Annotated in this window: 101 protein-coding genes and 1 other RNA gene (2 of these 102 running past the window's edge); 39 read left to right on the top strand and 63 right to left on the bottom strand. The window is 64.1% G+C overall.

Going from position 1 to position 115,022, the window contains the following annotated elements; translation table 11 throughout:
* On the top strand, positions 1–262 hold the 3' end of the coding sequence (locus BX591_RS07630; RefSeq protein WP_111930059.1) for an ATP-binding protein. 1,088 nt of this gene lie to the left of the window's left edge; the window shows 262 of its 1,350 coding nt (coding positions 1,089–1,350); the start codon falls outside the window, past its left edge; it ends in the stop codon at positions 260–262.
* 134 nt (positions 263–396) lie between these two features.
* On the opposite strand, the gene ispF is transcribed toward BX591_RS07630, so the two are convergent.
* Together ispF and ispD are read right to left on the bottom strand one after the other, a co-directional pair.
* Complete coding sequence (ispF, locus tag BX591_RS07625) at positions 397–876, bottom strand: 2-C-methyl-D-erythritol 2,4-cyclodiphosphate synthase (RefSeq protein ID WP_111930058.1); 480 nt, start codon at positions 874–876, stop codon at positions 397–399.
* Positions 877–963: 87 nt separating this feature from the next.
* Complete coding sequence (ispD, locus tag BX591_RS07620; protein ID WP_111930057.1) at positions 964–1,674, bottom strand: 2-C-methyl-D-erythritol 4-phosphate cytidylyltransferase; 711 nt, start codon at positions 1,672–1,674, stop codon at positions 964–966.
* A gap of 120 nt (positions 1,675–1,794) precedes the next feature.
* On the opposite strand from ispD, the gene mfd reads away from it, so the two are divergent.
* The 4 genes from mfd to mscL all read left to right on the top strand — a co-directional run bounded on the left by mfd (position 1,795) and on the right by mscL (position 8,350).
* Positions 1,795–5,277, top strand: a complete 3,483-nt coding sequence (gene mfd / locus BX591_RS07615; protein WP_111930056.1) for a transcription-repair coupling factor — start codon at positions 1,795–1,797, stop codon at positions 5,275–5,277.
* Positions 5,278–5,497: 220 nt separating this feature from the next.
* On the top strand, positions 5,498–6,724 hold the full coding sequence (gene argE / locus BX591_RS07610) for an acetylornithine deacetylase (RefSeq protein WP_111930055.1): 1,227 nt from the start codon (positions 5,498–5,500) through the stop codon (positions 6,722–6,724).
* A gap of 55 nt (positions 6,725–6,779) precedes the next feature.
* A complete protein-coding gene (locus tag BX591_RS07605; protein WP_111930054.1) occupies positions 6,780–7,814 on the top strand; it encodes a threonine/serine dehydratase family protein in 1,035 nt (344 codons plus the stop codon).
* An 89-nt stretch (positions 7,815–7,903) separates the two neighbouring features.
* Positions 7,904–8,350 (top strand): large conductance mechanosensitive channel protein MscL, encoded by a 447-nt coding sequence (gene mscL / locus BX591_RS07600; protein ID WP_111930053.1) that lies wholly within the window; start codon positions 7,904–7,906, stop codon positions 8,348–8,350.
* 132 nt (positions 8,351–8,482) lie between these two features.
* On the opposite strand, the gene BX591_RS07595 is transcribed toward mscL, so the two are convergent.
* The 3 genes from BX591_RS07595 to BX591_RS07585 all read right to left on the bottom strand — a co-directional run bounded on the left by BX591_RS07595 (position 8,483) and on the right by BX591_RS07585 (position 12,768).
* Positions 8,483–10,456: a hybrid sensor histidine kinase/response regulator gene (locus BX591_RS07595; protein WP_111930268.1), complete on the bottom strand. Its 1,974-nt coding sequence runs from the start codon at positions 10,454–10,456 to the stop codon at positions 8,483–8,485.
* 99 nt (positions 10,457–10,555) lie between these two features.
* The gene (locus BX591_RS07590; protein ID WP_111930052.1) at positions 10,556–11,047 is read right to left on the bottom strand and encodes a response regulator; all 492 of its coding nucleotides are present in this window, start codon (positions 11,045–11,047) and stop codon (positions 10,556–10,558) included.
* Between the two features lie 110 nt (positions 11,048–11,157).
* The gene (locus tag BX591_RS07585) at positions 11,158–12,768 is read right to left on the bottom strand and encodes a sensor histidine kinase (protein ID WP_111930051.1); all 1,611 of its coding nucleotides are present in this window, start codon (positions 12,766–12,768) and stop codon (positions 11,158–11,160) included.
* Positions 12,769–13,181: 413 nt separating this feature from the next.
* Here BX591_RS07585 and BX591_RS07580 point away from each other — a divergent pair, with 413 nt between their 5' ends.
* Positions 13,182–13,676, top strand: coding sequence for a hypothetical protein (locus BX591_RS07580; RefSeq protein ID WP_091794435.1), 495 nt, complete (start codon positions 13,182–13,184; stop codon positions 13,674–13,676).
* A 58-nt stretch (positions 13,677–13,734) separates the two neighbouring features.
* Here the strand turns inward: BX591_RS07580 and BX591_RS07575 are convergent, their stop codons facing one another.
* On the bottom strand, positions 13,735–13,947 hold the full coding sequence (locus BX591_RS07575; protein ID WP_111930050.1) for a hypothetical protein: 213 nt from the start codon (positions 13,945–13,947) through the stop codon (positions 13,735–13,737).
* Positions 13,948–13,949: 2 nt separating this feature from the next.
* Positions 13,950–16,475 carry an AsmA family protein gene (locus tag BX591_RS07570; RefSeq protein WP_111930049.1) on the bottom strand — a complete coding sequence of 842 codons (2,526 nt, stop codon included), beginning with the start codon at positions 16,473–16,475 and terminating at the stop codon, positions 13,950–13,952.
* A gap of 218 nt (positions 16,476–16,693) precedes the next feature.
* On the opposite strand from BX591_RS07570, the gene BX591_RS07565 reads away from it, so the two are divergent.
* Positions 16,694–17,473: an ABC transporter ATP-binding protein gene (locus BX591_RS07565; protein ID WP_111930048.1), complete on the top strand. Its 780-nt coding sequence runs from the start codon at positions 16,694–16,696 to the stop codon at positions 17,471–17,473.
* A complete protein-coding gene (locus BX591_RS07560; protein ID WP_111930047.1) occupies positions 17,470–18,276 on the top strand; it encodes an ABC transporter permease in 807 nt (268 codons plus the stop codon). The genes BX591_RS07565 and BX591_RS07560 overlap by 4 nt, the downstream gene beginning before the upstream one ends.
* Positions 18,277–18,452: 176 nt before the next feature.
* Here the strand turns inward: BX591_RS07560 and BX591_RS07555 are convergent, their stop codons facing one another.
* Both BX591_RS07555 and BX591_RS07550 read right to left on the bottom strand, forming a co-directional pair.
* Positions 18,453–19,016, bottom strand: coding sequence for a DUF6013 family protein (locus BX591_RS07555; RefSeq protein WP_111930046.1), 564 nt, complete (start codon positions 19,014–19,016; stop codon positions 18,453–18,455).
* A 314-nt stretch (positions 19,017–19,330) separates the two neighbouring features.
* Positions 19,331–20,347 (bottom strand): zinc-binding alcohol dehydrogenase family protein, encoded by a 1,017-nt coding sequence (locus tag BX591_RS07550; RefSeq protein ID WP_111930045.1) that lies wholly within the window; start codon positions 20,345–20,347, stop codon positions 19,331–19,333.
* 161 nt (positions 20,348–20,508) lie between these two features.
* On the opposite strand from BX591_RS07550, the gene BX591_RS07545 reads away from it, so the two are divergent.
* Positions 20,509–21,462, top strand: a complete 954-nt coding sequence (locus BX591_RS07545) for a LysR family transcriptional regulator (protein ID WP_111930044.1) — start codon at positions 20,509–20,511, stop codon at positions 21,460–21,462.
* A gap of 48 nt (positions 21,463–21,510) precedes the next feature.
* Here BX591_RS07545 and BX591_RS07540 read toward each other — a convergent pair whose 3' ends face one another.
* The 4 genes from BX591_RS07540 to BX591_RS07525 form a co-directional block, all read right to left on the bottom strand.
* Positions 21,511–21,834: a hypothetical protein gene (locus tag BX591_RS07540; protein WP_111930043.1), complete on the bottom strand. Its 324-nt coding sequence runs from the start codon at positions 21,832–21,834 to the stop codon at positions 21,511–21,513.
* A gap of 45 nt (positions 21,835–21,879) precedes the next feature.
* Complete coding sequence (gene ligD / locus BX591_RS07535) at positions 21,880–25,017, bottom strand: DNA ligase D (protein ID WP_111930042.1); 3,138 nt, start codon at positions 25,015–25,017, stop codon at positions 21,880–21,882.
* A gap of 56 nt (positions 25,018–25,073) precedes the next feature.
* Entirely contained in the window at positions 25,074–26,144 is a 1,071-nt protein-coding gene (gene ku / locus BX591_RS07530) for a non-homologous end joining protein Ku (RefSeq protein WP_111930041.1), read from the bottom strand.
* Positions 26,145–26,509: 365 nt separating this feature from the next.
* Positions 26,510–27,763 (bottom strand): cytochrome P450, encoded by a 1,254-nt coding sequence (locus BX591_RS07525; RefSeq protein WP_111930040.1) that lies wholly within the window; start codon positions 27,761–27,763, stop codon positions 26,510–26,512.
* A gap of 164 nt (positions 27,764–27,927) precedes the next feature.
* Here BX591_RS07525 and serB point away from each other — a divergent pair, with 164 nt between their 5' ends.
* Positions 27,928–28,767, top strand: coding sequence for a phosphoserine phosphatase SerB (gene serB / locus BX591_RS07520; RefSeq protein ID WP_111930039.1), 840 nt, complete (start codon positions 27,928–27,930; stop codon positions 28,765–28,767).
* Positions 28,768–29,012: 245 nt separating this feature from the next.
* On the opposite strand, the gene BX591_RS07515 is transcribed toward serB, so the two are convergent.
* From BX591_RS07515 to BX591_RS07455, 13 genes are all read right to left on the bottom strand, one after another.
* Positions 29,013–29,462 carry a hypothetical protein gene (locus BX591_RS07515; protein WP_111930038.1) on the bottom strand — a complete coding sequence of 150 codons (450 nt, stop codon included), beginning with the start codon at positions 29,460–29,462 and terminating at the stop codon, positions 29,013–29,015.
* A 198-nt stretch (positions 29,463–29,660) separates the two neighbouring features.
* Complete coding sequence (locus tag BX591_RS07510) at positions 29,661–30,845, bottom strand: cystathionine beta-lyase (RefSeq protein ID WP_111930037.1); 1,185 nt, start codon at positions 30,843–30,845, stop codon at positions 29,661–29,663.
* Between the two features lie 169 nt (positions 30,846–31,014).
* Entirely contained in the window at positions 31,015–31,716 is a 702-nt protein-coding gene (locus BX591_RS07505) for a hypothetical protein (RefSeq protein ID WP_111930036.1), read from the bottom strand.
* Positions 31,717–31,812: 96 nt separating this feature from the next.
* Positions 31,813–32,997 (bottom strand): beta-ketothiolase BktB, encoded by a 1,185-nt coding sequence (gene bktB, locus BX591_RS07500; protein WP_111930035.1) that lies wholly within the window; start codon positions 32,995–32,997, stop codon positions 31,813–31,815.
* Between the two features lie 73 nt (positions 32,998–33,070).
* The gene (locus BX591_RS07495; protein WP_111930034.1) at positions 33,071–34,030 is read right to left on the bottom strand and encodes a sugar kinase; all 960 of its coding nucleotides are present in this window, start codon (positions 34,028–34,030) and stop codon (positions 33,071–33,073) included.
* 3 nt (positions 34,031–34,033) lie between these two features.
* Positions 34,034–35,425 (bottom strand): 30S ribosomal protein S12 methylthiotransferase RimO, encoded by a 1,392-nt coding sequence (rimO, locus tag BX591_RS07490; protein WP_111930033.1) that lies wholly within the window; start codon positions 35,423–35,425, stop codon positions 34,034–34,036.
* 301 nt (positions 35,426–35,726) lie between these two features.
* A complete protein-coding gene (locus tag BX591_RS07485; protein ID WP_111930266.1) occupies positions 35,727–36,749 on the bottom strand; it encodes a tRNA dihydrouridine synthase in 1,023 nt (340 codons plus the stop codon).
* 208 nt (positions 36,750–36,957) lie between these two features.
* Positions 36,958–37,566 (bottom strand): polyhydroxyalkanoate synthesis repressor PhaR, encoded by a 609-nt coding sequence (phaR, locus tag BX591_RS07480; RefSeq protein WP_111930032.1) that lies wholly within the window; start codon positions 37,564–37,566, stop codon positions 36,958–36,960.
* Positions 37,567–37,699: 133 nt separating this feature from the next.
* On the bottom strand, positions 37,700–38,440 hold the full coding sequence (locus BX591_RS07475) for a 3-ketoacyl-ACP reductase (protein ID WP_111930031.1): 741 nt from the start codon (positions 38,438–38,440) through the stop codon (positions 37,700–37,702).
* A 227-nt stretch (positions 38,441–38,667) separates the two neighbouring features.
* Positions 38,668–39,849, bottom strand: coding sequence for an acetyl-CoA C-acetyltransferase (locus tag BX591_RS07470; RefSeq protein ID WP_111930030.1), 1,182 nt, complete (start codon positions 39,847–39,849; stop codon positions 38,668–38,670).
* A 183-nt stretch (positions 39,850–40,032) separates the two neighbouring features.
* Entirely contained in the window at positions 40,033–41,880 is a 1,848-nt protein-coding gene (gene phaC, locus BX591_RS07465; protein ID WP_111930029.1) for a class I poly(R)-hydroxyalkanoic acid synthase, read from the bottom strand.
* A 622-nt stretch (positions 41,881–42,502) separates the two neighbouring features.
* Positions 42,503–43,360, bottom strand: coding sequence for a peptidoglycan editing factor PgeF (gene pgeF / locus BX591_RS07460; RefSeq protein ID WP_111930028.1), 858 nt, complete (start codon positions 43,358–43,360; stop codon positions 42,503–42,505).
* Positions 43,357–44,700 carry an RluA family pseudouridine synthase gene (locus tag BX591_RS07455; RefSeq protein ID WP_111930027.1) on the bottom strand — a complete coding sequence of 448 codons (1,344 nt, stop codon included), beginning with the start codon at positions 44,698–44,700 and terminating at the stop codon, positions 43,357–43,359. Before BX591_RS07455 ends, pgeF begins: the two co-directional genes overlap by 4 nt.
* Positions 44,701–44,738: 38 nt before the next feature.
* On the opposite strand from BX591_RS07455, the gene BX591_RS07450 reads away from it, so the two are divergent.
* On the top strand, positions 44,739–45,599 hold the full coding sequence (locus BX591_RS07450; RefSeq protein ID WP_111930026.1) for an outer membrane protein assembly factor BamD: 861 nt from the start codon (positions 44,739–44,741) through the stop codon (positions 45,597–45,599).
* Positions 45,600–45,778: 179 nt separating this feature from the next.
* Here BX591_RS07450 and rlmD read toward each other — a convergent pair whose 3' ends face one another.
* From rlmD to surE, 6 genes are all read right to left on the bottom strand, one after another.
* Entirely contained in the window at positions 45,779–47,197 is a 1,419-nt protein-coding gene (gene rlmD / locus BX591_RS07445; RefSeq protein WP_111930025.1) for a 23S rRNA (uracil(1939)-C(5))-methyltransferase RlmD, read from the bottom strand.
* Between the two features lie 107 nt (positions 47,198–47,304).
* Positions 47,305–48,081: a 3'-5' exonuclease gene (locus BX591_RS07440; RefSeq protein ID WP_111930024.1), complete on the bottom strand. Its 777-nt coding sequence runs from the start codon at positions 48,079–48,081 to the stop codon at positions 47,305–47,307.
* Between the two features lie 4 nt (positions 48,082–48,085).
* Positions 48,086–49,168 (bottom strand): RNA polymerase sigma factor RpoS, encoded by a 1,083-nt coding sequence (gene rpoS / locus BX591_RS07435; protein WP_111930023.1) that lies wholly within the window; start codon positions 49,166–49,168, stop codon positions 48,086–48,088.
* An 11-nt stretch (positions 49,169–49,179) separates the two neighbouring features.
* Entirely contained in the window at positions 49,180–50,103 is a 924-nt protein-coding gene (locus BX591_RS07430) for a peptidoglycan DD-metalloendopeptidase family protein (RefSeq protein ID WP_111930022.1), read from the bottom strand.
* A gap of 5 nt (positions 50,104–50,108) precedes the next feature.
* Positions 50,109–51,212 (bottom strand): protein-L-isoaspartate(D-aspartate) O-methyltransferase, encoded by a 1,104-nt coding sequence (locus BX591_RS07425; protein ID WP_111930021.1) that lies wholly within the window; start codon positions 51,210–51,212, stop codon positions 50,109–50,111.
* Positions 51,209–51,967 (bottom strand): 5'/3'-nucleotidase SurE, encoded by a 759-nt coding sequence (surE, locus tag BX591_RS07420; RefSeq protein WP_111930020.1) that lies wholly within the window; start codon positions 51,965–51,967, stop codon positions 51,209–51,211. The genes BX591_RS07425 and surE overlap by 4 nt, the downstream gene beginning before the upstream one ends.
* A 291-nt stretch (positions 51,968–52,258) precedes the next feature.
* Here surE and BX591_RS07415 point away from each other — a divergent pair, with 291 nt between their 5' ends.
* Complete coding sequence (locus tag BX591_RS07415) at positions 52,259–53,233, top strand: NADPH:quinone oxidoreductase family protein (protein ID WP_111930019.1); 975 nt, start codon at positions 52,259–52,261, stop codon at positions 53,231–53,233.
* 71 nt (positions 53,234–53,304) lie between these two features.
* On the opposite strand, the gene BX591_RS07410 is transcribed toward BX591_RS07415, so the two are convergent.
* The 8 genes from BX591_RS07410 to ffs all read right to left on the bottom strand — a co-directional run bounded on the left by BX591_RS07410 (position 53,305) and on the right by ffs (position 62,127).
* Complete coding sequence (locus BX591_RS07410) at positions 53,305–54,129, bottom strand: ABC transporter permease (protein ID WP_111930018.1); 825 nt, start codon at positions 54,127–54,129, stop codon at positions 53,305–53,307.
* A 94-nt stretch (positions 54,130–54,223) separates the two neighbouring features.
* A complete protein-coding gene (locus BX591_RS07405) occupies positions 54,224–55,036 on the bottom strand; it encodes an ABC transporter ATP-binding protein (RefSeq protein WP_111930017.1) in 813 nt (270 codons plus the stop codon).
* Between the two features lie 130 nt (positions 55,037–55,166).
* Positions 55,167–56,204: an ABC transporter substrate-binding protein gene (locus BX591_RS07400; RefSeq protein WP_111930016.1), complete on the bottom strand. Its 1,038-nt coding sequence runs from the start codon at positions 56,202–56,204 to the stop codon at positions 55,167–55,169.
* A gap of 149 nt (positions 56,205–56,353) precedes the next feature.
* Entirely contained in the window at positions 56,354–57,628 is a 1,275-nt protein-coding gene (locus tag BX591_RS07395; RefSeq protein ID WP_111930015.1) for a CaiB/BaiF CoA transferase family protein, read from the bottom strand.
* 66 nt (positions 57,629–57,694) lie between these two features.
* Positions 57,695–58,291, bottom strand: coding sequence for a recombination mediator RecR (gene recR, locus BX591_RS07390; RefSeq protein ID WP_111930014.1), 597 nt, complete (start codon positions 58,289–58,291; stop codon positions 57,695–57,697).
* 255 nt (positions 58,292–58,546) lie between these two features.
* Complete coding sequence (locus BX591_RS07385; protein ID WP_007182071.1) at positions 58,547–58,873, bottom strand: YbaB/EbfC family nucleoid-associated protein; 327 nt, start codon at positions 58,871–58,873, stop codon at positions 58,547–58,549.
* Between the two features lie 92 nt (positions 58,874–58,965).
* Positions 58,966–61,788: a DNA polymerase III subunit gamma/tau gene (dnaX, locus tag BX591_RS07380; RefSeq protein ID WP_111930013.1), complete on the bottom strand. Its 2,823-nt coding sequence runs from the start codon at positions 61,786–61,788 to the stop codon at positions 58,966–58,968.
* A gap of 240 nt (positions 61,789–62,028) precedes the next feature.
* An RNA gene (gene ffs / locus BX591_RS07375) (signal recognition particle sRNA small type) lies at positions 62,029–62,127 on the bottom strand.
* Positions 62,128–62,589: 462 nt separating this feature from the next.
* Here ffs and trxA point away from each other — a divergent pair.
* The 8 genes from trxA (at position 62,590) to BX591_RS07335 (ending at position 71,515) form a co-directional block, all read left to right on the top strand.
* A complete protein-coding gene (gene trxA, locus BX591_RS07370; protein ID WP_035550463.1) occupies positions 62,590–62,916 on the top strand; it encodes a thioredoxin TrxA in 327 nt (108 codons plus the stop codon).
* A gap of 238 nt (positions 62,917–63,154) precedes the next feature.
* A complete protein-coding gene (rho, locus tag BX591_RS07365; protein WP_006048863.1) occupies positions 63,155–64,423 on the top strand; it encodes a transcription termination factor Rho in 1,269 nt (422 codons plus the stop codon).
* Positions 64,424–64,659: 236 nt separating this feature from the next.
* On the top strand, positions 64,660–65,136 hold the full coding sequence (locus tag BX591_RS07360; RefSeq protein WP_111930012.1) for a MerR family transcriptional regulator: 477 nt from the start codon (positions 64,660–64,662) through the stop codon (positions 65,134–65,136).
* Positions 65,133–66,689: an MFS transporter gene (locus BX591_RS07355; protein ID WP_111930011.1), complete on the top strand. Its 1,557-nt coding sequence runs from the start codon at positions 65,133–65,135 to the stop codon at positions 66,687–66,689. The genes BX591_RS07360 and BX591_RS07355 overlap by 4 nt, the downstream gene beginning before the upstream one ends.
* 15 nt (positions 66,690–66,704) lie before the next feature.
* The gene (locus BX591_RS07350; protein WP_111930010.1) at positions 66,705–67,538 is read left to right on the top strand and encodes a M90 family metallopeptidase; all 834 of its coding nucleotides are present in this window, start codon (positions 66,705–66,707) and stop codon (positions 67,536–67,538) included.
* Between the two features lie 288 nt (positions 67,539–67,826).
* Positions 67,827–68,093, top strand: a complete 267-nt coding sequence (locus tag BX591_RS07345; RefSeq protein ID WP_111930009.1) for a type B 50S ribosomal protein L31 — start codon at positions 67,827–67,829, stop codon at positions 68,091–68,093.
* A gap of 282 nt (positions 68,094–68,375) precedes the next feature.
* Entirely contained in the window at positions 68,376–70,133 is a 1,758-nt protein-coding gene (locus tag BX591_RS07340) for an ArnT family glycosyltransferase (protein ID WP_111930008.1), read from the top strand.
* Positions 70,134–70,135: 2 nt separating this feature from the next.
* Positions 70,136–71,515, top strand: coding sequence for an MATE family efflux transporter (locus BX591_RS07335; protein WP_111930007.1), 1,380 nt, complete (start codon positions 70,136–70,138; stop codon positions 71,513–71,515).
* Between the two features lie 170 nt (positions 71,516–71,685).
* Here BX591_RS07335 and BX591_RS07330 read toward each other — a convergent pair whose 3' ends face one another.
* Both BX591_RS07330 and BX591_RS07325 read right to left on the bottom strand, forming a co-directional pair.
* Positions 71,686–72,123, bottom strand: coding sequence for a carboxymuconolactone decarboxylase family protein (locus tag BX591_RS07330; protein WP_111930006.1), 438 nt, complete (start codon positions 72,121–72,123; stop codon positions 71,686–71,688).
* Positions 72,120–72,569: a MerR family transcriptional regulator gene (locus BX591_RS07325; protein WP_111930005.1), complete on the bottom strand. Its 450-nt coding sequence runs from the start codon at positions 72,567–72,569 to the stop codon at positions 72,120–72,122. Before BX591_RS07325 ends, BX591_RS07330 begins: the two co-directional genes overlap by 4 nt.
* A 341-nt stretch (positions 72,570–72,910) precedes the next feature.
* On the opposite strand from BX591_RS07325, the gene BX591_RS07320 reads away from it, so the two are divergent.
* Entirely contained in the window at positions 72,911–73,363 is a 453-nt protein-coding gene (locus BX591_RS07320) for a ComEA family DNA-binding protein (protein WP_111930004.1), read from the top strand.
* Between the two features lie 205 nt (positions 73,364–73,568).
* Positions 73,569–73,997: a YidB family protein gene (locus BX591_RS07315; RefSeq protein WP_111930003.1), complete on the top strand. Its 429-nt coding sequence runs from the start codon at positions 73,569–73,571 to the stop codon at positions 73,995–73,997.
* Between the two features lie 141 nt (positions 73,998–74,138).
* On the opposite strand, the gene clpB is transcribed toward BX591_RS07315, so the two are convergent.
* Both clpB and BX591_RS07305 read right to left on the bottom strand, forming a co-directional pair.
* Positions 74,139–76,736: an ATP-dependent chaperone ClpB gene (clpB, locus tag BX591_RS07310; protein WP_111930002.1), complete on the bottom strand. Its 2,598-nt coding sequence runs from the start codon at positions 76,734–76,736 to the stop codon at positions 74,139–74,141.
* Between the two features lie 119 nt (positions 76,737–76,855).
* Complete coding sequence (locus BX591_RS07305; RefSeq protein WP_111930001.1) at positions 76,856–77,365, bottom strand: Rrf2 family transcriptional regulator; 510 nt, start codon at positions 77,363–77,365, stop codon at positions 76,856–76,858.
* 397 nt (positions 77,366–77,762) lie between these two features.
* Here BX591_RS07305 and BX591_RS07300 point away from each other — a divergent pair, with 397 nt between their 5' ends.
* Complete coding sequence (locus BX591_RS07300; protein ID WP_111930000.1) at positions 77,763–78,305, top strand: group III truncated hemoglobin; 543 nt, start codon at positions 77,763–77,765, stop codon at positions 78,303–78,305.
* A 45-nt stretch (positions 78,306–78,350) separates the two neighbouring features.
* Here the strand turns inward: BX591_RS07300 and BX591_RS07295 are convergent, their stop codons facing one another.
* The 6 genes from BX591_RS07295 to BX591_RS07270 form a co-directional block, all read right to left on the bottom strand.
* Positions 78,351–78,827, bottom strand: a complete 477-nt coding sequence (locus BX591_RS07295) for a molybdenum cofactor biosynthesis protein MoaE (RefSeq protein WP_111929999.1) — start codon at positions 78,825–78,827, stop codon at positions 78,351–78,353.
* Positions 78,828–78,862: 35 nt separating this feature from the next.
* Positions 78,863–79,120 (bottom strand): molybdopterin converting factor subunit 1, encoded by a 258-nt coding sequence (gene moaD / locus BX591_RS07290; protein WP_111929998.1) that lies wholly within the window; start codon positions 79,118–79,120, stop codon positions 78,863–78,865.
* A 26-nt stretch (positions 79,121–79,146) separates the two neighbouring features.
* Positions 79,147–80,430 carry a molybdopterin molybdotransferase MoeA gene (locus tag BX591_RS07285; RefSeq protein ID WP_111929997.1) on the bottom strand — a complete coding sequence of 428 codons (1,284 nt, stop codon included), beginning with the start codon at positions 80,428–80,430 and terminating at the stop codon, positions 79,147–79,149.
* Positions 80,431–80,620: 190 nt separating this feature from the next.
* Positions 80,621–82,072, bottom strand: a complete 1,452-nt coding sequence (gene thrC, locus BX591_RS07280) for a threonine synthase (protein WP_111929996.1) — start codon at positions 82,070–82,072, stop codon at positions 80,621–80,623.
* Between the two features lie 8 nt (positions 82,073–82,080).
* Positions 82,081–83,412, bottom strand: coding sequence for a homoserine dehydrogenase (locus BX591_RS07275; protein ID WP_111929995.1), 1,332 nt, complete (start codon positions 83,410–83,412; stop codon positions 82,081–82,083).
* 90 nt (positions 83,413–83,502) lie between these two features.
* Positions 83,503–84,753, bottom strand: a complete 1,251-nt coding sequence (locus BX591_RS07270) for a pyridoxal phosphate-dependent aminotransferase (protein WP_111930264.1) — start codon at positions 84,751–84,753, stop codon at positions 83,503–83,505.
* Between the two features lie 491 nt (positions 84,754–85,244).
* Between BX591_RS07270 and BX591_RS07265 the strand changes: the two genes are divergently transcribed.
* The 12 genes from BX591_RS07265 to BX591_RS07205 all read left to right on the top strand — a co-directional run bounded on the left by BX591_RS07265 (position 85,245) and on the right by BX591_RS07205 (position 98,687).
* Entirely contained in the window at positions 85,245–85,619 is a 375-nt protein-coding gene (locus tag BX591_RS07265; RefSeq protein ID WP_111929994.1) for an Mth938-like domain-containing protein, read from the top strand.
* A 284-nt stretch (positions 85,620–85,903) separates the two neighbouring features.
* Positions 85,904–87,637 (top strand): glycosyltransferase family 39 protein, encoded by a 1,734-nt coding sequence (locus tag BX591_RS07260; protein WP_111929993.1) that lies wholly within the window; start codon positions 85,904–85,906, stop codon positions 87,635–87,637.
* A gap of 25 nt (positions 87,638–87,662) precedes the next feature.
* Positions 87,663–88,034, top strand: coding sequence for an SMR family transporter (locus BX591_RS07255; RefSeq protein ID WP_105508358.1), 372 nt, complete (start codon positions 87,663–87,665; stop codon positions 88,032–88,034).
* 277 nt (positions 88,035–88,311) lie between these two features.
* Entirely contained in the window at positions 88,312–89,463 is a 1,152-nt protein-coding gene (locus tag BX591_RS07250) for a DegT/DnrJ/EryC1/StrS family aminotransferase (RefSeq protein ID WP_111929992.1), read from the top strand.
* Positions 89,464–89,469: 6 nt separating this feature from the next.
* Positions 89,470–90,513 carry a glycosyltransferase gene (locus tag BX591_RS07245; protein WP_111929991.1) on the top strand — a complete coding sequence of 348 codons (1,044 nt, stop codon included), beginning with the start codon at positions 89,470–89,472 and terminating at the stop codon, positions 90,511–90,513.
* Entirely contained in the window at positions 90,510–91,457 is a 948-nt protein-coding gene (locus BX591_RS07240) for a formyltransferase (protein WP_111929990.1), read from the top strand. Before BX591_RS07245 ends, BX591_RS07240 begins: the two co-directional genes overlap by 4 nt.
* Positions 91,454–92,500 carry a bifunctional UDP-4-keto-pentose/UDP-xylose synthase gene (locus tag BX591_RS07235; protein WP_111929989.1) on the top strand — a complete coding sequence of 349 codons (1,047 nt, stop codon included), beginning with the start codon at positions 91,454–91,456 and terminating at the stop codon, positions 92,498–92,500. The genes BX591_RS07240 and BX591_RS07235 overlap by 4 nt, the downstream gene beginning before the upstream one ends.
* A 10-nt stretch (positions 92,501–92,510) precedes the next feature.
* A complete protein-coding gene (locus tag BX591_RS07230) occupies positions 92,511–93,404 on the top strand; it encodes a polysaccharide deacetylase family protein (protein WP_111929988.1) in 894 nt (297 codons plus the stop codon).
* 147 nt (positions 93,405–93,551) lie between these two features.
* Positions 93,552–94,013, top strand: coding sequence for a peroxiredoxin (locus BX591_RS07225; protein WP_111929987.1), 462 nt, complete (start codon positions 93,552–93,554; stop codon positions 94,011–94,013).
* Positions 94,014–94,369: 356 nt separating this feature from the next.
* Complete coding sequence (locus BX591_RS07215) at positions 94,370–96,244, top strand: PhoH family protein (RefSeq protein WP_111929986.1); 1,875 nt, start codon at positions 94,370–94,372, stop codon at positions 96,242–96,244.
* A 208-nt stretch (positions 96,245–96,452) separates the two neighbouring features.
* Complete coding sequence (locus tag BX591_RS07210; RefSeq protein WP_111929985.1) at positions 96,453–97,622, top strand: C40 family peptidase; 1,170 nt, start codon at positions 96,453–96,455, stop codon at positions 97,620–97,622.
* Positions 97,623–97,880: 258 nt separating this feature from the next.
* Positions 97,881–98,687 carry an SDR family NAD(P)-dependent oxidoreductase gene (locus BX591_RS07205; protein ID WP_111930262.1) on the top strand — a complete coding sequence of 269 codons (807 nt, stop codon included), beginning with the start codon at positions 97,881–97,883 and terminating at the stop codon, positions 98,685–98,687.
* 75 nt (positions 98,688–98,762) lie between these two features.
* Here the strand turns inward: BX591_RS07205 and BX591_RS07200 are convergent, their stop codons facing one another.
* The 10 genes from BX591_RS07200 to BX591_RS07155 form a co-directional block, all read right to left on the bottom strand.
* Positions 98,763–99,773 carry an inorganic phosphate transporter gene (locus BX591_RS07200; RefSeq protein ID WP_111929984.1) on the bottom strand — a complete coding sequence of 337 codons (1,011 nt, stop codon included), beginning with the start codon at positions 99,771–99,773 and terminating at the stop codon, positions 98,763–98,765.
* Positions 99,773–100,399: a DUF47 domain-containing protein gene (locus BX591_RS07195; RefSeq protein ID WP_111929983.1), complete on the bottom strand. Its 627-nt coding sequence runs from the start codon at positions 100,397–100,399 to the stop codon at positions 99,773–99,775. The genes BX591_RS07200 and BX591_RS07195 overlap by 1 nt, the downstream gene beginning before the upstream one ends.
* Before the next feature lie 194 nt (positions 100,400–100,593).
* The gene (locus tag BX591_RS07190) at positions 100,594–101,979 is read right to left on the bottom strand and encodes a replicative DNA helicase (protein WP_105508370.1); all 1,386 of its coding nucleotides are present in this window, start codon (positions 101,977–101,979) and stop codon (positions 100,594–100,596) included.
* A gap of 135 nt (positions 101,980–102,114) precedes the next feature.
* Complete coding sequence (gene rplI / locus BX591_RS07185; protein WP_035550551.1) at positions 102,115–102,567, bottom strand: 50S ribosomal protein L9; 453 nt, start codon at positions 102,565–102,567, stop codon at positions 102,115–102,117.
* A gap of 27 nt (positions 102,568–102,594) precedes the next feature.
* Positions 102,595–102,870, bottom strand: a complete 276-nt coding sequence (gene rpsR / locus BX591_RS07180) for a 30S ribosomal protein S18 (RefSeq protein WP_035550554.1) — start codon at positions 102,868–102,870, stop codon at positions 102,595–102,597.
* A 2-nt stretch (positions 102,871–102,872) separates the two neighbouring features.
* The gene (gene priB / locus BX591_RS07175; protein ID WP_007182110.1) at positions 102,873–103,172 is read right to left on the bottom strand and encodes a primosomal replication protein N; all 300 of its coding nucleotides are present in this window, start codon (positions 103,170–103,172) and stop codon (positions 102,873–102,875) included.
* 53 nt (positions 103,173–103,225) lie between these two features.
* Positions 103,226–103,600, bottom strand: coding sequence for a 30S ribosomal protein S6 (gene rpsF, locus BX591_RS07170; protein WP_006048823.1), 375 nt, complete (start codon positions 103,598–103,600; stop codon positions 103,226–103,228).
* A gap of 156 nt (positions 103,601–103,756) precedes the next feature.
* Entirely contained in the window at positions 103,757–104,929 is a 1,173-nt protein-coding gene (locus BX591_RS07165) for a zf-HC2 domain-containing protein (protein ID WP_111929982.1), read from the bottom strand.
* Positions 104,919–105,743 carry an RNA polymerase sigma factor gene (locus BX591_RS07160; protein ID WP_111929981.1) on the bottom strand — a complete coding sequence of 275 codons (825 nt, stop codon included), beginning with the start codon at positions 105,741–105,743 and terminating at the stop codon, positions 104,919–104,921. The genes BX591_RS07165 and BX591_RS07160 overlap by 11 nt, the downstream gene beginning before the upstream one ends.
* Before the next feature lie 164 nt (positions 105,744–105,907).
* Positions 105,908–106,822 (bottom strand): LysR family transcriptional regulator, encoded by a 915-nt coding sequence (locus tag BX591_RS07155; protein WP_111929980.1) that lies wholly within the window; start codon positions 106,820–106,822, stop codon positions 105,908–105,910.
* Positions 106,823–107,118: 296 nt separating this feature from the next.
* Between BX591_RS07155 and gcl the strand changes: the two genes are divergently transcribed.
* The 4 genes from gcl (at position 107,119) to BX591_RS07135 (ending at position 111,914) form a co-directional block, all read left to right on the top strand.
* Positions 107,119–108,894: a glyoxylate carboligase gene (gene gcl, locus BX591_RS07150; protein ID WP_111929979.1), complete on the top strand. Its 1,776-nt coding sequence runs from the start codon at positions 107,119–107,121 to the stop codon at positions 108,892–108,894.
* A 152-nt stretch (positions 108,895–109,046) separates the two neighbouring features.
* Positions 109,047–109,856 carry a hydroxypyruvate isomerase gene (gene hyi, locus BX591_RS07145; RefSeq protein ID WP_111929978.1) on the top strand — a complete coding sequence of 270 codons (810 nt, stop codon included), beginning with the start codon at positions 109,047–109,049 and terminating at the stop codon, positions 109,854–109,856.
* A gap of 117 nt (positions 109,857–109,973) precedes the next feature.
* A complete protein-coding gene (locus BX591_RS07140; protein ID WP_111929977.1) occupies positions 109,974–110,882 on the top strand; it encodes a 2-hydroxy-3-oxopropionate reductase in 909 nt (302 codons plus the stop codon).
* A gap of 630 nt (positions 110,883–111,512) precedes the next feature.
* Positions 111,513–111,914, top strand: a complete 402-nt coding sequence (locus tag BX591_RS07135; RefSeq protein WP_105508377.1) for a DUF3597 domain-containing protein — start codon at positions 111,513–111,515, stop codon at positions 111,912–111,914.
* A gap of 139 nt (positions 111,915–112,053) precedes the next feature.
* Here the strand turns inward: BX591_RS07135 and BX591_RS07130 are convergent, their stop codons facing one another.
* The 3 genes from BX591_RS07130 to BX591_RS07120 form a co-directional block, all read right to left on the bottom strand.
* Positions 112,054–113,097 (bottom strand): asparaginase, encoded by a 1,044-nt coding sequence (locus tag BX591_RS07130; protein ID WP_111930260.1) that lies wholly within the window; start codon positions 113,095–113,097, stop codon positions 112,054–112,056.
* An 86-nt stretch (positions 113,098–113,183) separates the two neighbouring features.
* Positions 113,184–114,110, bottom strand: a complete 927-nt coding sequence (locus BX591_RS07125; RefSeq protein WP_074284329.1) for a CysB family HTH-type transcriptional regulator — start codon at positions 114,108–114,110, stop codon at positions 113,184–113,186.
* Between the two features lie 113 nt (positions 114,111–114,223).
* A protein-coding gene (locus BX591_RS07120; RefSeq protein WP_111929976.1) for a sulfate/molybdate ABC transporter ATP-binding protein crosses the window boundary here: on the bottom strand, positions 114,224–115,022 show its 3' portion. 260 nt of this gene lie beyond the right edge of the window; 799 of the gene's 1,059 nt are visible here — the last part of the coding sequence; its start codon lies off the right edge, out of view; it ends in the stop codon at positions 114,224–114,226.

Genomic DNA, 115,022 nt, shown 5'->3' with positions numbered 1-115,022 from the left:
GGAAACGCGGGTATCGCACTCGCGAGTCGAACTCTCAGTGGTCGATGAAGGCCCCGGCATTCCGGAAGACCAGTTGCCGCTGGTCACACGGCCGTTCTATCGGGTGAATTCGGCGCGCACTCAGGCGAACGGCACGGGCCTCGGCATGGCCATCGTGCAGCGTCTGGTGGGCCGTTACCGTGGTGCGCTGCGTTTGCGCAACCGTACGCCGGGCCCGGGGCTCGAAGTCACGATCGAGTTTCCGCTCGCCAAAGGCGCCTGAGCGGCAGTCGGTAATTGGTAATTGCTAATTGGTAATAGGCAACCAGCGTCAGGCGCGCCTTGACGCGCCGCTAACCGCCACTGCGCGCGCCTCTTGAATGAGCCGCACCGGGCTCATTCAAAACGCCCCGCCAATCAGTCCTTGACCAGCAACACGGCCGCCTGCGCTTCGATCCCCTCGCCTCGTCCGAGGTAACCGAGCTTCTCGTTGGTCTTCGCCTTCACGTTGACACGTTCGAGCGGCAGACCGAGATCGGCCGCGATATTCGCGCGCATGCCTTCGATATGCGGCGCGAGCTTCGGCGCCTGCGCCACCACGCTGCTATCCACGTTCGCGATCGAAAAACCTGCCGCGCTCACGCGCGCAAAACACTCGCGCAGCAGAACACGACTATCCGCGCCGGCGAACTTCGCGTCGGTATCGGAGAAATGACGGCCGATGTCGCCCATTGCCGCGGCGCCGAAAATCGCGTCGGTGATCGCGTGCAGCAGCACGTCCGCGTCCGAATGGCCGAGCAAGCCGCGCTCATAAGGAATGGTCACGCCGCCGATAATCAACGGACGTCCCGGCACCAACGCATGCACGTCATAGCCCTGGCCAATTCTGAAATCCATATGCGTCAAGTCCTTAAGTCCACTTATTCACTGAAATTAAAACTGCTGGCGAGCGAGACCGATTCGAAGCCGGTCCGCAACCCGTCGTCACGAAGCCGACGCCCGGCTCAGAATCGCCTCGGCCAGCTCGAAATCTTCCGGATACGTGACCTTGAAGTTGCGCAAGCTGCCCTGCACCAGCTTGGGCGCATGACCCAGCCATTCGATCGCGCTCGCCTCGTCGGTCAGATCGTGACCGTCGGCCTGCGCGCGCAGAATCGCGTCGCGCAACATGCCGATGCGGAACATCTGCGGCGTCTGCGCCTGCCATAAACCGTCGCGGGTCTCGGTGCGGGCAATGCGGCTGTCGGATGCCGCGTCGATCCGCTTCAGCGTGTCCGCCACCGGCAAGGCCATGATGCCGCCCACGGCGTCGTCCTTCAGCGCGCCAACCAGCGTGCGGATCAACGCCGGCGTGATGCCCGGCCGGGCGGCGTCGTGTACCAGCACCCAGTCGTCGTCGTGCGCGCCGAACTCGGCGAGCGCCTGCAAGCCGTTCAACACCGACGCCTGGCGCGAGGCGCCGCCGCAACGACGCACCGCGAAGCGCAACCGGCCGAAGCGGCGGCCGTCGAAGTGCTGGTCGTCGGGCGCGATCACCAGCAGGGTCTGGGCGAATTCGCTGCAGGCGTCGAAGGCGGCCAGCGAGTAGTGCAGCATGTCGCGCCCGGCTACCGTGCGATATTGTTTGGGCATCGCGGCGCCGGAACGGCTGCCGGTGCCGGCGGATGGAATCAGGGCAAATAGACGGGAAGTCACGAGGGCGCAGGCCGCGAAGTCAAAGTAAAGGACGGATTTTATAATAGGTCCTTCGCATCCATGCCCGGACACGCGTAAACTTGCCGCTCACGTGTGAGCCCGAGCCGCCTTTTTCCATCTATGCCAGACATCGCCGCATCATCGCAGTCCCCTTCGCCCGTCGCGCTTGTCAAGGCCGGCCAGCGTTTCGCCTTCGACGGCACGCACGGTTCGTCCGACGCGCTGCTGATCGCCCGCTACCATCTGGCCTATCGCGAGAAGGTGCCGCTGCTGGCCGTTGTGTGCGAAAGCGCGGTCGACGCGCAGCGTCTGTCGCAGGAAATCGGCTTTTTCGCGCCCGAGGCGCGGGTGCGCCTGCTGCCCGACTGGGAAACCCTGCCTTACGATACCTTTTCGCCGCACCAGGACCTGGTATCCGAGCGCCTCGCCACGCTGCACGATCTCGGCGAAGGCCGCTGCGACATCCTGCTGGTGCCCGCCACCACGGCGCTGTACCGCATGCCGCCGGCCTCGTTCCTCGCCGGCTATACGTTCTCGTTCGCCCAGGGCGAGCGCCTCAACGAGGCCAGGCTCAAGGCACAGCTCACGCTGGCCGGTTACGAACACGTGAGCCAGGTGGTGCGTCCCGGCGAGTACTGCGTGCGCGGTTCGCTGCTCGATCTGTTCCCGATGGGCTCGCCGCTGCCGTACCGGATCGACCTGTTCGACGATCAGGTCGACTCGATCCGCGCGTTCGACCCGGACACGCAGCGCAGCCTTTACCCGGTGAAAGACGTGCGCCTGCTGCCGGGCCGCGAATTCCCGTTCGACGAAGCCGCGCGCACCGCATTTCGCAGCCGCTGGCGCGAGACCTTCGAGGGCGACCCGAGCCGCGCGTCGATCTATAAAGACATCGGCAACGGCGTGCCGTCGGCGGGTATCGAATACTATCTGCCGCTGTTCTTCGAGGACACCGCCACGCTGTTCCACTATCTGCCCGAAGGCGCGCAACTGGCGTTCATCGGCGATCTGGACGCGGCGATCCGGCGCTTCAGCAACGACACGAAGCAGCGCTACAACTTCCTGTCTCATGACCGCGACCGGCCGATCCTGGAACCGCAGCGGCTGTTCCTGTCGGACGAGGATTTCTACACGTTCGCCAAGCCGTTCGCGCGACTCGTGCTGCCCGCGAACGCGGGCGGCGGCTGGTCGACCCCGCTGCCGAATCTCGCGATCGACCGCCATGCCGACGATCCCGTCGCCGCCTTGCGCGCGTATCTCGCCACCACGCCGAACCGCGTGCTGTTCGCCGCCGAATCGGCGGGCCGGCGCGAAACGCTGCTGCAATTGCTGGCGGACAACCATCTGCGGCCGGCCGCGAGCGACAGCTTCCAGGACTGGCTGAGCGGCGACGCGCGTTTCGCGCTGGGCGTCGCGCCATTGGCCACCGGCTTTGCCGTGCCGGTCGACGGTATCGCGGTGATCACCGAAACGGAGCTGTACGGGCCGCTCGCGCGTCGCGCCGGGCGGCGCCGCCAGGAGCAGGCGAGCAACGTCGATTCGATGGTGCGCGATCTCTCCGAGCTGAAGGTCGGCGATCCGGTCGTGCATTCCCAGCACGGTATCGGCCGCTATATGGGTCTGGTCACCATGGACCTCGGCGAAGGCGAGACCGAATTCCTGCACCTGGAGTATTCCGGCGACAGCAAGCTTTATGTGCCGGTCGCCCAGTTGCATGTGATCTCGCGCTATAGCGGGGCCGACCCGGAAAGCGCGCCGTTGCATTCGCTCGGCTCGGGCCAGTGGGAAAAAGCCAAGCGCAAAGCCGCGCAACAGATCCGCGACACCGCCGCCGAACTGCTGAATCTGTACGCACGCCGCGCCGCGCGCGAAGGCCATGCGTTCGCGCTCGAACCGAAAGACTATGTGAAGTTCGCCGAGAGCTTCGGCTTCGAGGAAACGCCCGACCAGGCCGCCGCGATCGCCGCCGTGATCGGCGACATGACGAGCGGCAAGCCGATGGATCGCCTGGTGTGCGGCGACGTCGGCTTCGGCAAGACGGAAGTGGCGCTGCGCGCGGCGTTTATCGCGGTGATGGGTGGCAAGCAGGTCGCGCTGCTCTCGCCTACCACGCTGCTCGCCGAACAGCACACGCAGACCTTCACCGATCGCTTCTCCGACTGGCCGGTGCGAATCGCCGAACTGTCGCGCTTCAAGTCGACCAAAGAAGTGAACGCCGCGATCCAGCAGATCAACGAAGGCACGGTCGACATCGTGATCGGCACGCACAAGCTGCTCTCGTCCGACGTGCAGTTCAAGCGTCTCGGGCTCGTGGTGATCGACGAGGAACACCGCTTCGGCGTGCGCCAGAAGGAAGCGCTGAAGGCGCTGCGCGCCGAGGTGGATGTGCTCACGCTGACCGCTACGCCGATCCCGCGTACGCTCGGCATGGCGCTCGAGGGCCTGCGCGATTTCTCCGTGATCGCCACTGCGCCGCAAAAGCGGCTGGCCATCAAGACGTTCGTGCGTCGCGAGGAAGACAGCGTGATTCGCGAGGCAATGCTGCGCGAACTGAAGCGCGGCGGCCAGGTGTACTTCCTGCACAACGAGGTCGAGACGATCGAAAATCGTCGGCAGATGCTCGAAGCGCTCGTGCCCGAAGCACGGATCGCGGTGGCGCACGGTCAGATGCACGAGCGCGAACTGGAACGCGTGATGCGCGACTTCGTCGCCCAACGCGCCAACGTGCTGCTGTGTACGACGATTATCGAAACCGGCATCGACGTGCCGAGCGCCAACACGATTCTGCTGCACCGCGCCGACAAGTTCGGTCTTGCGCAATTGCATCAGTTGCGCGGCCGCGTGGGCCGCTCGCATCACCAAGCGTACGCATATCTGCTGGTACACGATCCGCAGGGGCTGACCAAACAGGCGCAACGCCGCCTCGAAGCGATCCAGCAGATGGAGGAACTCGGTTCGGGCTTCTATCTGGCCATGCACGACCTGGAGATTCGCGGCACCGGCGAAGTGCTCGGCGACAAGCAATCCGGCGAGATTCACGAGATCGGCTTCCAGCTCTACACCGACATGCTGAACGACGCGGTCAAGGCGCTCAAGGAAGGCAAGGAGCCGGACCTCACCGCGCCGCTTGCCGCCACCACCGAGATCAACCTGCACGCGCCGGCGATTCTGCCCGCCGACTATTGCGGCGACGTACAGGAGCGTCTGTCGCTCTACAAGCGCCTGGCTAATTGCGAACACAGCGATTCGATCGACAGCATTCAGGAAGAGCTGATCGACCGCTTCGGCAAGTTGCCGCCGCAAGCGCATGCGTTGGTGGAGACGCACCGGCTGCGGCTGGCGGCGAAGCCGCTCGGCATTTCGAAGATCGATGCGGGCGAAACCGTGATCGGCTTGCAGTTCATCCCCAATCCGCCGATCGACGCCATGCGGATCATCGAGATGGTGCAGAAGCATAAGCACATCAAGCTCGCGGGTCAGGACAAGCTGCGCATCGAAACGCGCAGCCCCGATCTCGCGGTGCGCGTCGCGACGGTCAAGGAGACGTTGCGCGCGCTCGGTTCGCCGAGCCGCGGCACGACCGCCACCGCCGCCGCGCGATGATGGATTGCGCCGTTACCACGCGGGCCGCGCACGCATGAGCGCCCCCACAAACGCACTCAGCCACGCACGCACCCGAGTGCGCACCCAGGCGCGCAACGCGCGAAAAACGGGGGACGTCTAGCGTCTTTCCGTTCATGCTGCGGTGCGCAAACGCGCCCCGCAGCATACGGGTGCATTTTTTTTGGGTATGATCGAAAGACTCAAATGCCGGAGTCTTGTCATGTCTCACGTCGCTGATTCAGCGCAGTCCTCGTCAACGTCCTCGTCCGCCGCCTCGCTTTCGCTCCCCTGGATCACCCGCCTCGTGTCGATGGACACGGTCAGCCGCAATCCGAATCTCGGTCTGATCGAAACCGTGCGCGACGAACTGCGCGCGGTCGGTGTCGACGCCACGCTCACGCACGACCCAAGCGGCAAATGGGCCAACCTGTTCGCGACGATTCCGGCGCACGACGGCGAGACCAATGGCGGCGTGGTGCTGTCGGGCCACACCGACGTGGTGCCGGTGGACGGTCAGCAATGGGACAGCGATCCGTTCAAGCCGGAGATTCGCGGCGACAAGCTGTACGGCCGCGGCACCTGCGACATGAAGGGGTTTATCGGCGCCGCGCTGGCGCTCGTGCCCGAGATGCAGCGCACGAAACTCGCCAGGCCGATTCACTTTGCCCTCTCGTTCGACGAAGAAGTCGGCTGCGCCGGCGCACCGCTCATGATCGCCGACCTGATGAAGCGCGGCGTGAAGCCGGACGGCTGCATTGTCGGCGAGCCGACCAGCATGCGCCCGATCGTCGCGCACAAGGGTATCAACGCATACCAGTGCTGCGTGCGCGGCCAGGCCGCGCATTCGTCGCTCACGCCGAAGGGCTTGAACGCGATCGAGTACGCCGCGCGCCTGATCTGCTATATCCGCGACATGGCCGATCAGTTCCGCGAGCAAGGTCCGTTCGACGAACTCTACGACGTACCGTTCACCACCGCGCAGACCAGCACGATCGTCGGCGGCAATGCGATCAACACCGTGCCGGCCGACTGCAAATTCCAGTTCGAATTCCGCAACCTGCCCACGCTCGACCCCGAACCGATCTTCGCGCGCATCGACCAATACGCGCGCGAAACGCTGTTGCCGAAAATGTTGCGCGAGCATCCATCGGCGGCGATCGAGATCACGAAGATCGCCGCGGCGCCCGGGCTCGATTCGTCTGAACAGGCCGCGATCACGCAGCTCGTACGCGCCCTCACCGCCGACCAGGACAAGCGCAAGGTCGCCTACGGCACCGAAGCGGGTCTGTTTTCGCTGGCGGGCATTCCGAGCATCGTCTGCGGCCCCGGCGACATCCAGCAGGCGCACAAGCCCAACGAATTCGTCGCGCTCGACCAGTTGGTCGCGTGCGAGCGTTTCCTGCAAAAATTCATTCACAGCATGTCGGTGGATGCACACGCACACTGAAACCGGGCGGCACAAAAAAGGTCTTACTCATACCGACAAAAACCATTCACACGCCATGTCAACCGCCACACCGCAGCACACGGACCACACGATCGACGGCGAGCCGATTCCCACGCTCGACGACATCGCCGCCCAGCATTTCGCGTTGGCGCCGTGGGTGACGCGAACGCCGGTGTTCGACCGGCTCGACTTCGCGTCGCTGGAAGGCACGGTGGTGAACTTCAAGTTCGAACTGCTGCAGGCGGGCGGCAGCTTCAAGGCGCGTGGTGCGTTCACCAACCTGCTCGCGCTGGACGAAACCCAGCGCAGCGCCGGCGTGACCTGCGTGTCGGGCGGCAATCATGCGGTGGCGGTGGCGTATGCGGCCATGCGGCTCGGCGTCAGCGCCAAGGTCGTGCTGTTTCGCGCGGCCAATCCGGCGCGGGTCGCGCTGTGCCGGCAGTATCGCGCCGAGATCGTGTTCGCCGAAGACATTGCCGAAGCCTTCGAACTGGTGCGCCGTATCGAGGCTGAAGAAGGCCGCTATTTCGTGCATCCGTTCAACGGTTATCGCACGGTGCTGGGGTCGGCCACGCTCGGCTACGAATGGGCCACGCAAACGCCCGACCTCGAAGCGGTGGTGTTGCCGATCGGCGGCGGCGGGCTCGCTGCCGGCGTCGCCACGGCCATGCGGCTCGCCAATCCGCGCGTGCACGTGTATGGCGTGGAGCCCGAAGGCGCCGACGCGATGGGCAAGAGTTTCGCCGCCAATCACACGGTCAGGATGGGCCCCATGCACGGCATTGCCGACTCGCTGATGGCGCCGCATACCGAGCAATACAGCTACGAGTTGTGCCGCCGTCATATCGATCAGCTCGTCACCGTTTCCGACGATCAATTACGCGCCGCCATGCTGATCTTGTTCGGACAGCTGAAGCTCGCCGTCGAGCCGGCCTGCGCGGCCGCCACCGCGGCGCTGCTCGGTCCGCTGCGCGAACAGTTGCAGGGCAAACGCGTGGGCGTTCTGCTGTGCGGCACCAATACCGATCCGGTCAGTTTTGCCGCGCATATTGAACGTGCGCGTCATGGCGCGTCACAGTTTCCTGAATAGCGATCCGCTCATGGCTTTCCTTGTCAAAGGACTAGCCTATCCTTCTCAGGTTGGTATCATTCGCTAATCGATATCTGGGAGAAACCTCTATGAGCATGGTCAAGGAATTCAAGGAATTTGCCCTTAAAGGCAACGTGATGGATCTCGCGGTCGGTGTGATTATCGGCGGTGCGTTCTCCACCATTGTCAATTCGATTGTTAAAGACCTGATCATGCCGGTTGTCGGGCTCGTCACCGGCGGCCTCGATTTCTCCAATAAGTTTGTTCGCCTCGGCGACATTCCGGCCAGCTTCAAAGGCAGCCCCGAATCGTATAAAGATTTGCAGACGGCAGGCGTGGCGGTGTTTGGTTATGGCTCGTTCATCACCGTGCTGATCAACTTCCTGATTCTCGCGTTCATCATTTTTCTGATGGTCAAATTCATTAACAATTTGCGCAAGCCGACTGAAGCCGCAGCGGCAGCACCGGCGCCCACGCCGGAAGACGTGCTGCTGCTGCGTGAAATTCGCGATTCGTTAAAGAATTCGCCGCGTTAAAGTCATGGCCTCCCGGCGCGTTAACCGGGGCGCAGTCGAATAGAAAAAGCCTGTTGCGATGAAAATCGCAACAGGCTTTTTCCATAAGGACATCACCGATACGACACGGTAAAGCAACCGCAAGCAGAACCGTTAAGCGCCTTTCTGCGCTTTCAGATTCACCGCGCTGTCGATCATCGCTTCGAGCTGGCCGAAGTTGACCGGCTTCGTCAAATGCGAAGTAAAACCAGCGGCCACGCAACGGCGCACGTCTTCGTCGGTGCCGAAGCCGGTCAGCGCCACCGCCGGCGCATCCGAATGCTCGCGAAACGCCTTGATGAAGTCGAGGCCGGTGCCGTCGGGCAAGCCCACGTCGCTGACGATCAACTCGAAGGTCTGCAACTGGGTGGCGGCCAGCGCGTCGTCCACGCGGCCCACCACCGTCACGTCGTGACCGAGGCTGCGGATCAGCTGCGCCATGACCTCGGCGGTATCCTCGTGGTCTTCGATCAGCAGGATGGTCAGCAGGCCGCCCGAGCGCACCTGGTCAGACGCCACGACCGGCAGCGGATCGGCCGGCGGCGCCGCGGTCGGCAGCGTGATCGTGAAGGTTGCGCCGCAATGCGCGCCAGGACTTTGCGCGATCACCGTGCCACCATGCACGTCGGTCAGCGCCTTGGTAATCGCGAGACCCAGGCCCAGTCCGCCGAATTGACGCGTCATATTCTGATTGCCCTGCTCGAACGCATTAAAGAGCTTGCCGATCTGTTCCGGCTCGATGCCGATGCCCGTATCTTCGACCGATATCTGTACCTGCATGCGTTCGTCGCGGGTGCGCAAATAAATATGGCCGCCGTCCGGCGTGAACTTGGCGGCGTTGCGAATCAGATTCCACAGCATCTGTTGCAAGCGTGCGCGGTCGGCCAGCACGTAGTGGTGCTGCGCGTTTTTATGCACGTGCACGTCCTGCTGCTTCACCTGGATCTCGCTGCGGAACAGTTCGAGCACGCTGTCCATCACCTCGTGCACGTCGACGGTTTCCAGCGACAGACGCAACTTGCCGTTCGCCACCCGCGTGAGGTCCAGCAGATCGTCGATCAGCCGCGCCTCGAGTTCGACGTTGCGACGAATCATGCGCACGCTCGCGCGCGCCTGTTCGGGCAGACCTGGGATCATTTCCAGCACGCTGGCGCCGGCCAGCACCGGCGTGAGCGGCGTGCGCAATTCGTGCGACAGCATCGCGAGGAAGCGGTCCTTGGCGCGGTTGGCGTCTTCGGCGATCTGGCGGGCGGCCTGCTCCGACGCGAGCAACCGCTCGCGCTCCTCGGTCGCCTCGCGTTGCGAATGAATATCCGTGCAACTGCCGAACCACTTGCTGACCTGACCTTCGGCGTCGCGCATTGCCACCACGCGGGCATCGAACCAGCGGTATTCGCCGTCGTGACGACGAATCCGCAACTCGTGCCGATAGTCGCCGGCATGGCTCGTCACCGCTTTGAGCCAGCTGCGGCGGATTTCCTCGCGATCGTCCGGATGCACGGCGTCGAGCCATGCGAGACCGTACGAACTGCTGTCGGGCAGACCGGTGTAGTCGTACCACTGCTTCGACAGGAAATCGCAGTCGCCCGCGGCATTGCAGGTCAGCACGAGGTGCGGCAACGCCTCCGACAGCGTGCGGTAATGCTGCTCGCGATCGCGCAGCAGCAAGGCTTCGTCCGAGGCGCGCTGCAAACGCACTTGCGACAACACGCGCTCGACGGCTTCGGGCAGATAGTCGAGGTAATCGCCGGACTTCGGCACCACGTCGGACACGCCCGCGCGCAATGCCTCGATCACACGAGATTCGTCGGTAAAACCGGTCACGAGAATGGCGGGAATCCGCACGCCTTCCGAACGCAAGCGGCGAAAGAAATCGAGTCCTGTCTCCGGTCCGCTCAACTGGTAGTCGAGCACCAGCAGATCGGGGGCGCCGCCGGCGAGCCGCTCGCGGGCCGCTTCGACGCCGGCGCAGATCGCGACGCGGCAGCCGGCGCGTTCGAGCGATTTGCGCGCGAGCCGCAGGATGCCTTCGTCGTCGTCGACGACCAGCACATAAGCGGCTTGCTGCGTGGGCACTTCTTCGGTCATGCGGAATTCTTTCACAGGTTCGGATGGACTAGGTTGCCATGCGCGGCTTTCGGCCAGCTTCATGAGCGCGATGCCTGACGCGCGGCCTGACGCACGAACTTAAGGCGCCGCGAGGCGGTGGCCCGACGGCAGCTTCACCACCTGCAGGAAAAAGCCGAGCCGGCGGACGGCTTCGATAAACGCATCGTATTCGACCGGCTTGGTGATGTAGACGTTGCAGCCGAGCTCATAACAGCGGGCGATCTCGCGCGGGTCGTCGGTCGTGGTCAGCACGATCACCGGCACTGCGGCGGTTTGCGGCGACTCTTTCAGACGGCGCAGCACTTCGAAGCCGTCCACGCGCGGCATTTTCAGATCGAGCAGCACGACGAAGTTGGTCAAATCCTCGCGCGCGGGGATCGCCGTGGCGGGATCCGCGTCAGGGTCGACGGCCGGCGCCGGGCCGAAGAAATAGTCGAGTGCCTGCTGGCCGTCGCGAAAGCGCACGAAGCCGTTCGACACGCCGGCACGTCGCAGATTGCGCTCCACGAGCGTGGCATGACCGTCGTCGTCTTCGATCAGCACGATGCTGACCGTTTCCCCGTGACTCATAGACTCTCCGTGCAAACAGGTAGCTGATTCAACCCGCTTGAATTGTTCTGGTCGTGGCGACTGCGGATCGGGTCGATGCCCATGCCGAACTCCGCCTTCGACGCCCCGGTTCAATGCCGCGTAGGCTGTTCCGGCAACACCACGAAAAAGGTCGACCCGGCGCCTTCCGCCGACTCGACCCACACCCGCCCGCCATGCCGCTCCACCGTGCGCCGCACCACCGCGAGACCGATACCGTCGCCGTTCACGGCGTCGCCGTGCAGACGCTGGAACGCGCGGAACACTTTCGACATGTAAGCCGCCGGAATTCCGAGGCCATTGTCGCGCACGTAATAGGTGCGCGTGCGTACGGCGCGCGGCTCCGACTCGTCGACCGGGTCGGGCTCCAGCGCACCGACCTCGATGCGCCCAAGACGCGTCGGGTCGAGGTAGTTCAGCGCGTTGCCGATCAGGTTGCCGAACACCTGCTCGATCGCGCCGGGATCGCCCCATGCGGGCGGCAACTCACGCACCGTAACCACCGCCGACTGCCGCGCGATCGCGCCCTGCAGCGCGTCGACCACCCGGCCGACCACCCGCCCGACGCTCACCCGCTGCCACTGGTATTCGAGCCGGCCGGCGCGCGAGATGCGCAGCAGCGCGTCGATGATCGCGGCGGCACGCGTCACGGCGGTGCGCAGATATTGCAGGGACTCACGCACGTCGCCGTCGAGAATATGCGTCATGCGTCGGTGCTCGCCCTGCGGCAGGTTGGCCGCGTCGACGATGCTGTCGAGTTCGTCGCACGACACCTGCAGTTCCTTCGAAAAACCTTGCAGGTTCACCAACGGCGAGCGCAAGTCGTGCGAGACGCTGTAGATGAACATTTCATTATCTTGCGTCTCCTGACGCAGCTCCTCGTTGACGCCCGCCAACTCCTGCGCACGCGCCTCGAGCCGGGTCTTGAGCGTAGCCTGGTCGGCTTCCGCCGCGCGCAGACGGGCGCCGGTCTGGTGCAGCACCGCGTCGAGCGCGGCGATTTCGTCGTTACCCGACAACGGCGGCGCCAAAGCGCGGCCGTTGCCTAGCCGTTCGGCATTGTCGGTCAGCACTTCCAGCCGCCGGCCGATGCTGCGCGCGAACACCACGGCGGTGGCGGCCCAGATCAGCATCGAGCCGAGCACCGCGGCGATCAGCGCGTATTGCTGACGTTCACGACGCCGCGTGAGCGCCGCCGCGCGCTCGACGTCGAGCCGCGACGCCTCGTCGGCGAACGCCGCCAGTTCGTCGCGAAACAGCGCGATCTGCTGCGGCAGCGGCTCGGTTTCGAGCGCGCTGAAGCTGGCCGGGCTGCGCCCCGCGTGCAGCGCCTGCGAAATCTCGACGGTCTGGGCGCGATAAGTGTCGATCGCGCGCTGCATCTTGTGAACCCGCTCGACCTGCTGCGGCGTATCGGCCACCAGCGCGTCGAGATTCGACAGCCGGTCGCCGAGATCGACCCACACCGTATGCCGGTCGATAAACGACGGATCGCCGACGGCCATGCCCGTGCGAACCCGTGCGGCCTGACGCAGCAACGGATCGACGATCGCCGACGACTGATAAAGGATCTGCTTGCTGTTGGAGACCCACTGCGCGGCCTGCGCGGTCTGCTCCTGGGTATCGAAGACGACGCCAAGAAGCGCCAGCTCGACCACGCTCGGCACGGCAATCAGCAGCAGACCCTTGGTGAATAATTTCATGTTCGCCCGAAGGTCGAAGGGTCGTGAAGGGTCGGCCAGGCCGCGGCGGCTCGCGAGGGCCGGTCGCGTCTCGCGGTGCGCCTGGGCCGCCGCGATGCCGCAGCGGCGGTGGTACGGCGCGGTGCAGCCGGACGGGTCATTATCGACGTGAATCCGAGATATTTCAACGTAGCGGCAAGATGCGCTGGCCCACACAAAAGTGACTTTTTTATTGATGCGAGTTGTTTATTCCGCGCGTCGTGCGTCTATCATGGAGGCAGATGTGATGGGAAGGGAAAGCGCGCGGCGAGGCGGTTCGGCATGATTCGTGCGGGAGGCGGTGGGGTCGGCGCAGGCGTCGAATCACCGTGAATCCGGCCTTGTCGTATGCTATAAAAGATCGACGTGCGGCGCGCGAAGCCGGGAGTGGTCGCATGAGGACGCTGCGTTTCTTGCAATTCTTTTTCAGGCGAATTTTTATGTCCTTCCCGAAAAAGCGTAGGCGCGCGAAGGTGGACGGCGACGAGTCGTTCCTCGCGGTACTACGGCATTTCAAGCCGTTCGGTCAGCTCGACACCAAAATTGCCCGCGCTCGCGCGCAAGACGAGCCGGTCCTCTATGCGCATGTGCTGCCTGGGCTCGACGTACTGCTGTGCAGCGTCCGCGGTGCGCAACCGCCCTATCCCGCGCCGGCCGAATTGCGGCGGCGTTGCATCGAATCCATTACCAACGCGTTGGAACAACCGCTCGACGGGCTCGAAAACGGTGGCTACTGGTATGAAGCGGACGGCTTCGGCTTTCTGGTCTTCGCCAGCCGGGCGCGCGGCAAGATCCTGACGGAGTTCGGTGCGACGCGCATCGGCGGTGCCCGTCGCGGGGTGCGTCGGCAGGACGCGGCGGGGGATGCCGCGCCGAGATCCCTACGTTAGCCGCGTCTCCCGCTCGAAACATTCCACCCTTCAATCTCCGACAACGCCGCTGGTTCGATCAGGCGGCGTTGCCTTTTCTGGCTCGCCCCGAATGATCCATCCTCGCCCGGCAGCACCGGCGCGTATGCGCGCGGCGTGACGGCTTCTGATGCGCATCGATCATCGGGCCGGCGCGGTCGTGCATCGGCGGGACACTGATCAGCCACAGGAAAACCAGCGATAACCCGCCGCCCACGCTCCAGCTCAACCAGTCCGCAGGTAATAGCGTCATGATCAGCTCCCCTTGTATTCGGCGGCGCTGGCCGGCGACATCGTGGCGGGTTTCTGGTTCGACGCGGGCGCCGCGGCGCGCGCAGCAGCCGGTGACGAGGCACCACCCGACGCCTTATTGACCGGCGCGCCATCCAGTGAAATGGCGGCCTTGGGCTGCTGCCTGACGCCCGGCGGCGGCGCGGTCGGCGCCTGCCGGACCTGGGCCAGCAGTTGCGCGCACGGCAGCGGCTTGTTGTTGCTCGGCGCGAGCAGTGGAATCAGCGCGGCGAACGGATTGATCAGTCCGAGCCCGACCGCCGCCCCGCCGCGCAGCGCCAGCGCCGCGGCATTCACGCCGACGTGCGGGTCCTTGAAGGTGCCCTTCACGTACAGCGGCGAGCGCAGCGAAAACACCCGGAAGCCTTTGGTATGCGGATGCACGCCCAGGTCCATGGTCTCGTCGCGCAGATTCACGTTACCGTCGATGTTGATCACCGCGTCGTCCGTATCGAGCGCGAACACGCGCGAATCGAGCACGCCATTGGTCGCCACGAAATCGGCGGCCGCGCAGTTGATTTTCACGTCGCGATTGCCGAACAGCTTTTCGTACACCACGTTCGCCACGTTCAGCCCGGCCGCTTCCATGATCAGGCGGCTCACGGTGCCGTCGGTGACGAGCGCCTTCACCTCGCCGTTCGAGGTCGCCGCCAACGCCGCGGGCGAATTGCCGGTCGCGGTCAGGGCGGCATCGCCGTTGATTTCGCCGAGTGCGTTTTGCATCGTCTTGAAGTTCGGGAACAGTTGCTTGAGCTTCAGATGCCGCGCCGAGGTCGCGAAGCGCCCCTTCAGCGGCGTGGTGCTGCCGTCCAGGTGAATGTCCGAGGCGAGCGAGCCGCCGGCCACGCCGAACTTCAACGGTTCCAGCGACAGCACGCCATCGGTCATCACCACGTGCGTGTAGAGGTCCGTGATCGGCAGATCCGTATTCTTGACGATGCGCCGGCCGGTGAACTTCACGTCGGCGTCGATCGCCTTCCAGCGCTCGGTGCGGAATTCCTCGACCGGCAGCACCTTGGCTGACGGCTGCGCGGTCGCGTCGCCGCGTTTGGCCTTGCTAGCGTTCGAGTCGGCACCGATCACCGGCGCCAGATCCGAGAATTGCAGCAGATGCGATACCAGTTCGCCCTGCAACAGCGGACGCGGTTCACGCGCGGTATAGGTCAGCGAACCGTTCAGGTCGCTGCCGCCCACCCGGCCTGTAAAATTTTCATACTTGAAGACGTTGCCGGTGGACTTGAACTGGCCGACCAGGCGCCCTTCCGTGGCGTAAGGCGGGGTGTCGGGCAAGGTCACGCCCGTCAGCGAGTAGAGCCGCGCCATGCTGTTGCCTTGCAGCCAGAGACGCAGATCGACGGCCGCCAGGTGCGCCGGGTCGGTGATCGTGCCGACCAGGCCGACGTGCAGATCGCCCGCCTTGACGTCGGCCTGCACCGGGAACGGCCGGTCCGCGTCCTGTAAGGCCAGCACGCCGCCTACCTTGCCGCTGCCCGAAACTGGCGTCTTGTTGTAGGTCCCTTTGACAGTCCAGCCGATGGCGTACGGCGGAATCTCGCGCTTCGGTGCGCCGCTTGCGTTGGCATCACTGCCGGCGGCCGCACTCGACGTCGCCGCCGTGCCCGATGTCGACGCGGCCACGCTTGCGCCCTCGCTCGCACCACCGGCAATCAGCGCGCCCGAGGCGCCCGTGGCCGGCGTCACACCCGATGCGCTGATCTCCGTGGCCGAAGCCCCCGAAGCCCCCGAAGCCCCTGAAGCCGCCGCAGCCGATGCCGCGGCAGCCTCCGACGCCGCCTGCGCGTTGGCCTGCGCGGTCAACTTGCTAGCGCCCGAACGGCCAATCGCTTCGGCCGACGACTTGCGCGACGCCGCCTCCTGCTGCTTCATCGCCTCGCCGATCGGAATCGGCTGGCCGAGCGTGTCGATCGCCATTTGCAGGTCGACCTTTTTCTGCTGATCGGACAGCGCGACGTTGCCCTTCGCGAACGCGATATCGTGCAGGTCGAGCTTCCATTCGGACGGCCCGCTCGACGACGCCAGCTTGAACGTCCAGTTGTTGCGCCCGTCGAGCACACGTTCGAGATCGACCGACGGATTCACGAGATTGATGGCCGGAATCACGATGTCATGCGTCAGCAGCGGCAGTACCTTGACCTGAAAGTCGATCTCGTCGAGCGTGGCGAAGTGCGGCTGTCTGGTCCAGTCGGGGTTGCCCACCGTGATGTTGGCCGCCGAGAAGCGCGGCCACGGGACCCAGGCGCGCCAGCCGGTTTCGCCGACCGGATGCCGCCAGCCGACCTTCAGGTCGCCGTTGATCGCGAACGGCCGGCCGATCGCCTGCGTGACCTTGTCGTCGATGTAAGGACGGGCGCGGTTCCAGTCGAAGGTCAGAATGAATATCACCAGCGCGGCGATCAGAATCACGATGATCGCGAGTAGCCATGCAATGATTTTTCCGATGCGTCGCCCGACTGTGCTCGACCCTGCCATTGAAAAGCTCCGCTTTATTTCTACGTTGCGTACCGGGCAGCACGTATCGTGCCCGCTTGCAGCCGATGGCGAGGGTCGTGCGACTCGCGGCTCGCGTGGCTTTATCATGCCGCATGGCCCGCCCGCGAACTCGCCTCGGTGACCCGATGTTGACGGATGTCACGGCAGGACTGCGGCGGCTTCCGGAACGAACCTTCTCCAGCCGAACCACCCCACTCATGACCGACGTCCCCCTTGTCCTTGCCGACGGCATTGCCCGCCGCGACGCGCAGCGCGGCCAGATGCTGTTGCAGCCGACCCGCTTGGCCCTGTCCGCGGGCGAGCGCGTCGCGATCACCGGGCCGTCCGGCTCAGGCAAGAGCGTGTTCCTGCGCGCGCTCGCGCTGCTCGATCCGCTCGATGCCGGACGCATCATGTGGCATGGCGCGGCGGTCGAACGTTCCGTGATTCCGCGTTACCGGCGTAACGTCGCGTATATCCGTCAGCGGCCCGCGTTACTCGACGGCAGCGTCGAAGACAACCTGCGCTATCCGTTCGCGTTGCGCGCTTATCGCGACGTGCGCTTCGACCGCGCGTGCGCGGCGAGCCTCGCCGTTCAGGCCGGTCGGGGCGCCGACTTTCTCGACAAGCGCGCGAGCGAACTATCCGGCGGCGAGGCACAGATCGTCGCGCTGATTCGCGTGCTGCAACTCGCGCCGGAAGTGCTGCTGCTCGACGAGCCCACGGCGTCGCTCGACCCGGAGTCGTCGCATGCGATCGAAGGGCTGGTGCGCGCGTGGTTCGACGCCGAACCGGGCAAACATGCGTCGATCTGGGTCTCGCACGATCCGGCGCAAGCCGCGCGGATGAGCGAGCGCCATCTGACCATGCGCGCGGGTGTGCTCGACGAAACCGGGCAACCCGGGCAAACCACGCAAGCCGCACCAGCCGACCCGACACGTTCCGTCGCGCCGATGCCTCGGGCTTCGCTGCAGAACCGCCAGGAGCTCGACCAATGACCCTGCAAAACCTGAGTCTCTGGGACGTCGCGATCGCCGCGCTGCTGATCGCCGTAAACGGCGTGGTGTCGGTGGCGCTGAAGCTCGATCTCGAACGCCAACTCGCCTGGGCGGCGCTGCGCACCATCGTGCAACTGCTGGCGATCGGCTACGTGCTCGGCTGGGTGTTTCGTTACGACCACTGGTTCGTGGTGCTGCCGCTGATGATCGTGATGACGCTGATCGCCGGTTTCGCGGGCGCACAGCGCGGCAGCCGCACGTATGCCGGGCAGCGCGCGGACAGCGTGCTGTCGATCTGGGTCAGCTCGTGGCTGGTGGGCGCGGTCGGGCTGTTCGTCGTGATCCGGATTCATCCGTGGTACGAACCGCAATATGCGATTCCGATCCTCGGCATGATTCTCGGCAATACGCTGACCGGCGTGTCGCTCGGTATCGAACGGATGACCGAGGAGTTGACCGCGCGGCGCGACCGCGTGGACATGGCGCTCGCGCTCGGCGCGACGCGCTGGGAGGCCGCTCAGGCGCCGGCGCGCCAGGCGGCGCGCGCGGGCATGATGCCGACGCTGAACCAGATGGCCGTGGTCGGCGTGGTGAGTCTGCCCGGCATGATGACGGGTCAGGTGCTGGCCGGTCAGTCGCCGTTGCAAGCCGTGCGTTATCAGATCGTGATCATGTTTCTGATCGCGGCGGCGTCGGCCTTGGGCACGGTGGGCGCAGTACTGCTAACGTACCGGCGGCTGTTTTCGGCGGAGCACCGGTTTCTGTCGGCGCGGCTGGTGGAGCGGGATGCGGCGCGGCGCTGAGGTGCGGCGCCGGCGAGCGGGGTCGAGAGGTGATGTCGCGAAGCAGCGCTCGAAGGTCGAGAGGTAACGTCGCGAGACAATGTCGCGAAGCAGCGCTCGAAGACTGTGACCGGCATCTTGCGTGCCGGCTGAAGCCACACCGCTTCACTCAACGCTCGCCCATCAATTCTCGACCTTCACCGCTTCGCACTGATCGCCACTTCCGTGCCGTCGTTCAGCATCAGCGTTTTCACGCTGCCGTTGACCGGCATCGTGAAACGCAGAATCTGGCTGACACTCACGTCGTTCGGACACTTGAGCGTTTTGCCGCCGGTCGTCACCGTCTTGATGCCATGCGGCGTTTGCGCCTGGAAGCTCAGTTGCACGGTCGCGGTGCCGTCGGCGGCGACCACCGGCGCAAAGCGGATCTGCGTCTGACGGATCATCGCGCCATTGGTGTCGACGGGTAGCGACGCGTAGTTCGGGCAGGCATCCGTCGCGGCGACCGGGCCGCCGGGCGGCACGGTTTTCCACGTGAAGTCGTCCGATTCGCCGGAGCGGATCGTACGGGTTTCCTGGGAATTGCCGAACTGCTTCGACGTGACGCGCACGGTGTAACGGATCGGTCCGTCGAGCGCGGATTGGGAAGTCACCGTGATCGGCGTGGCCGCGTGCGCCGCCGGCACGAGCAGGCCGGGCGCGAACGCGCAAGCGAGAGAAGCGACAACGGACACGGCGGAGAGTTTGAAGCTGGAGCTCATACTGTCACCTCGTTGTTGTGCCGCTGCGTGCCGGTTTCAGCGCGACTGCCCTGGCCTTGCCCGGTGCGGGCCGTGCGGTATGCAGGCCGGCACTGGCGTGGCCAGCCGGGTCGCGAGGCACGCAACTGTTTTCGCGTGATGCGCCACCAGTCTAACGCCTCGCGACGCCGTGCGCGCTGCGTGGAGATTGGGTGTTAACCCGCTTGCGGCAAAGCGTTTTCTGCGCGTGCCAGGCAGAAAACGCACGACGGCCGGCGCGCGTTGCTGCCGCGCCGGCCTCGCGTCGTCAATGCAGGTTCAATCGATGGCTCGCTTTAAAAACCCGTCAGCACCAGCTTGCCGATCGCCCGCCCTGCTTCGAGCAGTTGATGCGCGCGGCGCAGGTTCGCGGCATTGATCTTGCCGAGATCCTCGCCGACGGTCGTACGCAATGCGCCCGAGTCGACCAGGCGTGCCACCTCGGTCAGCAGCTTATGCTGTTCGATCATGTCGGGCGTGCCGAACATCGAGCGGGTGAACATGAATTCCCAGTGGAACGCCGCGCTCTTCGCTTTCAGCAACTCGACCGGCACGGGCTTGCTGTTCTCGACGATCGTGCAGATGCCGCCTTGCGGTTTGAGCACTTGCGCGGCCGCCGGAAAATTCTTGTCCGTGTCGTTGAACATCAGCACGTAGTCGACCTGATCGATACCGAGCTGGTTCAGTTGCGCGGGAACGTCGCCGAAATGATCGACGATGTGATCCGCGCCCAGGTCCGTGGCCCACTTCGCCGATTCGGGACGCGATGCGGTCGCGATGACCTTCAGCTTACCCAGTTGTTTGGCGAGTTGAATGCCGATCGAGCCAACCCCGCCCGCGCCGCCAAAAATCAGCACCGTGCGGCCCTCGTGCGCGCCTTGCGGCGACACGCCGAGGCGGTCGAACAAGGCTTCCCACGCAGTGATCGCCGTCAACGGCAGCGCGGCCGCGTGCGTGAAATCGAGCGAGGCCGGCTTGTGCCCGACGATCCGCTCGTCGACCAGATGAAACTCGCTATTCGCGCCCGGCCGCGTAATGCTGCCAGCATAGAACACCGGATCGCCGACCTTGAACAGCGTCACCTCCGGGCCAACCGCGACGACCGTGCCGGCGGCGTCCCAACCGAGAATGCGCGGTTCTTTTTCGACGTTGTCTTTCGGCGCGCGCACCTTGGTGTCGACCGGATTGACCGAAATGGCTTCGACCTTGACGAGCAGATCGCGGCCGGTGGCTTCGGGCTTCGGAATGTCGACGTCGACGAGGGCTTCGGCGTGGTCGATCGGCAGATAACGGTAGAGACCAACGGCTTTCATACAGACTCCTGTTCGTTCGGATGAGAGGCAGGATCGGTGACGTGACTTGACGTGATGTGACGCCGTGCTGCGTTACCGATCCCATGAACGTCATCGTACGGCGATTCTTATTCGCGCAAAACCGGCATAATCTCTGAAACATCTTTTTGGTTTTCTGAAGAATGACGCCTGACAGCGCACTACCCCGATCTTCGTCCGCCGAGCGCGAGCGGCTCGACCTGCTCGATGTCGCGTTGTTCGTGCGCGCCGCGCTGCTCGCCAACGTATCGGCGGCCGGCCGCGAGTTTGGCCTGTCGGCGGCGGTGGCCAGTTCGCGGATCGCGCAACTGGAAAAGCTGCTCGGTGCGCGATTGCTGCACCGGACCACTCGCCGCATCAGCCTCACGCAGGACGGTGAAGTCTTCATGACGCGCGCCGAAGCGCTGCTCGATGCGGCCGCCGCGGCGCGCGCCGCCGTCGGCCGCGGCCAGCTCGAGCCGCAGGGCCGGTTGCGGGTGTCGATGCCATCGTCGTTCGGGCGTCAGCACGTGTCGCCGGTGATCAGCGAATTCCTGCGCCGCCATCCGGGCGTCAGCGTCGATTTGCGACTGACCGATCAACTGGTCGATCTGGTCGACGCGGGCATCGACGTCGCGATCCGGATCGGCGTGCTGAAGGATTCCTCGCTGGTGGCGCGCCGTCTCGCGGTGAACCGCCGGGTGCTGTGCGCATCGCCCGGTTATCTTGCCGGGCGCGGCACGCCGCGCCATCCGTCGGACCTGACGCAGCACGAATGCATGATCCTCTCGAACCAGCGCGACTGGGGTTTCGTGACGCCCGCCGGACCGCTCGACGTGCGCGTGAGCGGACGCCTCGTGACCGACAATGGCGAAGTGATCCGCGACGCCTTGCTCGCGGGCTTCGGTATCGCACTCAAATCGACGTGGGACGTGGCGCCCTATCTGCGCAGCGGCGAACTGGTCAGCGTGCTCGACACGTATCCGCTCGCTGAACAGGTCGCGATCTGGGCGGTGTATCCGAGTCGCGCATTCGTGCCGCCGAAGACGCTCGCGTTCATCGAGTTTCTGACTGCGCATTTCGGCGATCCGCCGTATTGGGATGCGGCGGAAGCGTGAGGCTTTTCGAGCGCGCCGGCATGCCGGCATGGTGGACGGCTCGCGCCGTCAACGCTTACCGCCGCCGGTGCTTTTGCCTTCGCTTTTACCTACGCCTTTACCATCGGAGTTGACGTCGGTATGCGCATCGTTCTGGGTCTTCTGCTGATACTCGTCACCGCCGCGGCGGTCGGTGTCCTTTAGCCCGCGCTCCAGATCGCGATGCGCCTGCTTGCCGATATGGCGCGGGCCGCCCTCGTGTTGCGATTCCGACTGCTGATCGGCCTCGTGCGGCAAGGGGGCCGCCGCCTCCTGCATCGAACGGGGCTGCTTGCTGGCGTGCGGATCGGCCTTGTTGCTGTCGCCGTCCGACGATTGCGGTGAGGTCTTCATGATCGACTCCTTGTTGATCGAACCAGGTGATGGGCTGGCGTGACGCTAACGCGCGCCTTCCAGCCGTTTTTTCATGGCCGCGGTGAGACGCTGACGCGTCTTTGCATAGTCGGCCCACGGATCGTGCTTGAGGTCCGCCAGCCGCTCGTGCAGGTTCTCGATGGTCCATTGATCCCCGGCGGTGGTCGTGCCGACTTCGTCCCACGCCAGCGGCACGGACACCCCGAGGCCGGGCCGGGCGCGTGCCGAGAAGGCGGCCACGGTGCTCGAGCCGCGGTTATTGCGCAGATAGTCGACGAAGATCTTCCCCTTGCGATTCCGCGCGCCCATCTTCGCGCTGAAATGCGTGGGCAGCGTGGCCGCCATGTGCTGCGCGACGGCCTGCGAGAAGCCCTTGACGTCGTCCCAGCCCGCCTGCTTCGCGAGCGGCACGACCACGTGCAGCCCTTTGCCGCCGCTCGTCTTGCAGAACGACGCGAGGCCGAGTTCGTCGAGCAGCGAACGGGTCAGCTGCGCGGCCTCGATCATGCGTTGCCAGTCGAGCGATGTGTCGGGGTCGAGATCGAACACCATCCGGTCGGGCTTCTCGATGTTCGACACGACGGCATTCCATGTGTGGAATTCCACGGTGCCCATTTGCGCCGCGCCGATCAGCGCCTCGAGCGTGTCGACGGTGATCAGCGGCGGATGGCCGGGGTCGAGGCCGGGATGTTGTTCGACGTTCGGAATCGACAGTTTCTGGCTGTGCTTCTGAAAAAACAGTTCGCCGCCAATGTCCTCGGGCGCCCGCACCAGCGAGACCGGCCGGTCTTTCAGATGCGGCAGCATCCAGTCGGCGACGGATTCGTAGTAGCGCACGAGATCGAGCTTGCGCGTGCCGGTGCTTTTGTCGATCACGCGGTCGGGGTGCGAGACGCGGACGCCGGCAACGTCGGCGGGGGCTGCGGTGACTTTGGCCGATTTGGCGGTGACGCGCCTGGTTGCGCTTTTTTTTGCCGTGGCTGGCGTGGGGGATTTCGCGGTGGATTTCGCGGCAGGCTTTTTCGACGATGCGAATTCCTTCGTTGCGCTTTTCGCCGCAGTAGTCTTCGCCGCAGTAGTCTTCGTCGCAGCGGTCTTCGTCGCAGCGGTTTTCGTCACGGCAGTTCTAGCTGCAGTCGTCTTCATCGCGGCACGTTTTTTCGGCGCGGCCTCGGGCGCGGTATCGGTTTGCTCTTGCACATCGGCTCCTTGACTGGGGGCTTCCTTGACGATCTGGCGCGCCGGTTTGTCGTTGCGCAAACTCACGAACGACGCCTGCCGCACGATGCCGTCGCCGGTCCACTCCACGAAGTTGCACTCGGCGACGAGCACCGGCTCGACCCAGTGCACCCGCGTGCGGCTGCGCTCGCGCGGTGCGGCGGCAAACGGCATGCGTTGCGTCTCGTGAGCGTCGAGCTGTTGCTTGACCGAGCGCAGCAGCGCGGCGTCGAAGCCGGTGCCGACGCGTCCCGCGTAGCGCAGTTGACCGTTGCCGTCGTAGATGCCGAGCAGCAACGCCCCGAATGCCGCGCGGCTGCCGGCCGGCTCCGAATAGCCGCCGATCACGAACTCCTGACGCCGCCGGCACTTCAGCTTGATCCACGACGACGAGCGCCCCGCCAGATAGCCGCTGTCGCGCCGCTTGCCGATGATCCCTTCGAGCGCCATGTCGCATGCGCTTTTCAGGAGGTCGTCGGCGCTGAACTCGAAATCGTTCGAAAAGCGCAGCACGCTGTCGTCGACGTCCTCAAGCAGCGCCCGCAGGATGGCGCGGCGCTGTTCGAGCGGCACGTCGCGCAAGTCATAGCCGTTCAGGAACGGCAGATCGAACAGATAGACGACGATGTCCTGCGGGCGATTCGCGTCGAAGGCGTTTTGCAGCGCCTGGAAGCTCGGTACGCCGTGTTCGTCGAGCACCACCGCTTCACCGTCGAGCCACGCGCTGTCCACGCCGAGTCGTTCGAACGCCTTGACCTGCTGGTTGAACTTCGCGGTCCAGTCGTTGCCGGCGCGGGTAAATATCTTGACCTTGTCGGCTCTGGCGGTCGAATCGATGCGGGTCAGAATACGGTAACCGTCGAACTTGATTTCGTACGACCATCCGTCGCCCTGTGGCGCACTGTCGATGAGCGTGGCCAGTTGCGGCTTGAGGGTCGCGGGCAAGCGGACTTTGACGGCGCCTTCGATCGACGGAGACTGGGCGAGTTCACGCAGCGACTGGGCGGTGCGCGTGGCGACGATATCGGGGCGGTTGCCGCGGCCGTCTGGAGCGGGGCGAGTGGGGGAACGGCTGGTGGCGCTTTTTGCAGCGCTTTTTGCAGCGCTTTTTGCAGCGCTCTTTGTGGCGCTCTTTGTGGCGCTCTTTGCGGCGCTCTTTGCGGCGCTCTTTGCGGCGCTTTTTGCGGCGCTTTTTGCGGCGCTTTTTGCGGCGCTTTTTGCGGCGCTTTTGCTCGAGCCATTGCCGGGGCTCTTGCCGGGGTCGTCGTCGAGGTCTCTGCCCTTTTCAGCCCGCCTCGACGCGGCGTCGCTTCGTGATGCCGACTTCGCTCCTTGCCCCGGCGACGAGGCACCGTCGCCCAGCACACTCCCCGGCCGCGCCTTCAGCACGTCGTACTCGCTTTGCTCACGCGCTTCGTCGTCGCGCTCCTTGATCAGCAGCCACTGCTCCTTGTCGCCGCTGCCACGCATATGGCTGCGCACCAGGGTCCAGCCGCCGCGCAGCTTGTCTCCGTCGAGCCTGAACTTGAGCTTGCCCGCCTCATACGAGCGCTGCGCCCCCTTCGTGCCGTCGAGCGGTTCCCAGGTGCCCCGATCCCAAACGATCACGGTCCCCGCACCATAATTCCCGGGCGGAATCGTCCCTTCGAACGAGCCGTACTCGACAGGGTGATCCTCGACATGCACCGCAAGCCGCTTCACCGACGGATCGAGACTCGGCCCTTTCGGCACCGCCCACGACAGCAGCGCGCCGTTCAGTTCGAGGCGGAAATCGTAGTGCAGGCGTCGCGCGTGATGCTCCTGGATCACGAACGACAGCGCCGGGCCCGCCGCGCGCGACGCGCTTTTGCGCGCAGCTTTCTGGCGGCCGACGCGCGCGCCCGCAGGCTCCGGCGTCGCGTCGAAACGTCGCTTGCGGGTGTAGAGATCGAGCCGGTCTGGCATGGCGGTGATGTCGTCGCGGGTTGGAAGAACGTGGCTATGTCGCGTGAGGCGGGTCGTCAAGCGGCCGCGCGGCGCTTACGCGCCGATGGTGCGGATGTCGATGCTGTCTTCGAGGTCTTTGCCGATTTAGGTGCGGCACGGCTTGCGCCACTGGTGCTACCGGTCCGGGTGCGCGTCTTACCCGTCGCTCCCTCCGCCGCCGCGCCACGCGTCGAGCGAGGTTTTTTACGAGCTGGGGCGCCTGCTTCGGTATCCGCTTCATCGCCCGCTTCGTCTGCGTCATCTCCGTCGTCCGCGGCACGCTTGCGGCCTCCCTTGGCCGGCTTGCCCTTGCTGCGGCCCAGACTGCGTTTGAGCAGATCGGACAGATCGAGAATATCGGCCGAGCGACGCGACTCGCGCGGCGTTTCGACTTCAGTGATCTCTTCGGTCTTACCTGCGCGGATCTTGCGCTCGACGAGCGCCATGATGTCGTCATGGAACGTATCGCGATAGTTCGACGGATCCCAGGCATCGCTCATGTCCTGGATCAGCTTTTTCGCCATGTCGAGTTCGCGGGTGCTGACGCCCGCGGCTTTCATGCCGTCGGCCGGCAGCTTGAATTCGTCGAAGTCGCGCACCTCGGCGGCCCAGCGCAGCGTATTGAGCGCCAGCACGGGCCCGACCGGAATCAGCGCCGCAAGATGCTGCTTGTTGTGCAGCACGACGTTCGCCACGCCGATCTTGCCGGTTGCTTTCATCGCTTCGCGCAGCAGCGCGTAGACCTTTTCACCTTTGCGATCCGGCGTCAGGAAGTAAGGGGTGTCGAGATAGAGGAACGAGATGGCGGCCGCGTCGACGAAAGCGAGAATGTCGACCGTCTGCGTCGACTCGGGATTCGCCGAGCGAATCTCGTCGTCCGACAGCACGACGTAGCGGTCTTTCTCGTATTCGAAACCACGCACGATGTTCTCGCGCGTCACGTCTTTGCCAGTGCGCTTATTGATCTGCTTGTAGCCGATCGGATCGATCGAGCGTTTGTCGAGCAGATTGAAACCGACTTTCTCCGACTGCGTGGCCGGATATAACTGCACCGGCACGTGGACAAGGCCGAAACTGATTGCGCCCTTCCAGATCATGTGTGCCATCGTCCGCTCCGTTGGCCCGAGAGCCAGCATGAAGCAGGCGGCGTGCCACGGGGTGGTGCCGGGCACCCGGCGGTGGCCTGGCGGGGGCCGAGGGGGGCTGGATGTGGACGTGGACGTGGACGTGGACTGGGATTGGAGCTGGAGCTGGAGCTGGAGCTGGAGCTGGAGCTGGAGCTGGAGCTGAAGCTGGGGCCAAGGCTAGGCTGGAGCTGGGATGGCCGGCTAAATGGCCAAGGCGCGGCGATGCCGCGCCGATTGCGTCGAGGCTCGGGCTGTAAGTCTTGCGTCAGACAGGCAAAAGATACGGAGCGCGGTGTCTGTCGCGCCACACGTTCCGGCGCGGCGCCACGAAGCCGCGCGCCAGGCTACGCGGCCGGCCGCCGCGCCGCCTCAAGCGCCACCGGCACCGCGGCAAATCCTCGAAACCGCACGCGCCCGCCCCGCGTCGGCTCGCCGTCCAGCCGGTAATCCGGAAACCGCTGCACAAAGCGGCCGATCGCAATCCGCGCCTCCAGCCGCGCGAGCGACAACCCTGCGCACTGATGAATGCCGAAGCCGAACGCGAGATGCCGGTTCGGCGTACGACGAATATCGAACCGGTCCGGCTCGGCGAAATGCTCGGGATCGCGATTGGCCGCGCCGATGCACAACGTGACCGGCGTGCCGCGCACGACCGCGACGCCACCGATCTCGGTGTCGACGGTCGCCATCCGGTTGCCCAGCTGGTTCGAACTTTCGAAGCGCAAACATTCCTCGACCGCCGACTCGATCAGCGACGGCTCGGCCAGCAACGCGGCGCGCGCTTCGGGCCAGTCGGTGAGCGTGACGAGGCCGTTGCCGATCAGATTGGTGGTCGTCTCATGCCCGGCGTTCAGAATGAAAATGCAGTTCTGCAGCAGTTCCATCTCGGACAACTGCTCGCCCCCCTCCTCGCCCTGAATCAGACGCGTCAGCACATCGTGCTGCGGGTCGCCGGGCTCGCGCCGCCGCCGTGCGACCAGATCGCGCAAATACGCGACGAATTCGCTTACGGCGCGATTGCCCCGCTCGAGTTGCGTGTCGGTGAGCGACGGTTCGAGCGCGCCGAGTATTGCCAGCGACCAGTCGCGCAGCGGCTCGCGCTCGGCGTGCGGTACGTCGAGCAGATTGCCGATGATCTCGACCGGAATTGCCGATGCGAACTCGCCGATCAGATCGATGCGCCCACGTTCGGCCGCCGCATCGAGCAGACCATCGACGAGGCGGACCAGCCCCGGTTCCATCGCCGCGATCGCACGCGCCGTCAATGCCCCCGCGATCAGTTTGCGCACGCGCGTATGACGCGGTGGATCGTTGAAAACCAGACTGGTTGTGTGATGCGCGTAGAGCGGCGAGTCGCCGTACTTCGGCTTGAATTCGACGGTCTTGTCGGAGCTGAAGGTTTTCGGATCGCGATAGACGGCCTGGACGTCGCGAAACCGTGTCAGAAACAACGAGCCGTCCGGCATGCGTCGGATCGGTTCGTGGGTGCGTAGCGCGTGGTAGACCGGATACGGGTCGGCGTAAAACGCTGGGTTCAGTTGGCGCAGATCGAAATCGCGCGCGAGGGTGGATGGATCGCTGGCGGTCGCCGGGGGCATGCGTTGTCTCCGTTAGGGATGCGCCAGTATGAACCGGACGCTTCAGGATTGCACCCGCCGGTGCTTACCTGGGCGCCCGTCGTCGAGCCGTTACTCGAGCCGTTACAATAGCGGGATTTTCCGCGCGCTGCGTCCCCGTCCTCTTCTGCGTCTCTGCGTCGTCCATGAACCTCGTCATTCAAAGCCCAGCTCCTCTTTCCGCCGACCATCACAAAACGCTGATCGCGCTGGCACGCGGCTCGCACGCCGTCCAGATCGATGCGAACGCGCTTCGCATCGCCGACGCCAACGTCGATCAGCGCGCCGATCTCGACGTCTACTGCGCCACCCATCGGCTGGATTATGCTTTTATCGAACCCGGCCGCGAGCTGCGTGACTTCGGGCTGGTCGCGATGGACATGGACTCGACGCTGATCACGATCGAATGCATCGACGAAATCGCAGACTTCTGCGGCCTGAAAGCCGAAGTCGCCGCGATCACCGAGGCTTCGATGCGCGGCGAAATCAAGGACTTCAACGAGAGCCTGACGCGGCGCGTCGCGCTGCTCCAGGGTCTCGACGCCAGCGCGCTCGAACGGGTTTACGAAGAACGGCTGCAACTCTCGCCGGGTGCGGAACAGATGCTCGCAGGCGCCAAAGCCGCCGGATTGAAAACGCTGCTGGTATCAGGCGGATTCACGTTCTTCACCGAAAAACTGAAGCAGCGCCTCGGTCTGGATTTCATCCGCGCGAACACGCTCGAGATCGTGGACGGCAAACTGACCGGCAAGGTGATCGGAGAGATCGTCAACGCCGACGTCAAGGCACGCACGCTGCGCGAGATCTGCACCCAGTTGAGCATCAAGCCGAGTCGCGCGATTGCCATGGGCGACGGCTCGAACGATCTGAAGATGATGGCCGAAGCCGGATTGTCCGTGGCGTTCCGCGCGAAGCCGGTGGTGCGCGAAGCGGCTAGCGTGGCGTTCAACTACGTGGGACTGGACGGCTTGTTGCGGCTGTTCTGATGCGTGAATGCTGGCGGACTTTTACGAAACTCCGCCAGCCGAAATCCTGCCGACCGGGTCGGCTTATCTATTTAGGATATCGATAAGAAGTGCCACGGACGTGAGCAGACTTATAACAGTCGCGAACGTGCCGACCCGCACCACAAAGCGTTCGACGTTTTCGCTGGATTCGAAATAAGCGGCTATTGTCTTCATACGTACCTCGCTGAAAACGGCAGTCTAAATGCCCTGCTATCTGAAAAAACCTATCGTGGATAGGCATGAACGATTGCAAAAAAAACAGCGGCGGCGGCCACCAGGAAAATCGACGTGCCGATCGCACCTCGCGGAAATCCTCCGGCAACGAACCCGGTGCGCTGAGCGCGACTCGTGGCTCCTCCACGTTCGTCATGCGCGTCGAGCAGGCACGCCATGACGATGACCGAGCACGAAAAGCCAACCAGACAACAGGCCATCATGCCGATCTCCAGCATCGACACGTTGTCGCTGCCGCGCTCCAGTTCCGTCAATCCCTCATAAATCGCGGACGCACACAAGCCGGTCGCACACCAGAATAGTTGGCCGTCTTTCACCGATGCGGCGATCAGCGTTCCTGCGGCGCGCCAACCGCGTGCGGGGGCGACGAGCGCGAGCGTAAAGATCGGGCCGATGATCGGCACGCCAAGATTCAGCAACGTCCAGAAGAATAGATTCATCGAAACTCACCATGATGTGGCAACCGTTAGTCGGGATGCACATCATCGTAGCGGCGCAACGTCGCGCTGAACATTCGGCCGGATGGTCAGGTCAACCGGCTATCTTGACAAACAAAAAAGCCCACCGGGAGCACGTCCCGATGGGCTTGACCGTCCTTCGAATCTTCTGCGAATCTTCGTGGGATACGGCTCAGGTGTTCAAGCCAACGCCGCCAGACTCTGCTCGATATCCGCGCGCAGATCCGCCGCTTCTTCGAGACCCATGTAGAAGCGCACCAGGGTGCCGCGATGCGGCCATTGCCCGGCGGTACGCATCGACGCGACGTCGTACGGCATCACGAGGCTCTGCGCGCCGCCCCAGCTCCAGCCGATCGAGAAGAGTTCGAGCGACTCGCAGAACGTGTCGATTTGCGCCGCGCTGTAGCGGCCGTCGAACACCACGGAAAACAGTCCGCCCGCGCCCGTGAAGTCGCGTTTGAAAAACTCGTGACCCGGGCAGTCGGCCAGCGCCGGGTGCAACACCGCGGCGATTTCAGGCCGCGTCTTCAGCCAGACGGCGAGCTCGAGCGCGGCCCGGTCATGCTGCGCGAAGCGCAGTTGCATGCTCGGCAGGCTGCGCAGAATCAGCGAACAATCGTCCGACGACACGCCGATACCCATGCGCATACGCGCCGCCTTCAGCTTCAGATGCAACTCGCGATCGACGGTAATCGTCGCGCCCATCAGCACGTCGCCGCCGCCCGACTGGTATTTGGTCAGCGCCTGCACCGAAATGTCGACGCCGTGGTCGAACGGCCGGAAACCGAGCCCGGCCGACCACGTGTTGTCGATCGCCGTGACGACGTTGCGCGCCCGCGCCACTGCGGTGATCGCCGGCACATCGGCCACTTCCATCGTCACCGAGCCCGGCGCTTCGAGCCAGATCAGCCGCGTGTTCGGCTGGATCAGATCGGCGATACCCGCGCCGATCAGCGGATCGTAATAGCGCACCGTGATATCGAAATCGCGCGCCAGCCAGTCGCCATGATCGCGGTTCGGCGAGTAGACGTTATCCGGAATCAGCACGTCGTCGCCGGCCTTGACGAGGCCAAAATACACATTCGAAATCGACGACAACCCGGACGGCTGCAGCAGCGCGTGATTGCCGCCTTCGATCGTGGCCAGCCGCTGCGCCAGCACCAGCGAAGTCGGCGTGGCGTGCAGGCCGTAGCGCCACTGCGCGTCGTTTTTCCAGTCGAGCGCGCGCATGGTCGCGAGATCGGGAAACACGACCGTCGACGCGCGCGTGACCGGCATCGAGAACGACTCGAAGCCCGGCGTGAGCTGATCCTCGGCACGCACGATACGGGTTTGCAGAGCGCGTTTGAGTTTGGATTGGGTCATGGTGAGATTCGGTGAAAGACAGACAGATACGAAGACTACGCGGTTTCAGGACAGACGCCGCGGCGGTCGCAATCAATGCAGCCGGCGAGCCGGTGCGATGTTGTCTCGTGCACGGATGCGCGCACGGACTCGCTCACGCGCGGACTGTGAGGCCCGCGCGTGAGCGGCTTCATTCGCCGGTTTGCAGATTGCTGACGCCGCCCACGGCGTGGCCGCCGTTTGCGGGCGCCGAGCCCGGTGCGCCGCCCGCGCCGACCGCCGACGCTTGCGGTGCGGCGGCAGCGGTGTTCGCGCCGATCGCCGCAGTCGCCGAGGCCGGCGCGCCGGGAGGCGGCACCGCTTGTCCCGCCGCCAGCGGCTTCAGATCGAACGGCTGCGGGTCGGAATCGTCGACATTCATACGATCGCCCGCCACCGAGCCATCTGCCGCGAACTTGCCGACCCAGTTGCCGGTGATATGCGTGCCGTCGTTCGATTCCTCGACTTCGAGCGTGTCGCCGTCATGGTCGCCGGCGATCAGGATCACCTCGCCGGTGTCCGTGAATTGATACTCGCCGTGCACGCCGGAGGGATCGTCGGTTTTCGCGCCGAGTCGCAGCACGATCTGACGCGCGCCCAGCATGCCGACGTAGCGCGGGAATCTGGCGAACTCGGGGCTCGGCTTGAGCGGCAACTGGATCGCCGGGGGCGCCGCCAGTTCCTTCACCGCATCGCTTTGCGCCCATGCCTGCGTCGACGTCAAGGTGGCCATACCGGCGCACAGCAACACGGCAACACGCATCGCGGCCCAACCGCGCCGCCGCGTTGCTCCGCACGTTGCTGTGTGTGTTGCTCCAAGTGTTGCTACGTGTCTCGCGTTCAATTCCTGCATCAATCCCTTCCTTGTTGCTTGCTACCTGATTTCTACATGCTCGCGACCGTCGCGAACGTCAGATCGCGAATCCCGGAGCCAGAATCAGACCCGCTCTCAGATCCGTTCGAAGATCGCCGCGATCCCTTGCCCGCCGCCAATGCACATTGTCACCAGCGCATAGCGGCCGCCGACGCGCTGCAGTTCATACAGCGCCTTCACGGTGATCAGCGCGCCGGTCGCGCCGATCGGATGGCCGAGCGAAATGCCCGACCCGTTCGGGTTCACCTTGGCCGGGTCGAAGCCCAGTTCCTTGCTGACCGCGCAGGCCTGTGCGGCGAAGGCTTCATTGGCTTCGATCACGTCGAGATCGGCGACCGTCAGACCCGCGCGCTCGAGCGCCTTGCGGCTGGCCGGGACCGGGCCGATACCCATGTACGCCGGATCGACGCCCGCATGCGCGTACGACACCAGTCGCGCAAGCGGCTTGATGCCGCGCTGCTCGGCGACGCTGCGCTCCATCAGCACGACGGCCGCAGCGGCGTCGTTGATGCCCGACGCATTGCCGGCCGTGACCGTGCCGTTTTCCTTCGCGAACACCGGCTTGAGTTTGGAAAAGTCTTCCGGCGTGGCGCTCAGGCGCGCGTGTTCGTCGGTGTCGAACACGACGTCGCCCTTCTTCGACGGGATCGTGATCGGCAGGATCTGATCCTTGAAGTAGCCGTTCGCGATCGCGTTGGCCGCGCGGCGATGCGATTCGAGCGCGAGCGCGTCTTGCGCTTCGCGCGAGATGTCGTATTTGCGCGCCACGTTTTCAGCGGTCACGCCCATGTGGATCGACTGGAACGGGTCGTTCAGCGCGCCGACCATCATGTCGACGAGGCGCGCGTCGCCCATGCGCTGGCCGAAGCGCGCAGCGGGCATCGAGTACGGTGCGCGGCTCATGTTCTCCGCGCCGCCGCCGATCGCGATGTCGGCGTCGCCGAGCAGCACGCTTTGCGCAGCCGAGATAATGGCCTGCAAGCCCGAGCCGCACAGGCGGTTCACGGTCAGCGCGGGCGCGTGCTGCGCGACGCCGCCGTTGATCGCGGCCACCCGCGCCAGATACATGTCTTTCGGCTCGGTGTGCACGACGTTGCCGAACACCACGTGCCCGACTTCGTCACCCGACACGTTGGCGCGTGCCAGCGCTTCACGCACGACGCGCGCACCGAGATCGGTCGGCGGAAAATCCTTCAGACTGCCGCCGAAACCGCCGATTGCCGTACGCACACCGCTTACCACCACTACGTCTCGTTGCATCGCTCGCTCCTCTTTTAGTCTCTCAAGATAATCTTGCCGGGCGCCACCGCGCTTTACGCCGAAGCGCGTGGCGTCAGCCCGCCAGCCGCTGTTCGACCGCCGCCCGCGAGGGAATCGGCGCGACCGCGCCGTAACCCTGCGTGGACAGGGCCGCAGCGGCGTTCGCATAGCGCGCCGCGGTAAATGGATCGTCGCCCGCCACCACGCGCGCGATAAACGCGCCGCCGAAGCAGTCGCCCGCGCCGGTGGCGTCGACGGCGTTGACCGCGAAGCCCGGCACGACGCGCCGCTCGTGCGGGGTCGCGATGTACGAGCCTTCCTTGCCGAGCTTGAGCGCGACCACGCCCGGGCCGTGCGACAACAGGAAATCGACGATCTCGTCGCGGCCCGTCAAACCCGTGAGGTCGGTCACGTCGTCCCAGCTCGGCAGGCAGATGTCGGTCTGGCGGATCGCCTCGAGCATCACCGCGCGAGCGCGCGCCAGCGGCCACAGCTTCAGACGCAGGTTGGTGTCGAAGCTCACGCGCACGCCGTTGGCTCGCGCGTGCGCGATCGCTTCCAGCGCGGCGTCGCACGCGCTCAGGCTGATCGCAAGGCTGATGCCGGAAAGATGGACGACCCTGGCCGCGGCGATCGCGTCGCGCGGCAGATCGTGCGGCGCATAGCGGCTCGCGGCCGAACCGGCGCGCAGATAGTCGAACGCGTGGCCGTCAGGGCCGTGCGACACGAAATACACGCCGGTGGATGCCTGCTGATCGACTTTGACGAGTGCCGTGTCGACTTGCTCGCGTTCCCACAGGTCGATCAGCAGACGGCCGAAATGATCCGCGCCAACGGCGGACACGAAACCGGTGCGCGCGCCTTGCCGTGCGGCGGCGATGCAGAAGTTCGACGTATCGCCGCCAAAGCCTTGCAGATAGTTCGGCTGATCTTTCGCCGACTGGTTGAATTCGATCATCGCCTCGCCGAGCGCGAGGATCTCGGGCGCCCGCGCCGGCTGGGCAGCGGTTGCAGCGGTTGCGCTGACCGACATGCTTTAAACCTCGCCCCACAGATCGTGGCCGTCGGCGCCGGTGATTTTCACCGACACGAAATCGCCGACCTTGTAGCGCTTCGACGCCTTGGTTGCCGGCGCGATATACACGACGCCGTCGATCTCCGGCGCGTCCGCGGCAGTGCGGCCAATGCCGCCATCCGCATTGATTTCGTCGACCAGCACTTTCAACGTCTTGCCGACCTTCTTCGCGATGCGCTTCGCCGAAACTTCTTCGGCCACTTCCATGAAACGCGCGCGACGCTCTTCGCGCACTTCGTCGGGCAACGCACCGTCGAGTTCGTTCGCCGTGGCGCCTTCCACCGGCGAGTAGGCAAAGCAACCGACCCGATCCAGCTCCGCCTCGCGGATGAAATCGAGCAGCGTCTGAAACTGCTCTTCGGTCTCACCCGGGAAACCGGCGATGAACGTGCTGCGAATGGTCAGATCCGGGCACATTTCGCGCCACTTCTTCACGCGCTCCATCACCTTTTCGGCATTGGCGGGGCGCTTCATGCGCTTGAGCACTTCCGGATGCGCGTGCTGGAACGGCACGTCGAGATACGGCAGCACGTGGCCCTTGTAAGGACCTTCGGCCATCATCGGAATCACTTCGTCGACGCTCGGGTACGGGTACACGTAGTGCAGGCGCACCCACGCGCCGTATTGCGCCGCGAGTTCGCCGAGCGCGCCGACCAGGTCGGTCATGCGCGTCTTGATCGGCTTGCCGTTCCAGAAGCCCGTGCGATATTTGACGTCGACACCGTAGGCGCTCGTGTCCTGCGAAATCACCAGCAGTTCCTTCACGCCGGACTTGAACAGATTTTCCGCTTCGAGCATCACGTCGGCGACGGGACGCGACACGAGGTCGCCGCGCATCGACGGGATGATGCAGAACGTGCAACGATGGTTGCAGCCTTCGGAAATTTTCAGGTACGCGTAGTGGCGCGGCGTGAGCTTGACGCCGGCAGCGGGCACGAGGTCGACGAACGGATCGTGCGGCTTGGGCAGATGGGTATGCACGTGCTGCATCACTTCGCCCAGCGCGTGCGGACCAGTCACGGCCAGCACCTTCGGATGCACTTCTTCGATCAGACCGGACCCGCTCGCGCTCTTTTTCGCGCCCAGACAGCCGGTGACGATCACCTTGCCGTTTTCGTTGAGCGCTTCGCCGATCGCGTCGAGACTTTCCTGCACCGCCTCGTCGATGAAGCCGCAGGTATTGACGACCACGAGGTCCGCGCCGTCGTAGGTGCCGGAGATTTCGTAACCTTCGGCGCGCAGTTGCGTGATGATCTGCTCGGAATCGACCAAAGCTTTCGGGCAGCCGAGGCTAACGAATCCGACCTTCGGAGCTGAAGCGGTCGGCACGGCGGGAGAAGTGGTCTGCGACATAGGGTGGGTCCGGCGTATAGCGGTGACGGTAACGACAAATGGGGGACGGTGCAGGACGACGCAATATGGCCTGCGGGGCGGCAATCCAGCCCCGGGCAAACGCCCGCACATGTAACCAATTATTGTACCGTGCTGGCGGGTGGGTGTTCGCGCTGCGTGGGCGCCGTGCGCGCGGCAAGCGGACCACCCTCGGACGGTCGCCACAAATGAAAACAGCCGCTTAAGCGGCTGTTTGGCGGTTCAGGACCGTATTTGTCGCCGAGTTGCCCCGTTCGACGGTCGATCAGGCATCGCCTAATCGTTATGTGATCGTCAGCAACCGAGACTCGCCTGACAATACGCCGATTGTCGTAGGATCCGGAGCAAAACTCTCGTGCGCCAGCGACGCTTCGATCACCTCGAGAATCTCCCGCGAATCCTGCAACCGTCGGATCGACGCATGCAGTTCAATCGCCTGCGACCAGGTGCGCTTCAGATAGCTCAGCCACATCTTGACGCGCCCATGCTCATGCAGATGCGTGGCGCGAGCCTGCAATTTCCGCAGATACCCCGCGATATAACCCAACACGGTCTGCCATTCCTCAGCGGATGGATTGCGCGCCATCAGGCCGCGTATGCGCAGCGCCAGAAAGGGATCCGACACCGCGCCACGCCCGATCATCACGTCGTCACAGCCGCTGATGGACCGGCAGCGCTCCCAGTCGGCGACCGTCCATACTTCGCCGTTCGCAACGACCGGCACGTCGACGGCGGCGTCGATCGCGGCGATCCACTCCCAGTGGGCCGGTGGCCGGTAACCGTCGTCGCGGGTTCGGGCATGCACCACGAGCGACGCCGCGCCCGCTTCCGCCAACGCCACCGCGCAGTCGATCGCGAGCGACGTATCGGCCACGCCGAGGCGCATTTTCGCGGTCACGGGAATCTCCGCGGGCACCGCCGCGCGCACGGCCGAAACGATCCGGTGCAGTTGTTCAGGGTCGCCCAGCAGCATCGCCCCGCCGCCGTGCTGATTGACGATCTTCGCGGGGCAGCCGAAGTTCAGATCGACGCCATGCTGTGACAGGCGAGCGGCCCGCTCCGCGTTTGCGGCCATCCATTCAGGATCGCTGCCGAGCAACTGGATCACCGTGGGCGTGCCGCTGAGGGTGCGGCCGCCGTGCAGAATTTCAGGCGCTTCCCGTTCGTAGACGCGATCGGGAAGCAGCGAGCCCGTCACGCGGACGAACTCGGACACGCACCCGTCGAAGCCGCCCGTGCCGGTCAGCACGTCACGCAGCACGTAGTCGGCGACCCCTTCCATGGGGGCGAGAAACAGCCGGCTCACGTTGAAGCGCGCACCGCGTCGACGCCGCACTTGTGCCGGAAAAAGAGGGGAGTGGAACGTCCACGAACAAACATTTGATCGACCGCCGGAAGGGGATGTGGGGATGGAATCGGCGGCCAGAGCGCCCTCTCCGAAGAAAATGCCCCACACACGCAGGCCGCGATTGTACCGCGCGACGCCTTGCGCCCGGACCACCCCACCCTTGCGCTTACTTCTTCTCCGGCTCCGGATTGCTTTGCGGATTACCCGGCGCCGTGCCGGCATTGACCGGGCCACCGGGCGTAAACGGGAACGTGGCGAACATCGACTTCGCCTGGGTCTGCATCTGCTCCTGCATCTGCACGAACATGTTCTTCGACTGCTCGATGTAACTGGTCATCATGCCCTGCATCATCGGCGCCTGCATGTTCATGAATTGCGACCAGACTTCCGGGTTCATCGCCTTGCCTTCGTACAGATTCTTCGACTGGTCGGCGAGCTTCGCCTGAATGTCGATGAAGGCCTGGATGTTCTTCTCGAGATACGTGCCCATCATGCCCTGCATCGCATGACCGTAGAAGCGGATGATCTGCGACAACATCGACGACGAGAACATCGGCAAGCCACCGCTTTCCTCGTCGAGAATGATCTGCAACAGTATGGCGCGCGTCAGATCCTCGTTGCTCTTTGCATCGATGACCTTGAAATCCTCCTGATCCAGCACGAGTTGCTTCACGTCAGTCAGCGTGATGTACGTGCTTGTCTCGGTATCGTAGAGCCGACGATTCGGATATTTCTTGATCAGTCGTTCGGCTGTTTTCTTTGTAGTAGTAGTCATGTAACGCCTTTGAGCGCGAGTTGAGCGCGGAAACGGCGTCATACCGGCTGCGCAATCGGGCCATTGCGCAGCGAGACGCCGCCGGAACCATCTGAGCCATGGCGCGCTACCTTGTGAGCGGCGCGCCGGTGACTCAGCCCATATGCAAACCACCATTCAGCGAGAAGTCAGCGCCCGTCGAGAAACCCGATTCTTCCGACGCGAGCCACGCGACGATCGAACCGATTTCGTCCGGTTGGCCGAGGCGGCGCACCGGAATCGTTGCGACGATTTTCTCCAGCACGTCCGGCCGGATCGACTTGACCATATCGGTACCGATGTAGCCCGGCGACACGGTGTTGACCGTCACGCCCTTGGTAGCCACTTCCTGCGCCAGCGACATCGTGAAGCCGTGAATACCGGCCTTCGCGGTCGAGTAATTGGTCTGGCCGAACTGGCCTTTCTGACCATTCACCGACGAGATGTTGATGATCCGCCCGAAACCGCGCTCGACCATGCCGTCGATCACCTGCTTGGTGACGTTGAACAGGCTGGTCAGGTTGGTGTCGATCACCGCCGTCCAGTCTTCGTGCGTCATTTTGCGGAACACGACGTCGCGCGTGATACCGGCGTTATTCACCAGAATGTCGATCTCGCCGACTTCGCTCTTGACCTTGTCGAACGCGGCCTTGGTCGATTCCCAATCGCCGACGTTGCCTTCGGACGCGATGAAATCGTAGCCCAGCGCCTTCTGCTCTTCGAGCCACTTCACGCGGCGCGGCGAGTTCGGGCCGCAGCCCGCGACCACCTTGTAGCCTTCCTTGTGCAGCCGCTGGCAAATGCTCGTGCCGATGCCACCCATCCCGCCCGTTACGTACGCAATTCGCTGTGTCATAAACCACACTCCGTTATCGTTTTCGAGACGCCGAGCGGCGCCTCTTCCCTCGCCTGATGCTTCATCTCCGCTGCCGCCGGGCGACCGGCCGACGAGGCCATTTCAGCCACACGCTGCCTGCTTCCCGGCGGCGCGCGGCATCCCTACGTGACGCGGAACTGGCGCCTCATGGACGCCCGCCCCGCACGACACACCTGCTGTTGAACCCGAACCCGAACTCGAACCCGTTAATCGCGTTCGATCGCCAGCGCGACGCCCATGCCGCCGCCGATACACAGCGACGCCAGACCCTTCTTCGCATCGCGCTTCTGCATTTCGTGCAGCAGCGTGACGAGAATCCGGCAACCGGACGCACCGATCGGATGGCCGATCGCAATCGCGCCGCCGTTCACGTTGATCTTCGACGTGTCCCAGCCCATCTGCTGATTCACCGCGCACGCCTGGGCGGCGAACGCTTCGTTGATTTCCATCAGATCGAGGTCGGCCGGCGTCCAGCCCGCGCGCTCGAGACAGCGGCGCGAAGCCGGCACCGGGCCCATGCCCATCACCTTCGGATCCAGACCCGAGGTGGCGTATGCCTTGATGCGCGCGAGCGGCTTGAGGCCGAGCGCCTCGGCCTTCTTCGCCGACATCACCAGCACCGCGGCGGCGCCGTCGTTCAGACCCGACGCGTTGGCGGCCGTCACCGACCCTTCCTTCGAGAACGCCGGCTTCAAACCCGCCAGCGATTCAGCCGTCACGCCGTGGCGCACGAATTCGTCGGTCGCGAAACGCAGCGGCTCGCCCTTGCGTTGCGGAATCTCGACCGGCACGATTTCGTCGTCGAAACGGCCGGCCTTCTGCGCGGCTTCCGCCTTGTTCTGCGACGCCGCGGCAAACGCGTCCTGCTGCTCGCGCGTAATGCCGTATTCCTTGGCGACGTTTTCCGCCGTCACGCCCATGTGGTACTGGTTGTAGACGTCCCACAGACCGTCGACGATCATCGTGTCGACCAGCTTGGCGTCACCCATGCGGAAACCGTCGCGCGAACCCGGCAGCACGTGCGGCGCGGCGCTCATGTTTTCCTGGCCGCCGGCAATCACGATGTCGGCGTCGCCCGCGATGATCGCGTTGGCCGCCAGCATCACCGACTTCAGGCCCGAGCCGCACACCACGTTGATCGTCATGCCCGGCACGGCATTGGGCAAGCCCGCCTTGATCAGCGACTGACGCGCCGGATTCTGGCCGGAGCCCGCGGTCAGCACCTGACCCAGAATCACTTCGCTCACCTGCTCGGGCTTCAGACCGGCACGTTCGAGTACGGCACGGATCACCGTGGCGCCAAGCTCGGGCGCGGCGATCTTCGCCAACGACCCGCCGAATTTGCCCACTGCCGTACGGGCGGCCGATACGATCACAACATCAGTCATTTCTATATCCTCCGGGCAAGCCAGCCAACTGCGCCGCAGCCCGTCAAGTTAAAAATCTCGTTGCTCAATCTCGCAGCACTTGCGCTCTTACTCGTTCAGTTTCAATCGCGCGTGTTGCAGCTTCCGCAAACTCCACGACCTCTGCAACGGCGCGCAACACCGCGCCGTAACACGCGGCCAAACCTACTCCCGTTGCCGCACGTAACGTCCCGGCGCCGGTTCGATGACCGGATAGTCCGCCGAACCGGCCGCCGCGCGCGGCTTAACCTTTTTGCCGCCGTACTGGTCGAGCCACGTGGTCCATTCGGGCCACCAGCTGCCAGGCACTTCCGTGGCCGCCTCGAGCCATGCGTCGGCGCTTTCCGGCAGCGTCTTCGCCTCGCCTTCCAGCATCCAGAAATTGCGCTTCTTCTTGGCCGGCGGATTGATCACGCCCGCGATGTGACCCGACGCGCCGAGCACGAACTTCAACGGCCCGCTCAGCAGCGGCACCGACGCATACGCCGTTTGCCACGGCACGATATGGTCTTCGCGTGAACCGTAGATGAAGGTCGGCACATCGATCTTCGACAGATCGACCGGCTCGCCGCAGGTGGTCAACGCACCCGGCTCGCGCAGACGATTCTCGAGATACGTATTGCGCAGATACCAGACGTACATCGGGCCCGGCAGGCTGGTCGAGTCGCTGTTCCAGTACAGCAGATCGAACGGCACCGGCGTGCGACCTTTGAGGTAGTTGTCGACGACGTAGTTCCACACCAGATCGTTCGGCCGCAAAAACGAGAACGTGTTGGCGAATTCGATGCCGCGCATGAGTCCCGGCGCCGAGCCGTTCTTGCCGCCGATGGTCTGCTCGCGCATCTGCACATGCTGCTCGTCGACGAACACGTCGAGCACGCCGGTGTCGCTGAAGTCGAGCATCGCGGTGAGCAGAGTCATGGACGCCGCCGGATGTTCGCCGCGCGCCGCGGCCACTGACAAGGCGGTGGCGAGCATCGTGCCGCCGACGCAGAAACCGAGCGTGTTGATCTGCTCACGGCCGCTGATCTTGCTGACCGTTTCGATAGCGCGCAGCACGCCCTCGCCGATGTAGTCGTCCCACGTTTTATGCGCGATCGATTGATCTGCGTTGCGCCACGAAATCAGGAACACCTGGTGCCCCGAATCGAGCCCGTGCGCGACCAGCGAATTCTCCGGCTGCAGATCGAGGATGTAGAACTTGTTGATGCAAGGCGGCACGATCAGCAAAGGTCGCTCGCGCACTGTGGCCGTGCGCGGCTTGTACTGGATCACCTGCATCAGCTCGTTTTCGAATACGACCGAGCCTTCGGTGTTCGCGAGGTTCTCGCCGACCACGAAACGCGATTCGTCGGTCTGCGAAATCTTGCCGCGCTGCAAATCGCCGAGCAGGTTCATCACGCCCTGGCGCAAGCTCTCGCCCTTGCTGTCCAGCAAGGTTTTTTGCGCTTCCGGATTCAACGCGAAGAAGTTGCTCGGCGAGGCCGCCGCGGTCCACTGCTGGACGGCGAAACGAACCCGCTCGCGCACCTTCGGATCGGTGTCGAGCGCGTCGACCATTTCCTGAAGATAGCGCGCGTTCAACAGATACCAGGCGGCGGTAAATGCGTAGGCCGGCGCCGCGCTCCATGCCTCGGAACTGAAGCGGCGATCCTTGAGTTCAGGTGCCTTGACGGTAGACGACGTGGCCTGCTGGATCAACTCCAGCGCCTCGCGCGAATAATCGGCCTGCAGCTTTTGCAGCCGCTCCGAAGGAATCGCGGCGCTCGGGATATTCAAGCCGGCAAACGACGGCAGCGACGGCATGCCGCCCGCGGCCAGCTTGCTGAAGTCGGGCATGCCCGGGAATGCGGGCATTTGCGGCAATCCGAATCCCGCCATGGGCGGCACGCCCATTTGCGGCAGGTTCGGCATAGTGGGGATCTGCGGCATGGCGAACGGCATGCAGTTGCCGCCAGGCTGCGTACCGACCGAACGCCACGCATTCATCCACAGGTCGAATAATTGCTGCATGCCTGCGCCCGGCGTTGCACCGCTCGTACCGGCCTGCTGCGTCTGCTCCTTCGAGGAGTCCGTGCTGGGGGAAGCTGAGAAATGTGATGCTGCCATGCCTGCTTTTGACCGGTAAGTCCTTGCGGACGGGTTGAGAGGCAGGTTCGTGCGCAAGTGGGCGATTGCTCGCGACCTCGTCACGCCCTGTCCTGCACGAGGAGCCGTGAGGAACATTCTTGCTCCCCATCGCAAGGCATGTCAATGCTTGTTCCCGATTTTGCCGCAGTGCGATAGTTTTTTAATTATCGTTTTCCCTGTGTAGAAGATCGCGCTTTTGCGGCATGAATCAAGCGAAGTGTTAAGAAGCGAAAAAAGCTCCCATGGAGCATGGGCTTATGTGCATTTATCCATTCACATGCGGCGCTATTTTGCGGCGTTTTGCGCTGGCGCAGGGAATTCCGGCAGTGCAGCAAAATAGCGCGCGACGTCTCCGAACAAACCCTCATACGCAGGCCCGTAGGACCCAAGCTGCGTGCTTTCCGGCAGACGTACCACCGGATTCCAAACGCAGCACGCCCGCATGATCGCGCCGCTGGAACGAGGCGTGGTCATGCGGGCGTGCGTGGCGGGTTTTTCTTCTGAACTAGTCGGCGATGGCCGGCGCCTGGTCGTCCAGCCAGATCAGCGCGGCCATGCGGCCGGTCTCGCGATCGCGACGATAGGAATAGAAACGATCGCGTTGCGTGACCGTGCAAAGATCGCCGCCGATCACGCGCGTCACGCCGAGCCGCTGCAAACGCAAGCGCGCCAATGCCGGTAGATCGGCGAGGTATTTGCCCGGATTGTGCGGATGTTCGACGAACGCATTCGCCGTTGCATCGCGTTGTGCGCCGTCCACGCCGTTCATGAAGGCGTCACGCACGTCTGGGCCGACCTCGAATGCATCAGGCCCGATCGACGGCCCCAGATAGGCATGCAATGCGCCGGTCTCGACACCCGCAAGTTCGGCGACGCGCCGTGCCGCCTGTTCGACGATGCCGGCGGCCAGACCACGCCATCCCGCGTGCGCTGCACCGACCGCGCGGCCTGCTTCGTCGCAGAACAGCACCGGCATGCAGTCGGCCACCATCACCACGCAGACGGTGCCGGGGCGGTCGGTGATGCTGGCATCGGCGCGCGTCGGCGCATCGCTTGCGTGACGCTGCGCCAGCACGTCTTCCGCCCGCACGATCCCCGCGCCGTGAATCTGCTCGAGCCACGCGGCCTCGCTCACGCCGGCGAGCGCCAACAGCCGCGCGCGATTGACCGCGACCGCAGCCGGATCGTCGCCGGCTTTCATACCCAGATTCAAGCCGCCGGGCTGATCGGCGCCGTCCTGCCAACGGCCGAACGGCGGCAGGCTCACGCCGCCGTTGCGCGTGGTGACCAGCGCACGCACGCGCGGCGACACGTTCCACGCGGGCTGCACGACGTCGGCAAAGCTCAGTTCCGGCACGCTCATGCGCGATCGTCCTTGTCGGGGTGACCGGCTTCGTCCTGATCGTCGCCTTGGTCGCCGTGGTCGTCATGTTCGCCGTCGTGATCGTGGTCATCGTCGGCGTCGTCATGGTCCTCGTGGTCGAGCGCGCCGTCTTCGTCGGCATCGCCGTCGAGCGAGTCGTCGTAGTCGTCGTCCTCGTAGTAGGTCTCGTCGAACTCGCCCGCGTCGTCGCGCCCGAGACCCAAGGCCACCGACAGCGCCTCCATGTCCTCCGGCACATTGGCGCGCCAGTTCATCGTGCGGCCGGTTTTCGGATGGGTCAGCCCCAGCCGCCACGCATGCAGCGCCTGCCGCGCGAAGCCGCCGGGCAGCGGCTTGACCGAGCGCTTGCCGCGCGCGTGCCCGTACACCGGATCGCCAAGCAGCGGATGCCCGATATGCGCGCAATGCACGCGAATCTGATGAGTCCGACCGGTTTCCAGATCGCAGGTAATCGCGGTCACCGGCTGGCGCTCCCAGATCGCCGTTTCGACGCGCCGGAAATGCGTGCGCGCCGGCTTGCCCGTCGCGCCCGTCACCACCGCCATGCGCGTGCGTTCACGCGGATCGCGGCCGATCGGCGCGTCGATCGTGCCGCTCTCGGGCATGTTGCCCCACACCAGCGCGAGATAGCGGCGCTTCACTGTGTGCGCCTGCAACTGGCGCACCAGGTCGGTTTGCGCCTCGAGCGTGCGCGCCACCACCATCAGCCCGGAGGTTTCCTTGTCGAGCCGGTGCACGATGCCCGCGCGCGGCAAGCCCGCCGCCGCGTCGCCGTAGCGGTACAGCAGGCCGTTCAGGAGCGTGCCGCTCCAGTTGCCGGCGGCCGGATGCACGACCATGCCGGCCGGCTTGTTGATGACCACCAGCGTATCGTCTTCATAGACGATCTCGAGCGGCACCGGCTCCGGTGTGAACGCAAGCTGTTCGGGCAGCAGATCCGGCACGAGTTCGATGGTCGCGCCGAGCGGCACCGGCTGGCGGATCTTCGCGGGCTTGCCGTCGATCCGCACGCGCTCTGCCTCGATCCAGCTTTGCAGCCGGTTGCGCGAGAACTCGGGAAATACCCGCGCCAGCACCTTGTCGAGCCGGTCGCCGGCCATTTCGTCGGGCACGACGATGTGGCGCGGGGTCTCGTCCGTGACGCGGTTAGCCACCGTCGGCACGAGGCTTTGCGGGTCGGCGGCGTCTAGCGCGTCGCTGCCGAGATCGTCGTCGAGGGAATCGACGCCCAACGCGTCGGAGGGGTCGGCGCTTACGCTATAATCTTTGTTGCTATTCCCGGCACCGGTTGCGGTACCTGGAGTATTTGAGCGGGTCATTGAGTCTGGGTCACCTGGACGTAAAGCTAGACTGGAAAATGCGAGCCTTGAACACCATTACTAAAGCGGCGATCAATTTGGCGGCCATCAAGAAGGCGGCCCGTAAAGTGGCCGGATACATTGCGTGTGCCGCAGCCGTCGCCGTTGTTGCGGCTTGTCACGGCCTGCCGGAGAAGACCGACGAAACGGCAACGTGGAACAACAACAAATTATATACGGAGGCGAACGACGCCTTGACCGGTGGTGATTTCGGCAAGTGCGCGAAGTACTTCGAAATGCTCGAGGGGCGCGACCCGTTCGGCCACTTCGCGCAGCAGGCGCAGATCAACGTGGCGTACTGCAACTGGAAAGATAACGAAAATGCCGCCGCCGACCAGGCGATCGACCGCTTCATCCAGTTGCACCCGGATCACCCGGACATTGCCTACGCGTACTACCTGAAGGGCATGATCCACTTCAACGACGACCTCGGTCTGTTCGGCCGCTTCTCCGGTCAGGACATGAGCGAGCGCGATCCGAAGTCGCTGCGCGAATCGTATGACGCGTTCAAGGTCGTGGTGGACAAATACCCGAACAGCAAGTACGCACCGGACGCCGCGCAACGCATGCGCTATATCGTGAACGCGCTGGCGTCGCACGAAGTCCACGCGGCGGATTACTACTACCGCCGTGGCGCGTATGTCGCCGCGATCAACCGCGCGCAACTGGCGCTGACGCAATACAAGAATGCACCGGCTATTGAAGACGCACTGCACATCATGATGCTGTCATACCAGAAGCTGAACCAGCCGCAACTGGCCGAAGACACCAAGCGCGTGCTGGCCGGCACCTTCCCGGATAGCCCGTACATCACGGGCCATGCAAGGCCGGGCAAGGAAAAGTCGTGGTGGCAGTTTTAATCCACACCATGGCACGCTGACCCTTAACCTCAGTAGGGAATAAAAAACGCCACGACCCAGGTCGTGGCGTTTTTGCTTTTGCGGCGGGCGTGGAACGCTCGCAGGCCTTACGGCACGACGGTCAGCGCGAGCTAGCGGCCCGTTCGGGCGGTTCAGCGGTTGTTCAGCGGCAGCGCCGCTCAGTCCCGCTCGAACAACGCTATCGACTCCACATGCGAGGTATGCGGGAACATGTTCACCACGCCCGCGCCCACCAGCCGGTAACCGGCATCGTGCACCAGCAGCCCGGCATCGCGTGCGAGCGTGGCGGGCGCGCAGGACACGTAGACGATGCGCTTCGGCAGCGGTCCATTGCCGCTTTGCGCAATCTCCGCGAGCGCGCGGGCGACGGCCAGCGCGCCTTCGCGGGGCGGGTCGATCAGGAATTTGTCGAAGTGGCCGAGCGCGCGGAAGTCGTCGGCGGTGACTTCGAACAGGTTGCGGCACGCAAACGACGTATGTTCCGCCACACCGTTCAGCCCCGCGTTCTGCAGCGCGCGCGAGGTCAGCGCCTCACTGCCCTCGATCCCCACCACTTCCCGCGCGATCCGCGCAAGCGGCAGCGTGAAATTGCCGATCCCGCAGAACAGATCCAGCACCCGGTCGGAGCGCGCCGGCGCCAGCAGCCGCAACGCGCGACTGATCAGCACGCGGTTGATCGCGTGATTCACCTGGGTGAAATCGGTCGGCTTGAACGGCATGCGGATGCCGTATTCCGGCAGCGTGTAGTCGAGCTGCTGGTCGAGCGGATAGAACGGCGCGGCCGTTTCCGGGCCGCCCGGCTGCAGCCACCACTGCACCTTGTGCTGGTCGGCGAAATCGCGCAGAACCTGCTCGTCGGCCTCGGTAATCGGCGCCAGGTTGCGCAACACCATGGCGGTAACCGACGAACCGACCGCCAGTTCGATCTGCGGCAGCCGTTCGTAGATCGACAGCTTGCGGATCATGAAGCGCAGCGGCATCAGCATGGCCGATATGTGCGGCGGCAGCACCTCGCAGGTCTTCATGTCGGCGATATCGCTACTTTTCTTCTCGTGGAAACCGATCCGCATACCGCCCTTTTCGGGCAGGAAACGCACGGCCAGACGGGCCCGATAGCGATAACCCCAAGCCGGGCCGTGAATCGGCCGGAATACGGTTTCCGGCCGCAGCTTCGCCAGATGCTGCAGATTGTCCTCGAGCACGCGCTGCTTGACGGCGACCTGCGCGCGAATATCCAGATGCTGCATCGAACAGCCGCCGCAGCTATCGAAGTAGCTGCATTTCGGCTGGGTGCGGATCACGCTTTCGCGCAATACCTGCACGACCTCCGCCTGCTCGAATTTCGCCTTGCTGCGGTGCGTCGAATAGCTGACGCGCTCGCCGGGCAATGCGCCTTCGACAAAAATCACCTTACCGGGCGTGCCGTCTTCGGTCTCGACGCGACCGACGCCGCGCGCTTCCATATCGAGCGACACGATTTCGATGACCGGCTCATGGCCGGTAACGACGAGTGCGGGCGCCGCACGGGACGGCTTGTGTCGCTTCGGCGAGCGACGATGGGGGGCAGTTCGGGACACCTGCGACTTCCTGACAAACTTGGGGGAAGGCGAGATTGTAGACGAAGCGCCCGCCTTGCCAGCGATTCGGGAAACGAAGCGGAAACAGCGAGCGGGCGAGCGGCCTGCTACTGCTCGAACGCCGCCAGATACTCGGCCCACTGCGGCGCCGGCTCCTGCGCGAGCGCATTTTTCACCAGATTGATTTCGTCGGCGTACTCTTCGGCGGAAAACGCGCCGCGAATCAACTGGAACCGGCAATACAGCAGGTAGGTATTCACCACGTCGGTCTCGCAGTAATTGCGGATTTCCTCGATCCGCCCTTGCTGGTACGCGTGCCACACCTGGCTGCCGTCCATGCCCATCTTGCCGGGGAAGCCGCACATTTTGGCGAGCGCGTCGAGCGGCGCGTTGGCGCGCGCCTGGTACATGGCGAGCACGTCCATCAGATCGGTGTGACGCGCATGGTAGCGGCTGATGTAGTTGTTCCACTTGAACTCGCGGTCGTCTTCGCCGAGATCCCAGAACCGCGGCGCGGCAATGCCGTTGACCAGCGCCCGGTAGTTCAGCACCGGCAAATCGAAGCCGCCGCCGTTCCACGACACGAGCTGCGGCGTGTACTTCTCGATCACGCGATAGAACGATTGCACCAGCGCGGCCTCGCCGTCCTGCAGCGTGCCGAGCGAGCGCACGCGAAAGCCGTTGTTGTCGCGGAAAACGCAGGAAATCGCCGCGACCCGTTGCAGGTGATGCGGCAGGAAATCGCCGCCGGTCTTTTCACGGCGCGCGGCGAACGCGTGCTCGGCGACTTCGGCGTCGCTTAGTGTGGCGGGCAAATCTTCGAGGCGGCGAATGCCGGCGACATCGGGAATCGTCTCGATGTCGAATACAAGAATCGGTGTCATCAGGTTAGAGAACGGCGTCCTTGCGAACGCCATTGGAGGCGAAGAAGCGCTTCAAACGCACCAGCGCTTCCTGTTGGATCTGGCGCACACGCTCGCGCGTGAGGCCCATTTCGTCGGCCAGCTCTTCGAGCGTGGCGGGTTCGATGTGGTTGAGCCCGAAGCGGCGCTCGATCACATGACGATGCTTGTCCGACAGCCGCGCGAGCCACGCCCGCGTCAGCGTTTCCAGTTCGCGATGCTGCACCTCGGCGTCCGGCGACTGGCTTTGGTCGTCGGACAGCAAGTCGAGCAGGCTGCTGGCCGGATCGAGATCGAGCGGCGCGTCCAGCGACGCGGTGTGCTCGTTCAGCGCGAGGATGTCGGTGACTTCGTCGGTGGTCTTGCCGGTCAGATAGGCGATGTCGTCGATGCTGGCGTCGCGGCGCTCGGCCGCCTCGCCGGAGTTCATCGAATTCTTTTCCAGATGGCGCTTGGCGCGCAGCACCTGATTGAGCTCGCGAATCACGTGAACAGGCAAACGCACGGTGCGCGCCTGGTTCATGATCGCGCGCTCGATACTCTGGCGGATCCACCAGGTGGCGTAAGTCGAAAAGCGGAAGCCGCGCGTCGGATCGAATTTTTCGATTGCGTGCATCAAGCCGAGATTGCCTTCTTCGATCAGATCGAGCAGCGGCACGCCGCGGTTCAGATAACCCTTGGCAATGCTGACCACGAGCCGCAAATTACGTTCGATCATGACCTGCCGCGCGTCGAACTCGCCAGCCTTGGCAAGACGCGAGTATTTCTGCTCTTCCTCGACGGTAAGCAGCGGCTTGACGCTAATGCGGTTCAGGTAGTGCTGAATGGTGTCGGCCGTCAGCTCGGCTTGCAGTAACGCGCGGAAATCGTCGGCGTCGGGTGCGGCTTCGGCCGCGCCCTCACGGGCGTCGCCGCCCTCTTCCGCACCACTCTGGCGTTCGTCGAGATCGTGCTCTTCGGCGATCTCTTCTTCCACTTCCGAAGCGCCGCTTTCGTCCACCGAAGCGGATACAGCTTGGCTGGTCTTCCCAGACTCGGCTTGCGGCGGGCGGCGCTTCGTTTTCGGCATGGTCGTTTCGCTTATTGCGGCGGCAAATACTTCAGTGGGTCGACAGGTTTACCCTGCCGGCGAACTTCGAAATGCAACATCACGCGGTCGGAATCGCTATTGCCCATCTCGGCGATCTTCTGCCCCTTCGTTACCGCGTCTCCCTCTTTTACCATCAAAGCGCGGTTGTGTGCATACGCCGTGAGATAAGTTGCATCATGCTTGATGATAATGAGATTGCCGTAACCCCGCAGCCCATTTCCGGCATAGACCACGCGGCCATCCGCCGATGCTTTCACCGGATCGCCCGCCGCGCCGCCGATATTGACGCCCTTGTTGGTCGAATCGTTGAAAGTACCCAGCAGCGGTCCGCGCACCGGCCATGCGAAGCTCACGTTGCCGGTCGCGGCGCCCGAATCGCTGGCGGCGCCGGGCGCCGGCGGCGTGAGCGACGCGTTGTTCGCGCCCGAACCATAGATCGGCGGCGCAGCGACGCCCGCGGCCGCGCCCGGCGGCGTGCTGCCGAGCGGTGCGCTTTGCACCGCGCCGCCGTTGCCGATCGGCGCGGTCGACACGCCCGGCGTCAGCGCCGCGGTGTTGGCACCCGGCGGCACCACGCGCAGCAACTGGTCCACTTCGATCTGATTCGGGTTGGTCAGATTGTTCCACGTCGAGATGTCGCGATAATTCTGGCCGTTTTCCAGCGCGATCCGATACAGCGTGTCGCCCGGCTTCACCCGATAGTAGCCCGGCGGCGGCGGCCCGAGCGGCACCGGCGGCTGCGCAGCCTGCGTACCGAGCGCGCCGCTGCCGGAGCGATCGATCACGGGCGCCTGGTCGAGCCTCGTCGCGCATGCCGACATCAGCAGGGACAAGGCGAGCACGCACACGCTACGCTGGGTTACGGTCATCGGGACATTCAGGCTGGTTCTTTGCATGGCGCGCAACATACTCATCGGTGTTAAATCACTCCGGATTTTAAGGGGACAAAGAAAACGCGATCAAGCCGTGACTCGCGCCATTGCGCGGGCCCGGTCCGCTCGACCAGAGTCAGCACCTGATTCTGGCCTTCCTGCGAGCCGACCGGCGCAACCAGGCGGCCGCCGATCGCGAGTTGTTCAAGTAATGCCTGCGGTACGTCGAGCCCCGCCGCGGCGATCAGGATCGCGTCGAAAGGCGCCGCCGCCGGCAAGCCTAGCCGCCCGTCGCCGTAATGCAGGCGAATGTTCGGAATGCGCAACGGACGCAAGTTTGTCTTGGCGCGTTCGGACAGCGGCTTGATGCGTTCGATCGAGTAAACCTCGCGCGCCACCTGGCTCAGCACCGCCGCCTGGTAACCGCAACCCGTGCCGATTTCGAGCACGGTGTTCAACGCACGGCCGGCCGCGGCCAGTTCGATCATTCTCGCGACCACCGAAGGCTTGGAGATCGTCTGGTGATGACCGATCGGCAACGCCGCATCTTCGTAAGCCTGGGCCGCGAGGCCCGGATCGACGAACATGTGGCGCGGCACCACCGACATCGCGTTCAACACGCGCTGATCGGTCACGCCGTTCGCACGCAGGCGTTCGACCATCCGTTCGCGAACCCGTTCCGAAGTCAGTGCCAGGGCGCCGTTCAGCGCCACGTTCGGCGCGGCGCCGCGCTCGCTCGCGCGGGGCTTTACCGACGGCGTCGGATGTGAAACCGCGCGCGTGCTCACCCCCGGCATGGCGGGTTTGAGCGGCGCTTTGGTTGACGCCGCAGCTTGCGGCTTAGGCGAAGTGACGAGTGGGGACGGTACCTGCGGCTTGGCCTGCACGGGAGACTGAACCTGCACTCGTGCCTGCACCGTCGCATGCGGCTTAGCTTGCGGTTTCGCTTGCGAAATAGCTTGCGGTTTCGCTTGCGCCTTGCCACCGCCCCCAGCCGGCGACTTCTTCGCCGGCTGGGGCCGCGCGTTCAGCACCGCGCTCGCGGCCAACGCCGCCGCGCGCATTTCGCCCGGGCGCCCTTCGGGCCGGCGCGGTTCACGCACCAGGTCCTCGAGGCCGAGCGGAAAACGCTTGGCGCGCTCGCTGGTCATGAAGCGCTGCTGCCGGCGCGCAGCCAGTCGCGCGCCGCAGGCAGCATTTGCGTGTGGGTCAAATCGAGCTGCAGCGGCGTGATCGAGACGTGGCCATTGGCGACGGCGTGAAAGTCCGTCCCTTCGCTCGCGTCGCGCGCGCTGCCCGCCGGACCGATCCAGTAGATCGGTTCGCCGCGCGGGTTGGTCTGGCGGATGACCGGCTGCGACGGATGCCGCTTGCCCAGACGCGTGATCTGCCAGCTTTTGAGCTGCTCGTAAGGCAGATTGGGAATGTTGACGTTCAGCAGCGGATGCCCGGCCAACGGCTGCGCGAGATAATGCGCGACGATCTCGGTGGCGACGCGCACCGCGTCGTCGAGATGCACCCAGTCCTTGTCGACCAGCGAAAACGCGATGGCCGGCACGCCGAACATGATGCCTTCCGTGGCGGCGGCGACGGTGCCCGAATACAGCGTGTCTTCGCCCATGTTCTGACCGTTGTTGATGCCCGAGACCACGAGGTCGGGCGTATGGTCGAGCATGCCGGTCAGCGCGATATGCACCGAGTCGGTGGGCGTGCCGTTCACGTAATAGAAACCGTTCGCCGAACGCAGGACCGAGAGCGGCCGCGACAGCGTCAGGGAATTCGACGCGCCGCTGCAATTCTGTTCGGGTGCCATCACGGTGACGTCTGCGATCGGCTTGAGCGCTTCGTAAAGCGCAGCAAGGCCTGGCGCCAGATAGCCGTCGTCGTTGCTGAGTAGGATTCGCATGCGGCGATTGTAACCGAGGAAAGATGGCGCGCGGACGACACGGCGGCCCGTGTTCGCTCTGTCTACGCCCGGTGTTGGCCCCGTCGTCGCCTCTATACACGACGCACGCTCGAAGGCCGTGACACGCCGTCTCGGGTAGCGTGATCGCAAGCGTCTCGAACGCGTCCGCACATTCGAGCGCGAACCACTCAAGGATAAAAACGTACGATCGTGCGGATTGTTTTACACTCGACACGCTGGCCACGCCTCGAAGAAAATCCCCCGTCAGACCCCGATCGAAATGGAGACACGATGCGCGCGATTCGCTGTAACCAATACGGCCCGCCGGAGAGCCTGGTCGTCGACAATCTGCCGGACCTCGAAGCGCCGGCCGGTCACGTGGTGATCGACGTCAAGGCCGCCGCCGTCAATTTCCCCGACGTGCTGATCATCGAGAACAAATACCAGTTCAAACCGCCGTTGCCCTTCACGCCCGGCTCGGAAGTCGCCGGCGTGGTGCGCGCGGTCGGCGCCGACGTGACCCAGTTCAAACCCGGTTCGCGCGTGGTCGCCTTCACCGGCCAGGGCGGCTTCGCGGAGCAGGCGCTGGCGCCGGCCGCCGCGTGCGTGCCGCTGGCGGACGACGTCGAATTCGACGTCGCCGCGGCCTTCACGCTCGCGTATGGCACCTCGCATCACGCGGTGGTCGATCGTGGCGCCTTGCAGGCCGGCGAGACGATGCTGGTGCTCGGCGCGGCCGGCGGCGTCGGTCTCGCCGCGGTGGAAATCGGCAAGGCGCTCGGTGCGCGCGTGATCGCGGCGGCCTCGAGCGACGAGAAGCTCGCCACCTGCGTGAAGCATGGCGCGGACGCCACCATCAATTACAGCACCGAAGACCTGCGCGAGCGCATCAAGGCGCTCACCGACGGCAAAGGTCCGGACGTGATCTACGACCCGGTCGGCGGCATCTACGCGGAGCCGGCGTTCCGCAGCATCGGCTGGCGTGGCCGCTATCTGGTGGTCGGCTTCGCCAATGGCGAGATTCCGAAGCTGCCGCTCAATCTGACGCTGCTCAAGGGTGCGAGTCTGGTGGGCGTTTTCTGGGGCGACTTTGCCAGGCGCGAGCCGCAGCGCAATCATGCGGCGTTCCAGCAGATGACCCAGTGGATTGGTGAAGGCAAGCTCAAGCCGTATGTGTCGGCGCGCTATGCGCTGGAGGACACCGGCCGCGCGTTGCGCGATATGGCCGAGCGGCGTGTGATCGGTAAGGTGGTGATTACGCCCTAGCCTTCGGGCGGTTGCCGGGCGGCGCCGGTCGAAGACCGCGCGCCGTTTTCTTGTGCCCGCCGTCGTTGCGCCTAAAGCTTTTCCGTGTCGCCCGATTTCGGTTGCCACTTCATCAATCGCCGCTCGCCGACGCCGACGATCGCATCGAGAATCAGCGCGAAAGCGGTCAACACCAGAATCCCGGCGAATACGGTGTTGATGTCGAAGGTGCCCTCGGCTTGCAGAATCAGATAGCCGACGCCGCGCGCCGAGCCCAGATACTCCCCCACCACCGAGCCGACGAACGCCAGCCCCACCGACGTATGCAGGCTGGAAAACACCCAGCTCATCGCGCTCGGCAAATACACGAAGCGCAGCAACTGCTTGCGGTTCGCGCCCAGCATGCGCGCGTTGGCGAGTACCACCGGGCTGACTTCCTTCACACCCTGGTAGACGTTGAAGAACACGATGAAGAACACCAGCGTGACGCCGAGCGCAACCTTCGACCAGATGCCCAGCCCGAACCAGACGCCGAAGATCGGCGCGAGAATCACGCGCGGCATCGAGTTGGCGGCCTTGATGTACGGATCGAACAGCGCGCTCGCGAGCGGCGACAGCGCGAGCCACAAACCAACGCCGAGCCCGAGCGCGGTGCCGAGCGCGAACGCGAGCACGGTCTCGACCAGCGTGATCCACAGATGCAGATAGATCTCACCGCCCGTGAACCACTCCCAGATGCGCTGCAGCACCTTCTGCGGCTCGCCGAAGAAGAACGCGGCCTTGTTCGGATCGTCGAAATAGAACGGCGGCAGCAGCGTCGGACTGGTCAACACGTACCAGAGCACGAAGCACAGCACCAGCAGCAGCCATTGCCAGATCACCAGATTCGCCCGGTTCGGGCGCAACGTCTTCCACATGACTCGGTTTGCCTTCGACGATTGATTAGCTCAGGTTCGGACGCCCATGTCGCGCGCTGGTTTTACCCAGGCGCCGCACCAGCCGCGCCTGCTCTTAAACGGCGGTCAGTTGCTGCTGATAACCCTTCAGAACCTCATCGCGCAGCACGCTCCAGATCTGCGCGTGCAATTCGACGAAACGCGGATGCGCGCGTATTTCGGCAACATCGCGCGGACGTGGCAGATCGATCGTGAATTCACCGATCGGATGCGTGCCCGGTCCTGCCGACAGCACCACCACGCGATCCGACATTGCGATGGCTTCGTCGAGATCGTGCGTGATGAACAGCACCGCTTTACGTTTTGCCGCCCACAGGTCGAGCAATTCGTTTTCCATCAACTGGCGCGTCTGGATATCGAGCGCGGAAAACGGCTCGTCCATCAGGATGATGTCGGGATCGAGAATCAGCGTCTGCGCTATCGCGACGCGCTTGCGCATGCCGCCCGATAACTGATGCGGATAACGGTCGCCGAAACCGCCGAGACCAACGCGTTTCAACCACTCGTCCGCTTTGGCGCGCGCTTCCAACGGCGGCACGCCGTGAAACGCGAGGCCTGCCATCACGTTGTCGATCGCGGAGCGCCACGGCATCAGCGCGTCCGCCTGGAACATGTAGCCGGCACGGCGATTGATGCCCTTGAGCGGCTCGCCGAACACACTGACCGCGCCCGACGACGGCCCGAGCAGACCGGCGCCGATATTCAGCAGCGTGGACTTGCCGCAACCGGTCGGGCCGACCACCGAGACGAACTCGCCCGGGGCAATGTGCAACGTGGTGTCCTTCACGGCGGTGTAGCGCTGCGCACGGCTGTCGCGCGCAGCGAACGTGCAGGTGATGTTGTCGAGCGCCAGGGCGGCAACGGTCATCGTTCAGCTCGCTTGTTCGGAGTTCGGTTGGGGCGCGGGAAGTCGTGGTGGCGTCGTTGCGTCGTGGCCGCTTGCGCAACGCGCAACGGCAGCGCACGTCGCCGCCTCGGCCTCGTATACGTCGCGGCGTTTACGCCTTGACGGTCGCCAGCGCTTTTTTCACGAAGTCGTTGGTCCACGTCTTCGACAGATCGATCGGCTTGCCCTGCACGGCCGGGTCGAACGCCTGCAAGGTCTTCAACGAGGTCGCGGGACCGTCGGCGGGCATCAGGCCGTCCGGCGACATGGCTTCCTTCACGTGCTGCCACGCGTCCAGATAGACCGCGCGGTCGCCAAGCAGATAGCCTTCCGGCACCGTGTTGATCAACTCGCTGCCGGTCGCCGTTTGCAGCCACTTGAGCGCGCGCACCATCGCATTGGCCAGCGCCTGCGTGGTATTCGGATTCTTCGTGATGAAACTCTGCGACGCGTACAGACAGCCCGCCGGCATGTCGCCGCCAAATACGCTACGCGTATCGGCCAACGTGCGCGTATCCGACACAACGCGAATCTCGCCGGTGCGTTCGAGCTTGGTCATGACCGGATCGAGATTGGCGATCGCATCGATCTGCCCCGACTGCAATGCGGCGATCGCGCCGGCGCCCGCGCCCACACCGATAAACGCGACGTCTTTCGCGCTCAAGCCGGCCTTCGCCAACACGAAGCTCGCCATGATCGAGGTCGACGAACCCGGCGCGGTCACGCCGATTTTCTTGCCCTTCAGATCGGCGATGGACTTGTAATTCGGCAATGTTTTCTTCGACACCGCCAGCACGATTTGCGGCGCGCGGCCCTGCAGCACGAATTCGCGGAACATCTGCTTCTGCGCCTGCAACAGCAAGGTGTGTTCGAACGCGCCGGATACCACGTCCGCACTGCCGCCCACGGCCGCCTTCAAGGCTTGCGAGCCGCCCGCGAAATCGGAGATTTCGACCTCGAGCCCTTCGTCCTTGAAGTAATTGCGGCGCTCCGCAATGGTGAGCGGCAGGTAATAAAACAGATTCTTGCCGCCGACCGCGATCGCTACTTTCGACGTTTCAGGTTTGCCCTGCGCAAAGGCGAGCGACGGGACGCCGAGCGAGGCGCCCGCAAGCGCGGCGGTACCGGCGAGGAAGGATCTGCGTTGCATGGTCTTGTGTCTCCAAACTTTTGTTGTCCGGTTTTTCTTTTTACCGCGACGCGCGTGGGCGCCGCGTTTGAATCTGGGTTCGTTTGACTGCTCGCGCGCAACCGGTTGCGGACGCGCGCTTCCCGACAGCGCGCTCGACCCCATCGCGTTCAGACGATCTGTTGCGCGTGCAACCTTGCAATGTCGTCTGCATCATAACCTAGCGATTGCAGGACTTCATCGGTATGTTCACCCAGTTCGGGACCCAGCCAGCGCGTTTCGCCGGGGGTTGCCGAGAGCTTCGGCGTGACCGCGGGCAGCGTGATTTCCTGGCCGTCCTGCCACTTGAAGCGCTGGATCATCTGACGCGCCATGAACTGCGGATCGGTGAACATGTCCGCGACGCTATAAATGCGGCCCACCGGCACGTCGGCGGCATTCAATACTTCAAGCGCTTCGTCGATGGTGCGCGTGGCGAGCCAGGTGGCGATCGCGGCGTCGATTTCCAGCGTACGCGGCACGCGTCCGTCGTTATGCGCGAGGCCGGGGTCGTTCGCGAGATCGTCGCGTTCGATCGCCAGCATCAGGCGCTTGAAGATCGGATCGCTATTGCCGCCGATCACGATGCTGCCGTCGCGGCACGGATACGTATTCGACGGCACGATGCCCGGCAACGACGCGCCGGTACGCTCGCGCACCATGCCGTACACGCCGTACTCCGGCACCACGCTTTCCATCATGTTGAAGACGGCCTCGTACAACGCGACGTCGACCACCTGCCCTTTGCCGCCGTTCACCTGCTTGTGGTGCAGCGCCATCAGCGCGCCGATCACGCCGTGCAGCGCGGCGATCGAATCGCCGATCGAAATGCCGATGCGCGGCGGCGGCAAATCCGGATAGCCGGTGATATGGCGCAGGCCGCCCATCGATTCGGCGATCGCACCGAAACCGGGCCGGTCGCGATACGGTCCGGTCTGGCCGTAGCCGGACAGACGCACCATCACGAGGCCCGGATTTTCCGCGGACAGCACGTCATAGCCGAGCCCGAGTTTCTCAAGCAATCCCGGTCGAAAATTTTCGACGACGATATCCGCTTCTTTCGCCAGACGCCGCACGATTTCCTTGCCCTCTTCGGCCTTCAGATTGATCGTGATGGATTTCTTGTTGCGCGCCTGCACGGCCCACCACAACGACGTACCGCCGACTTCCGGATAAAGCTTGCGCCATTTGCGCAGCGGGTCGCCGCCCTTCGGGTCTTCGATCTTGATGACCTCGGCGCCGAACTCGCCGAGAAAGCGCGCGGCGAATGGCCCGGCGATCAGTGTGCCGAGCTCCAGCACCTTGACGCCCGCGAGCGGGCCGGCGGGGCCTTGGGATTGGGTGGTTTCGGCGCCGGGAATGTCTTCGGGCGCGGCGTTCGCGGTTGATTCGGGAGTGGCGCTCATGGGTCTCCTTGTGCTGATCTGGGCTGCGGCTCTGCCGCGCTCCTACCGCGCAACGCGGCGCGCGCGTTACATCGAGCGGCGGTCGAGCATCGCGCGGGCGATCGTGCCGGCGTCGACGTATTCGAGTTCGCCGCCCACCGGCACGCCACGCGCCAGACGCGTAACGGCGAGACCGCGCGCCTTGAGCGTTTGCCCGAGGTAGTGCGCGGTGGCTTCGCCTTCGTTGGTGAAATTGGTGGCCAGCACGACTTCCTTGACGATGCCGTCCGACGCGCGCCTGACCAGCCGGTCGAAATGAATTTCCTTGGGACCGACGCCGTCGAGTGGACTGAGCCGACCCATCAGCACGAAATAGAGACCGCGATACGTCATGGTCTGTTCGAGCATGATCTGGTCGGCCGGCGTTTCGACGACGCACAGCAGCGCGGGATCGCGCTCCTCGTCGAGACAGACCTCACAGATCTGCGCCTCGGTAAAGGTGTTGCACTTCTCGCAGTGCTGCAGGTGCTCGGTCGCAAACAGCAGCGAGCGGCCGAGTTTTTCAGCGCCGTCGCGGTCGTGCTGCATCAGGTGGTAGGCCATGCGTTGCGCCGATTTCGGCCCGACACCGGGCAGCGCGCGCAGCGCTTCGACGAGCGCCGATAAGGCGGAAGGTTGTTTCATGCGGATCGGCGTCGAAGTGGGATGGCCCGGGTGGGCGGATCACGATGCGTTTGCGGCGATCGGTTTCTACCATTGCGGCTGGGTTCGTCTTCGAGGCACGCACGATGCGCACCTCCGGCGAACCGCGGCCGGCTTGTGTCCAGCCGGAGCGCGCGCGCCGCGCATGCTGCACTACCGGCATGCGCGGTTTGCGCGTTCCGTTCGCGCCGTGGCGGCGACAGCCGCGGCGCCTACTCCGCCTTGCAGCGGCGTCGTTCAGAACGGCAGTTTGAAGCCCGGCGGCAGCGGCAGGCCCGAGGTCATGCCACCCATTTTTTCCTGGGCGGTGGCTTCGGCCTTGCGCACGGCGTCGTTAAACGCGGCGGCAACGAGGTCTTCCAGCATGTCCTTGTCGTCGGCAAGCAGGCTCGGGTCGATCGAGACGCGGCGCACGTCGTTCTTGCAGGTCATCGTCACCTTCACGAGACCGGCGCCCGACTGGCCCTCGACTTCGATCAGAGCGAGTTGCTCCTGCATCTTCTTCATGTTTTCCTGCATCTGCTGGGCTTGCTTCATCAGCCCGGCGAGTTGACCTTTCATCATGGACATGCTCCTTCTAGATAGCGTGAAATTCGGGAATCGGGTGCGTTCTGCACGTTAGGGTCTGTTGGCTTACCGGCTTAACGCGCGGCGAATCAGTGGACCGACGGCGCGCCGGCGGGGCCCGCGTCCGGCGTAATCGGGCGGATCGAGCCGGGCACGATGCTCGCGCCGAACTCGCGGATCAGCGACTGCACGAACGGATCGGCGCCAATCTCGCGCTCCGCTTCCTGCTGGCGCTGCGCGCGCGTCGCGGCGTCGTGCGCGGCGGCCGTGCGGCGAGCCGCACCGACTTCGACCAGCACCTCGACATGGCGGCCGAGCTTGTCGGCAAGCGCGCTTTTCAGTTTGGCGACCTGCGACGCTTCCGCGTACTGTGGCACCGGCACGTTCAGTTTGAGCGTGTTGCCTTCGAGCGCCATCAGTTCGCTGTTGAATGCGAGCTGATAGGAAATACCCTTGAGCGGGAGGTCGACGGCCAGCGCCGGCCAGTCGCCGTTGAAACCCAATGGGTCGAGCGGCACGGCGGGCGGCAATGGACGCTTGTCGATCACCGGAGCCGCCGACGGAGCGGGCGCGACGTTCATGCGCACGTCGTCCGGACCGCTGTCGAAGACCGGCATGTAGTTGTCGTCCGGCGGGCCGTAGTAGCCGTCGTCCGAGGCCGACAACGGCACGTAGTCGTCGGGCGGCATGTCGTCCCAAGGGGGCACCGCCGAACCGTTCTGCTCGGCGCCGCTGCGTTGGGCGCCATCGCGTTGAGCGGCCGACGCCACGCGGGCGGCCGGAGCGGCCGGCGCGGCGTCTTGCTGCGCAACGCGGCGCGGTGCGCCCGGCGTCGGCACCGGAACGACGACGCGCGGCGCCGCCGGTTTCGGCGTGGGCGCGGCGGCTGCCGCAGCGCGGCCACGATCCGACGACACTTTCAAACCGGCGCTGCGCAGGACGTCGAGCGCGGCGCTGGCGCCGCCGGCACGACGCGGCGGCATGCCCGCGGCGGGCGACGGTTCCTGCGACGCGGCGGCGGACGCCGCCTCTTCCGCGCGTGCGAACGCGGCGGCTGCAGGTGCGGTTGGTGACGACGCGGGTTGTTGGTCGTCGACAGCGGACGCGCCCGAGGCTTGTGCCGCCTCTGCGGCGCCGAGGTCGCCGGATGCCGCCGGCATTTCCATGGCAGCCGGGACGCCATCAGCAGACGCGGCGGCTTCGGACATAGCCAGCACGTTCACGCCGGACGCCGCGGGGATATCCGGGGCAACCGGAGCGCTGGGGTTATACGCTACGGAGACTTCTGAAGGAACCGTGGCATTGGCGTTAGACGCTGCAGAGTCTTCAGAAGGGACCGTGGCTTCGATGTCGGATACCGCCGAGACTTCCGCCTCGGCCTTGACGCTCAGACCGGACGCCGGGGAAACATCCGTTGCGGTCGCGACGTTCTCACCTAAGGCCGCTGGTGTTGCGGTCGCGGAAGACTCAACGGGCGCATCGTCCCACGGAGCCAGCGGAACTGCCTCCGCAGCGCTTGCGGACACCGCTTCGGTTGTCGATGCCGCCGGCGCGGCCACCATGCCGGGCGCGGCATGCGGCGTTTCCATCGCGCGATGGGTCTGCGCTTCGTCACTCGACACCGGCGCGGCCATCGTTTCGTGCGAACTCGCCGCCGACAACAACGCCGGCGCCACGGCCGCCGTCGACATGCGCTCGGCCGCGATCGAAGAGCCCAACGCTCCCTGCTGCGCGGCCACCGCCGGCGCACCGGCGCGCCGTGCACCACCCGCGCCCGCCGCACCACCCGCACGGCCCGCACCCGCCGCGCCGCCACCGCCGCCCGTAGGCGCCGGTTCGAACGCCAGCATGCGCAGCAAGGTCATCGTGAAACCGGCGTATTCGTCAGGCGCGAGGCCCAATTCGCCGCGGCCGATCGTGGCGATCTGATAAAACAGTTGCACGTGCTCGGCGCTGAGCGCGTCAGCGAAACGGCGCAGATCGGCAGCCTCCGGCCATTCGTCCAGCACCGACGACGGCGCGAACTGCGCCCACGCGATTCGATGCAGCAAGCTCGCCAGATCCTGCAACGCCGTCGAGAACGACAGGCTGCGCAGCGCCATTTCGTCGGCGACCGCCAGCACCGCTGCGCCGTCGCCGTCGGCAAGCGCATCGAGCAGGCGAATCAGATAGCTTTGATCGAGCGCGCCGAGCATGCCGCGCACCGCTTCTTCATTGACCTGATTGGCCGAGTAGGCGATCGCCTGATCGGTTAGCGACAGCGCGTCGCGCATCGAGCCGTCGGCGGCACGCGCGAGCAGGCGCAGCGCCTGCGCGTCGAAGGGCACCTTCTCTTCGCCGAGAATGTGCTCGAGATGCGTGACGATATGGCCGGCCGGCATCTGCTTCAGATTGAACTGCAGACAGCGCGACAACACCGTGACCGGAATCTTCTGCGGGTCAGTGGTGGCGAGAATGAACTTGACGTGCGCGGGCGGTTCTTCCAGCGTCTTCAACATCGCGTTGAAGGCGTGGTTGGTGAGCATGTGCACCTCGTCGATCATGTAGACCTTGAAGCGCGCGTCGACCGGTGCATAAACCGCGCGCTCCAGCAGCGCCGCCATTTCGTCGACCCCGCGATTACTCGCCGCGTCCATCTCCACGTAATCGACGAAACGCCCCTCGTCGATCTCGCGGCACGCGCGGCACACGCCGCACGGCGTGGACGTCACGCCGGTTTCGCAATTCAGCGCCTTGGCGAAGATGCGCGACAGCGTGGTTTTGCCGACACCGCGCGTACCGGTAAACAGATAGGCATGGTGCAGACGGCCGCCGTCGAGCGCGTGCGTGAGCGCGCGCACCACGTGCTCCTGTCCGACGAGCGAAGCGAAATCCTTCGGCCGCCATTTGCGTGCGAGAACTTGATAGGTCATCCGGAAATTGTATCAGTAACGATGCCGCGCAAAACCGATTCGCGACGGCGCGCGAACGTGCGTGACCGCTTCATTGAAACGGGCTAACGGAGCAATAGAAAAAAATAGCGGGGACGAGCGGAAAACGTGTTTGCGGCCTCACGGCATGCATGAGAATTGCGGCATTACGCCTGACTCAGGGTAAAACAGGAGATGGGAGGTACTGCGGAGAAAAACGAAGACACAAGCAGAAGAAAGGAAGGTGACGAGCCTAACCCTCGGCACTGGTGGAAAACGGCTGTGGCTGCTTCGTTCCCGACCTGACCAGGTTGACCATCCCTCCATGCGAGGAGGCCCGTCACGAAACATTCTATCACCGCTTGGCCCGCCGCGCGACTGTTAATACGATCAAAGTGACATCGACACGCCGAATCGCAGCTTCGACACGTTATAGACGACGCAGGACAACGCGGTGCGCTGCGCATCTCCGCCGCGTGTCGCGCCCTTGCGTTTGCTCCGCCCGCCACCAGATAGCCTGCATGGCGGGCGGTAAAACGTCGCGGCGATTCATCGGCAGGTGTCGGCCCCCCTGCCCCTGATGAGTACTATCGCCCCCGGCAACGCATAGCGAATTAAGCTAAACTGCCGTACGGATGACCCGCAAACGCGTACCTTCCGCGCATTCCAGCATAAGTCGACGACTTGTCAGGCGTGTGTCGGTGGGGCTCCGGTTGCGGCAAAGCGAACGGAAGTTTCCCTAGATTTTGACGTATCGTGGCGAGCAATTCAGGCGGGCCTCGAACCGATAGAGGTATTCATACAATGAGCGAAAACATCAAGCATATTAGCGACGCATCGTTCGAACAGGACGTCGTGAAATCCGATAAACCCGTGCTGCTCGATTTCTGGGCTGAATGGTGCGGTCCGTGCAAGATGATCGCGCCGATCCTCGACGAAGTCGCGAAGGATTATGCCGATCGCCTGCAAATCGCCAAGATCAACGTCGACGAACATCAATCGACGCCGGTCAAGTTCGGCGTGCGCGGCATCCCCACGCTGATCCTGTTCAAGAACGGCGCAGTCGCCGCGCAAAAAGTCGGTGCACTGTCGAAGTCGCAACTCACCGCGTTCCTCGACGGCAATCTGTAAAGCAGCGCGCATCGGCGCGCAGCGGGCCCCTCGCGGTCCGCTTGTGCGCTGAGTCGAGCATGTTGTCAGTCGGCAACATGCCCAACAAGAAAGATGCCATGCCGTCGCACTGACGGAAATTGGCGTGTGCTATGCTAGAATCCGCAAAACGTCGAAAAGACGTGTAAGTCCTTGAGCGGTTCCGCTCACTCTCCTCCCAGATTTCATTTCGTCGCATCTTCTCCTGCGGGTTCTCCGTATGCATTTATCCGAGCTTAAGACTCTGCACGTGTCCGAATTGATCGAGATGGCCAATGGCCTCGAGATCGAAAGTGCAAACCGCCTGCGCAAGCAGGAACTGATGTTTGCCATTCTAAAAAAACGCGCCAAAACGGGCGACACGATCTTCGGCGACGGCACGCTCGAAGTGCTGCCGGACGGCTTCGGCTTCCTGCGTTCGCCGGAAACCTCGTACCTCGCCAGCACGGACGACATTTACATCAGCCCGTCGCAAATCCGCCGCTTCAACCTGCATACCGGTGACACGATCGAAGGTGAAGTGCGCACGCCGAAAGACGGCGAACGCTATTTCGCGCTGGTGAAGGTGGACAAGGTCAACGGCCAGCCGCCGGAAGCCTCGAAGCACAAGATCATGTTCGAAAACCTGACGCCGCTCCACCCGAACAAGGTGCTGCTGCTCGAACGTGAAATGCGTGGCGAAGAAAACGTCACGGGCCGCATCATCGACATGATCGCGCCGATCGGCAAGGGCCAACGCGGCCTGCTGGTGGCCTCGCCGAAGTCCGGCAAGACCGTGATGCTTCAGCACATCGCGCATGCGATCAAGCAGAACCATCCGGACGTCGTGCTGTTCGTGCTGCTGATCGACGAACGCCCTGAAGAAGTGACCGAAATGCAGCGTTCGGTGGCCGGCGAAGTGATCGCCTCCACGTTCGACGAACCCGCCGCGCGTCACGTGCAAGTCGCCGAAATGGTGATCGAAAAAGCCAAACGCCTCGTCGAAATGAAAAACGACGTGGTGATTCTGCTCGACTCGATCACGCGTCTCGCGCGCGCCTACAACACGGTGGTGCCAGCCTCCGGCAAGGTGCTGACGGGTGGTGTCGACGCCAACGCGCTGCAACGTCCGAAGCGCTTCTTCGGCGCCGCTCGCAATATCGAGGAAGGCGGCTCGCTGACCATCATCGGTACCGCGCTGATCGAAACCGGCAGCCGCATGGACGACGTGATCTACGAAGAGTTCAAGGGCACCGGCAACATGGAAGTGCATCTGGAACGCCGTCTCGCCGAGAAGCGCGTGTATCCGTCGATCAACCTGAACAAGTCCGGCACGCGCCGTGAAGAACTGCTGATCAAGCCCGAAGTGCTGCAAAAGATCTGGGTGCTGCGCAAGTTCATTCACGACATGGACGAAGTCGAGTCGATGGAATTCCTGCTCGACAAAATCCGCCAGACGAAGAGCAACTCCGAATTCTTCGACATGATGCGTCGCGGCGGCGGCAGCTAAGCAAAGCTTCACGCCGACCTCGCTGCACCGGCTTCGCAAGCCGTTACACGCATAGACACACATACACACGCATCAGAAAGCCGCTCGCCGCAAACGAGCGGCTTTTTTTCGTCCGCGCCACATGGCTGTCGATGCGGGGATTCTGTCCGCTGAATGCGAGGCATGCGGCCAACATGTACGCGAACGTACACGTTGAAGTACAATGCGACGGTTACCTGCGATAGCTGCGCCCCCCCATGCCAATCGACTCCCCCACTCTGCTCACCGTGCGCGACGCCGCCGAACGACTCGGCGTCACGCCGCGCACCTTGAAGTACTACGAGGAACGCGGCCTCGTCTCGCCCACGCGTAGCGAAGGGCGCTACCGGCTTTACGACGAGGAAGATCTCAAGCGCTTCGGGCGCATTCTGCGACTGCGCTCGCTCGGTTTTTCCCTGCACAGCGTCACCGAAATGCTCAAGCGGCCGCTGGAACCCGTCGACGGCGGCCTGCGCTATTCGACCGAATCGCTGCAGCAAATTCACGACGCCATCGCGCAACAGGTCGAGGCGCTCGACGCCCGCATCGAATCGATGCGCCGGGAACTCAAGGAAGCGCAAAAGCTGCGCGCCGAACTGAGTCCCGACGTCGACTATCTGAAACGGCGCCTCGCTGGAGAAAACGCGGAGGCGTTGCTAGCGCAACGGCGCGACGCGCGAGCCAAATCGAAATGAGCGTGGCATCTCCCCGCGTGCCGCTATTCAGCGTCGACAAATTGCGCGGCGATTTTTTCCCCTGGGTGCTGGCCGTCGTCACCGGCCTCGATTACTTCGACAACGCGATTTTTTCGTTTTTCACGAGCTATATCGCGGGCGGCATCAACGCCTCGCCCGACGAACTCGTATGGGCCTCGAGCGCGTACGCAGTTGCCGCCGTGCTCGGCATCCTGCAGCAGCAATGGTGGGTCGAGCGCGTCGGCTACCGGCGTTATGTCGCCGGCTGCATGCTGCTCTACGCCGCCGGCGCGGTGGCCGCGGCGCTGTGCGAATCGTCGATCGAACTCGCGTTCGCACGCGGCTTTCAAGGCTACTTTATCGGCCCGATGATGGGCACCTGCCGCATTCTGATCCAGATGAGCTTCACGCCGCAGCAGCGGCCTGCCGCGACCCGCGCGTTTCTCGTGCTGATCGTGTTGAGCAGCGCGCTCGCGCCGCTGATCGGCGGTCAACTCGTGGCGCATTTCGACTGGCGCGCACTCTTTCTATGTACCGCGCCGGTCGGCATGCTGTTGGCCGTGCTGGCCTTGCTCGCGCTGCCCGACGCCGGCAACCGCCTGCCCGAAGAACGCGGCGCGGCGCATTTCTGGCCGTACCTGATCTTCGCGTTCGCACAAGGCGCGTTGCAAATCGTCATGCAGCAGGTGCGCTTCCAGTTGTTCAGCGCGTCGCCCGGTCTGATTCTGCTGACGGTCGCCGGGATCACCGCCCTCGGCTGGTTCGCGTACCAGCAATGGCACCATCCGTCGCCGCTCATGCGGCTGCATGCGTTGCGCGAAAAAGTCTTTCAGGTCGGGCTCGTGCTGTACATGTTCTATTACTACATCTCGACCGTGTTCAGCTATCTGATCTCGCGCTTTCTCGAGAGCGGGCTCGGCTATCCGGTCGACAACACCGGGCGGCTGGTCGGTGTCACGTCGCTGATTTCGGCGAGCGCGCTGTTCGTCTATCTGCGCTATGCCAGGCTACTGCCGCGCAAGAAGTGGATCATCGTGCCGGGTTTCGCGGTCGCCGCGTTCGCGGCGGCGTGGATGACCCGCATGTCGCCCGGCGTCGGCGAAGCGGCGCTGATCGTGCCGTTGCTGTTACGCGGCTTGCTGTTGCTGTTCATCGTGCTGCCGGTCGCCAACCTGACCTTCAGAATTTTCGCCATCGAAGAATTCACGCATGGTTACCGCCTGAAAAATATCGTGCGGCAGCTGACCATCTCGTTCGCGACGGCGTCGGTCATCATCGTCGAACAGCATCGCCAGGCGTTGCATCAAACTCGCCTCGCGGAGTCCGTGAATCCGTACAATCCGTTATTCCAGAACTCGCTTGCCGCCTTGACGCAAAGCTTCGCCGCCGGCGGCCGGCCGCCGTCCGAGGCGCATTCGCTGGCGATCGTGGAAATCAGTCGGGCAGTCGCGACCCAGGCCAGCTTTCTGGCCTCGCTGGACGGCTTCTATTTCCTGGTCGGCATAGCGATATGCGGCGGCATTTTTGCCGCGTGGCAAAAACAGATCGACTAAAGGTTGCCTCAGGTCATGCTCACGAAACTCACCCAATGGCTGGGCACGCGCCGCCGCGACCGCGCGCTGCGCGACTACGCGATCGACGACGCGTTATGGCAAGCCACGCTCCACGGCCTGCCGTTTCTCGCGCATCTCGAGACGCCGGACCTCGCACGGCTGCGCGAACTGACCAGCCTGTTCATCGCGCGCAAGGAATTCTCGACCGCGCACGAGCTCGAACTCACCGACGCGATGACCGTGGCGATTGCCGCCCAGGCCTGCCTGCCGGTGCTGAATCTGAGCCTCGACCTGTATCGCGGCTGGGTCGGCGTGATCGTCTACCCGGGCGAGTTCGTGATCCGCAAGACGGTCGAGGATGAAGACGGCGTGGTCCACGAAGTCGAGCAGGATGCGAGCGGCGAAGCGTGGGAAGGCGGCCCCGTGGTGTTGTCGTGGGAAGACGCGCAGATGACCGACGGCACGGACGCCTACAACGTGGTGATTCACGAATTCGCCCACAAGATCGATATGCTGAACGGCGAGGCGGACGGCCATCCGCCGCTCATGCGCCGCTGGCATGCGCCGCTCGACTCGCAGGCGTGGGCGGACGTGTTCGATCATGCGTACGACCAGTTCTGCGCGAAAGTCGATGCGGTGCCGGAGCGGCGCTGGGCGCGTTTCGAGCGCGAGTCGCTGATCGATCCGTATGCGGCGGATCATCCATCGGAATTTTTTGCCGTTTGCAGCGAGGCGCTGTTCGTGCAGCCGCAGGCGTTCGAGGCGGCCTACCCGGAACTGTACCGGTTGCTGGCGCGTTTTTACCGGCAGGATCCGGCGCGGGTCGGTCTGACGTTTGCCGCGAATTGAGCGGCGCGACGTGGCTGCCGGGTCCACGGCCCACATTTGAAAGAAGCCGGCCGAGGCCGCCAGGCAAGCGTTGCGGACGCCTGGCCGCTTTCAGGGGGCAGACCTTCCGCAAAACGGCTGAAACCGCGCCCGGCGCCAGCAAAAAGCCGCACGGAAGTCGTCAAGCGACTGATTTTCTGGCATAATCGCCGTTTTTCGACCACAGGCAAGTGGCTCGCGCCTAGATGCGGCTCGCATTCAACAGCGTTTCGCACGCGGGTTGGCTACCGCCAGATTAAAGGAAAGACCATGAAAGAAGGCATTCACCCGGATTACCGCGAAGTTCTGTTCATCGACATGTCGATCGACTTCAAATTCGTGACGCGCTCCACCATCATCACGCGTGAGACCGGCGAATTCAACGGCAAGACCTACCCGCTGGCCAAGATCGAAGTGTCGTCGGAATCGCATCCGTTCTACACCGGTCAACAAAAGATCATGGACACGGCAGGCCGCGTCGAGAAGTTCAACAAGAAGTTCGGCTCGCGCGCTACCGGCAAGGCAGCAGCGAAGTAATACCGCATCGTCGCCGGTTCCGGCCGGCAACGAAGCAGAAAAGAGGGCAGCGCGAGCTGCCCTTTTTTGTCGCCGTGCCTGGGGCAAAACCACGCTCCGAGGCGACCTGACGCGCACTGCCTCAGCCTCCCCCAACAACGTTGCGCGCCGTTACCGGCCGTGACGCGCATCCCACGGCACGACTACAATGCCGGATGCTCCAGATTAGCCATTCCAGCCGGCCCACCGGTCCGGTCCCAGGCTGCACCGCTTAAGCAAGCTCATCCAATACCTACACACCGCATGAGACCTGTCGTTCGCCTCACTGCCTCCGCGACGAGTGCGTTGCCGCGCTGGCTGCTGCTGACCATCTGTATCGTCTACGCATCGTTCGGGCTGTTCGGCCGTGATCCGTGGAAGAACGAGGACGCGGCAGGCTTCGGCGTGATGTGGACCATGGCGAACGGCGGCGCCCACGACTGGCTGCTGCCGAACCTGGTCGGCAAATACATTACCGAAGACGGCCCGCTCGGCTACTGGCTCGGCGCCAGCGCGATCCGTGCGCTCGCGCCCTGGGTCGACGCGAGCAACGCCTCGCGCGTTTTCACCGGCCTGCTGTTCTGCGCGGCCTGCGCGTTCGTCTGGTACGCCGCCTACCTGCTCGGCCGGCGCGCCGAGGTCCAACCGTTCAAATATGCGTTCGGCGGCGAGCCGGAACCGCGCGACTACGGCCGCACGCTCGCCGACGGCGCGCTGCTGATTCTGCTCGCCTGCTTCGGGCTGGCCGAACGCGGCCACGAGACCACGCCGCAACTGGCGCAGTTCGTCGGCATCGCGATGATGGTGTACGGCCTCGTGCGCACCATCGACAAACCGATTCAGGGCTCGCTGGTCTGGGGCGTCGCGCTCGGCCTCGTCACGCTGGCGAGCAGCCCGGTGCTGGTCGGCGCGCTGCTGCTCGGCACGCTGGCCATGCCGCTGATCGTGCGCGAGGCGCGCTCGCGCTGGCTGCTGCTGGCCGGCTTGCCGGTCGCGCTCGTGCTGGCGCTGTCGTGGCCGATCGCCGCGCTCAACGCCTATCCCGACGACGCCGTCTGGTATCTGAATCAGTGGGTTCACGTCAGCTTGAGCTCGTTCGCCGGGCCGCCCGGCTCGGTCGCCGCGTACGCGCTGAAAAACCTGCCGCTGTTCACGTGGCCAGCGTGGCCACTCGCCTTATGGGCGTGGTTCAGCTGGTCGGGTCTGCGGCGCGCGCCGCACGTGGCGATTCCGCTGTCGGTGATCGGACCGCTGCTGGTGCTGGTGGTGCTCCAAAGCCATCAGTCGAACCGGCTCTACATGCTGCTCTTGCCGCCGCTCGCGGTGCTGGCCGCCTTTGCGCTGCCCACGCTCAAGCGCGGTGCGATCAACGCGATCGACTGGTTCGCGCTCCTGAGCTTCACGATACTCGGCAGTTTCGTCTGGCTGGTGTACGCGGCCGGGTTGACCGGTTTCCCGCACCCGCTCGCGCGCAACCTCGCGCGTCTCGCGCCGGGTTTCGCGCCGCAGTTCAAGATTCTGTCGTTCGTCTGCGCGGTGGCCGTGACGGTCTGCTGGTTCCTGCTGGTGCGCTGGCGTCTCGCGCGCCATCCGAAGGTGCTGTGGCGCAGCGTCGTGCTCTCGAGCGCCGGCACCACCTTGATGTGGGTGCTGCTGATGACGCTGGCGCTGCCGGTCGTCAACTACAGCCGGACCTATAAAGACGTCGCGCAACAGATCGCGAGCCACCTGCCCGAGGACTACACCTGCATTTCGCCGGTGCGTCTGGGCAATGCGCAGATCGCGACGTTCGCCTATTTCGGCGACATGCACTTCTCGTTCGACCAGGACTGCGACGTGATCCTGCGCCAGGACACCCAGGAGTACGGCGATCCGAGCTCGATGCCCGACTACATCTGGAAGCTCGTGTGGGAAGGCCGCCGCGTGGCCGACCGCGACGAGCGTTTCCGGCTGTACGTGCGGATCGACCGGCCCAAGCCGCCGGTCGTCAAACGCCGTAGCTGGCACAAGAAGCCCGACTGAGCATGCTCGCCGACGTCCGGAAAATCGCCGGGCTCGCCTGGCCCGTGCTGATCGGCCAACTGGCGATCATCGCGTTCGGCGTGATCGACACGGTGATGGTCGGCCGCTATTCGGCCGTCGATCTGGCCGCGCTCGGTCTCGGCTCGTCGATCTATATCTCCGTCTACATCGGCCTGACCGGCATTCTGACCGCGTTGCAACCGATCACCGCGCAACTCTACGGCGCGCGCCGCTACGCCGAGATCGGCGAAGAAGTGCGTCAGGCGCTGTGGCTCGCGCTGGCGCTCACCGTGATCGGCTTCCTGATCCTGTATTTTCCCGGCCCCCTGCTGCAGGTGGCACGCGTGCCCGAGGCGCTGCACGAGCGCACGCTCGCGTATCTGCGGATTCTGGCGTTCGGCCTGCCGGCCGGCCTCACGTTTCGCGTCTATAGCTCGATCACCAATGCGGTCGGCAAGCCGCGGCTCGTGATGATCCTGCAGATCGGCGCGCTGCTGCTCAAGGTGCCGCTCAACACCTGGTTCATCTTCGGCGGGTTCGGCCTGCCGGCGCTCGGCGGGCCGGGTTGCGCGCTCGCCAGCACGATCATCAACTGGGGACTCGCGACGCTCGGCATGGTGCTGCTGACGCGCGTCGACCTGTTCAAGCCGTTCGAGATCTTCGCGCACTTCTGCTGGCCGGTCTGGCGGCGCCAGGCGGCGCAGTTGCGGCTGGGCATTCCGATGGGGCTCTCGTACCTGATCGAAGTCACGTCGTACACGTTCATGGCGCTGTTCATCGCGCGCTTCGGCACAACCACGCTTGCCGGCCATCAGATCGCCGGCAATATCGGCGCGGTGCTGTATATGACGCCGCTGTCGATCGGCATCGCGTCGTCGACACTGGTCGCTCAGGCGCTCGGCGCGCAGCGGCCGGAAGCGGCGCGCACGCTGTCGCGCCACGGCATCATGATGGCGATGGCGATCGCCTGCTGTTACGGCGCGATCATGCTGGTGCTGCGGCCGTATGTGATCGAAGGCTATACGACCAATGCGCAGGTCGCGGCGGCGGCGCTGCCGCTGGTGTTGATCGTCGTGTGCTATCACCTGTTCGACGCGCTGCAGATCACCACCGCCTTCGTACTGCGCGCGTACAAAGTCGCGGTCGTGCCGACCGTGATCTATGCGGTTGCGTTGTGGGGCGTGGGGCTCGGCGGCGGGTACATGCTCGGCTTCAATGTGACCGGTGTCACGCCGGAGTGGCTGACCGGCGCACGCGGTTTCTGGGTCGCGAATACGTTGAGCCTGGCGATCGCCGGGATCGGTTTGCTGATGTACTGGCGGACGGTGAGTAAGCGGTATCTGCGCGAAGGCGTGGCGCGGCCGGTCGATTCGGCGGTTTGATGGGAAACGTGGAGCCGATCGGGTCAGCCGCGGGCTTGAACTCATCCGCCGGCGCGCCATGTGCCGTGGCGACTTGCTCTACCTGACAGTTAGTTGCGTTCGCATCGATAAAAAAGCGGCCGCGCGAGGCAGCCGCTTCTGATCCCCTACCCTGCGGGCACCGACGAATTTCAGCCGGCGTGCGCCGCTTCAGGCGTCGACACTGCCTGCGCCGCCTCAGCCTCCCGATCATGCCGCTCGAAGATCTCGCGCGCCGCGAACAATGCATTTAGCGCCGCCGGAAAGCCCGCGTACAGCGCCATCTGCATAAACACCTCGACGATCTCCTCGCGCGTGCAGCCGACATTCAACGCCGCCTCGACATGCACCTTCAGTTGCGGTTGCGCGCAACCGAGGGTCGCCAGCGACGCGATCGTCGCGATCTCCCGCGCCCGCAGGTCGAGTTGGGGCCGGCTATAAATATCGCCGAAACCGAACTCGATCAGCAGCCGGCCGAACTCCGGCGCGATCGGCGCGAGCGCGGCGATAACCTGTTCGCCGGCCGAGCCGTCGATTTGCTTCAGTTTGTTCCAGCCTCGGGTGTAGCGGTCGTTATGTGCGTGGTTCATGGTGAGTCCTTTTCCGGATGTGAAAGCGCCTGGGATTCGTCGGTGTGTCGTGTCGAACGATCCGCCATGGGTGCTTGCGCGGCCGCTTCGTAATAAGCGATCTTGTCGACGATCGCGTCGAGATTGATCTGCAACTCGGCGATCCGCGTCAAAACCGCATCCCGATGCGCCACCAGCAAATCGCGCCGCGCGCCGATGGTCGGCCGACCGTCGGCGCGCAAAGCCGCAAACGCCTGCATACCGGCGATCGGCATGCCAGTCGCCTTCAGACGCATCACGAAACGCAGCCAGTCGAGATCGGCCGGCGAATACAGGCGATGACCCGCCTGCGTCCGCCCGACCGCCCGGATCAGGCCCGCCTGCTCGTAATAGCGAAGCGTGTGCGCAGACACGCCGAGCGTTTGCGCGACCTGCCCGATGGTGAGTGCTTTGGAGATATTCGACATGACGGAACTCAGGTTAGGACTTCGAGTGCACTCTAAGTCAAGCACGCGATGCTGTCATTTGTCTGTGTTGTTATCTTTTATGACGCGAGGAAATGCCTGGATAAACTCATCAATGCCCGTTCGATAGGCAAAAGTTTTAAATCTCGTCGACACTGATTTACTTGTCACAAATCGATCGGTATAAATCGTCCGCGTTCGCAAATAGGGGCGCGCAATTTGTTCTATGCTTAAGCGCAGCGCACGACTGACAGGTGTGTCGCCCCGAGGCGCGCCGGGTTGTCCCGAGTCATCCTGAGTTGTCTTTTACGGCTAACTTTTTTGCCCTCAATGGAGTGCTCGCCATGCTGAAGAAGCTTTTAATGCTTTGCGTTGCTTTGGCTTTATCGCTGTCGGCCGGGTTTGCCGCCGCCGTGGAAGTGAACTCCGCCGATCAGGCAGCGCTCGAATCGGTCAAGGGTATCGGTCCGGTGCATGCCAAGGCGATCATCGACGAGCGCACCAAGAATGGCCCGTTCAAAAATGCCGATGATCTCGCCGCGCGCGTCAAAGGCATCGGCACGAAGTCCGTCACGAACCTCGAAGCGGCCGGGCTGACCATCAACGGTTCAGCCACCCCGCCGAGTGGGGCCAAGGCGGCAACCAAGCCGGTCGGCAGCGCAAGCACCAAGGCGACGCCGACGGCAACGACAGCGGCCGCAAGCGCGCCAACCGACGCGTCCGGCACCAAGGCTTCGAAAAAGAAGGCAAAGAAGAGCAAGGCAGCATCGGCCGCGGCAGCTTCAGGCGGCGCATAACCCGGGGCGAGGCGCAGGCTGCGAGCGTTCCGTGCGATGCGTGACGTGAAGCGCGAGGTGTGCGATCCGCACATCGCCACTCCGCGCTAACGGCAGCAGCATCGTCCAACCGTCGCCAGGCCTGCTTTACACGGCGCCGCGCAACCGCGCGGCGTTTTCACCCGCCGACTCGTCAATCGCGCGTCGGCATTCAAGAGAGACCGTCATGAGCCTACTCGACACTATCGGTTCCCTGATTGGCAAATCGCCTGAAGGCGGCGGCCAGCAAGCCCTGATTTCAGCCGCCCTCGAATTCGTCAACAATCAGCCCGGCGGGCTGAACGGCCTGATCGACCGTTTCAAGGAAAAGGGCCTCGGCGACGTCGTGACGTCGTGGGTCAGCAATGGCGACAACCAGCCGATCTCGGCCGACGCGCTGCACAGCGTGCTCGGTTCGGACGCCGTCACGAACCTCGCGGCCAAGGCCGGCGTCCAGCCGGATCAGGTCACCGGCCTGCTCTCGCAGATCCTGCCGCATGTCGTCAATGCCGCCACGCCGGAAGGCGAAGTGCCCGCCGAAGGCAAGCTCAATTCAACGACCGTGCTCGGCGCGCTGGGTGGTCTGTCGGCGTTGTTCAACAAGGGCAACGCCTGATCCACGACGCTCGCGCGTCATGGCGCTTATCCGTTGATCGGGTAGCAAAACGGGCAAAAAAAAGCGGCAACGAAGATCACTTCGTTGCCGCTTTTCTATTCATCAAGCCATCGGGTTAGGCCCGACGCGAATGCACTTCGCTTAATGCACGACGCGTTCGAAGACCAGCTTGCCGTCCTCCACTTCGACCGGAATCACGTCTTTCGGACCGAACTTGCCGGCCAGAATCAGCTTGGCGACCGGGTTCTCGATCTCCTGCTGGATCGCACGCTTCAACGGCCGCGCACCGAACAGCGGATCGTAGCCGACCTTGCCGACGTGTTCGAGCGCTTCGTCCGACACCACCAGTTGCATGTCGAGCTTGGCCAGCCGCTCGTGCAGACGCTGCAACTGGATCCGCGCGATCGACTGGATATTCGAGCGATCGAGCGCATGGAACACCACGACGTCGTCGATCCGGTTCAGGAACTCGGGCCGGAAGTGCAGCTTCACCTCTTCCCAGACCGCGTCCTTCACCGCTTCCTGCGGCTCGCCGACCATCGCCTGGATCACCTGCGAACCGAGGTTCGAAGTCATCACGATCACCGTGTTCTTGAAGTCGACGGTGCGGCCCTGACCGTCGGTCATGCGGCCGTCGTCGAGCACCTGCAGCAGCACGTTGAACACATCCGGATGCGCCTTCTCAATTTCGTCCAGCAGGATCACGCTGTACGGCTTGCGACGCACGGCTTCGGTCAGGTACCCGCCCTCTTCGTAACCGACGTAGCCCGGCGGCGCGCCGATCAAACGCGCGACGCTATGCTTCTCCATGAACTCGCTCATGTCGATCCGGATCAGGTGATCTTCGGAATCGAACAGGAACGACGCCAGGGCCTTGCACAGCTCCGTCTTACCCACACCGGTCGGGCCGAGGAACAGGAACGAACCGTATGGCCGGTTCGGATCGGACAGACCGGCGCGCGAGCGGCGGATCGCATCGGCCACCGCGGTGATCGCCTCGTCCTGCCCGACCACGCGGTCGTGCAGTTTTTCTTCGATCTGCAGCAGCTTTTCGCGCTCACCCTGCATCATGCGCGAGACCGGAATGCCGGTGGACCGCGACACGACTTCCGCGATTTCTTCCGCGCCGACCTGCGTGCGCAACAGCCGCGGACGCGTGGGATTACTCTGCTCGTTCGCTTCGGCCTGGGTCACTTCCTTCAACTGCGCCTCGAGCCCCGGCAGCTTGCCGTACTGCAACTCGGCGACCTTTTCCAGCTTGCCTTCGCGCTGCAAGCGGGTGATTTCCGCGCGGGTCTTCTCGATCTCTTCCTTCAACTGCGCGCTGCCCTGCACCGCGGCTTTTTCCGCGGTCCAGATTTCGTCGAGATCCGAGTAGTCGCGGTTCAGCTTTTCGATTTCCTCCTCGATCAACTGCAAACGCTTTTGCGAGGCTTCGTCTTTTTCCTTCTTGACGGCTTCGCGTTCGATCTTCAACTGGATCAGGCGACGATCGAGCCGGTCCATTTCTTCCGGCTTCGAATCGATTTCCATCTTGATCTTCGACGCGGCTTCGTCGATCAGGTCGATCGCCTTGTCCGGCAGGAAACGATCCGTGATGTAGCGATGCGACAGTTCCGCCGCCGCGACGATAGCCGGGTCGGTGATGTCGACGCCATGATGCAGTTCGTACTTTTCCTGCAAGCCGCGCAAGATCGCGATGGTGGCTTCCACCGACGGCTCGTCCACCAATACCTTCTGGAAGCGGCGTTCGAGCGCGGCATCCTTTTCGATGTACTTGCGGTATTCGTCGAGCGTGGTGGCGCCGACGCAATGCAGCTCGCCGCGCGAGAGCGCCGGCTTGAGCATGTTGCCCGCGTCCATCGCGCCTTCGGCCTTGCCCGCGCCGACCATGGTGTGAATTTCGTCGATAAAGACGATGGTCTGCCCTTCGTCTTTTGCGATGTCGTTCAGCACGGCCTTCAGCCGCTCTTCGAACTCGCCGCGATACTTGGCGCCGGCCAGCAACGCCGCCATATCGAGCGACAGCACGCGCTTGCCCTTGAGCGTTTCCGGCACTTCGCCGTTCACAATACGCTGCGCGAGACCTTCGACGATCGCAGTTTTGCCCACGCCCGGTTCGCCGATCAGCACCGGATTGTTCTTGGTGCGGCGTTGCAGGATCTGGATCGAGCGGCGGATTTCGTCGTCGCGGCCAATCACCGGATCGAGCTTGCCGGCGCGTGCTCGCTCGGTCAGGTCGACGGTGTATTTCTTCAGCGCTTCGCGCTGGCTTTCGGCGTCCTGGCTATGCACCTGCGAGCCGCCGCGCACCGCCGCGATCGCGCTTTCGAGCGATTTGCGCGACAGGCCGTGTTGACGCGCGAGACGGCCGGCTTCGCCTTTGTCGTCCGCCACCGCGAGCAGGAACATCTCGCTCGCAATGAAGGTATCGTTGAGCTTCTGCGCTTCCTTGTCCGCCTGGTTCAGCAACCCCGTCAGCTCGCGACCGATCTGCACGTTGCCGTCGGTGCCCTGCACCTGCGGCAGGCGCGTCATCGCGTCGTTGAGCGCCGTTTGCAACGCCTGCACATGCACGCCGGCCCGCGACAGCAGCGAGCGCGCCGAACCATCCTGCTGCGCGACGAGCGCGGACAGGACATGAACCGGTTCGATGTATTGATTGTCATGACCGACCGCGAGACTCTGCGCGTCCGACAGTGCTTCCTGGAATTTAGTGGTGAGTTTGTCGATTCTCATCAAGAGACCTCCAATTTCGATTACCACCAAAATGAGGCGTTTTTCCCAGGTTTCAAGCGCTTTTTTGGCCTTCGCGGCAACTATTTAACATTTGGTGCGAACGAACTGCCTGGCCGTCCTCAGGACACCGGCGCGGGGTCGCCGCCAGCCGGTCCAACCGTCGCAAGCGGCATGATCGGGATGATGCTGCTCAAACCGAGCAGCGCCGCCAGCGGCCCGTGAGGCTGCGCGACCTCACCGATGGTATGCCGGTCGAGCTCGTTAAGGAAAGCATTGCGTGCCGCTTCGAGCGCGTTGCGCAAACGGCATTGTGGCGTAATGACGCATGAACGGCGCTCGCCCTGCTGGTCGGGAAAGCAGCCGACCAGCGCGAAGTCGCTTTCCGTGGCCCGCACGATTTCGCCAACGGTCAGCGCGCTGCTTTTTTCGGCCAGCCGCAAGCCGCCGTTGCGCCCACGCACCGTCTCGACCCAGCCGAGTTCGCCGAGTTGCTGAACCACTTTCATTAAATGGTTCTTGGATATTCCGTAGGCGTCCGAGATGTCCTGAATCGTCGACAATCCCTCGCCACGGACAGCAAGATACAGCAGAACGCGCAGCGAATAATCCGTGTAGTCGGTCAGTCTCATAAGTGCAGGTATCACGATGAGCGCAAGCCGCGATCCGGAGGAAAACCGCGCCGACGCAAGGGTTGCCGGGCACCGCCTGTTCGCCCTAAGATGCGGGCTCAACGCATGTTTTATTGTTTTGCGCTGATGGACGGAGTTTGTCTTTCGGCAGTAATGGTAACGTTTCCCGCGCAGTCCATTCATACGAAAAGGAAGGTTTTCGTGGCTTACTTCCTTGAGTTTGCTTCTCTTTGGGGCCATTCCTGACGGTCTGTGGCGCTGTGTGGAAATGGACGGCGGTGATTGCCGTCATTGGGCATACTTATTGGCTGCGGTCATTGCCACGTTCATTGGCCAATAATTAACCGATAATCGGCCAATTATTGGCAACTCAGCCAGCCGCATTTCCGGAATCCGCATGAACCCGTCTTTCCCCGCCGCACCGGCCGTCGAGCGTGCCGCCGAACCCACCGAGGCAAACGTCCGCGAGCTCGTCTATTCCTTTTACGACCGAGTGCGTGCGGATGCGCTGCTCGGCCCGGTTTTCGATGCAAGCCTGGCGGGCCGCCGGGACGAGCATCTGCCGAAAATGTGTCTGTTCTGGGGCAGTCTCGTGCTCGGCGCGAAACAGTATCGCGGCAACGTGCAGCAAGCCCATCAGCCGCTCGAAGGCGTCGAGCCGCGGCACTTCAGCCGCTGGTTATATCTGTTTCTGGATACGGTCGAGTCGCGCTATGAACCCGCCGCCGCGATCCGTTTCATGGAGCCTGCCCTCCGCATTGCGCAGAGTTTGCAGTTGAGCCGCTTCGGCTGGGACTACAAGATTCCGGCGGAGCAGCAGGCGCTGCTGGAACGCGTCGCGCCAAAGCGTGCGCGGAATGAAGAAGATGGCCATGACGCGGTGCGTCGACCAGGTGAGCCGTTTCCGACGCGGATTATCGGCCGGGGGAGGGATGAGTAAGCTTAGGGGAGGCTGCAGCGCCTGAGACCTCGCCTGCTTCCAAGCCTACTTCGCCGTCCGATTCCCCGATTCGATGCCCCAGCGCGCCAGTGCGGCGTCGTCGGTGACGCGGGCGTCGACCCAGCGCTCCCCGGCCGCCGTCTTTTCCTTCTTCCAGAACGGCGCCTCGCTCTTCAGATAATCCATCACGAATTCACACGCCGCGAAAGCGTCCCCGCGATGCGCCGCGGTCGTCGCCACCAGCACGATCTGATCGAGCGGATAGAGCTTACCGACCCGATGCACGATCAGCACCTCGATGCCCGGCCAGCGCCCGCGTGCACTGACGACGATCGCTTCCAGCGACTTCTCCGTCATACCCGGATAGTGTTCGAGCTCCATCGTCTCGACCGTGCTGCCTTCGTTCAGATCGCGCACGGTGCCGACGAAACACGCCACCGCACCGATCTTCGGATTGCGTGCGCGCAACGCGGCGACCTCGGCGGTGAGGTCGAAGTCTTCGGTCTGGACGCGTACGGGCATCGGGGCTCCTGAGGGTTGGGTGAGGCTGCGAGCGGTCAGCCGCCCGTGACCGGCGGAAAGAACGCGACCTCGCAACCTTCCGTGACGCGCGTCCCGGCGTCCGTCATCACGTGATTGCAGGCCATGCGCAGTGCGCGGCCTTCGGCCAGCGTCTCGGCCCAGGCGCCGCCGCGTACGCGCAGCCACGCGCGCACGTCGCCGACGGTGGCGATGCCGTCCGGCAGGTCGACCGTTTCGTCGGCCAGATCGAGCGCTTCGCGCACGCTCGCAAAATATCGCAGTTGAATCTTCATCGGGATGCCGCCGGCACGTGCCGGCCTCAGTTCAGCAATTCGGAAAAGGGAATGAAGCGCACGGTCTCGCCGGCGCTGATCGCGTGGTTCGGCGGATTGTCGATCAGGCCGTCGCCCCACACTGTCGATGTCAGCACCGCCGAGCTCTGATTCGGAAACAGATCGAGGCCGCCGGCTGGGTTGATCCGCGCGCGCAGGAACTCGTTGCGGCGATCGGCCTTGTTCTGCGTGAAGTCGGCGCGCAACGATAGCGTACGCGGCGCGACCGTCTGCACACCGGCCAGGCTGAGAATGAACGGGCGCACGAACAGCAGGAACGTGGCGAAACTCGAAACGGGGTTGCCCGGCAGGCCGATAAAGAACGTTTCGGATACGGATGCGGTAGCCGGGCCTGAACGAGCCCCCGCAAGTGCCGCGCCTTCAGGCGCCGCACCACGCCGCACCGCGCCAAACGCGAGCGGCTTGCCGGGCTTCATCGCGATCTGCCACATCGACAGACGCCCTTCGGCCTCGACCGCCGGCTTCACGTGATCCTCCTCGCCCACCGATACGCCGCCGCACGTCAGGATCAGGTCATGCGCCACGGCGGCCTCGCGCAGCGTGGCGCGGGTCGCGTCCAGCTTGTCGACGACGATGCCGTAGTCGGTCACGTCGCAGCCGAGTTTGTCCAGCAGACCGCGCAGCGTGAAGCGGTTCGAGTTGTAGATCGCGCCGGGTTTGAGCGGTTCGCCCGGCATGGTCAGCTCGTCGCCGGTAAAGAAAACCGCGACCTTGACGCGCCGCCGCACCGCCAGCGTCGCGCAACCGACCGACGCCGCCAGACCCAACGCTTGCGGCGTGAGCCGCGTACCGGCCGGCAGGATCACCGAACCGCTGCGAATGTCCGCGCCTTGCGCCGTGATCCACTCGCCCGCTTGCGGGCGGTGCAGGATCGTGACGTCGCCGCCGGCGGCTTCGGTTTGCTCCTGCATCACGATGGCGTCCGCACCGGGCGGCACCGTCGCGCCCGTAAAGATTCGCGCGGCGGTGCCGGGCTTGAGCGGCTCGGGCGCGTGGCCAGCCGGAATGCGTTGCGAGACCGGCAAACGCTTGTTACCGGCGGCAGTAAGGTCTGTGATATCCGTGAGGTCCGCCACGCGGATCGCGTAGCCGTCCATGGAACTGGTATGCATCGGCGGGACGTCGAGCGGCGACGTGACGTCGGCCGACAGGACCCGATTCAGCGCTTCCAGCGTGGGAATCGATTCGACGCCGTCGATCGGGCTTGCGGCGCTGAGCAGGGTCGCCAATGCTTCGGCGGTAGCGAGCATCGGAGCGCGGGGCGTGGAGGTGGACATCTCTGGTTTCGAAGCCGCAGGTTAAAGGAATATTGTAGCGGCCGACGCGGACGGCATGGGGAGCCGGGCGTTATGGAGGGCTTTAGGGGTTGGCGGCGCGGTCGATGCGCAGACAGCAACCACGGTGCATGGTCGACCGACCCACGCACCGCGGCACGGCGACTCAACCGCCCGTCTTCGCGACGATGAAGTCCTTCACGCGCTGCGCATCCGCCGGCAGCACTTCGAACCGCTGCGGCAGCGACTCCAGCCCCGCGAACGCGGCCGGCCGCTCCGGTTCGCGCAGCAGCGCTTCTCGGATCGTTTCGCCGAACTTGATGGGCTGCGCCGTCTCCAGCACGATCATCGGAATACCCGGCTGCAGATGCTCGCGCGCCACCTTCAGGCCGTCGGCCGTGTGCGTGTCGATCATCGTGCCGTAACGCTCGAACACGTCGCGGATGGTTGCCACGCGGGTCTCGTGGCTGCTGCGGCCCGACACGAAACCGAACGCCTGCACGCGCGCGAAATCGCCGCTCGCCGCGAGGTCGAAACCGCCCTTCTCCTCGACGTCGCGGAACAGTTGCAGCACGCGCGCCGGATCGCGGCCCAGCAGATCGAACACGAAGCGTTCGAAGTTCGAGGCCTTCGAAATATCCATGCTCGGGCTGCTCGTGTGATACGTCTCGGCGGCCTTACGCACACGATAGATGCCGGTGCGGAAGAACTCGTCGAGCACGTCGTTTTCATTCGTGGCGACCACCAGCTTCTCGATCGGCAGACCCATCATGCGCGCGATATGCCCCGCGCACACATTGCCGAAATTGCCCGACGGCACCGTGAACGACACGCGCTCGTCGTTCGACTTCGTCGCGGCGAAATAGCCCTTGAAGTAGTACACGACCTGCGCGACGACCCGCGCCCAATTGATCGAATTGACCGTGCCGATCTTGTGCTTCGCCTTGAAAGCGTGGTCGTTCGAGACCGCCTTGACGATGTCCTGCGCGTCGTCGAACACGCCCTCCACCGCGATGTTGAAAATGTTCGGGTCCTGCAGGCTGTACATCTGCGCCGTCTGGAACGCGCTCATTTTCTTGTGCGGCGACAGCATGAACACGCTGATGCCCTGCTTGCCGCGCATGGCGTATTCGGCGGCGCTGCCGGTGTCGCCCGAGGTCGCGCCGAGAATGTTGAGCGTCTCGCCATGCTTGGCCAGCGCGTACTCGAACAGGTTGCCGATCAACTGCATCGCCATGTCCTTGAACGCGAGTGTCGGCCCGTTCGACAACTCGAGCAGCGCGAGCGGCGCGCCGTTTTCGACGCCGAGCGTCTTGAGCGGCGTAATCTGCGCGGCGCTTTCGTCGTCGCGCACATTGCAATAGGTCGCGGCCGTGTAGGTCTTGCGGGTCAGCGCGCGCAGGTCCTCGGCGGGAATGTCGTCGCTGAATTTCGACAGGATCTCGAACGCGAGGTCCGCGTACGGCAGCGTGCGCCAGCGCGCCAGTTCGTCGGCGGTGACGCGCGGATAGTCGGCCGGCAGATACAGGCCGCCGTCTTTCGCGAGACCGCCCAGCAGGATCTGGGAGAAGGTGTGGCGCTCGCCGGCTCCGGCGCCGCGCGTGGAAAGATAGTTCATAGTTCGGCCTAGTTCAGCGCTTCCATGCGCAGCTTCGTGACTTGCGAGACAACGGTGCTCAATGCTTCGATCGTTCCGATCGCGGCGTTGACGTGCTTTTCGACCGTTTCGTGCGTGATCAGGATGATGTCGGTTTCGCCCTTGCCGTTCGCGTCGACCTGCTCCGATTCCTTTTGCAGCAATGCGTCGATCGAGATGCCCGTGTCCGCCAGAATGCGCGTGATGTCGGCCAGCACGCCGGTCACGTCCGCCACCCGCAGACGCAGGTAGTAACCGCTCGTCACTTCGTCGATCGGCAGGATCGGGGTGCTCGACAGGCTGTCCGGCTGGAACGCCAGATGCGGCACGCGGTGCTCCGGGTCGGCCGTATGCAGACGCGTCACGTCGACCAGATCGGCGACGACGGCCGACGCCGTCGGCTCCGCGCCCGCGCCCTTGCCGTAGTACAGCGTGGTGCCGACGGCGTCGCCGTGCACCACGACCGCGTTCATGGCGCCTTCCACGTTGGCCAGCAGACGCTTCTCCGGGATCAGCGTGGGGTGCACGCGCAATTCGATGCCCTTGTCCGTGCGGCGCGCGATACCGAGCAGCTTGATGCGATAGCCGAGTTCCTCGGCGTATTTGATGTCGATCGCCGCGAGCTTGCTGATGCCTTCCACGTAAGCGCGGTCGAACTGCACCGGCACGCCGAACGCGATCGCGCTCATGATCGTCGCCTTGTGCGCGGCGTCCACGCCTTCGATGTCGAAGGTCGGGTCGGCTTCGGCATAACCCAGCTCCTGGGCGGCCTTCAGCGCGGTCGCGAAGTCGAGCCCGCGGTCGCGCATTTCCGACAGAATGTAATTCGTGGTGCCGTTGATGATGCCCGCGATGTACTGGATGCGATTGGCCGTGAGCCCTTCGCGCAGCGCCTTGATGATCGGAATGCCGCCCGCCACCGCCGCCTCGAACGACACCATCACGCCGTTGGCGCGCGCCGCTTCGAAGATTTCCGTGCCGTGCACCGCGAGCAGCGCCTTGTTGGCGGTGACCACGTGCTTGCGGTTGTTGATCGCGCGCAGCACCAGATCGCGCGCCACACCCGTGCCGCCGATCATTTCGGCCACGATATCGATCGACGGATCGTCGACCACCGCGTTGAAGTCATCGGTCAGCGCCACCGTGCCGGCTTCCGTGCCGAGCGCCGCTGTCGCTTTGGCGGGATTGCGCACGGCAATGCGCGCGATCTCGATGCCGCGGCCCGCGCGGCGTTTGATTTCTTCCTGATTGCGGCGCAGTACCGTGAAGGTGCCGCTGCCTACCGTGCCGAAGCCCAGCAGTCCAACTTTGATCGGTTCCATGCAGCGTGTGTTTTCGATTAGAGGTTGAAAAATAAACGGGTGGCGCGCGATGCGGCGCGGCCTTGGCCGCGCCCGGCTCCACATTGTGCGCTAGGCGGCGTGACGCTTGCGGTAACCGTCGAGGAAGCGCGCGATCCGGTTGATCGAATCCGCGAGATCGTCCAGGTTCGGCAGGAACACGACGCGGAAGTGATCCGGCGTCTTCCAGTTAAAACCGGTGCCCTGCACGAGCAGCACGCGCTCTTCCAGCAGAAGATCGAGGATGAACTGCTGGTCGTCCTGGATCGGGTAAATCTTCGGGTCGAGGCGCGGGAACATGTAGAGGGCCGCTTCGGGCTTCACGCAGCTCACGCCGGGGATCGCCGTCAGCATGTCATACGCGAGTTCGCGCTGTTTGTACAGGCGACCGCCCGGCAGGATCAGGTCGTTGATGCTCTGGTAGCCGCCCAGCGCGGTCTGTATCGCGTACTGGCCGGGCACGTTCGGGCACAGGCGCATGGAGGCCAGAATGCCGAGCCCTTCGAAATAGTCTTTCGCGTGGCGGCGGTTCTCGCCGGCGGTGAGGCCCGAGATGAACATCCAGCCGGCGCGGTAGCCGCAGGCGCGGTAGCTCTTCGAGAGGCTGTTGAAGGTGACCGTCAGCACGTCTTCGGACAGCGACGCGAGCGCCGTGTGCTGCTTGCCGTCGTAGACGATCTTGTCGTAGACCTCGTCGGCGAAGATCACGAGGCCGTGCTGGCGGGCGATCTCGATCAGGCCGAGCAGCAGTTCGTCCGAATACAGCGCGCCGGTCGGATTGTTCGGGTTGATCACGACGAGCGCGCGCGTATTCGGCGTGATTTTCGCGCGGATGTCGTCGAGGTCGGGCATCCAGCGGTTCGACTCGTCGCAGATGTAATGCACCGGCGTGCCGCCCGACAGGCTCACGCCGGCGGTCCACAGCGGGTAGTCGGGCGCCGGCAGCAGGACTTCGTCGCCGTCGTTGAGCAGGCCTTGCAGCGCCATCACGATCAGCTCGGAGGCGCCGTTACCGATGTAGATGTCATCCAGCTCGACGCCATGCACGCCCTTTTGCTGCGTGTAATGCATGATCGCCTTGCGCGCGGCGAACACGCCCTTCGAATCGGAGTAGCCCGACGAACCCGGCAGGTTCAGGATCATGTCCTGAATGATCTCGTCCGGTGCGTCGAAACCGAACGGCGCGAGGTTGCCGATGTTCAGCTTGATGATGCGGTGGCCCTCTTCCTCGAGCCGTTTCGCATGTTCGAGGACAGGCCCGCGAATGTCATAGCAGACATTCAACAACTTGTTGGATTTGAGTATCGGTTTCACGGCGGGCACGGGATCCTGGTTGTTGGCTTGGGCGAACCGGCGCGGGGCGCGCAACGCCGGGCGGTTCGCCGATACGGGGAATTCGGTCAAGATTCGGTCGCAGTCCGCCCGCGCATCGGCCGGCGACGGCCGCCAGACGCGGATTGCACCGCCCGACCGGCCGTGGGTCGAAATACAGCCGAAAGGCGTGCGAAAGCGGAAAAACCGGTGCAGGTAGCCGGTGGGTCGCGCCCCGTATCGTCAACGCGGCTTGTGGCGGCGGATCGGCGAGGGGCGCCGCAAGGCGGCTAAAAAGTTATAATTTAGCGGATTTTGGCCGACTTCCGCAATGCACCAACCGCAACGGCAAGCCTTTTCGGCCCTTCGAGCGTTGCGGGCCGCGCTGCGGAATGGACCGGCCCTCTCGTGTTTCACGACTCGCGTCGCCCCGCCCCGCCTGCGTCCCACGCGGCCGGGTCACCGCCTCGCAAGATGTCCCACGACGACTTCGGAATACGAATTTGAAATTACATCAGGATGCCAGCGGCGCCCTCAACACCGTCACCGGTTACGGCGCCGACTACGTCGAAATCAATCTGGTGCGTCATTCGGGCAGCATTCTCGTGCTGCCCAACGCGCCGGTCATCCCTTGGCCCGTCTCCTCGTTCGACCAGTTGAGCGCCGAGCATTTCGCCATGCTGGTGGACGCCGAACCCGAAGTAGTGGTGTTCGGCAGCGGCGAACGGCTGCGTTTTCCGCACCCGCGTCTGACCGCCGCGCTGACCGCGAAGCGCATCGGCGTCGAAACCATGGACTTCAAGGCCGCCTGCCGCACGTACAACATTCTGATGGCCGAGGGCCGCAAGGTCGCGGTCGCGCTGCTGATCGAAGGCTAGCAGGGCCGTGCGCGCCGGGTGGCGTCCGCCTGATGTCCGGCTGGCGCCCTCATGGGGCGGCGTGGCGTCGATCCGGCTCGCGTGCGCGCCGTTGAGCGAGCCGGCGGATGTTTCCCTACCCGCCATCCGGCAAGTTCGCGCCGCCAGCCAGACCGCGCACCTGGCCGCGCCCGGGCCGATAACGTACACTGCGCGCCATCGGAGCCGGGCGCCGTTTCCCGACATTTCCAGACAACACCGCTTCGCCGCCCCGCGCGGCGTCGCCAAACAGGTTAAATAAACCCATGAACGATATGCCGTCGAGGCTACCGCTCAACCGCACGACGATCCTGCTGCTCCTGCTGGCTCTGGCCGCGATCTGGTTCGTGCCACTCGGCTGGCGCCATCTGCTGCCGAGCGACGAAGGCCGCTACGCCGAAATGGCGCGCGAGATGTTCGTCACCGGCGACTGGATCACGCCGCGCTACAACGGCTACAAGTACTTCGAGAAACCGCCGCTGCAGACCTGGGCGAACGCACTGACGTTCGCGTGGTTCGGCATCGGCGAATGGCAGGCGCGGCTTTATACGGCGCTGACGGGCTTTGCCGGCGTGCTGCTGATCGGCTTCACGGGCGCGCGCGTGTTCAACGCGGCGACCGGCGTGTTCGCCGCGATCGTGCTGGCCACGTCGCCGTACTGGAACCTGATGGGTCACTTCAACACGCTCGACATGGGCCTGTCGTTCTGGATGGAGCTGACGCTGTGCGCGCTGCTGCTCGCGCAGCGCCCCAACCTGCCGACCGCGAACGTGCGCGCGTGGATGTGGGTGTGCTGGGGCGCAATGGCGCTCGCGGTGCTCTCCAAGGGCCTCGTCGGCCTGATCCTGCCGGGCGCGGTGCTGGTGCTCTACACGCTGATCGCACGCGACTGGGCGGTGTGGAAGCGTCTGCATCTGATCGGCGGTCTGATCGTGTTCTTCGCGATCGTGACGCCGTGGTTCGTGCTGGTGCAGCAACGCAACCCCGAATTCCTGAACTTCTTCTTCATCGTCCAGCAGTTCAAGCGCTATCTGACGCCCGAGCAGAACCGGCCGGGACCGTTCTACTACTTCGTGCCGGTGCTGCTGGTGGGCTTCCTGCCGTGGCTGTCGGTGACCGTGCAGAGCCTGCGCCACGCGCTGCGTCTGCCGCGCCAGCCGAACGGCTTCGCGCCGGTCACGATGATGCTGGTCTGGACCGGCTTCATCTTCCTGTTCTTCAGCGCGTCGCACTCCAAGCTGCTGTCGTACACGCTGCCTATCGCCCCGCCCATTGCGCTCGTGATCGGCATGTACCTGCCGCTCGCCACGCGCGACCAGTTGCGCCGTCATCTGGCCGGCTACGCGCTGTTTCTCGTCGTGGCCGCGTTCGCCGCGCTATTCATGACGCGCTTCGGCAGCGCGCGCAATCCCACCGAGCTGTACGCCGAATATCGTAGCTGGGTGCTGGCGGCGCTCGGCGTGGCGTTCGTGCTGACGCTGACGGCGTTGTGGCTGAACCGCCGCAACCGGGCCGGCGGCCTCGGCGCGCTCGCCACGTTCGGCGCGGCGTGGCTGCTGCTCGGCACGATCGCCGGCACCGGTCACGAAGTGTTCGGCCGGCTGAGTTCCGGTGCGCCGCTCGCGCCCGCCATCAAGGCCGAAATCGCCAAACTGCCGCCGGACACGCCGTTCTATTCGGTCGGCGTGCTCGACCACACGCTGCCGTTCTACGTCGACCATACGATGATCATGGTCGCGCACCCCGACGAACTGGCGTTCGGCATTTCCGTCGAACCGCAGAAGTGGCTGCCGAGCGTCGACGCCTGGGTCGAGCGCTGGAAGGCCGACCGCTACGCACTCGCACTGATCCCGCCGTCCACTTACGACCAGTTGCTCAAAACCGGCTTGCCGATGCAGGTGATCGCCCAGGACTCGCGCCGGGTCGTGGTCGCGAAGCCGCTCGCGCCCACGGGCACGGGCACAACGCCGGCGCCGGCGCTGGAAAAACCGCAACCGTGACCCCATCTCAGGACCTGATCGTTCGATGAACCCGATTTCCCTCTTCTGTATCCTCGCCGGCGTGACGTTGAACGCCTGCGCGCAGTTGCTGCTCAAAGCCGGAACGAATGCCGTTGGACACTTCGAATTCACCCGTGCGAACATCCTGCCCATCGGTTTCCGGATCGCGACACAGCCGCCTATCATCGCCGGACTGGCCTGTTATGTGATCAGCCTCGTCGTGTGGATCGTCGGGCTGTCGCGGGTGGACGTGTCGATCGCCTATCCGATGCTGTCGCTCGGCTACGTGGTCAATGCGTTCGCCGCGTGGTATCTGTTCGGCGAGGTCCTGTCGGTGCAGAAGCTGATCGGGATCGGCGTGATCCTGATCGGCGTGCTGATCCTGGCGCGCAGCTAGGCGCCACGGCCCGGCAGCGGTTTGCCGGGCCCGGTTTATTACCGTTTATTGCCCGGTGGCCCGCGTGGCCCGGCGGTTCGGGGCACGGCGAAAGGCGGCGAAAGACGCCGTCGGCGATAACCCGGAGCGTGTCGCCACGCCGGCTCAGCAAGACATAAGCTTGACCGCGGTATGCTGTGCGGTTGCACTTTTTTAGTTGTGGCCTTGGGTTTGCGCGGACTCTGTGGTTTACTGCGCGCCCTCTGGCTGACAACCCTTTCAATCGAGCGAAGCATTCATGACCCAGCCAACCGTGCCGTTTTTGCCGTTTGTGAAACCCGAAATCGATGAAGAAACGATTCAGGGTGTTGCCGAGGTCCTGCGCTCCGGGTGGATCACCACCGGCCCGCAGAACCAGAAGTTCGAGGCGGCGCTCTCCGAGTTCTGCGGCGGCCGTCCGGTGCGCACCTTCAATTCCGGCACGGCGACGCTCGAAATCGGGCTGCGCATTGCCGGCGTGGGCGAAGGCGACGAAGTCATCACGACGCCCGCGTCGTGGGTCTCCACCAGCAACGTCATCTATGAGGTCGGCGCGACGCCGGTGTTCGTCGACATCGATCCGGCCACCCGCAATATCGATCTCGATCTGCTCGAAAAGGCCATCACGCCGCGCACCAAGGCATTGATTCCGGTGTTTCTGTCGGGCTTGCCGGTCGATATGGACCGGCTGTACGAGATCGCCCGCGCCCACCAGCTGCGCGTGATCGAAGACGCCGCGCAGGCGTTCGGCTCGAGCTGGAACGGCGAGCGCATCGGCAAACTGGGCGACATCGTGTCGTTCAGCTTCCACGCGAACAAGAACCTGACTTCGATCGAAGGCGGCGCACTGGTGCTCAACAACGAGGAAGAAGCGATCCTCGCGCAGAAGTACCGCCTGCAAGGCATCACGCGATCCGGCTTCGACGGCATGGACTGCGATCTGCTGGGCGGTAAATACAATCTGACGGACGTCGCCGCGCGCGTCGGTCTCGGTCAGTTGCCGCATATCGAGCGCTTCACCGCGCAGCGCCGCAAACTGGCGCGGGCCTACTTCGATGGTTTCGAAGGGGGCGCCGCAGTCAAGCTGGGCCTGGGCCTGCCGCTTGCGGACTTCGACAACAGCAACTGGCACATGTACCTGGTCACGCTGCCGCTCGACAAGCTCTCGATCGACCGCGCGGGCTTCATGGGCGAAATGAAAGAGCGCGGCATCGGCACGGGTGTGCACTACCCGGCGATCCATCTGTTCTCGCTCTACAAGGCGCGCGGTTTCCGGGAAGGCATGTTCCCGCACGCCGAGCGCTATGGCGCGAGCACCGTCACGCTGCCGCTGTTCACGCAGATGAACGAAGGCGACGTGACGCGGGTCTGCCGCGCGGTCAATGAAATTTGCGAACAATACGGAAAATAAGCGGAAATGAGTTATTCGGAACATCGCGCTGTCGCACCGGAAGTGTCGATCATCATCCCGGTGTACAACGAGGAAGCCGGGCTGGCGGCGCTGTTCGCGCGCCTGTACCCGGCGCTCGACGCGCTCGGCACCGGTTATGAAGTGATCTTCATCAACGACGGCAGCCGCGACAAATCCGCCGCGCTGCTCGCCGAGCAGTTCCGCGCGCGCCCCGACACCACCCGGGTGATCCTGCTGAACGGCAACTACGGCCAGCACATGGCGATTCTCGCGGGCTTCGAGCAATCGCGCGGCGAGATCGTCATCACGCTCGACGCCGATCTGCAGAACCCGCCGGAAGAAATCGCCAAGCTGGTGGCGAAGATGCGCGAAGGCTACGACTACGTCGGCACGATCCGTCTGCAGCGGCAGGACAGCCTGTTCCGCCGCAAGGCCTCGCGCGCGATGAACCGGCTGCGCGAACGCATCACCCGCATCAAGATGACCGACCAGGGCTGCATGCTGCGCGCGTACAGCCGGCACATCATCGACACGATCAACCGGTGCGGCGAAATCAACACGTTCATTCCGGCGCTCGCGTACACCTTCGCGCAGAATCCAGTCGAAATCGAAGTCGCGCACGAAGAGCGCTTTGCCGGCGAATCGAAGTACTCGCTGTATTCGCTGATCCGCCTGAACTTCGACCTGGTGACCGGTTTTTCGGTGGTGCCGCTGCAATGGCTGTCGTTCATCGGCGTGATCCTGTCGCTCGGCTCCGCGGCGCTGTTCGTGCTGCTGCTGATTCGCCGCTTTATCATCGGCGCGGAAGTGCAAGGTGTGTTCACGCTGTTCGCCGTGATCTTCTTCCTGCTCGGCGTGATCATCTTCGCGCTCGGGCTGCTCGGCGAATACATCGGCCGGATTTATCAGCAGGTGCGCGCGCGTCCGCGTTATCTGGTGCAAACCATTCTCGAACAGCGCGACGGCGCGACCGTCGCCGAAGCGCCGCGTCAGGCCGTCGTGCAGGCCGTGCAGGCCGCGCCGCTGGTCGATCAGGGACCGACTCCATGAAGCCGCGCGCTGTCGTATTCGCGTATCACAATGTCGGCGTGCGCTGCCTGCAGGTGCTGCTCGCGCGCGGCGTCGAGGTGGCGCTGGTCGTCACCCATGAAGACAGCCCGACCGAGAATATCTGGTTCGGCAGCGTGGCTTCGGTCGCGGCCGAGCACGGCATTCCGGTCGTCACGCCGGCCGACCCGAAAAGCGCCGAACTGCGCGCCGCGGTGAGCGCCGCGCGGCCGGACTTCATCTTCTCGTTCTACTACCGCCACATGTTGCCGGTCGACCTGCTGGCGCTCGCCGCACGGGGCGCTTACAACATGCACGGCTCGCTGCTGCCCAAGTATCGCGGCCGCGTACCGACCAACTGGGCGGTAATCCACGGCGAAACCGAAACCGGCGCGACGCTGCATGAAATGGCCGCGAGGCCCGACGCGGGTGCGATCATCGCGCAAACGCCGGTGCCGATCCTGCCCGACGACACCGCCGCGCAGGTGTTCGACAAAGTCACGGTGGCCGCCGAGCAAACCCTGTGGCGCGTGCTGCCGGCCTTACTCGCAGGCGAAGCGCCGCATCTGCCGAACGACCTCGCGCAAGGCAGCTATTACGGCGGGCGCAAGCCGGAAGACGGCCGCATCGACTGGACGCAATCCGCGCAGCAGGTCTACAACCTGATCCGCGCGGTCGCACCGCCCTATCCCGGCGCGTTCACCGATCTCAACGGACAGCGTTTCATCGTCGCGCGCGCGCGCCTGGCCGCGCCCGGCGCGCTTCGCTCGGATTTGCCCCCGGGCCTACACGTAAGCGATAATGGCATTTTCGCGATAGGCGGCGACGGTCGTGCGATCACCATCCACGAGTTGCGGCGCCAGCACGACGGCAGCGAACCCGTCGTCACGCCAGCCGAATTCGCCCAGTTCATTCAGATTCCCTCCCAAATTCCTCGCTCCTCATGAAAAAAGTCCTGATTCTGGGTGTGAACGGCTTCATCGGCCATCACCTGTCCAAACGCATTCTCGAAACGACCGACTGGGAAGTCTTCGGGATGGACATGCAGACCGAACGTCTGGGCGACCTCGTCAATCATGAGCGGATGCACTTCTTCGAAGGCGACATCACGATCAACAAGGAATGGGTCGAGTACCACATCAAGAAGTGCGACGTGATCCTGCCGCTGGTCGCGATCGCCACGCCCGCCACGTATGTGAAGCAGCCGCTGCGGGTGTTCGAACTCGACTTCGAGGCGAACCTGCCGATCGTGCGTTCGGCCGTGAAGTACGGCAAGCACCTCGTGTTTCCGTCCACCTCCGAGGTCTACGGCATGTGCACGGACGAGCAGTTCGATCCGGAAGAATCGCAACTGTCGTACGGTCCGATCAACAAGCCGCGCTGGATCTACGCGTGCTCGAAACAGCTGATGGACCGCGTGATCTGGGGCTACGGCATGGAAGGCCTGAACTTCACGCTGTTCCGTCCGTTCAACTGGATCGGCCCGGGCCTCGACTCGATCTACACGCCGAAGGAAGGCAGCTCGCGCGTGGTCACGCAGTTCCTCGGCCATATCGTGCGCGGCGAGAACATCAGCCTGGTGGACGGCGGCGCCCAGAAGCGCGCGTTCACGGATATCGACGACGGCATCGGCGCGCTGATGAAGATCATCGAGAACAAAGACGGTGTCGCCACGGGCAAGATCTACAACATCGGCAACCCGACCAACAACTTCTCGGTGCGCGAGCTCGCGCACAAGATGCTGGCGCTCGCCGCCGAGTTCCCGGAATACGCGGAGCTCGCGCAGAAAGTGCAGCTGGTCGAAACCTCGTCGGGCGCGTACTACGGCAGCGGCTATCAGGACGTGCAGAACCGCGTGCCGAAGATCGACAACACGATGCAGGAACTCGACTGGGCGCCGAAGTCGACCTTCGACGAAGCGCTGCGCAAGATTTTCGAAGCGTATCGCGGCCACGTCGGCGAAGCGCGCGCGCTCGTCGAACAGCAATAAGGGCTGATCCTTGGCCCGTATCGTTCTGAAGATCGACGTCGACACGCTACGCGGCACCCGCGAAGGCGTGCCGAATCTCGCGCGCATCTTCGACCGCTTCAAGGCGCGCGCCACTTTCCTCTTCAGCCTCGGGCCCGACCACACCGGTTGGGCGATGCGTCGCGTCTTGCGGCCGGGCTTTCTGAAGAAGGTGTCGCGCACCTCGGTGGTCGAACATTACGGCGTCAGGCAGTTGATGTATGGCGTGCTGCTGCCCGGCCCGGACATCGGCGCGAAAGCGGCGGCGGAGATGCGGGCGATCCACGAAGCCGGCTTCGAATGCGGCATTCATACGTGGGATCACGTGTACTGGCAGGACAACGTGCGCACGAAAGACCGTGCATGGACCGCCGCGCAAATGGGCAAAAGCCACGACCGTTTCTGCGAGGTGTTCGGTGCGCCACCGGTCACCCACGGCGCGGCCGGCTGGCAGATGAACGGCCATGCGTTCGAGCAGATCGACACATGGGGCATGCGTTACGCCTCCGACGGCCGCGGCCGTTCGCCGTATCTGCCGGTGGTCGACGGCAAGACGCTCGCCCATGTGCAGATGCCCACCACGCTGCCCACGCTCGACGAAGTGCTCGGCGTGGACGGCGTCGATCTGCACAACGTCGCCGCCTGGATGCTGAAGCACACCGACAACAACCCGCACGATCAGGTCTTCACGCTGCACGCGGAACTCGAAGGGCAAAAGCTCGCGCCTGTTTTCGAACAACTGCTGGACGGCTGGCGCGCGCAAGGCCATACCTTCGCGACGATGGGTGATTACTACGCCACGCTAGACCGCGACACGTTGCCATCGTACCCTGTTACGTGGGGCGAAATTCCAGGCCGCTCCGGCGAGTTGATTGTCCAGCCCTGAGCGGACCGCCAGCCGTCGGCAGCCCGCCTGACGACCCGGCCGCCGCGCGAGACCATGCCGCGCGCCGGCCACCTCCCCCAGCCTCGATGCCAGGCCGACGCCGCCACAGCCCTGCTGCGGCGCCGACCCTAACAACCGGAGAACCTCGTGCCCATCGCAGTCGACCAACCCATCCCCGACTTCACCGCCCCCGCTACCGGTGGCGAGATCACGCTGTCCAAGCTGCGGGGCAAGAAGGTGGTGCTGTATTTCTATCCGAAGGACAACACGCCAGGCTGCACGACCGAAGGCCTGCAGTTCCGCGACCTGTATCCGAAGTTCAGGAAAGCCGGCGCGGAAATCCTCGGCGTGTCGCGCGACAGCCTGCGCTCGCATGACAATTTCAAGGCGAAGCTCGAATTGCCGTTCCCGCTGATCTCCGATCCGGAAGAAACGTTGTGCGCGCTGTTCGGCGTCATGAAAATGAAGAAAATGTATGGCAATGAAGTACGGGGAATCGAACGCTCCACGTTCCTCATCGACGCTGAAGGGGTGCTGCGCCAGGAGTGGCGCGGCGTCAAGGTGCCCGGCCACGTCGACGATATTCTGGAGGCTGTACAAGCGCTTTGAGGCGCGCTATATTGGGCCGCAATGAGTGCCTGTCCACCCCAAATTTTTCGCCGCTGCGCCAGACTCGACGGCCGTTTTACCGGATCTGCCGGTGCTGTCGGAGTCGTGAGGCGCAACGCGAGCATTGAAGGCGAGCCGCTTGCCCCGTACGCCGGGGCGGCGGCTTTTTTAATTGCGCGCGGCCGTTCGTTCACGCGGCTGCGTGCTTCCGTTAAGGAGCCGATCGAAACCCAGGCGAACCGGCATCTCTAGACCGAATGCGCGCCTCCGGGCGCAAACTGCGTGCGCACTCACTGGCACCAGCAGAATGCGACAGGCGGCGCACGATATGTGACCCGATTAATTCGAGGGAAACCATGCCTTTGCCTACTCCCCCCAGCAAGCTCGGCAATCTCCTGCCGCCTGACGAATACAAGGCCAAAGCCGCTACGCCGGCGCGCTCCGCCTCGAAGAAACAGGCTGGCGACGGGGAAGCCGCAGAGTCGGCCGATTACGGCCGCGCGAACGTCGCCAAACCCATGGCGAATGCCGCCAATGCCGCGACCACCTTGCGCACCGTGCCGGCGTCGTCGGCAACCCCTGTTGCGAATGCTTCCGCGGAGCAGGCTGCTCCGGCGCGCAACGCAGCGGCGCCCGGCCGCAAATCGAAGCAAACCGCTGCCTTGTTGCAGCCGGTCCCCGCAGCCCGTCCGCACGCCGAGCCGGCCGCACCCGCAGCACAACCGGTAGTGGCGCGCGCGCCGAGCGCGAAGCAGGCCGACGCAGCCAAACCCGCGGCCGTTGCGCCCGCCACGCGCGGCGCCGGCAAGAAACGCGGCGCGAGCGCCGATCCGGCCGAAGTGCAGAAGCTGTTCGTACTCGACACGAACGTGCTGATGCACGATCCAAGCTGCCTGTTCCGGTTCGAGGAACACGACGTCTATCTGCCCATGATGACGTTGGAAGAACTCGACAACCACAAGAAGGGCATGTCGGAAGTCGCGCGTAACGCGCGTCAGGTAAGCCGCACGCTGGATGCACTGGTGGCCAACGCCGGCAATATCTCCGACGGCATTTCGCTCGCCCGTCTGGGTAGTCGCGAGGCGTCCGGTCGTCTGTTCTTCCAGACCACGCTGGCCACCATCGAGCCGGTGGAAGGTCTGCCGGAAGGTAAAGCCGACAACCAGATTCTCGGCGTCGTGCGCGCGTTGCAGCGCGACCGGGCGGATCGCCAGGTCGTGCTGGTGTCGAAAGACATCAACATGCGCATCAAGGCGCACGCGCTCGGCCTGCCCGCCGAAGATTACTTCAACGACCAGGTGCTCGAAGACAGCGATCTGCTGTACTCGGGCATCCGCGCGCTGCCGCAGGACTTCTGGACCAAGCACGCGAAGGGCATGGAGAGCTGGCAGGACACCAAAACCGGCACCACGTATTACCGGGTGACGGGTCCGCTGTGCGCGTCGATGCTGGTCAACGAGTTCGTCTATCTGGAGCCGCAAAACGGCGAACCGGCGTTTCATGCGCTGGTGCGCGAGTTGAACGGCAAGACCGCGCTGCTGCAAACCTTGCGCGACTACGGGCACCACAAGAACAACGTGTGGGGCATCACGGCGCGTAACCGCGAGCAGAATTTCGCGTTGAACCTGTTGATGAATCCGGAGATCGACTTCGTCACGCTGCTGGGTCAAGCCGGTACCGGCAAGACGCTGGTCGCGCTCGCCGCCGGTCTGGCGCAAGTGCTCGACGACAAGCGCTACAACGAGATCATCGTGACGCGCGCCACGGTGCCGGTGGGTGAAGACATCGGCTTCCTGCCGGGTACGGAAGAAGAAAAAATGCAGCCGTGGATGGGTGCATTCGACGACAACCTTGAAGTCCTGCAGAAAACCGACGACGCCGCCGGCGAGTGGGGCCGCGCCGCCACGCAGGAGCTGATCCGTTCGCGCCTGAAGGTCAAGAGCATGAACTTCATGCGCGGCCGCACGTTCGTGGACAAGTATCTGATCATCGACGAGGCGCAGAATCTGACGCCGAAACAGATGAAGACGCTGGTCACGCGCGCAGGTCCGGGGACGAAGATCATCTGCCTCGGCAACATCGCGCAGATCGATACGCCGTACCTGACCGAAGGCAGTTCGGGGTTGACCTACGTGGTCGACCGCTTCAAGGGCTGGGCGCACAGCGGGCATGTCACGCTGGCGCGCGGCGAACGTTCGCGACTTGCCGATTACGCGTCGGAAATTCTTTAATTTTCAATTAGTTGGAAGCTTGCCAAAACCGCCTCCGGAACCCTCCGGAGGCGGTTTTTTTATGGCCGGCGCGGTTTTGCGCTAGACCACACTTAGCGCCTGAACTTCAAGTAATTTGTCAAGACTTCTTGCCGGAGCGATGCACCACGGGCTACTATCCCGAAATCGTCCGCCGTTAAACGAGCGTTTACCCGCTCTCCTCGTCTTCATGCGCCGACTCGCCCTGTCCCTGCTGACCGTTCTGCTGCTTGCCGCCTGTGCTGGCGCGCCGCAGAAGACGTCGTCGCGTGGCGCGTCGGGCAGTTCGATCGTGGTCGCGAACGGCGCCTATCATGCGCCGCCGCCGGGCTTTCCGAATTTCGTCGATCACAGCATCGGCCGCGAGGAAATCTCCATTCAGGCGATGGGTCTGGTCGGCATTCCCTACCGTTGGGGCGGCAATACGCCGGATAGCGGCTTTGATTGCAGCGGACTGGTTCGTTACGTCGTCGCGCGGGCGGCTTCGGTGAATCTGCCGCGCACCACGGCGGATATGAGCGGACGCGGCGAGTCGATCGAGCCGGACGAAATCGCGCCGGGCGATCTGATTTTCTTCAACACGACCGGGCGGCCGCATTCGCACGTCGGCATTTATGTCGGCAAGCTGCGCTTCGTCAATGCGCCGTCGACGGGCGGCACCGTACGGCTCGATTATCTGACCAACCCTTACTGGGCCAAACGCTTCGACGGGATTCGGCGGGTCGCCGCACCGGCCGCGACGCCGGCGCCGTTCGATACGCCGAGCTATCAGGCCGCGGCGCCGCAGCCGGAGCGGGCGGTTGTGCCGGTCGTGCCGGTCGCGCCGGTTGTGCAGCAGCCTGCGCCGGCTTATGCGGGCCTGGCAGCGGGCGCGACGGTGCCGGCGACTCGCGTCGCGACGGCGCCTCATGCGCCTTTGACCGTCGAGGCGCCGCCCGTCACGGCCGCAACGACTCCGCAAGCCGATCCGTTCGAGCCGCCGCCGCCCGGTATGAGCGCAGCGCAAATCCAGGCCCGCGCAGCGGGCGCTGTGTCGCCGACGCCGGTTCCCGTTGCCGCCGCTCAGGCCGGTGCGTATGACGCCACGCCCGGTTCAAGCTCGGCCCAGCAGGCGACAAGCTCTCGCACCCTCCCGCAGACGGCGTCCACTCGTGCGCCCGACCCGATCGACGCCGCCGCGGACGCGTTCGAGCCGCCGCCACCTGCATCGGTGGCCGCACGTCAGGCTCAACAGGCGCAGCGAGCCGATGCGAACGGCGGCGTGCAGATCATGCGTGCCTCGACGGCATCACGCGGCATCCCCGCTCCGACGCAGACTACCGACGATCCGATCGCCCGCTTCGCCAACGGCAATTTCTGAGCGTCCGCCACGACGGCGCAACGCGCGAACGCCCGAACGCGCGGCATCCGCGCACGCCGTGCCGCGCCGCATAGACCCGCGCGTTCAATGCGCGCCTCTCGGTGCGCGCCGCACCGCCGCCCAGGCGCACGCAAAACCGCCTTGCAAAGCGCTCACCGCGCACCACGACGAGCCCATCCCTCGCCACCAACGCCTCGCCACACCCTCGCCGCCGATCTGCTATCGTCATCGATATTCTTCCGACAGCGGGTGATGACGATGGATCTTGGGCTGAAAGACAAGGTGGTATTGATCACAGGCGGCAGCAAGGGAATCGGTCTCGCCTGCGCCCGCGCGTTCGCCCTGGAAGGCGCTAAAGTCGCGATCGTGTCGCGCGACCCGGCCAACCTCGCGCGCGCTTACGAGCAATTGAAGCAGGAAGGCCTGCACGTCCACCGAACCCGCGCCGATCTGCACGAACCGCATAGCGCCGCCGATATCGTCGAAGAAGTCAGCACCGCGGTCGGTCCGATCGACGTGCTGATCAACAGCGCGGGCGCCGCGCGCCGCTACGACCCGGAAACGCTCGATGCCGACGCGTTCCGCGCCACGATGGAAGCGAAGTATTTCCCCTACATTTACCCGCAGCAGGAAGTGCTGCGGCGCATGGCAGAACGCGTGAAGGCCAACACCGGCGCGGCACCGGGCACGATCGTGAATATCATCGGCATGGGCGGCAAGATCGCGAGCGATATCCATATTGCGGGCGGCGCCGCGAATGCCGCGCTAATGCTCGCTACCGTCGGCCTCGCGCACTACTACGCGCGCTACGGCATCCGCATCAACGCGATCAATCCGGGATCGACGTTGACTGAGCGCGTCGAGGAAGCGGTCAAGCTGGAAGCGACGCAGCAAGGCATCGACAGCGCGGACGCGCTCGCGGGAGGCCAGGCCAAGGTGCCGCTCGGCCGCTATGCCAAACCGGAGGAAATCGCCGACGTCGCACTGTTTCTGGCGAGCCGCCGCGCGAGCTATGTGACGGGCGCGATCGTCCCGATGGATGGAGGCAGCGCGCCGCTGATCTGAACGGCGCGCTGCTATTCGAGGCATCGACTGTTGGAGGGCGGTGCGGCGCGCGTGACGCGCCCGCGCTCCGTGTGATTACAGCAAACGGTGGCCGAGCCACCAGGCGACGGCGGCGAGCGCCGCTGAAGCCGGAATCGTCAGAATCCACGCCCAGACGATGTTCCCGGCCACGCCCCAACGCACCGCGCTCAGCTTCTGCGTGGCGCCGACACCGACAATCGCGCCGGTAATCGTATGCGTGGTGGACACCGGAATACCGAGCCACGACGCGGTAAACAGCGTGATCGCCCCACCCGACTCCGCGCAAAACCCGCCGACCGGCTTGAGCTTGGTGATCTTCTGCCCCATCGTGCGGACGATCCGCCAGCCGCCGAACAGCGTGCCGACACCCATCGACAGATAGCAACCGCCGATCACCCATAGCGGCGGCGCATCCGCGATCGACGACGCATAACCGGTCGCGATCAGGAGCATCCAGATAATGCCGATGGTTTTCTGCGCGTCGTTGCCGCCGTGGCCGAGGCTATACAAACCCGCGGACACCAGTTGCAGACGCCGGAAACGCCGGTCGACCTTGCTGGGCGGCGTGCGGAAGTAGATCCACGACACCGCCAGCATAAAGAACGATCCGAGCACAAAGCCGAGCAGCGGCGAGATAAAGATGAACGCGACCGTCTTCATCAGACCGTCGACATTCAGCGAACCCCAGCCCGACTTGGCCAGCGCCGCGCCGACCAGTCCGCCGATCAGCGCATGCGACGAGCTCGACGGAATGCCGTAATGCCAGGTGATGATGTTCCAGCCGATCGCACCGACCAGCGCGCCGAAAATCACGTAATGGTCGACGATTTGCGGGTCGATCGTGCCTTTGCCGACGGTCGCGGCCACTTTCAGGTGGAACACGAAGTACGCGATCACGTTGAAGGCCGCCGCGAAAGCCACGGCCTGTTGCGGCTTCAGCACGCCGGTCGACACGACGGTCGCGATCGAATTCGCGGCGTCGTGAAAACCGTTCATGAAATCGAAAATCAGCGCGACGGCAACCAGGCCGGCAACGACCCAGATAGCAAGTTGTATCGATTGCATTATGCGTTTTCCAGCACGATGCCTTCGATGATGTTCGCTACATCCTCACACTTGTCCGTGATCGTCTCGAGCAATTCGTAAATCGCCTTCAGCTTGATCAGGGTCTTGACGTTGTCTTCTTCGCGGAACAGCTTCGACATGGCCGAGCGCAACACGCGGTCGGCTTCCGATTCCAGCCGGTCGATGTCCTCGCAGGCCTTCAGGATCTGGCTCGCCTGCTTCATGTCGGACAGCAGGCCAACGGCGAATTGCACGCGCTCGGAAGTCGCCGTGCAGATGTGCGCCAGCTGGCTCGCCTCGGACGTCACGGCCTGCACGTCGTACAACGAAATGGCGGTGGCGACGTCCTCCATCAGATCGAGGATGTCGTCCATCGTGGTGATCAGCTTGTGGATTTCATCGCGATCGAGCGGCGTGATGAAGGTCTTGTGCAGCAGGTCGATGGTTTCGTGCGTAAGCTTGTCGGCGGCCTTTTCGGCTTTCTGCACGTTCTGCTTGTGGGTCTCGGCGTCATGCAGATTGTCGATCAGCAGTTCCAGCTCACGGCTTGCTGAGACGATGCACGTTGCGTGCGCATTGAAAATTTCAAAGAACTTGCCCTCGGTGGGCATGAATCGACCGAACATTGGGATCCCGAAAATTGGTCACGGTGTGGCTGACATAAAACCGCCACATTGTACCGTTCCGAGTCCCGGATCACACTTTCGAAAGCGCCGTTACAACAGGCGGAGCGCTTATCGCTTCCCTTCCCGACGGATTTCACTGAGCTTTCAGCGAAGTTTCCGCAGGTGTGACCAAGGGTGCACCTCAACCTGCCCGCTCAATCGCTGTAGAAATTCTGCGCGCCAGCAAAGTTATCGAACTTCGTGAATTGCCCGTGGAACGTAAGTCGAACGGGTCCGATCGGACCATTCCGCTGCTTGCCGATAATGATCTCCGCAGTGCCTTTGTCCGGACTGTCCGGGTTGTAGACTTCGTCGCGGTAGATAAACAGGATCACGTCCGCGTCCTGCTCGATTGCGCCGGATTCGCGCAAATCGGACATGATCGGCCGCTTGTTCGGGCGCTGTTCGAGACCCCGGTTAAGCTGGGATAACGCGATCACCGGCACGTCGAGTTCTTTGGCGAGGCTCTTCAGCGAACGCGAGATTTCCGAAATTTCGGTCGCGCGGTTTTCACCGGACGACGAGCCGCTCATCAGCTGCAAATAGTCGATGATGATCAGCCCGAGCTTGCCGCACTGCCGCGACAGCCGGCGTGCGCGCGAACGCAGTTCCATCGGGTTCAGACCACCGGTTTCGTCGATGAAAATCTGCGCCTCGCTCATTTTCTGCACCGCGTGGGTGAGCTTCGGCCAATCCTCGTCGGTCAGGCGGCCGGTACGCATGCGGTGCTGATCGAGCCGGCCGACGGAGCCGAGCATACGCATGGTCAGTTGCGAACCCGGCATTTCCATCGAGAACACCGCGACAGGCAGGCCGTACTCGACTGCCACGTATTCGCCGACGTTCATCGAAAACGCCGTCTTACCCATCGACGGACGCCCCGCGACGATAATCAACTCGCCGCCGTGCATGCCCGAAGTCATGCGGTCCAGATCGACGAAGCCGGTCGGCGTGCCAGTCACATCGCTCGGATTGGCGGTGTGGTACAGCGTATCGATCCGCTCGACCACTTCGGTCAGCAGCGGCCCGATCTCGAGGAACCCCTGGGTGCCGCGCGCGCCGTCTTCGGCAATCGAAAACACCTTCGACTCCGCCTCGTCCAGCAGTTGTCGGACTTCCTTGCCTTGCGGATTGAACGCATCCGCCGAGATTTCGTCGGCAACCGACACCAGTCGGCGCAATACCGCGCGATCGCGCACGATCTCCGCATAACGGCGGATATTGGCTGCGCTCGGCGTGTTCTGCGCGAGCGCGTTCAGGTAAGCGAGACCGCCGACCTCTTCCGCCTTGCCCGAGGTGCCGAGCGCTTCGTACACGGTGATCACGTCGGCGGGCCGCGTGGCCGCGATCAGCTTGCCGATGTGTTCGAAGATGATGCGGTGGTCGTAGCGGTAAAAATCGCTCTGCGACAGGAAGTCGGCGATGCGGTCCCACGCCGCGTTATCGAGCAGCAGGCCGCCCAGCACCGATTGCTCGGCCTCGATCGAATGCGGCGGGACTTTCAGCGACTCGATTTGGGGATCTTTGGACGGTGCGTTCATGGAGAGGAATTATCGGGTAAATCAGACGGCTGCGGGCGGCGAGAAAACTAAAAAAACGGGCACAAAAAAAACAGGGGCCGGTCACCCGGCCCCTGCCTTTTGCCAGCAACTTCCTGGCCAATACTGCTTTGATGCTTAGACGTGTTCGCCGATCACAGCCACCGTCACATCGACGAGAACGTCGGTGTGCAGCGAAACCTGAACAGCGTGCTCGCCAACCAGCTTCAGCGGGCCTTCCGGCAGACGCACTTGCGCCTTTTCCACTGCGAAGCCTTGCTTGACCAGTGCGTCAGCGATGTCAGCGTTCGTCACCGAGCCAAACAGACGACCGTCAACGCCGGCCTTCTGGTTGATCTGAACCGTCGAGCCTGCCAGCTTTTCGCCTTGCGCCGTAGCGGCCGCCAGCTTTTCAGCGGCGATCTTTTCGAGTTCAGCGCGGCGAACTTCGAATTCAGCCAAGGCTTCCTTCGTTGCACGGCGAGCTTGCTTGTTCGGGATCAGGAAGTTACGTGCGTAACCGTCCTTGACCTTCACGATATCGCCCAGGTTACCCAGATTGACGACTTTTTCCAGAAGAATAATTTGCATTCCGATACTCCTTATCGCGTCGTCGGGTTAGGCCTTGTGCTGGTCGGTGTACGGCACCAGCGCGAGGAAACGTGCGCGCTTGATTGCCGTATCCAGCTGGCGTTGGTAATGCGACTTCGTACCCGTGAGACGCGCCGGCGTGATCTTGCCGTTTTCGCCGATGAAGTCCTTCAGCGTATCGAGGTCCTTGTAGTCGATGTGATCGACATTCGCGGCCGTGAAACGGCAGAACTTCTTGCGCTTGAAGAGCGGATTTTGTTGCTGACGACGCTTGTCGAATTTCTTACCAGTCGGGCGGGGCATGTTCAGTCCTTTCCAATGTCCTGCAATGCTGTGATGTGAAATACCAGAGTTCTTGCGTTGCGGTGCTTTTTTGCCAGAAAGCCGGTGAAAAGCGTTTCCACGCCCATCTGACAGCTTTCGAGCTTACCGCTCGCCTCGCCTGCCGCTACCGCCTGCATGGTCAGTTCGACTTGCCGGGCGATACCGGCTTCGACGACTTCCGTGCGGTGGTGCAACGTGCAGCCTGCAATCGGAACGCCGGCGGGGGTGTACCGCACCGGTTCGCGTTCGACGACGCTGGCCGTGAGTTGCAGCCGATTCATGGAGCCTTGGGCAAAAGCGACGCTGGAGTCTCTGGTAGCTTAAATAGTGTGTCTTAAGCCTGCGCTTCGGACGGTTGCGTAGCAGCCGACTTCTTGGCTTCTTCGCGCTGCACTTCCTTCATCATCGGCGACGGGCCGGTTTCGGCCTTCTTCATCTTGACGATCAGGTGACGCAGAACAGCGTCGTTGAACTTGAATGCGTGTTCCAGCTCGTCGAGCGTGGTTTGGTCGCATTCGATGTTCATGCAGACGTAATGAGCCTTAGCGAGTTTCTCGATCATGTAGGCCAGTTGGCGACGGCCCCAGTCTTCGATACGGTGGATCTGGCCACCGTGCGAGGTGATCGTGGACTTGTAACGCTCGATCATTGCGGGCACTTGCTCGCTTTGATCCGGGTGCACGATAAAGACGATTTCGTAATGACGCATATTCACTCCTTGTGCTGACTTATGGATATAAGCCACCCGGGCGTCGAACCGGTGTGGCAAGTGAGAAGCCAAAGAGTGTAACCCGAATGGGGCCGGGTTGCAAGATATCCCGTTAATCCGCGGCCCGAATCGGGTGTGTTTTCAAGGGTTTAGTCGTCAACTGCCCTCCGAGCGCTCGCTGCCCGACTGCAAACGCGCCTTCAGCGCCGCTTCGAGGCCGGTCAACGCATCCGGGGCGGCGTCCGTGATCGCCCACCAGGTCATGCCCGCCGCGTTCCAGTGGGCGATCGAATAGCCTTCGCGCTCGAGCGTTGCCGGCGCCGTGGGCGCGGCGCCTGGCGTGTCGCGGCCCGTGCCGCCGGAACCCGCCTGCGGAAAGACGTACACGTCGATTACATGTTTGCGGTAGTGGTACACCAGCACGCCCACCCGCTGATGCGCGAGGTAATCCAGCCGGCCGCCCTCCAGCGGAAAGCCGCTCGCCGCGAGGTCTTCGACCGGTGGCGAATAGTCCAGCCGGCCGTTGAACCAAGGCTTGACCGTGTGCTTGTCGGTCGAAATCACGTCGATGTCGCGGCCGGACACCTGCGCGCGCACGTGGCTTTCCACCAACTCGTCGGCGAATGGCGAGAGCTCGGCGGGACGGCTCAGGTTCAGGGTCGCCACGGCGACTCCAGCGCACAACGCGACGGCCAGCACGGCGAGCCAGCCCGGTGCGAGCAAACGGGACGCGCCGCTCCCACCGCCCATGCCGCCCATGCCGATCGGCTGGTCGAAGCCGCCCGACGGCAGACGCCAGCCATCCAGCCAGCCGGCAAACCAGCTCCGTCGACGGCGCGGACGGGATGGCGCACGGGTGGCATCCATCTCGCTGTCAGCTTGCCGGCCCGTTGTACGCGGATCGTCTGCCGCCGCGGACAGCCCTTCGATCGCAGCTCCCGGCCGTTCAGTCGCCACTCCCGGCTGTTCGTTCGCGATGCCCGATCCGCCGCTCGCGGTGATCGGCTGCCCAATCGCGGCTGCCGGCCTTTCAGTTGCGGTTCGCGGCTGCCCAATCGCGCTGCCCGCCGCACCGGTCGCTGTCAGCGGTTCGGCCTCCACGACCTCTTCCATCTCAGGCAAACCAGCCAGAATCCGTGCTCGCAGCGACTGCGGCGCGCGATGATAAGTCGCCGCCCGCAATGCGCCCCGTAACGCGCCCAGATTCTCGCTCTCACGCCGGCAGGCTTCGCAGCTCTCGATATGCTGCTGCACGCGCCGCGCATCCGGCGCGGGCAATTCATGATCGGCGTTCGCATCGAGGAGCGGCCGTGCCTCGTTACAGTCCATCTGGCGTCTCCTGAGCGTGGCCGGCGTTGCCGCCGGGGTGATTGAGTGGCCGTCCATTGGCGGAGGCCCGCAACGGCGTGATAGTGGCAGAAGCGGTGGCCGCCCCTGAGCCCGCCCCTGCGGCCGAAACAGCACCAGCAGCGCCGCCCGCAGCAGAACCAGAACCCGAAGCATTGCCCGAACCCGAAGCGCCTGCCGACCGCCCGCCCGCCCCCGCCTTGCCGCCACCAGGCGCCGCCATCAGCAGTGCGGCCAGCTTGCGCCGCCCCCGCGCGAGCCGCGACATCACCGTGCCGATCGGCACATCGGCCACGACCGCGATCTCGCGGTAGCCCATTTCCTCCAGTTCGCGCAGGATCAGCACCTCCCGATATTCAACCGGCAACAGCGCCAGCGCCTCGTGCACCCGCTTCGTCTCCTCGTCGCGGATCAGCAGCGTCTGCGGGTCGGCGCCGCCGACGCTCCAGCCGTCCAACGCGGTGTCGTCCATGGTGTCGTCGAACTCGACCGTTTCGTGCGACGACGCGCGCCGTCGCCATTCCGTGTACCAGGTGCGTCGTACGATCGCCAGCAGCCAAGGCCGCGCGGTGTCGCCGCGAAACGTGTCGAAAAAACGGAACGCCCGCATGAAGGCTTCCTGGACGATGTCGTCGGCATCGCTGGCGTTGCCGCACAACCAGCGCGCGAGGTTGTACGCCGCATCCAGATGCGGCAGCGCGAGCTGCTGGAAACGGCGGCTCCTGGCGGCTTCGGCTGCGGCCTCGGCATCGGCATCGCCGTGCGCGCGCGCGGTGTCTGAATCGGTCTGGACCACCTGGGCCCTCCAGGGCATTGCGGCTAGGCGAATCGTGGTTTGTCGTGAAGCGTTCATAACCACATAACCGGCGATAGCCCGAGTTTATTCCCACGCCGGCAGCGAAACTCCCAAATAAGAAGAGAAATAGCCCGCGCCAATGCCGGCAAGCTACGAATTAGCCGCTAATAAGCCGCCCGGTTCCAGTAATCCTCGCTGGCGTAAACCTCTTTCAGATAGTCGATGAAATACCGCACCTTGGCCGGCACATAGCGCTGTTGCGGATACACCGCGAGGATGTCGTAGTCCGGCAGCGCGAACTCGTCGAGCACGGTTTCCAGTTCGCCGCGCGCCAGTTGCTGCTGGATCTCCCACGTGGAGCGCCAGCCGAGTCCGAGCCCCTCCGACACCCAGCGGTGCAGCAGTTCGCCGTCGTTGCAATCGAGCGTGCCGCCCACCCGCACGGTCGCCAGTTTGCCGTTGCGGCGAAAGTACCAGCCACGGTTCTGACCGCCTTGCAGATTGAACGCGAGGCAATTGTGCTGCGGCAGGTCTTCGAGGGTCTTCGGCTTGCCGTGGCGGCGGAAATAGTCGGGCGTGCCGCACACCACGCGCCGGTTGGTCGCCAGCTTCACCGCCACGAAGTTCGGATCGACCGCGCCGCCGATCCGGATCGACAGGTCGTAACCCTCGCGCACCAGATCGACCACGCGGTCGGTCAGATTGAACGACACCTGTAATTCCGGCTTGTCGGCGAGAAAGGCCGGCGCGAGCGGCGCGACGTGTTTACGGCCGAACGCCGCCGGCGCGGACACGATCAGGTGACCGTTGACCGCGCGCCGCCCGGCGCTCAGCTCGTTTTCCGCCTGATCCCATTCGGTCAGCAGGCCACGGCAGCGCTCCAGAAACGCGGCACCGTCCTCGCTCACCACGAGGCGGCGCGTCGAGCGGTACATCAGCTTCACGCCGAGGCGCTTTTCCAGCGCGTCGATGCGCCGCCCGAGAATCACCGGCGACACGCCCTCTTCCAGCGCGGCCGCAGCGAGGCTGCCCGCGTCCGCCACCCGCACGAAGGTTTCGATCTGTTTGAAGCGATCCATCTTTGTCTCCTGTCGACCGGGGTCGTGCTTCAGTGCTTACCCAGGGTCTCATGCCAACCCATTGCGGCTCGCGCGCGAGCGGCCGGAACCGCGCAGCGGCCCGCGCCGCGACACCTTGCCGCAGCTCCGCGCGCTCCCGCGCCGCTCAACCGTGCAAGCGCCCACACGCCACCGCGATTCCATACTTTTTGTTTCGAAATAAGCGACCCCGACTGATCTTATCAAACCTTTAGGTCAGGCCTACAGTGCGTTCAACACCCTTAGTTCGCCAATTTCCAGACATTCAGGAGACATTCATGGCCAAGATGAGAGCCGTCGACGCAGCCGTACTCGTGCTCGAAAAAGAAGGTATCGACACCGCGTTCGGCGTACCGGGCGCAGCGATCAACCCGTTCTACTCGGCCATGCGCAAGGCAGGCAACATCAGCCACGTGCTGGCGCGTCACGTCGAAGGTGCGTCGCACATGGCCGAAGGCTATACGCGCGCCCAACCCGGCAACATCGGCGTGTGTATCGGCACGTCGGGCCCCGCCGGCACCGACATGATCACCGGTTTGTATTCCGCTCAGGCCGACTCGATCCCTATTCTGGCTATCACGGGTCAGGCGCCGCGTGCGCGTCTGTACAAGGAAGATTTCCAGGCCGTCGATATCGAATCGATCGCCAAGCCCGTCACCAAGTGGGCTGTGACCGTGCGTGAGCCGGCGCTGGTGCCGCGCGTGTTCCAGCAGGCGTTCCACCTGATGCGCTCGGGCCGTCCGGGTCCGGTGCTGATCGACCTGCCGATCGACGTGCAGCTCGCCGAAATCGAATTCGACATCGACACGTACGAACCGCTGCCGGTCTACAAGCCGAAAGCGTCGCGCAAACAGATCGAAGCCGCACTGACGTTCCTCAACGACGCGGAAAAGCCGCTGATCGTCTCGGGTGGCGGCGTGCTGAACGCAGCCGCCGAAGACCTGCTCGTGACGTTCGCCGAAACCGTCGGCGTGCCGGTGATCCCGACGCTGATGTCGTGGGGCGCGATTCCCGACGACCATCCGCTGATGGCCGGCATGGTCGGTCTGCAAACCTCGCACCGCTACGGCAATGCAACGATGCTCGCCTCCGACTTCGTGCTCGGCATCGGCAACCGCTGGGCGAACCGTCACACGGGCAGCGTCGAGGTGTACACCAAGGGCCGCAAGTTCGTGCACGTGGACATCGAGCCGACGCAGATCGGCCGTGTGTTCGGTCCGGACCTGGGCATCGTGTCGGACGCGAAAGCCGCGCTTGAACTGTTCATCGAAGTGGCGCAGGAATGGAAGGCCGCCGGCAAGCTGAAGGATCGTAGCGCCTGGGTCGCCGACTGCCAGCAACGCAAGCAGACGATGCAGCGCAAGACCCACTTCGACAACGTGCCGATGAAGCCGCAGCGCGTCTACGAAGAGATGAATCAGGTGTTCGGCCGCGATACGTGCTACGTCAGCACGATCGGTTTGTCGCAGATCGCCGGCGCGCAATTCCTGCACGTCTACAAGGCGCGCAACTGGATCAACTGCGGCCAGGCGGGCCCGCTCGGCTGGACGATTCCGGCAGCGCTGGGTGTGCGTGCAGCCGATCCGCAACGTCCGATCGTGGCGCTCTCGGGCGACTACGACTTCCAGTTCATGATCGAGGAACTGGCCGCGGGTGCGCAATTCAAGCTGCCGTACGTGCACGTGGTGGTGAATAACTCGTACCTCGGCCTGATCCGTCAGGCACAGCGCGCGTTCGACATGGACTTCTGCGTGCAGCTCGGTTTTGAGAACATCAACGCGCCGGAAACGAACGGCTACGGTGTGGACCACGTGGCGGTCGCCGAAGGTCTGGGTTGCAAGGCGATCCGCGTGCACAAGCCGGAAGAACTGAAGCCGGCCCTGCTGAAGGCGCAGTCGATGCTCTCCGAATTCAACGTGCCGGTGATCGTCGAAGTGATTCTGGAACGCGTGACCAACATTTCGATGGGCACCGAGATCGACGCGATCAACGAGTTCGAGGAACTGGCCGAGAAGCGTGAAGACGCGCCGACCGCGATCAGCATGCTCGACTGAACTGCCTGACGTTTCGCGTTGCTTCACCTCGATGAAGCGACCGTGAGTGCGATCGAGCGGCGCGACGGAAAATCACCCTGAGCGCCGCGCGATCGCCTCACGCCAGACTTCATCGCGCTATTCCACTGACCGACCAGAGAGACAGACGCACCATGCCGAAATTTGCAGCGAATCTCACCATGCTGTTCAACGAAGTCCCGTTCCTCGACCGCTTCGCGGCCGCCGCGGACGCGGGCTTCCACGCCGTCGAATTCCTGTTTCCGTATCCGTACACGATCGCCGAACTGAGCGAACGTCTGCAACAGAACCGCCTGAAGCTGGTTCTGCACAACCTGCCTGCGGGCAACTGGGAAGCGGGCGAACGCGGAATCGCGTGCCTGCCGGATCGCGTCGGCGAATTCCAGGAAGGCGTGGGCCGCGCAATCGAATACGCGAGCGCCCTGAAAGTGTCGCAACTGAACTGCCTCGTCGGCATTCCGACGGCGGGCGTGGATGCGGACAAAGCGCGCTCGACCATCGTCGAGAACCTGCGCTTCGCCGCCGGCGAACTGAAGAAAGCCGGCATCAAGCTGCTGGTCGAACCGTGCAACTCGTACGACATTCCGGGCTTCGCGCTGAATCGTTCGGGCGAAGGCCTCGACGTGATCGACGCGGTCGGTTCGGACAATCTGTTCCTGCAATACGACATCTATCACATGCAACGGATGGAAGGCGAACTCGCGGCAACCATCAAGAAGAACCTGCCGAAGATCGCGCACATCCAGCTCGCCGACAACCCGGGCCGTAACGAGCCGGGCACCGGCGAAATCAACTACCCGTTCCTGTTCAATCTGCTCGATTCGCTTGGCTACGACGGTTACGTCGGTTGCGAATACAAGCCGCGCACCACCACTGCCGCCGGCCTCGGCTGGGTGCAGAGCGTGGCCGGGCAAACCCGCGGCGCAGCTCACGCCGCTGCCTGAGCGCGGCGAGCCCTCACAGGGTCTCGATCGGCGGCATCAGGCGCATCACGCCCAAGGGAAGCACCCTTGGGCAGCCCCGCAACGGGGCACCCCAAACAACACTGGAGATTCAGACACATGGCAAAGATCGGTTTTATCGGCCTCGGCATCATGGGCGCGCACATGGCGCGCAACCTCATCAAGGGCGGCCACACGCTGTTCGTGAACGGCGCGTATCCGGTGCCCGAAGATCTGAGCAAAACGACGAGCGTGGTGGCCGATTCGACCGCCGTCGCGCAAGCCGCCGACATCGTCATCATCATGGTGCCGGACACGCCTGACGTCGCCAACGTGCTGTTCGCCGACGACGGCGTCGCCGCCGGCCTCACGCAAGGCAAGCTGGTGATCGACATGAGCTCGATCTCGCCGCTCGACACGCAGGCGTTCGCGAAGAAGATCAACACACTGGGCGTCGACTACCTGGACGCGCCGGTCTCCGGCGGCGAAGTCGGCGCGCGCGAAGCGACGCTGACGATCATGGTGGGCGGCCCGGAAAAAGCGTTCGCGCTCGCCAAGCCGCTGTTCGAACTGATGGGCAAGAACATCTCGCTGATCGGCGACAACGGCGCGGGTCAAACCTGCAAGGTCGCGAACCAGATCATCGTCGCGCTGAACATCGAAGCCGTGGCTGAAGCGCTGCTGTTCGCATCGCGCTCGGGCGCCGATCCGGAGCGTGTGCGCAAGGCGCTGATGGGCGGTTTCGCCTCGTCGCGGATTCTCGAAGTGCATGGCGAGCGGATGACGAAGCGCACGTTCGATCCGGGCTTCCGCATCGAACTGCACCAGAAGGATCTGAACCTCGCACTCGACGGCGCACGCAAGCTGGGTATCGCGCTGCCGCACACGGCGAGCGCGCAGCAACTGTTCAGCGTGTGCGCGGCAAACGGCGGCAAGGCATGGGATCACTCGGCCATGGTGCGCGCGCTGGAAATCATGGCGAACTACGAAATCGCGCAAGCGCCGGGTAGCGAAGCCAAGGCTGCTTGATACGGTTCGTCGTAACGAAGCGTCTCTTTGCAGAGAGTCGTTACAGATCGTCGTGATGGTTGCGTGCGCAACGTCGTGGCGATCGCAGGTGGGGCGCCCGGTTCGTCGTGCACATGCACGGCGGAACGGGCAAATCGTGCCGCTCTGGGCTGAGAGCGGCAAGTGGGGTCCGCAGCGGCACCCGGCGGCGCCGGGGAAGCCTTGGTCGGTCAGACGTCGTCGTCGGGTGTCCGGCTGTCGGATTTCATGCGCGGTTCGCGCCTATGCTTTTTCAGCCAATCTCTCGCAGCGGCTGCCGCGGTTACCGCGGGTTCATCAGGCACACCGCCCGCGCGCAGTTGAGTTCAACGCTCAGCGTGCGCCTGCCTCCCCTTATTGGGCTGCACGTCGAGTCGCAAGCCCGCTTGCATTTGCTTGCAACTCCGTCTCCTCTTCGCGACCTTATTTGACACATCGGTCCGCGCTTTTCTCCTACACTCGTTGAGTCTGGTTGCCGGCGTCCGTGCGTTCGCGTGCGGCTTGCCGTACCCGGCAACGCAGACCTCCGCATCATTCGCCCGTTCCGCAACCCGTGTTCAACCCGTGAGCGCAGACTGCTCGCGCCAGTAACCTCTCTGCAAAGGATTCAGAATGAGTATCTTTGGTGACATCGTCAACAAGCTCTTCGGCAAGGCGAAGCCCGATCAGCCTGCCCCTGCGGTCGAGCCGACCCCGGATCCGGCAGCCGCGCAAGCTGCCGCACCGGACGCCGCACCGGCGCCCGCACCGCTTGCCGACGTCGACGTCGCGGCGGTCATGGACCAGTTCGTGAGCGAGAGCGGACAAACGCTGAACTGGCGCACGTCGATCGTCGATACGCTGAAGGCGCTCGGCGTCGACAGCAGCCTCGAGCATCGCAAGCAGCTCGCCCAGGAATTGAAGTACTCCGGCGACACGAACGACTCGGCCAGCATGAACATCTGGCTGCACAAGCAGGTGATGCAGGCGCTGGCGGCGAACGGCGGCAAGTTGCCGCCGGATCTGGCGAGTTAAACGCGGGCTGATCGAATAAAGCTCCGGCAGAAACAACAACGCGGCGCTCGGGTCTTACCCGAGCGCCGCGTTGTCATTGAAGCTTCCTATGCGCTGAGTCATCGAACCGGCGACTCGCCCAGCGCGCATCCGATCACGATCAATACGTATCGAACGTTTTCTGCAGCGCCACCGGCCCCGTGCCGCCCGCGGCCAGCGCCAGCATCAGCAGCACCCGCGCCTTGTACGGATTCAGCGAACCCGCGCTGACGAAACCGAGTGCGTCATCGGCCGCGGCGCCGTTGCGCATCACATGCCCCGACCCCACGCGCGACGAACGCACCACCGCGACGCCCTGCGACGCCGCGTCGGCGAGCGCCTGCTGCATCGACACGTGAATCGAGCCGTTGCCCGTGCCCGCCACGACGATCCCGCGCACGCCGGCGGCCACCAGCGCATCCACCGCGATTCGCGACACGCCCGCATAGCTCGCGACGATCTCGACATGCGGCCACTTCGGCCCGATCACGAATTCGGTCGCCAGCGTATGCGGCCGCACCACGGCGCGCTGGAATTCGACCCGGCCGTCCTGCACCCAACCGAGCGCGCCGATTTCGGGCGACTGGAACGCGTCCACCGCGTAAGTGCTCGTCTTGACGACGTCGCGCGCGCTGTGAAGCTTGTTGTTGAAGGCCACCAGCACGCCCTGCCCGCGCGAGCCGGCATGCGCCGCGACGGTCACCGCGTTGAGCAGGTTCAGCGGACCGTCGGCTGACAACGCCGACGCCGGACGCATGGCTGCGGTCAGCACCACCGGCTTGTCCGACTTGACGGTCAGATGCAGCAGGTAGGCGGTTTCTTCAAGCGTGTCGGTGCCGTGCGTGACCACCACGCCGTCGATCCCGTCGGTCGCCAGCAGCGTGTTGATGCGCTGAACGAGCGTGGTCCACAACGGCATCGTCATGTCTTTGCTGTCGACGCTGGCAATCTGCTCGGGCGCGATACGCGCCACCGTGGACAGCGCCGGCACCACGGAAAGCAGTTGCTCGACGCCGACCACACCGGCCTGGTAACCGGAGGTGTTGGTGGCGTCCGCGGCCGCGCCGGCGATCGTGCCGCCGGTCGCGAGCACGGCAATGCAGGGCAGCGGCGGCGTAGCGCCTTCGCCCGAAGGCGCGGCGCAAGAGGAAGTCAGAGTATTCATGGCGGCGATTGTAAGCGATGCGCCGCGCGCCGCCATGCGTGAAAAAACGGATATCCGTTCGTTGCCGTTCGTTTCGGCGATGAGCCTTAAACCGCTTCGCGCAGCTGCGCCGCGATTTCCGCTTCGTTCAATTGCGGCGCGAACATCTCGATCAGCCGGTACGCGTACGCGCGCAGGAACGCGCCTTTACGCAGACCCACCCGCGTGGTGCTCGCTTCGAACAGGTGCTGCGTGTCGAGCGCGACCAGTTCGGTGTCGCGCTTCGGATCGTAGGCCATGGCCGCGACCACGCCGATCCCCATGCCGAGTTCGACGTAAGTCTTGATCACGTCGGCGTCGATCGCGGTCAGCACGACGTCGGGCAACGCGCCCGCTTTGGCGAACGCCTGGTCGATGTGCGAGCGGCCCGTGAAATCCTGATCGTAGGTGACGATCGGGAATTCGGCGATCTCGTCGAGCGTCAGGTTCTCGCGGCCCACCAGCGGATGCCCCTTCGGCACGACCACGATGTGATGCCATGAATAGCACGGGAACGTGACGATATCGGGGAAGCGGTCGAGCGCTTCGGTCGAGATGCCGATATCCGCTTCGCCGTTGATGATCATCTGCGCGATCTGTTGCGGACTGCCCTGGCGCAGCGCCAGATGCACCTTCGGAAACACCTCGGTAAATTGACGGATCACCTTCGGCAACGCGTAGCGCGCCTGCGTGTGGGTGGTCGCCACGACGAGGTGGCCGCTGTCCTGATCGGCGTACTGACGCGCCACGCGCCGCAGATTTTCCGCATCGAGCAGCATCCGCTCGATCAGTTGATGGACCGCCTTGCCCGGTTCGGTGAGACCCGTCAGGCGCTTGCCGCGCCGAATGAAAATGTCGACGCCGAGTTCGTCTTCCAGATCCTTGATCTGTTTCGACACGCCCGATTGCGACGTGTACAACACATTCGCCACCTCGGTCAGATTCATGTTCTGACGCACGGCCTCGCGCACGAAGCGCAATTGCTGGAAGTTCATCTGTATGTCTCCGGTTCAGCCAGAGTTGAGTTATTTGAGTTTGATTGAAACACCGAGTTTGCTGCCTTGCCTGTCCTGGCACGCCATGCCGCGCCGTCTGGACAGGCGCCCTGCTATTGCGCCGGAAACACGCGCAACGCGCGCGGCACGGCGGTCACGCCGTCGCCGACCGCCAGTTGCAGATCGCGCCACGACTCGCGATCCAGTTCGGCTTCGAGCAGAGTGCCCTCGCGGCCCGCGAGTTCGACCCGCACCGAGCCGCCGAGCGTCACCACGCGCCGCACGTCGACCACGATCCCTTCGCGATGACCGGACGCCTGCGGATACAACTGCAGGTCGTGCGGCCGAACATAGGCAAACGCCGGCCCGCTGAAATCGGCCTTGATCGACACCGGCAACGCCGCGCCGTCCACCACGAAACCGCTCGCGTCGACCTTGCCGTGCAGACGGTTGGCCGCGCCGAGAAACTCGTACACGAACGAGGTTTGCGGATGGTCGTACACCTCTTGCGGACTGCCCACCTGCTCCACGTGCCCACGATTGAGCACGACGATACGGTCGGCCACTTCGAGCGCTTCTTCCTGATCGTGCGTGACGAAGATCGTCGAGATATGCAGATCGTCATGCAAGCGCCGCAGCCAGCTACGCAATTCCTTGCGCACCTTCGCGTCGAGCGCGCCGAACGGTTCGTCGAGCAGCAGCACTTTCGGTTCGACCGCGAGCGCACGCGCCAGCGCGATCCGCTGCCGCTGACCACCCGACAATTCCGACGGATAACGCTGCGCGAGCCAGTCGAGCTGCACGAGCTTCAGCAGTTCATGCACTTTCTCGCGGATCACCGCTTCCGACGGCCGCTCCTTGCGCGGCTTCACGCGCAAGCCGAACGCGACGTTTTCGAATACCGTCATATGA

It is taken from the genome of Paraburkholderia bryophila (assembly GCF_003269035.1).
Classification (GTDB): domain Bacteria; phylum Pseudomonadota; class Gammaproteobacteria; order Burkholderiales; family Burkholderiaceae; genus Paraburkholderia; species Paraburkholderia bryophila.
This window is presented reverse-complemented; position numbering and strand designations above follow the sequence as displayed.

What these genes read in the sequence shown, in the direction of transcription:
- ispF (WP_111930058.1), bottom strand. Translation starts at nt 876, where the DNA reads ATGGATTTCAGAATTGGCCAGGGCTATGACGTGCATGCGTTGGTGCCG.
- mfd (WP_111930056.1), top strand. Translation starts at nt 1,795, where the DNA reads ATGCCAGACATCGCCGCATCATCGCAGTCCCCTTCGCCCGTCGCGCTT.
- argE (WP_111930055.1), top strand. Translation starts at nt 5,498, where the DNA reads ATGTCTCACGTCGCTGATTCAGCGCAGTCCTCGTCAACGTCCTCGTCC.
- BX591_RS07605 (WP_111930054.1), top strand. Translation starts at nt 6,780, where the DNA reads ATGTCAACCGCCACACCGCAGCACACGGACCACACGATCGACGGCGAG.
- mscL (WP_111930053.1), top strand. Translation starts at nt 7,904, where the DNA reads ATGAGCATGGTCAAGGAATTCAAGGAATTTGCCCTTAAAGGCAACGTG.
- BX591_RS07595 (WP_111930268.1), bottom strand. Translation starts at nt 10,456, where the DNA reads ATGACCGAAGAAGTGCCCACGCAGCAAGCCGCTTATGTGCTGGTCGTC.
- BX591_RS07590 (WP_111930052.1), bottom strand. Translation starts at nt 11,047, where the DNA reads ATGAGTCACGGGGAAACGGTCAGCATCGTGCTGATCGAAGACGACGAC.
- BX591_RS07585 (WP_111930051.1), bottom strand. Translation starts at nt 12,768, where the DNA reads ATGAAATTATTCACCAAGGGTCTGCTGCTGATTGCCGTGCCGAGCGTG.
- BX591_RS07580 (WP_091794435.1), top strand. Translation starts at nt 13,182, where the DNA reads ATGAGGACGCTGCGTTTCTTGCAATTCTTTTTCAGGCGAATTTTTATG.
- BX591_RS07575 (WP_111930050.1), bottom strand. Translation starts at nt 13,947, where the DNA reads ATGACGCTATTACCTGCGGACTGGTTGAGCTGGAGCGTGGGCGGCGGG.
- BX591_RS07570 (WP_111930049.1), bottom strand. Translation starts at nt 16,475, where the DNA reads ATGGCAGGGTCGAGCACAGTCGGGCGACGCATCGGAAAAATCATTGCA.
- BX591_RS07565 (WP_111930048.1), top strand. Translation starts at nt 16,694, where the DNA reads ATGACCGACGTCCCCCTTGTCCTTGCCGACGGCATTGCCCGCCGCGAC.
- BX591_RS07560 (WP_111930047.1), top strand. Translation starts at nt 17,470, where the DNA reads ATGACCCTGCAAAACCTGAGTCTCTGGGACGTCGCGATCGCCGCGCTG.
- BX591_RS07555 (WP_111930046.1), bottom strand. Translation starts at nt 19,016, where the DNA reads ATGAGCTCCAGCTTCAAACTCTCCGCCGTGTCCGTTGTCGCTTCTCTC.
- BX591_RS07550 (WP_111930045.1), bottom strand. Translation starts at nt 20,347, where the DNA reads ATGAAAGCCGTTGGTCTCTACCGTTATCTGCCGATCGACCACGCCGAA.
- BX591_RS07545 (WP_111930044.1), top strand. Translation starts at nt 20,509, where the DNA reads ATGACGCCTGACAGCGCACTACCCCGATCTTCGTCCGCCGAGCGCGAG.
- BX591_RS07540 (WP_111930043.1), bottom strand. Translation starts at nt 21,834, where the DNA reads ATGAAGACCTCACCGCAATCGTCGGACGGCGACAGCAACAAGGCCGAT.
- ligD (WP_111930042.1), bottom strand. Translation starts at nt 25,017, where the DNA reads ATGCCAGACCGGCTCGATCTCTACACCCGCAAGCGACGTTTCGACGCG.
- ku (WP_111930041.1), bottom strand. Translation starts at nt 26,144, where the DNA reads ATGGCACACATGATCTGGAAGGGCGCAATCAGTTTCGGCCTTGTCCAC.
- BX591_RS07525 (WP_111930040.1), bottom strand. Translation starts at nt 27,763, where the DNA reads ATGCCCCCGGCGACCGCCAGCGATCCATCCACCCTCGCGCGCGATTTC.
- serB (WP_111930039.1), top strand. Translation starts at nt 27,928, where the DNA reads ATGAACCTCGTCATTCAAAGCCCAGCTCCTCTTTCCGCCGACCATCAC.
- BX591_RS07515 (WP_111930038.1), bottom strand. Translation starts at nt 29,462, where the DNA reads ATGAATCTATTCTTCTGGACGTTGCTGAATCTTGGCGTGCCGATCATC.
- BX591_RS07510 (WP_111930037.1), bottom strand. Translation starts at nt 30,845, where the DNA reads ATGACCCAATCCAAACTCAAACGCGCTCTGCAAACCCGTATCGTGCGT.
- BX591_RS07505 (WP_111930036.1), bottom strand. Translation starts at nt 31,716, where the DNA reads ATGCAGGAATTGAACGCGAGACACGTAGCAACACTTGGAGCAACACAC.
- bktB (WP_111930035.1), bottom strand. Translation starts at nt 32,997, where the DNA reads ATGCAACGAGACGTAGTGGTGGTAAGCGGTGTGCGTACGGCAATCGGC.
- BX591_RS07495 (WP_111930034.1), bottom strand. Translation starts at nt 34,030, where the DNA reads ATGTCGGTCAGCGCAACCGCTGCAACCGCTGCCCAGCCGGCGCGGGCG.
- rimO (WP_111930033.1), bottom strand. Translation starts at nt 35,425, where the DNA reads ATGTCGCAGACCACTTCTCCCGCCGTGCCGACCGCTTCAGCTCCGAAG.
- phaR (WP_111930032.1), bottom strand. Translation starts at nt 37,566, where the DNA reads ATGACTACTACTACAAAGAAAACAGCCGAACGACTGATCAAGAAATAT.
- BX591_RS07475 (WP_111930031.1), bottom strand. Translation starts at nt 38,440, where the DNA reads ATGACACAGCGAATTGCGTACGTAACGGGCGGGATGGGTGGCATCGGC.
- BX591_RS07470 (WP_111930030.1), bottom strand. Translation starts at nt 39,849, where the DNA reads ATGACTGATGTTGTGATCGTATCGGCCGCCCGTACGGCAGTGGGCAAA.
- phaC (WP_111930029.1), bottom strand. Translation starts at nt 41,880, where the DNA reads ATGCAGCAATTATTCGACCTGTGGATGAATGCGTGGCGTTCGGTCGGT.
- pgeF (WP_111930028.1), bottom strand. Translation starts at nt 43,360, where the DNA reads ATGAGCGTGCCGGAACTGAGCTTTGCCGACGTCGTGCAGCCCGCGTGG.
- BX591_RS07455 (WP_111930027.1), bottom strand. Translation starts at nt 44,700, where the DNA reads ATGACCCGCTCAAATACTCCAGGTACCGCAACCGGTGCCGGGAATAGC.
- BX591_RS07450 (WP_111930026.1), top strand. Translation starts at nt 44,739, where the DNA reads ATGCGAGCCTTGAACACCATTACTAAAGCGGCGATCAATTTGGCGGCC.
- BX591_RS07440 (WP_111930024.1), bottom strand. Translation starts at nt 48,081, where the DNA reads ATGACACCGATTCTTGTATTCGACATCGAGACGATTCCCGATGTCGCC.
- rpoS (WP_111930023.1), bottom strand. Translation starts at nt 49,168, where the DNA reads ATGCCGAAAACGAAGCGCCGCCCGCCGCAAGCCGAGTCTGGGAAGACC.
- BX591_RS07430 (WP_111930022.1), bottom strand. Translation starts at nt 50,103, where the DNA reads ATGAGTATGTTGCGCGCCATGCAAAGAACCAGCCTGAATGTCCCGATG.
- BX591_RS07425 (WP_111930021.1), bottom strand. Translation starts at nt 51,212, where the DNA reads ATGACCAGCGAGCGCGCCAAGCGTTTTCCGCTCGGCCTCGAGGACCTG.
- surE (WP_111930020.1), bottom strand. Translation starts at nt 51,967, where the DNA reads ATGCGAATCCTACTCAGCAACGACGACGGCTATCTGGCGCCAGGCCTT.
- BX591_RS07415 (WP_111930019.1), top strand. Translation starts at nt 52,259, where the DNA reads ATGCGCGCGATTCGCTGTAACCAATACGGCCCGCCGGAGAGCCTGGTC.
- BX591_RS07410 (WP_111930018.1), bottom strand. Translation starts at nt 54,129, where the DNA reads ATGTGGAAGACGTTGCGCCCGAACCGGGCGAATCTGGTGATCTGGCAA.
- BX591_RS07405 (WP_111930017.1), bottom strand. Translation starts at nt 55,036, where the DNA reads ATGACCGTTGCCGCCCTGGCGCTCGACAACATCACCTGCACGTTCGCT.
- BX591_RS07400 (WP_111930016.1), bottom strand. Translation starts at nt 56,204, where the DNA reads ATGCAACGCAGATCCTTCCTCGCCGGTACCGCCGCGCTTGCGGGCGCC.
- BX591_RS07395 (WP_111930015.1), bottom strand. Translation starts at nt 57,628, where the DNA reads ATGAGCGCCACTCCCGAATCAACCGCGAACGCCGCGCCCGAAGACATT.
- recR (WP_111930014.1), bottom strand. Translation starts at nt 58,291, where the DNA reads ATGAAACAACCTTCCGCCTTATCGGCGCTCGTCGAAGCGCTGCGCGCG.
- BX591_RS07385 (WP_007182071.1), bottom strand. Translation starts at nt 58,873, where the DNA reads ATGATGAAAGGTCAACTCGCCGGGCTGATGAAGCAAGCCCAGCAGATG.
- dnaX (WP_111930013.1), bottom strand. Translation starts at nt 61,788, where the DNA reads ATGACCTATCAAGTTCTCGCACGCAAATGGCGGCCGAAGGATTTCGCT.
- trxA (WP_035550463.1), top strand. Translation starts at nt 62,590, where the DNA reads ATGAGCGAAAACATCAAGCATATTAGCGACGCATCGTTCGAACAGGAC.
- rho (WP_006048863.1), top strand. Translation starts at nt 63,155, where the DNA reads ATGCATTTATCCGAGCTTAAGACTCTGCACGTGTCCGAATTGATCGAG.
- BX591_RS07360 (WP_111930012.1), top strand. Translation starts at nt 64,660, where the DNA reads ATGCCAATCGACTCCCCCACTCTGCTCACCGTGCGCGACGCCGCCGAA.
- BX591_RS07355 (WP_111930011.1), top strand. Translation starts at nt 65,133, where the DNA reads ATGAGCGTGGCATCTCCCCGCGTGCCGCTATTCAGCGTCGACAAATTG.
- BX591_RS07350 (WP_111930010.1), top strand. Translation starts at nt 66,705, where the DNA reads ATGCTCACGAAACTCACCCAATGGCTGGGCACGCGCCGCCGCGACCGC.
- BX591_RS07345 (WP_111930009.1), top strand. Translation starts at nt 67,827, where the DNA reads ATGAAAGAAGGCATTCACCCGGATTACCGCGAAGTTCTGTTCATCGAC.
- BX591_RS07340 (WP_111930008.1), top strand. Translation starts at nt 68,376, where the DNA reads ATGAGACCTGTCGTTCGCCTCACTGCCTCCGCGACGAGTGCGTTGCCG.
- BX591_RS07335 (WP_111930007.1), top strand. Translation starts at nt 70,136, where the DNA reads ATGCTCGCCGACGTCCGGAAAATCGCCGGGCTCGCCTGGCCCGTGCTG.
- BX591_RS07330 (WP_111930006.1), bottom strand. Translation starts at nt 72,123, where the DNA reads ATGAACCACGCACATAACGACCGCTACACCCGAGGCTGGAACAAACTG.
- BX591_RS07325 (WP_111930005.1), bottom strand. Translation starts at nt 72,569, where the DNA reads ATGTCGAATATCTCCAAAGCACTCACCATCGGGCAGGTCGCGCAAACG.
- BX591_RS07320 (WP_111930004.1), top strand. Translation starts at nt 72,911, where the DNA reads ATGCTGAAGAAGCTTTTAATGCTTTGCGTTGCTTTGGCTTTATCGCTG.
- BX591_RS07315 (WP_111930003.1), top strand. Translation starts at nt 73,569, where the DNA reads ATGAGCCTACTCGACACTATCGGTTCCCTGATTGGCAAATCGCCTGAA.
- clpB (WP_111930002.1), bottom strand. Translation starts at nt 76,736, where the DNA reads ATGAGAATCGACAAACTCACCACTAAATTCCAGGAAGCACTGTCGGAC.
- BX591_RS07305 (WP_111930001.1), bottom strand. Translation starts at nt 77,365, where the DNA reads ATGAGACTGACCGACTACACGGATTATTCGCTGCGCGTTCTGCTGTAT.
- BX591_RS07300 (WP_111930000.1), top strand. Translation starts at nt 77,763, where the DNA reads ATGAACCCGTCTTTCCCCGCCGCACCGGCCGTCGAGCGTGCCGCCGAA.
- BX591_RS07295 (WP_111929999.1), bottom strand. Translation starts at nt 78,827, where the DNA reads ATGCCCGTACGCGTCCAGACCGAAGACTTCGACCTCACCGCCGAGGTC.
- moaD (WP_111929998.1), bottom strand. Translation starts at nt 79,120, where the DNA reads ATGAAGATTCAACTGCGATATTTTGCGAGCGTGCGCGAAGCGCTCGAT.
- BX591_RS07285 (WP_111929997.1), bottom strand. Translation starts at nt 80,430, where the DNA reads ATGCTCGCTACCGCCGAAGCATTGGCGACCCTGCTCAGCGCCGCAAGC.
- thrC (WP_111929996.1), bottom strand. Translation starts at nt 82,072, where the DNA reads ATGAACTATCTTTCCACGCGCGGCGCCGGAGCCGGCGAGCGCCACACC.
- BX591_RS07275 (WP_111929995.1), bottom strand. Translation starts at nt 83,412, where the DNA reads ATGGAACCGATCAAAGTTGGACTGCTGGGCTTCGGCACGGTAGGCAGC.
- BX591_RS07260 (WP_111929993.1), top strand. Translation starts at nt 85,904, where the DNA reads ATGAACGATATGCCGTCGAGGCTACCGCTCAACCGCACGACGATCCTG.
- BX591_RS07255 (WP_105508358.1), top strand. Translation starts at nt 87,663, where the DNA reads ATGAACCCGATTTCCCTCTTCTGTATCCTCGCCGGCGTGACGTTGAAC.
- BX591_RS07250 (WP_111929992.1), top strand. Translation starts at nt 88,312, where the DNA reads ATGACCCAGCCAACCGTGCCGTTTTTGCCGTTTGTGAAACCCGAAATC.
- BX591_RS07245 (WP_111929991.1), top strand. Translation starts at nt 89,470, where the DNA reads ATGAGTTATTCGGAACATCGCGCTGTCGCACCGGAAGTGTCGATCATC.
- BX591_RS07240 (WP_111929990.1), top strand. Translation starts at nt 90,510, where the DNA reads ATGAAGCCGCGCGCTGTCGTATTCGCGTATCACAATGTCGGCGTGCGC.
- BX591_RS07235 (WP_111929989.1), top strand. Translation starts at nt 91,454, where the DNA reads ATGAAAAAAGTCCTGATTCTGGGTGTGAACGGCTTCATCGGCCATCAC.
- BX591_RS07215 (WP_111929986.1), top strand. Translation starts at nt 94,370, where the DNA reads ATGCCTTTGCCTACTCCCCCCAGCAAGCTCGGCAATCTCCTGCCGCCT.
- BX591_RS07210 (WP_111929985.1), top strand. Translation starts at nt 96,453, where the DNA reads ATGCGCCGACTCGCCCTGTCCCTGCTGACCGTTCTGCTGCTTGCCGCC.
- BX591_RS07205 (WP_111930262.1), top strand. Translation starts at nt 97,881, where the DNA reads ATGGATCTTGGGCTGAAAGACAAGGTGGTATTGATCACAGGCGGCAGC.
- BX591_RS07200 (WP_111929984.1), bottom strand. Translation starts at nt 99,773, where the DNA reads ATGCAATCGATACAACTTGCTATCTGGGTCGTTGCCGGCCTGGTTGCC.
- BX591_RS07195 (WP_111929983.1), bottom strand. Translation starts at nt 100,399, where the DNA reads ATGTTCGGTCGATTCATGCCCACCGAGGGCAAGTTCTTTGAAATTTTC.
- BX591_RS07190 (WP_105508370.1), bottom strand. Translation starts at nt 101,979, where the DNA reads ATGAACGCACCGTCCAAAGATCCCCAAATCGAGTCGCTGAAAGTCCCG.
- rplI (WP_035550551.1), bottom strand. Translation starts at nt 102,567, where the DNA reads ATGCAAATTATTCTTCTGGAAAAAGTCGTCAATCTGGGTAACCTGGGC.
- rpsR (WP_035550554.1), bottom strand. Translation starts at nt 102,870, where the DNA reads ATGCCCCGCCCGACTGGTAAGAAATTCGACAAGCGTCGTCAGCAACAA.
- priB (WP_007182110.1), bottom strand. Translation starts at nt 103,172, where the DNA reads ATGAATCGGCTGCAACTCACGGCCAGCGTCGTCGAACGCGAACCGGTG.
- rpsF (WP_006048823.1), bottom strand. Translation starts at nt 103,600, where the DNA reads ATGCGTCATTACGAAATCGTCTTTATCGTGCACCCGGATCAAAGCGAG.
- BX591_RS07165 (WP_111929982.1), bottom strand. Translation starts at nt 104,929, where the DNA reads ATGGACTGTAACGAGGCACGGCCGCTCCTCGATGCGAACGCCGATCAT.
- BX591_RS07155 (WP_111929980.1), bottom strand. Translation starts at nt 106,822, where the DNA reads ATGGATCGCTTCAAACAGATCGAAACCTTCGTGCGGGTGGCGGACGCG.
- gcl (WP_111929979.1), top strand. Translation starts at nt 107,119, where the DNA reads ATGGCCAAGATGAGAGCCGTCGACGCAGCCGTACTCGTGCTCGAAAAA.
- hyi (WP_111929978.1), top strand. Translation starts at nt 109,047, where the DNA reads ATGCCGAAATTTGCAGCGAATCTCACCATGCTGTTCAACGAAGTCCCG.
- BX591_RS07140 (WP_111929977.1), top strand. Translation starts at nt 109,974, where the DNA reads ATGGCAAAGATCGGTTTTATCGGCCTCGGCATCATGGGCGCGCACATG.
- BX591_RS07135 (WP_105508377.1), top strand. Translation starts at nt 111,513, where the DNA reads ATGAGTATCTTTGGTGACATCGTCAACAAGCTCTTCGGCAAGGCGAAG.
- BX591_RS07130 (WP_111930260.1), bottom strand. Translation starts at nt 113,097, where the DNA reads ATGAATACTCTGACTTCCTCTTGCGCCGCGCCTTCGGGCGAAGGCGCT.
- BX591_RS07125 (WP_074284329.1), bottom strand. Translation starts at nt 114,110, where the DNA reads ATGAACTTCCAGCAATTGCGCTTCGTGCGCGAGGCCGTGCGTCAGAAC.